This window comes from Ruegeria atlantica, assembly GCF_013032005.1.
Taxonomy (GTDB): Bacteria; Pseudomonadota; Alphaproteobacteria; order Rhodobacterales; family Rhodobacteraceae; genus Ruegeria; species Ruegeria atlantica_A.
Genome location: NZ_WQBE01000014.1, coordinates 1 through 108,956 on the forward strand (window position 1 = coordinate 1; position 108,956 = coordinate 108,956).

General features: G+C 55.4%; 95 protein-coding genes, 2 pseudogenes and 2 riboswitches. Of the genes and pseudogenes, 33 read left to right on the forward strand and 64 right to left on the reverse strand.

Features of this window, described 5'->3' with window-relative positions:
- Positions 1–154: 154 nt before the first annotated feature.
- Positions 155–277, reverse strand: a pseudogene (locus GOX21_RS19230) (IS6 family transposase); the annotation flags it as partial.
- A gap of 855 nt (positions 278–1,132) precedes the next feature.
- On the opposite strand from GOX21_RS19230, the gene GOX21_RS19235 reads away from it, so the two are divergent.
- The gene (locus tag GOX21_RS19235; RefSeq protein WP_170351218.1) at positions 1,133–1,828 is read left to right on the forward strand and encodes a hypothetical protein; all 696 of its coding nucleotides are present in this window, start codon (positions 1,133–1,135) and stop codon (positions 1,826–1,828) included.
- 411 nt (positions 1,829–2,239) lie between these two features.
- On the opposite strand, the gene GOX21_RS19240 is transcribed toward GOX21_RS19235, so the two are convergent.
- On the reverse strand, positions 2,240–3,154 hold the full coding sequence (locus tag GOX21_RS19240) for a LysR substrate-binding domain-containing protein (protein WP_170379528.1): 915 nt from the start codon (positions 3,152–3,154) through the stop codon (positions 2,240–2,242).
- A 180-nt stretch (positions 3,155–3,334) separates the two neighbouring features.
- On the opposite strand from GOX21_RS19240, the gene ugpB reads away from it, so the two are divergent.
- The 6 genes from ugpB to GOX21_RS19270 all read left to right on the forward strand — a co-directional run bounded on the left by ugpB (position 3,335) and on the right by GOX21_RS19270 (position 9,009).
- On the forward strand, positions 3,335–4,645 hold the full coding sequence (gene ugpB, locus GOX21_RS19245) for a sn-glycerol-3-phosphate ABC transporter substrate-binding protein UgpB (RefSeq protein WP_170351216.1): 1,311 nt from the start codon (positions 3,335–3,337) through the stop codon (positions 4,643–4,645).
- A gap of 61 nt (positions 4,646–4,706) precedes the next feature.
- Positions 4,707–5,588, forward strand: a complete 882-nt coding sequence (gene ugpA, locus GOX21_RS19250; RefSeq protein WP_170351215.1) for a sn-glycerol-3-phosphate ABC transporter permease UgpA — start codon at positions 4,707–4,709, stop codon at positions 5,586–5,588.
- Between the two features lie 20 nt (positions 5,589–5,608).
- Positions 5,609–6,445, forward strand: coding sequence for a sn-glycerol-3-phosphate ABC transporter permease UgpE (gene ugpE, locus GOX21_RS19255; RefSeq protein ID WP_170351276.1), 837 nt, complete (start codon positions 5,609–5,611; stop codon positions 6,443–6,445).
- A 3-nt stretch (positions 6,446–6,448) separates the two neighbouring features.
- Positions 6,449–7,504 carry a sn-glycerol-3-phosphate ABC transporter ATP-binding protein UgpC gene (gene ugpC, locus GOX21_RS19260; protein ID WP_170379526.1) on the forward strand — a complete coding sequence of 352 codons (1,056 nt, stop codon included), beginning with the start codon at positions 6,449–6,451 and terminating at the stop codon, positions 7,502–7,504.
- Complete coding sequence (locus tag GOX21_RS19265; RefSeq protein ID WP_170379524.1) at positions 7,504–8,451, forward strand: glycerophosphodiester phosphodiesterase family protein; 948 nt, start codon at positions 7,504–7,506, stop codon at positions 8,449–8,451. Before ugpC ends, GOX21_RS19265 begins: the two co-directional genes overlap by 1 nt.
- A gap of 207 nt (positions 8,452–8,658) precedes the next feature.
- Positions 8,659–9,009, forward strand: coding sequence for an NUDIX hydrolase (locus GOX21_RS19270; RefSeq protein ID WP_170379522.1), 351 nt, complete (start codon positions 8,659–8,661; stop codon positions 9,007–9,009).
- Positions 9,010–9,014: 5 nt separating this feature from the next.
- Here the strand turns inward: GOX21_RS19270 and acdA are convergent, their stop codons facing one another.
- Positions 9,015–10,220, reverse strand: coding sequence for a 3-sulfinopropanoyl-CoA desulfinase (acdA, locus tag GOX21_RS19275; RefSeq protein WP_170379520.1), 1,206 nt, complete (start codon positions 10,218–10,220; stop codon positions 9,015–9,017).
- On the opposite strand from acdA, the gene GOX21_RS19280 reads away from it, so the two are divergent.
- Entirely contained in the window at positions 10,220–11,203 is a 984-nt protein-coding gene (locus GOX21_RS19280; RefSeq protein ID WP_170379518.1) for a LysR family transcriptional regulator, read from the forward strand. The two genes, acdA and GOX21_RS19280, sit on opposite strands and share 1 nt — an antisense overlap.
- Positions 11,204–11,424: 221 nt before the next feature.
- On the opposite strand, the gene GOX21_RS19285 is transcribed toward GOX21_RS19280, so the two are convergent.
- The 4 genes from GOX21_RS19285 to GOX21_RS19300 all read right to left on the reverse strand — a co-directional run bounded on the left by GOX21_RS19285 (position 11,425) and on the right by GOX21_RS19300 (position 13,683).
- Positions 11,425–12,107 (reverse strand): IS6 family transposase gene (locus GOX21_RS19285; protein WP_254428624.1). Its coding sequence is split into 2 segments (ribosomal slippage): positions 11,425–11,729 and positions 11,729–12,107, totalling 684 coding nucleotides; the frame shifts between segments, so codons are not numbered across the junction.
- Between the two features lie 230 nt (positions 12,108–12,337).
- The gene (locus GOX21_RS19290; protein ID WP_170379534.1) at positions 12,338–12,763 is read right to left on the reverse strand and encodes a DUF4178 domain-containing protein; all 426 of its coding nucleotides are present in this window, start codon (positions 12,761–12,763) and stop codon (positions 12,338–12,340) included.
- Complete coding sequence (locus tag GOX21_RS19295; protein ID WP_170379516.1) at positions 12,764–12,949, reverse strand: hypothetical protein; 186 nt, start codon at positions 12,947–12,949, stop codon at positions 12,764–12,766.
- Positions 12,950–12,999: 50 nt separating this feature from the next.
- The gene (locus tag GOX21_RS19300) at positions 13,000–13,683 is read right to left on the reverse strand and encodes a DnaA N-terminal domain-containing protein (RefSeq protein WP_170379514.1); all 684 of its coding nucleotides are present in this window, start codon (positions 13,681–13,683) and stop codon (positions 13,000–13,002) included.
- A gap of 466 nt (positions 13,684–14,149) precedes the next feature.
- Between GOX21_RS19300 and GOX21_RS19305 the strand changes: the two genes are divergently transcribed.
- Together GOX21_RS19305 and GOX21_RS19310 are read left to right on the forward strand one after the other, a co-directional pair.
- Positions 14,150–15,457: an AAA family ATPase gene (locus tag GOX21_RS19305; RefSeq protein WP_170379512.1), complete on the forward strand. Its 1,308-nt coding sequence runs from the start codon at positions 14,150–14,152 to the stop codon at positions 15,455–15,457.
- On the forward strand, positions 15,454–16,560 hold the full coding sequence (locus GOX21_RS19310; RefSeq protein WP_170379511.1) for a ParB/RepB/Spo0J family partition protein: 1,107 nt from the start codon (positions 15,454–15,456) through the stop codon (positions 16,558–16,560). Before GOX21_RS19305 ends, GOX21_RS19310 begins: the two co-directional genes overlap by 4 nt.
- A gap of 65 nt (positions 16,561–16,625) precedes the next feature.
- Here the strand turns inward: GOX21_RS19310 and GOX21_RS21555 are convergent, their stop codons facing one another.
- The 4 genes from GOX21_RS21555 to GOX21_RS19325 all read right to left on the reverse strand — a co-directional run bounded on the left by GOX21_RS21555 (position 16,626) and on the right by GOX21_RS19325 (position 20,491).
- Positions 16,626–16,832, reverse strand: a complete 207-nt coding sequence (locus tag GOX21_RS21555; protein ID WP_254428625.1) for a hypothetical protein — start codon at positions 16,830–16,832, stop codon at positions 16,626–16,628.
- 239 nt (positions 16,833–17,071) lie between these two features.
- Positions 17,072–17,281, reverse strand: a complete 210-nt coding sequence (locus GOX21_RS21560) for a hypothetical protein (protein WP_254428626.1) — start codon at positions 17,279–17,281, stop codon at positions 17,072–17,074.
- A 614-nt stretch (positions 17,282–17,895) separates the two neighbouring features.
- Entirely contained in the window at positions 17,896–19,431 is a 1,536-nt protein-coding gene (betC, locus tag GOX21_RS19320) for a choline-sulfatase (RefSeq protein WP_170379509.1), read from the reverse strand.
- Between the two features lie 76 nt (positions 19,432–19,507).
- Positions 19,508–20,491, reverse strand: a complete 984-nt coding sequence (locus tag GOX21_RS19325) for a Bug family tripartite tricarboxylate transporter substrate binding protein (RefSeq protein ID WP_170379507.1) — start codon at positions 20,489–20,491, stop codon at positions 19,508–19,510.
- Positions 20,492–20,583: 92 nt separating this feature from the next.
- On the opposite strand from GOX21_RS19325, the gene GOX21_RS19330 reads away from it, so the two are divergent.
- Genes GOX21_RS19330 through GOX21_RS19345 form a run of 4 tightly spaced genes read left to right on the forward strand, consistent with a single transcriptional unit; the run spans position 20,584 to position 25,649 of the window.
- The gene (locus tag GOX21_RS19330) at positions 20,584–21,783 is read left to right on the forward strand and encodes an ROK family transcriptional regulator (protein ID WP_170379505.1); all 1,200 of its coding nucleotides are present in this window, start codon (positions 20,584–20,586) and stop codon (positions 21,781–21,783) included.
- A gap of 2 nt (positions 21,784–21,785) precedes the next feature.
- Complete coding sequence (locus tag GOX21_RS19335) at positions 21,786–22,301, forward strand: tripartite tricarboxylate transporter TctB family protein (protein WP_170362600.1); 516 nt, start codon at positions 21,786–21,788, stop codon at positions 22,299–22,301.
- 13 nt (positions 22,302–22,314) lie between these two features.
- Positions 22,315–23,823: a tripartite tricarboxylate transporter permease gene (locus tag GOX21_RS19340; RefSeq protein WP_170379504.1), complete on the forward strand. Its 1,509-nt coding sequence runs from the start codon at positions 22,315–22,317 to the stop codon at positions 23,821–23,823.
- A 23-nt stretch (positions 23,824–23,846) separates the two neighbouring features.
- Positions 23,847–25,649, forward strand: a complete 1,803-nt coding sequence (locus GOX21_RS19345; protein ID WP_170379502.1) for a metallophosphoesterase family protein — start codon at positions 23,847–23,849, stop codon at positions 25,647–25,649.
- A 191-nt stretch (positions 25,650–25,840) separates the two neighbouring features.
- Here GOX21_RS19345 and GOX21_RS19350 read toward each other — a convergent pair whose 3' ends face one another.
- The 10 genes from GOX21_RS19350 to GOX21_RS19395 all read right to left on the reverse strand — a co-directional run bounded on the left by GOX21_RS19350 (position 25,841) and on the right by GOX21_RS19395 (position 36,444).
- A complete protein-coding gene (locus GOX21_RS19350; RefSeq protein WP_170379500.1) occupies positions 25,841–27,238 on the reverse strand; it encodes an aldehyde dehydrogenase family protein in 1,398 nt (465 codons plus the stop codon).
- Positions 27,235–28,896 carry an acetolactate synthase large subunit gene (locus GOX21_RS19355; RefSeq protein WP_170379498.1) on the reverse strand — a complete coding sequence of 554 codons (1,662 nt, stop codon included), beginning with the start codon at positions 28,894–28,896 and terminating at the stop codon, positions 27,235–27,237. The genes GOX21_RS19350 and GOX21_RS19355 overlap by 4 nt, the downstream gene beginning before the upstream one ends.
- Positions 28,897–28,949: 53 nt before the next feature.
- Complete coding sequence (locus GOX21_RS19360) at positions 28,950–30,464, reverse strand: FMN-binding glutamate synthase family protein (RefSeq protein ID WP_438826475.1); 1,515 nt, start codon at positions 30,462–30,464, stop codon at positions 28,950–28,952.
- A gap of 273 nt (positions 30,465–30,737) precedes the next feature.
- Entirely contained in the window at positions 30,738–31,751 is a 1,014-nt protein-coding gene (locus GOX21_RS19365; protein WP_170379496.1) for a FecCD family ABC transporter permease, read from the reverse strand.
- 1 nt (position 31,752) lies between these two features.
- Positions 31,753–32,700, reverse strand: a complete 948-nt coding sequence (locus tag GOX21_RS19370; protein WP_170379494.1) for an ABC transporter substrate-binding protein — start codon at positions 32,698–32,700, stop codon at positions 31,753–31,755.
- 18 nt (positions 32,701–32,718) lie between these two features.
- Positions 32,719–33,504 carry an ABC transporter ATP-binding protein gene (locus tag GOX21_RS19375; protein ID WP_170379492.1) on the reverse strand — a complete coding sequence of 262 codons (786 nt, stop codon included), beginning with the start codon at positions 33,502–33,504 and terminating at the stop codon, positions 32,719–32,721.
- Entirely contained in the window at positions 33,501–33,857 is a 357-nt protein-coding gene (locus tag GOX21_RS19380; protein WP_254428627.1) for a DUF1636 family protein, read from the reverse strand. Before GOX21_RS19380 ends, GOX21_RS19375 begins: the two co-directional genes overlap by 4 nt.
- A gap of 102 nt (positions 33,858–33,959) precedes the next feature.
- A riboswitch (cobalamin riboswitch) is annotated at positions 33,960–34,166 on the reverse strand.
- A gap of 165 nt (positions 34,167–34,331) precedes the next feature.
- Positions 34,332–34,604, reverse strand: coding sequence for a DUF6525 family protein (locus tag GOX21_RS19385; protein WP_170362608.1), 273 nt, complete (start codon positions 34,602–34,604; stop codon positions 34,332–34,334).
- Positions 34,601–35,236: a DUF1826 domain-containing protein gene (locus GOX21_RS19390; RefSeq protein WP_170379491.1), complete on the reverse strand. Its 636-nt coding sequence runs from the start codon at positions 35,234–35,236 to the stop codon at positions 34,601–34,603. Before GOX21_RS19390 ends, GOX21_RS19385 begins: the two co-directional genes overlap by 4 nt.
- Entirely contained in the window at positions 35,233–36,444 is a 1,212-nt protein-coding gene (locus GOX21_RS19395) for a GTP-binding protein (RefSeq protein ID WP_170379489.1), read from the reverse strand. Before GOX21_RS19395 ends, GOX21_RS19390 begins: the two co-directional genes overlap by 4 nt.
- Before the next feature lie 104 nt (positions 36,445–36,548).
- On the opposite strand from GOX21_RS19395, the gene GOX21_RS19400 reads away from it, so the two are divergent.
- The 4 genes from GOX21_RS19400 to GOX21_RS21785 all read left to right on the forward strand — a co-directional run bounded on the left by GOX21_RS19400 (position 36,549) and on the right by GOX21_RS21785 (position 42,491).
- Positions 36,549–36,953 carry an RrF2 family transcriptional regulator gene (locus GOX21_RS19400; protein WP_170351190.1) on the forward strand — a complete coding sequence of 135 codons (405 nt, stop codon included), beginning with the start codon at positions 36,549–36,551 and terminating at the stop codon, positions 36,951–36,953.
- Positions 36,954–37,185: 232 nt separating this feature from the next.
- Entirely contained in the window at positions 37,186–38,271 is a 1,086-nt protein-coding gene (locus GOX21_RS19405) for a polyamine ABC transporter substrate-binding protein (RefSeq protein WP_170362611.1), read from the forward strand.
- 876 nt (positions 38,272–39,147) lie between these two features.
- On the forward strand, positions 39,148–42,210 hold the full coding sequence (locus GOX21_RS21780) for a class I adenylate-forming enzyme family protein (protein WP_170379487.1): 3,063 nt from the start codon (positions 39,148–39,150) through the stop codon (positions 42,208–42,210).
- Positions 42,211–42,308: 98 nt separating this feature from the next.
- Positions 42,309–42,491 (forward strand): AraC family transcriptional regulator, encoded by a 183-nt coding sequence (locus tag GOX21_RS21785; RefSeq protein WP_170379485.1) that lies wholly within the window; start codon positions 42,309–42,311, stop codon positions 42,489–42,491.
- A 157-nt stretch (positions 42,492–42,648) separates the two neighbouring features.
- On the opposite strand, the gene GOX21_RS19420 is transcribed toward GOX21_RS21785, so the two are convergent.
- From GOX21_RS19420 to GOX21_RS19430, 3 genes are all read right to left on the reverse strand, one after another.
- Entirely contained in the window at positions 42,649–43,503 is an 855-nt protein-coding gene (locus tag GOX21_RS19420) for a Rossmann-like and DUF2520 domain-containing protein (protein WP_170379483.1), read from the reverse strand.
- A gap of 359 nt (positions 43,504–43,862) precedes the next feature.
- The gene (locus GOX21_RS19425) at positions 43,863–44,864 is read right to left on the reverse strand and encodes a cyclic nucleotide-binding domain-containing protein (protein WP_170379481.1); all 1,002 of its coding nucleotides are present in this window, start codon (positions 44,862–44,864) and stop codon (positions 43,863–43,865) included.
- Between the two features lie 215 nt (positions 44,865–45,079).
- Entirely contained in the window at positions 45,080–45,769 is a 690-nt protein-coding gene (locus GOX21_RS19430) for a hypothetical protein (RefSeq protein ID WP_170379479.1), read from the reverse strand.
- A gap of 89 nt (positions 45,770–45,858) precedes the next feature.
- Between GOX21_RS19430 and GOX21_RS21790 the strand changes: the two are divergent.
- Both GOX21_RS21790 and GOX21_RS21575 read left to right on the forward strand, forming a co-directional pair.
- Positions 45,859–46,092, forward strand: a pseudogene (locus tag GOX21_RS21790) (RrF2 family transcriptional regulator); the annotation flags it as partial.
- Between the two features lie 20 nt (positions 46,093–46,112).
- Positions 46,113–46,250, forward strand: coding sequence for a hypothetical protein (locus GOX21_RS21575; RefSeq protein WP_254428628.1), 138 nt, complete (start codon positions 46,113–46,115; stop codon positions 46,248–46,250).
- A 194-nt stretch (positions 46,251–46,444) separates the two neighbouring features.
- Here the strand turns inward: GOX21_RS21575 and GOX21_RS19440 are convergent, their stop codons facing one another.
- Positions 46,445–46,852 (reverse strand): hypothetical protein, encoded by a 408-nt coding sequence (locus GOX21_RS19440; RefSeq protein WP_170379475.1) that lies wholly within the window; start codon positions 46,850–46,852, stop codon positions 46,445–46,447.
- 55 nt (positions 46,853–46,907) lie between these two features.
- Positions 46,908–47,693, reverse strand: a complete 786-nt coding sequence (locus GOX21_RS19445; protein WP_170351185.1) for a FadR/GntR family transcriptional regulator — start codon at positions 47,691–47,693, stop codon at positions 46,908–46,910.
- 326 nt (positions 47,694–48,019) lie between these two features.
- Here GOX21_RS19445 and GOX21_RS19450 point away from each other — a divergent pair, with 326 nt between their 5' ends.
- The 4 genes from GOX21_RS19450 (at position 48,020) to dld (ending at position 54,139) form a co-directional block, all read left to right on the forward strand.
- Complete coding sequence (locus tag GOX21_RS19450) at positions 48,020–49,069, forward strand: TRAP transporter substrate-binding protein (RefSeq protein ID WP_170379473.1); 1,050 nt, start codon at positions 48,020–48,022, stop codon at positions 49,067–49,069.
- Between the two features lie 118 nt (positions 49,070–49,187).
- Positions 49,188–51,251 carry a TRAP transporter large permease subunit gene (locus tag GOX21_RS19455; protein ID WP_170379471.1) on the forward strand — a complete coding sequence of 688 codons (2,064 nt, stop codon included), beginning with the start codon at positions 49,188–49,190 and terminating at the stop codon, positions 51,249–51,251.
- 12 nt (positions 51,252–51,263) lie between these two features.
- Complete coding sequence (locus tag GOX21_RS19460; protein ID WP_170379469.1) at positions 51,264–52,448, forward strand: alpha-hydroxy acid oxidase; 1,185 nt, start codon at positions 51,264–51,266, stop codon at positions 52,446–52,448.
- On the forward strand, positions 52,445–54,139 hold the full coding sequence (gene dld, locus GOX21_RS19465; protein WP_170379467.1) for a D-lactate dehydrogenase: 1,695 nt from the start codon (positions 52,445–52,447) through the stop codon (positions 54,137–54,139). The genes GOX21_RS19460 and dld overlap by 4 nt, the downstream gene beginning before the upstream one ends.
- Here dld and GOX21_RS19470 read toward each other — a convergent pair.
- The 8 genes from GOX21_RS19470 to GOX21_RS19505 form a co-directional block, all read right to left on the reverse strand.
- Complete coding sequence (locus GOX21_RS19470) at positions 54,115–55,653, reverse strand: M81 family metallopeptidase (protein WP_170379465.1); 1,539 nt, start codon at positions 55,651–55,653, stop codon at positions 54,115–54,117. The genes dld and GOX21_RS19470 overlap by 25 nt on opposite strands.
- Positions 55,653–57,299 carry an amidohydrolase gene (locus GOX21_RS19475; RefSeq protein ID WP_170379463.1) on the reverse strand — a complete coding sequence of 549 codons (1,647 nt, stop codon included), beginning with the start codon at positions 57,297–57,299 and terminating at the stop codon, positions 55,653–55,655. The genes GOX21_RS19470 and GOX21_RS19475 overlap by 1 nt, the downstream gene beginning before the upstream one ends.
- Positions 57,300–57,310: 11 nt before the next feature.
- Positions 57,311–58,234, reverse strand: coding sequence for an oligopeptide/dipeptide ABC transporter ATP-binding protein (locus GOX21_RS19480; RefSeq protein WP_170379461.1), 924 nt, complete (start codon positions 58,232–58,234; stop codon positions 57,311–57,313).
- The gene (locus GOX21_RS19485) at positions 58,231–59,211 is read right to left on the reverse strand and encodes an ABC transporter ATP-binding protein (protein WP_170379459.1); all 981 of its coding nucleotides are present in this window, start codon (positions 59,209–59,211) and stop codon (positions 58,231–58,233) included. The genes GOX21_RS19480 and GOX21_RS19485 overlap by 4 nt, the downstream gene beginning before the upstream one ends.
- Positions 59,208–60,065, reverse strand: coding sequence for an ABC transporter permease (locus tag GOX21_RS19490; RefSeq protein WP_170362625.1), 858 nt, complete (start codon positions 60,063–60,065; stop codon positions 59,208–59,210). Before GOX21_RS19490 ends, GOX21_RS19485 begins: the two co-directional genes overlap by 4 nt.
- A gap of 12 nt (positions 60,066–60,077) precedes the next feature.
- Positions 60,078–61,016 (reverse strand): ABC transporter permease, encoded by a 939-nt coding sequence (locus GOX21_RS19495; RefSeq protein ID WP_170351176.1) that lies wholly within the window; start codon positions 61,014–61,016, stop codon positions 60,078–60,080.
- 87 nt (positions 61,017–61,103) lie between these two features.
- Positions 61,104–62,669, reverse strand: a complete 1,566-nt coding sequence (locus tag GOX21_RS19500) for an ABC transporter substrate-binding protein (protein WP_170379457.1) — start codon at positions 62,667–62,669, stop codon at positions 61,104–61,106.
- A 21-nt stretch (positions 62,670–62,690) separates the two neighbouring features.
- A complete protein-coding gene (locus GOX21_RS19505) occupies positions 62,691–64,667 on the reverse strand; it encodes a CocE/NonD family hydrolase (protein WP_170379454.1) in 1,977 nt (658 codons plus the stop codon).
- A 128-nt stretch (positions 64,668–64,795) separates the two neighbouring features.
- On the opposite strand from GOX21_RS19505, the gene GOX21_RS19510 reads away from it, so the two are divergent.
- Positions 64,796–65,557 carry a helix-turn-helix transcriptional regulator gene (locus GOX21_RS19510; RefSeq protein ID WP_170379452.1) on the forward strand — a complete coding sequence of 254 codons (762 nt, stop codon included), beginning with the start codon at positions 64,796–64,798 and terminating at the stop codon, positions 65,555–65,557.
- A 271-nt stretch (positions 65,558–65,828) separates the two neighbouring features.
- On the opposite strand, the gene GOX21_RS19515 is transcribed toward GOX21_RS19510, so the two are convergent.
- The 19 genes from GOX21_RS19515 to GOX21_RS19605 form a co-directional block, all read right to left on the reverse strand.
- The gene (locus GOX21_RS19515; protein WP_170379450.1) at positions 65,829–66,992 is read right to left on the reverse strand and encodes a glycosyltransferase; all 1,164 of its coding nucleotides are present in this window, start codon (positions 66,990–66,992) and stop codon (positions 65,829–65,831) included.
- Complete coding sequence (locus tag GOX21_RS19520; protein WP_170379448.1) at positions 66,989–67,852, reverse strand: sulfotransferase family protein; 864 nt, start codon at positions 67,850–67,852, stop codon at positions 66,989–66,991. Before GOX21_RS19520 ends, GOX21_RS19515 begins: the two co-directional genes overlap by 4 nt.
- Positions 67,853–67,878: 26 nt before the next feature.
- Positions 67,879–68,847, reverse strand: coding sequence for a sulfotransferase family protein (locus GOX21_RS19525; RefSeq protein ID WP_170379446.1), 969 nt, complete (start codon positions 68,845–68,847; stop codon positions 67,879–67,881).
- Positions 68,848–69,032: 185 nt separating this feature from the next.
- Entirely contained in the window at positions 69,033–69,560 is a 528-nt protein-coding gene (locus GOX21_RS19530) for an acyltransferase (protein WP_170379444.1), read from the reverse strand.
- Position 69,561: 1 nt separating this feature from the next.
- Positions 69,562–70,530, reverse strand: a complete 969-nt coding sequence (locus tag GOX21_RS19535) for a hypothetical protein (RefSeq protein ID WP_170379442.1) — start codon at positions 70,528–70,530, stop codon at positions 69,562–69,564.
- An 86-nt stretch (positions 70,531–70,616) separates the two neighbouring features.
- A complete protein-coding gene (locus GOX21_RS19540) occupies positions 70,617–71,888 on the reverse strand; it encodes a lipopolysaccharide biosynthesis protein (RefSeq protein ID WP_170379440.1) in 1,272 nt (423 codons plus the stop codon).
- Complete coding sequence (locus GOX21_RS19545) at positions 71,885–73,099, reverse strand: hypothetical protein (RefSeq protein ID WP_170379438.1); 1,215 nt, start codon at positions 73,097–73,099, stop codon at positions 71,885–71,887. Before GOX21_RS19545 ends, GOX21_RS19540 begins: the two co-directional genes overlap by 4 nt.
- Before the next feature lie 517 nt (positions 73,100–73,616).
- Positions 73,617–74,615 carry an ABC transporter ATP-binding protein gene (locus tag GOX21_RS19550; protein ID WP_170379435.1) on the reverse strand — a complete coding sequence of 333 codons (999 nt, stop codon included), beginning with the start codon at positions 74,613–74,615 and terminating at the stop codon, positions 73,617–73,619.
- Positions 74,612–75,607, reverse strand: coding sequence for an ABC transporter ATP-binding protein (locus tag GOX21_RS19555; protein ID WP_170379433.1), 996 nt, complete (start codon positions 75,605–75,607; stop codon positions 74,612–74,614). Before GOX21_RS19555 ends, GOX21_RS19550 begins: the two co-directional genes overlap by 4 nt.
- Positions 75,604–76,746, reverse strand: coding sequence for an ABC transporter permease (locus GOX21_RS19560; protein WP_170351163.1), 1,143 nt, complete (start codon positions 76,744–76,746; stop codon positions 75,604–75,606). The genes GOX21_RS19555 and GOX21_RS19560 overlap by 4 nt, the downstream gene beginning before the upstream one ends.
- A gap of 5 nt (positions 76,747–76,751) precedes the next feature.
- Positions 76,752–77,756 (reverse strand): ABC transporter permease, encoded by a 1,005-nt coding sequence (locus GOX21_RS19565; RefSeq protein ID WP_170379431.1) that lies wholly within the window; start codon positions 77,754–77,756, stop codon positions 76,752–76,754.
- A 72-nt stretch (positions 77,757–77,828) separates the two neighbouring features.
- Entirely contained in the window at positions 77,829–79,868 is a 2,040-nt protein-coding gene (locus tag GOX21_RS19570) for an ABC transporter substrate-binding protein (RefSeq protein WP_170379429.1), read from the reverse strand.
- Positions 79,869–79,921: 53 nt separating this feature from the next.
- On the reverse strand, positions 79,922–80,755 hold the full coding sequence (locus tag GOX21_RS19575; RefSeq protein WP_170351160.1) for a DeoR/GlpR family DNA-binding transcription regulator: 834 nt from the start codon (positions 80,753–80,755) through the stop codon (positions 79,922–79,924).
- Positions 80,756–81,004: 249 nt separating this feature from the next.
- Positions 81,005–82,150, reverse strand: coding sequence for an iron-containing alcohol dehydrogenase (locus GOX21_RS19580; RefSeq protein WP_170379427.1), 1,146 nt, complete (start codon positions 82,148–82,150; stop codon positions 81,005–81,007).
- A complete protein-coding gene (locus tag GOX21_RS19585) occupies positions 82,147–83,520 on the reverse strand; it encodes an aldehyde dehydrogenase family protein (RefSeq protein WP_170379425.1) in 1,374 nt (457 codons plus the stop codon). Before GOX21_RS19585 ends, GOX21_RS19580 begins: the two co-directional genes overlap by 4 nt.
- Before the next feature lie 102 nt (positions 83,521–83,622).
- Positions 83,623–84,900, reverse strand: coding sequence for a glutamine synthetase family protein (locus tag GOX21_RS19590; RefSeq protein ID WP_254428633.1), 1,278 nt, complete (start codon positions 84,898–84,900; stop codon positions 83,623–83,625).
- A gap of 80 nt (positions 84,901–84,980) precedes the next feature.
- The gene (locus GOX21_RS19595; protein ID WP_170379421.1) at positions 84,981–85,730 is read right to left on the reverse strand and encodes an N-formylglutamate amidohydrolase; all 750 of its coding nucleotides are present in this window, start codon (positions 85,728–85,730) and stop codon (positions 84,981–84,983) included.
- Positions 85,727–87,427 (reverse strand): Na/Pi cotransporter family protein, encoded by a 1,701-nt coding sequence (locus GOX21_RS19600; RefSeq protein ID WP_170379419.1) that lies wholly within the window; start codon positions 87,425–87,427, stop codon positions 85,727–85,729. The genes GOX21_RS19595 and GOX21_RS19600 overlap by 4 nt, the downstream gene beginning before the upstream one ends.
- Before the next feature lie 4 nt (positions 87,428–87,431).
- On the reverse strand, positions 87,432–88,229 hold the full coding sequence (locus GOX21_RS19605; protein ID WP_170379418.1) for an inositol monophosphatase family protein: 798 nt from the start codon (positions 88,227–88,229) through the stop codon (positions 87,432–87,434).
- A 654-nt stretch (positions 88,230–88,883) separates the two neighbouring features.
- On the opposite strand from GOX21_RS19605, the gene GOX21_RS19610 reads away from it, so the two are divergent.
- On the forward strand, positions 88,884–90,143 hold the full coding sequence (locus GOX21_RS19610) for an aminotransferase class V-fold PLP-dependent enzyme (protein ID WP_170379416.1): 1,260 nt from the start codon (positions 88,884–88,886) through the stop codon (positions 90,141–90,143).
- 51 nt (positions 90,144–90,194) lie between these two features.
- Here GOX21_RS19610 and GOX21_RS19615 read toward each other — a convergent pair whose 3' ends face one another.
- Both GOX21_RS19615 and GOX21_RS19620 read right to left on the reverse strand, forming a co-directional pair.
- Positions 90,195–90,494: a CcdB family protein gene (locus tag GOX21_RS19615; protein WP_170351152.1), complete on the reverse strand. Its 300-nt coding sequence runs from the start codon at positions 90,492–90,494 to the stop codon at positions 90,195–90,197.
- Positions 90,494–90,724: a type II toxin-antitoxin system CcdA family antitoxin gene (locus GOX21_RS19620; RefSeq protein ID WP_170379415.1), complete on the reverse strand. Its 231-nt coding sequence runs from the start codon at positions 90,722–90,724 to the stop codon at positions 90,494–90,496. The genes GOX21_RS19615 and GOX21_RS19620 overlap by 1 nt, the downstream gene beginning before the upstream one ends.
- Positions 90,725–90,975: 251 nt before the next feature.
- Between GOX21_RS19620 and GOX21_RS19625 the strand changes: the two genes are divergently transcribed.
- The 4 genes from GOX21_RS19625 to GOX21_RS19640 all read left to right on the forward strand — a co-directional run bounded on the left by GOX21_RS19625 (position 90,976) and on the right by GOX21_RS19640 (position 95,586).
- Positions 90,976–92,016, forward strand: coding sequence for a GDP-mannose 4,6-dehydratase (locus GOX21_RS19625; protein WP_170379413.1), 1,041 nt, complete (start codon positions 90,976–90,978; stop codon positions 92,014–92,016).
- Between the two features lie 250 nt (positions 92,017–92,266).
- A riboswitch (TPP riboswitch) is annotated at positions 92,267–92,371 on the forward strand.
- 32 nt (positions 92,372–92,403) lie between these two features.
- Complete coding sequence (gene thiB, locus GOX21_RS19630; RefSeq protein WP_170379411.1) at positions 92,404–93,384, forward strand: thiamine ABC transporter substrate binding subunit; 981 nt, start codon at positions 92,404–92,406, stop codon at positions 93,382–93,384.
- Complete coding sequence (locus tag GOX21_RS19635; RefSeq protein ID WP_170379410.1) at positions 93,360–94,907, forward strand: thiamine/thiamine pyrophosphate ABC transporter permease ThiP; 1,548 nt, start codon at positions 93,360–93,362, stop codon at positions 94,905–94,907. The genes thiB and GOX21_RS19635 overlap by 25 nt, the downstream gene beginning before the upstream one ends.
- Positions 94,894–95,586, forward strand: a complete 693-nt coding sequence (locus tag GOX21_RS19640) for a thiamine ABC transporter ATP-binding protein (RefSeq protein ID WP_170379408.1) — start codon at positions 94,894–94,896, stop codon at positions 95,584–95,586. The genes GOX21_RS19635 and GOX21_RS19640 overlap by 14 nt, the downstream gene beginning before the upstream one ends.
- 88 nt (positions 95,587–95,674) lie before the next feature.
- Here the strand turns inward: GOX21_RS19640 and speB are convergent, their stop codons facing one another.
- From speB to GOX21_RS19660, 4 genes are all read right to left on the reverse strand, one after another.
- Positions 95,675–96,640 (reverse strand): agmatinase, encoded by a 966-nt coding sequence (gene speB, locus GOX21_RS19645; RefSeq protein WP_170379406.1) that lies wholly within the window; start codon positions 96,638–96,640, stop codon positions 95,675–95,677.
- A gap of 21 nt (positions 96,641–96,661) precedes the next feature.
- Positions 96,662–97,942 (reverse strand): TRAP transporter large permease, encoded by a 1,281-nt coding sequence (locus GOX21_RS19650; protein WP_170379404.1) that lies wholly within the window; start codon positions 97,940–97,942, stop codon positions 96,662–96,664.
- The gene (locus GOX21_RS19655) at positions 97,939–98,544 is read right to left on the reverse strand and encodes a TRAP transporter small permease (RefSeq protein ID WP_170379402.1); all 606 of its coding nucleotides are present in this window, start codon (positions 98,542–98,544) and stop codon (positions 97,939–97,941) included. The genes GOX21_RS19650 and GOX21_RS19655 overlap by 4 nt, the downstream gene beginning before the upstream one ends.
- Positions 98,545–98,619: 75 nt before the next feature.
- The gene (locus tag GOX21_RS19660; protein WP_170379400.1) at positions 98,620–99,636 is read right to left on the reverse strand and encodes a TRAP transporter substrate-binding protein; all 1,017 of its coding nucleotides are present in this window, start codon (positions 99,634–99,636) and stop codon (positions 98,620–98,622) included.
- A 148-nt stretch (positions 99,637–99,784) separates the two neighbouring features.
- On the opposite strand from GOX21_RS19660, the gene GOX21_RS19665 reads away from it, so the two are divergent.
- Positions 99,785–100,684, forward strand: a complete 900-nt coding sequence (locus GOX21_RS19665; protein ID WP_170379398.1) for a LysR family transcriptional regulator — start codon at positions 99,785–99,787, stop codon at positions 100,682–100,684.
- Positions 100,685–100,688: 4 nt separating this feature from the next.
- Here the strand turns inward: GOX21_RS19665 and GOX21_RS19670 are convergent, their stop codons facing one another.
- Positions 100,689–101,390: a GntR family transcriptional regulator gene (locus GOX21_RS19670; protein WP_170351141.1), complete on the reverse strand. Its 702-nt coding sequence runs from the start codon at positions 101,388–101,390 to the stop codon at positions 100,689–100,691.
- A gap of 138 nt (positions 101,391–101,528) precedes the next feature.
- Between GOX21_RS19670 and GOX21_RS19675 the strand changes: the two genes are divergently transcribed.
- Positions 101,529–103,265 (forward strand): thiamine pyrophosphate-binding protein, encoded by a 1,737-nt coding sequence (locus tag GOX21_RS19675; RefSeq protein WP_170379396.1) that lies wholly within the window; start codon positions 101,529–101,531, stop codon positions 103,263–103,265.
- A gap of 110 nt (positions 103,266–103,375) precedes the next feature.
- Complete coding sequence (locus tag GOX21_RS19680; RefSeq protein ID WP_226689899.1) at positions 103,376–103,645, forward strand: spike base protein, RCAP_Rcc01079 family; 270 nt, start codon at positions 103,376–103,378, stop codon at positions 103,643–103,645.
- Positions 103,646–103,730: 85 nt separating this feature from the next.
- Here GOX21_RS19680 and GOX21_RS19685 read toward each other — a convergent pair whose 3' ends face one another.
- From GOX21_RS19685 to GOX21_RS19700, 4 genes are all read right to left on the reverse strand, one after another.
- Positions 103,731–104,897 (reverse strand): nucleotide sugar dehydrogenase, encoded by a 1,167-nt coding sequence (locus tag GOX21_RS19685; protein WP_170379929.1) that lies wholly within the window; start codon positions 104,895–104,897, stop codon positions 103,731–103,733.
- 161 nt (positions 104,898–105,058) lie between these two features.
- The gene (locus tag GOX21_RS19690; protein WP_170485420.1) at positions 105,059–106,474 is read right to left on the reverse strand and encodes a polysaccharide biosynthesis/export family protein; all 1,416 of its coding nucleotides are present in this window, start codon (positions 106,472–106,474) and stop codon (positions 105,059–105,061) included.
- Positions 106,464–107,126, reverse strand: a complete 663-nt coding sequence (locus tag GOX21_RS19695; protein WP_170379923.1) for a YjbF family lipoprotein — start codon at positions 107,124–107,126, stop codon at positions 106,464–106,466. Before GOX21_RS19695 ends, GOX21_RS19690 begins: the two co-directional genes overlap by 11 nt.
- Positions 107,123–108,956 (reverse strand): YjbH domain-containing protein (locus GOX21_RS19700; RefSeq protein ID WP_170379921.1); only part of this gene is annotated, 1,834 nt, incomplete at its 5' end. The genes GOX21_RS19695 and GOX21_RS19700, both read right to left, overlap by 4 nt.

A 108,956-nucleotide genomic window follows, 5' to 3' on the forward strand; every position in this document is an offset into this window, starting at 1 on the left:
GCCAGACTTCGGGTGTCAGATAACTCAGCCCATCCGGCACATCCAAACCTCGCCCCGACAGTGGCGCGGGTGAGGCCAGCACAAACCGCCGTTCCCCGAAACGGTTCTGTCGCAAATTCCTTTGAAGGACGATAAGGCAACGCAGGCGGGTTGATTATCTTACCAGTTGAACAAACTGCTGAAACAGGGAGAGTCCGGGTGTGAATTGACCTTTGCGGATCATGTTGACCAGCTCGATGCCAGCCAGGGCAGATGCAGCTGAATCGAAAGACTCAAACGATTATCAAGGCCTTCCTGAAAAGTGGCGGTCAGACGGAACGCGAAGCGACGGACTTCGCTGGAATCTTCGCCGATACGGCAGCTGAGCACGCCAAATCTGCGAGTTAATCGACCTTAACTTTCATTAGGCAGGTCATGAGCGTTGGTATCGTTCATAGCTTTTGAGCGGACATTCGTTCGAGGCGCAGCATCCGGCAGATTGTGCTCTTTCCAGACCTCGGATGCACCGCACTATCTGACTCGTGGAAAACCATCCGCACCAACAAGGCGGTCCTTAGCTACCGTTTAGTGGTGTTGCTCAATGCTGCGCCAGCAACCCACATTGCCGACCTTCGCTCTATATGCTCGAAATTGGTGGTCGCGAAACTCTAGACTGCGGGCTCACAGCGGACTTTGCAGTCGTTTTCGCGAGGCTATCGCCAGTTTCAGATGATGACACAGTCGCACATTCCCGTCAAAATAACATCGCGAATACCACGCAGGTAAAGACCACACGAATTCGTTTTGAAAAAGAGCTTTAAGCAAGGAAATTTCATGATTCACTATCGAAATTGCATTGCTTTTGTCGCAGTAATTCTTGGTATGGGCGCGCTACTTACCGCGTTATTTGGGGGAAGCCCAACTGCGTTAGTGATTGTCGCCGTTTCAGTTTTTGTGGCTTCTCTCGCGATCTCGAAAACCAACCCTCTGAACGGAGAAGCCGTCGACCGAACTTACTACACATCGGCTATATTGGGAGCTTGTCTCTATTTCTACGCGCAGTTTCTACGCGCAGTCAGTGGAGCGCACAGAGTTTCTCGGGTATCGAGACCTGGCCGAACTAAGATCTCAGCTAGAGGACTCTCAGTCGACCGTGGATCGGCTTGAGATCGATGTCGAAAATGGAACGGGCGCGGCCCGATTCATCCGAGAGAACGAAGAGCAGTCAGTTCGCGAGATTAGTCGTGAAATTGCCGAGTTTCGTTCGCTTCAAATCGAGTTGAACGCAGCAGAACTGGACGCATGCTTAATTGGAAGCGGCTTTAACTTTGGGGCTACCGACTTCGGCCTAGATGAGCCCTCTGGTGTTGATGCAATCATTGATGACCATCAAAAAGAAATGGAGCGCGTATTTGCTCAACAAATGTGCTCTGCAGCAAGAACGAGAATCGAACAAGAGCGGGCCATTTTTGTCGAAAACTATCCGCTGGCGACAAGGTTCGGCGATATCGAGCAAACCGTGCTGAAAGAGAGAGGAATATCCCAACGTTTGGTACAGCTCGGCGGGTATAGCGTGACGATAGGAACAGCGTCTGCGGTCTTTAGCGGCGAATTTTCTATGGCAGAGCACATCACTGCCCTTGAAGAGGCACAAACCGTCCTCAAACAAAAAATCGACGATGTTCGGTCCAAAAGCGGAGAAATTACCGACGAAATTGAGAAGGAGAAAGAGCGATCAGCTTCCACAATTGGACAGATCGCTCTCTTCATCTGGCCATACGTCTTGATTGCAGTGCTAGGTTTAAAGCTCTCTCGCGCGCCTAGAAAGAACACGCCTCAATTGGGTTAGCATCTTACTATCCGACCTCTTCTTGGGGGGATCGATCTGATATCCGCTTCATTGCTGTGTCTTCCGCAATCGCCTAAGAGCGGACGGGTATAGTCGGCCCATTGCCGACCTTGAGCGCTATGTTCGAATGCTGCGTTTGCAGCCCACATTACTGCCGTTCGCTGCACGGGCAATATACAGAGTGTTATGAACTCACCAAATGCGGGACGAAGCGGGCGCTAGAGTGTCCTAGGATTAGGAGCTAAATTATCCAAGCTCAACGGCAAAACTACTCGGTCTTTCGCCACTTTGACTAATAAGGCGAGGTCGATCTTGGGGGCTATTCCAAATGCTCAAGAATTGGTTTCAAGCTATGAAGATAGAAAATGTTCGGCCTGCAGGCAGCGAACGTTAGCGTTTACCGCCCTACAATCAGTGATGGATTTTACCTGCCTTGAACGGGGCTAGGCTCTCTTGGAACTGCTCGATGAACTCTAGCGTCACCAGTGACGGTTGCTTCAAAATCGGACGCACAAGGGAAAGCGTATGTGACAAGAGCGGTTTGAACGGTCGGTAGCTCAATCCCTTGTCTGCATATTGGACGGCGTCCAATTCGCTGACCACGGAAATCCCAACACCTTTTACAGCCAATTCACATGCCGCCGTGAACTGCCTGACTTCGATGTGGGAATTCAGTTTGACGTTGGCGCTTTGAAAAGCTTTTGAAAGCTGTACAAAAAAATTGCTGTCGCGCCGTGTGTGAATAATCTTGGCGGTTGCAAGATCCGTAGGTGTCACCTCGGAGAGGTGCTCCAATTCATGTCCGGTAGGAAACACGCAAACTGTACGGACATCGATGTCTCTGCTTTCGACGGCCGGATGCCCGTTAAAGTTATCTGTGATTCCGAAATCATATTGCTCACCGATCATCCACTCGAGAATACGTTCCGGTCTGTCAGGTTCGATCGTCATGGTTACACCTGGCCTATCTTGTAAAAACGTGGCGATGACGTTGGGAAGGTGACTGGTGGCGAACCCGGGCAAACATGCGATGCGGATGTGTCCCGCTTTGCGTTGGGTTATGTCTTGACTAACGTCCGAGATCTGCTTCATCAATTCCAAAACGCGCTCTACGCTGGGTTGCAGATAACGCACCTCCTGCGAAGGCACCAAGCGACCTTCCCTGCGATCAAAAAGTTGAAAGCCAAGCGATTTTTCCAGATCGGAAAGCAGTCGGCTGACCGCAGGTTGGCTTATCCCAAGATCCGTAGCTGCAGCAGTGACCGATCCGTTTGTGGAAACTGCCATGAGCGCCTCCAATTGGCGGATCCTCAAAGTTTGACTCATACTTTGATCCTGGTTCGTTGTTTGCTTAGCTGCTTTATAATGTAATGTTATGTTTTTCTCAAAAAATAAATGCTTGAATTATAAATTTGTAACGTTAACGTCGTGAAATCGTCATGTGTGCTGATTACGCGTTGCGGTCGGTATTCAACGAAGCATCAACACTGATGCATGGGAGGAATCATGAATAAGCAATTTCTCGGCGCTCTCGCCGTAACTACTGCGTTGTCCCCCGTGGCGGCGATGGCCCAAACTGAAGTTCAGTTCTGGCACGCCTTCACCGGCCGACTGGGTGAGCTTGTTAAAGCGCAGGTTGAAGAGTTCAACGCCGGCCAGGATGAGTTCGTCGTGGTAGAAAGCCACAAAGGCAATTACTCGGAAACTCTGAACGCGGGTATTGCGGCCTTCCGCGCCGGTGAGCAGCCCCACATTCTAATGGTTTTCGAAGTGGGCACGGCAACGATGATGTCGGCCGAAGGTGCGATCAAACCCGTCTATGAAGTGATGGCTGAAAGCGGTGCGTCGTTTGATCCTGACGCGTACATTGGCGCTGTCAAAGGGTACTATACTACAACGGACGGAGAAATGCTCTCACTGCCTTTCAACTCGTCCACACCGGTTCTGTGGGTCAATCGCGATGCCTTCGAAGCGGCGGGTGTTGATCCGGACACAGATCTATCGACCTGGGAAAAGGTTGGCGACGTACTTGAGCAGCTTAAGGCTGGCGGCGAGGACTGCCCGCTGGTGACTGCATGGCAAAGCTGGATTCACCTCGAGAACCTGTCGGCCTATCACGACGTTCCGTTCGCATCGCAGGACAACGGTTTTGCCGGTCTGGATACCGAGCTGATGCTGAACGGTCCGGCGCAGGTCGCACACCTGACAGCAATGGGTGACTGGGCCAAGGATGGCAAGTTCATCTATACCGGACGCAGAAATGAAGGTGGTGCAAACTTCCGGGCTGGCGAATGCGCATTGTTTACCGAAAGTTCGGCCGGTTACGCTGGCATCAGCTCCGAAGCCGAGTTCGAATTCGATGTTCGCCCGCTGCCCTATTGGGAAGGCGTCACAAGCGAGCCGCAGAACACCATTATCGGCGGTGCGTCCCTTTGGGTGATGGAAGGTCATGACGCCGAGGAATACAAAGGCGTCGGCGAATTCCTTAGCTTCCTGTCGTCTTCGGACGTTCAGGCGGCGTGGCACCAGAACACCGGTTATCTTCCGATCACGGCCGAAGCTGGTGAAGCCACGCGTGCCGCAGGCTTTTACGACGAAAACCCGGGAACCGATATCGCTGTGATCCAGATGACGGCGAAAGAGCCCACCGCAAATTCGAAAGGTCTGCGTCTGGGATCGTTTGATCAGATTCGCGGCATCATCGACGAAGAGCTTGAGGCCGTTTGGTCCGGCGAGAAAACCGCTCAGGAAGCGATGGACAGCGCGAAAGAGCGAGGTGACGCTCTGCTGCGCCGGTTCGAATCCGCCAATCAATAATTCGTAACTCGATGCGGGCCTGTTTCGGGCCCGCATTTTCTATATTCGGTGGATTATCGGGATGGAAAAACGCGTCACCTTTCGCGGCTGGCTGTTGCCATTGGCGCTAATCGCCCCGCAGGTCGTCATTTCCGCTGTATTTTTTTTCTATCCGGCGGGGCAGGCTGTTTGGCAATCTCTATTCATACCTGACCCCTTTGGGCTGTCGTCTCAGTTCGTGGGTCTCGGTAACTTTGAATTCCTGCTGAGCGATAAATTCTACCGAGCCTCTTTCGTGACGACAGCGGTGTTTTCAACGCTTGTCACTCTCTGCTCGATGATCCCGGCGTTGTTTCTGGCGGTCATCGCGGACCGCCTGATCAAAGGATCGGGCGTTTACCGGACGCTACTGATCTGGCCCTACGCCGTTGCCCCCGCTGTTGCAGGCGTGCTGTGGCTATTCATGTTCAACACACGCGTCGGCGTCGTCTCGTGGTACCTCGGCCAACTCGGCTATGACTGGAACCATGTCCTGAACGGAACCGAGGCCATGGGGCTGGTTGTTGTCGCCTCGGCCTGGGGGCGCATCAGCTATAACTTCCTGTTTTTCTTCGCGGCATTGCAGTCAGTTCCAAGGTCCGTGATTGAGGCCGCCGCGATCGACGGCGCGCGTTTCTGGCGCCGGTTCTTCACCATAGTGCTGCCGCTCTTGTCACCCACCGCGTTCTTCCTGCTGGTGGTTAATGTTGTCTACGCCTTCTTTGAAACCTTCGGCGTGATCCACACGATTACCGGTGGTGGACCACAACAGGCAACAACCATTCTGGTCTACAAGGTCTTCTCGGATGGGTTCGTGGGACAGGATCTGGGTTCGTCTTCGGCGCAATCGGTCATCCTGCTGATCGTCGTCGGCCTGCTGACGGTCATCCAATTCAAATACGTGGAAAAAAGGGTGCACTACTGATGGCAGCCCAACAACACGGAATGGTCGAAAAACGCGGAATGGGGATCTGGCTGACCCATGCCATGATGATCCTCGGGGTGTTGATCATTTTTTTCCCGATCTGGCTGGCCTTTGTCGCGTCGACCGTAACCCAACCGGAAATCGTGACACCGCCCATGCCGTTGGTGCCGGGTGATCAGTTCTGGGAAAACTACAAGGCCGCGCTGTTTTCCGGCGTGAATGTCCCGGTTGCAACGATGCTGTTCAACAGTTTGGTGATGGCCATCGGGATTGCCGTTGGCAAAATAATCATCTCGCTGCTGTCAGCCTTTGCGATTGTCTATTTCCGTTTTCCCGGGCGGACAACATTCTTTTGGCTGATCTTCCTGACGCTTATGCTACCGGTCGAGGTGCGTATCGTTCCAACGTTCGAAGTTGTTGCCGGGTTCGGTATGCTCAACAGCTATTACGGATTGATCTTCCCTCTTATCGCTTCGGCCACGGCAACATTTCTTTTCCGGCAGTTCTTTCTGACGATCCCGGATGAACTGGCCGAAGCTGCCCGCGTGGACGGGGCCCGGCCGATGCGGTTCTTCATCGATATCGTGGTGCCGATGAGCCGGACCAATATCGCAGCGTTGTTCGTGATCCTGTTCATCTATGGGTGGAACCAATATCTCTGGCCGCTTTTGATAACCACCGACCCTGAAATGAACACCATTGTGATGGGTATCAAACAGATGTTCCCTTCTGGCGATGATGTGGCCGAATGGCCAGTCATCATGGCCACATCCATTCTGGCGATGATCCCGCCAGTCATCGTGGTGGTGTCGATGCAAAAGCTCTTTGTCCGCGGCCTTGTCGATAGCGAGAAGTAAGAAATGGCAACATTAACCCTTGAGAACGTCAAAAAGAGCTTTGGCCCGACGGACGTCATCCATGGCATCGATATCGACATTGCGGATGGTGAGTTCATCGTAATCGTTGGCCCTTCGGGCTGCGGGAAGTCCACACTTCTGCGCATGGTTGCGGGCCTTGAAACCGTGACGGACGGTGAAGTTCGAATTGGCGAAGAACGGGCCAACGAGAAAGAGCCGATGGATCGCGACATCGCCATGGTGTTCCAGAACTATGCGCTTTATCCGCATATGTCGGTGCGTCAGAACATGGGTTACGGGCTGAAGATCGCCGGGTTGCCCAAAGATCAAATCGATCAAAAAGTGACCGAGGCAGCAAAGCTGTTGCAGTTGGAACCTTTGCTGGACCGCAAGCCCAGACAGCTATCAGGCGGTCAGCGTCAAAGGGTGGCGATGGGTCGGGCCATTGTCCGCGAGCCAGCAGTTTTCCTATTTGATGAGCCGCTTTCGAACCTAGATGCCAAGCTGCGGGTTCAGATGCGTCTGGAAATTCGCGAACTCCAGGAAAAGCTGGGGATCACGGCGCTCTATGTGACCCACGATCAAGTCGAAGCCATGACGATGGCCGACAGGATGATCGTGATGAATGGTGGCATCGCCGAGCAGATTGGAACGCCGTTAGAGGTCTACGAAACACCAAGAACTCTGTTCGCGGCACAGTTCATTGGCAGCCCTGCGATGAATATGTTTGACGCCCAGCGTGAAAACGGGACGATCAAGATCGGTGAAATTGCGGTCGGCCGATCTGCTGGTCCTGATACCGCGTTGAAGCTGGGGATACGCCCAGAGCATCTGCTGTTGGATGATAATGGTCCGCTGGAATCGGCGATTCAGATGGCAGAACCGTTAGGGGCCAACACTTTGTTGCACGGACAACTAGCGAGAGTCGGCGGATCGATCACGATAAGCCTTCCGGGAGTCCATCCGATCGAGGGCCGGCATCCGAACATGCGGTTCTCGGTCGCCCCAGAGCACATGCATCTGTTTGACCAATCAACCGGTGAAAGGCTGGGCGGTTAATGACGTTTCCTCAAGTCGAAGCCTTCCGTGGTGGCGAAAACCTGATCCGGATCGTGGGCCATCGAGGGGCAAGAGGCGTTTTGCCCGAAAACAGCATGATTGGTTTTGATTTCTCGCTGTCTATCGGTGTCCCGCTTCTTGAGTTTGATGTTGTCCTGACGGCGGATGACGTGCCGGTCATAACCCATAATCATCGTCTGCACGCCCCGAGCTTTCGCGGCGCAGATGGCCTGTTTCTGACCGGGGAGGAACCGAAGGTTTCGTCACTGACTTTCGAAAAGATTCAGCAATTCGATATTGGACGGTTAGACGGGCATTCTGCCTATGGCCAACGCTTTCCAGACCAGGCCCAATTGGAAGGCGTTCGAGTCCCAAGGCTGATGGACTTGCTAGATTTGGTAAGTGAACCAAAATACGGCGATGCCTATCTGATGCTCGAACTGAAGTCGGATCCTGACGTGGCCCATGATCCGCTTCATAGGGAGAACTTTGTCGGGCGAGTTCTACAGGAAGTTCGCGGCAAAGGTCTTTCGTCGCGCGCGGTACTGCACAGTTTTGACTGGAACCTTCTGGAGGAATGTCAGCGAAAAGCTCCTGATATGCCGTCTTCTTACCTTACACAGCTTCCAGATAACGCGGATGATGTTGGGGAGGATTCCTCGAAAGCGGTTTGCCCTGACTTTCGTGGTCGTTGTGATGAAATTCCCGATTTGGTAAAGCAAGCTGGCGGTTCCCTTTGGTGCCCGTACTACGCGGATGTAACGGCTGAAAATGTGGCGCGCGCAAAAGATCTGGGCCTATGTGTTGCCGTTTGGACGGTCAATGAGCACGAGGAAATAGACAGGATGATCGACCTGCGCGTGGATGCAATCGTATCTGATTACCCTGGGCGGGTTCAAAGGCATCTGTCGGATTTAGGCATGGGTTGGCATATCGACAACCAGTGAATTCTGCATTGCTAATTCGTGACGTTTTTTATGTTTCTTCCAGTCGCAATCGGAAAGGGTTGGTCACATCTTCACTTCAACCTCCTGTGTAGGGCGAGAAGCATAACGGCTCAGCGTACTAAACAAGCTGCAGCATTGCCTCTGCAATTGTTCGGCGGTCGCCCCAAAGTACTCCTTATCACGTTGCGTTACACAGGACGCTGGATCATGCCCAAGGGCTGGCCGATGGACGGTGAGCAAGACTGGCGCACGGTAGAAATTGAAGCGCTGGCGGAGGCTGGTGTGGAAGATACAGTTTCTCGCAAGCCGATCGGTGAGTTTGAGAACGCTAAGACTTTTAACGACGGTACCAGTGTACAAGTGAAAGCCACCGTCTACCCGCTCTACATCTATAAGGTGAAGCGCCGGTGGAAGGAAAGGCACGAAAGAAAAAGGCACTGGCTTTCACCGAAAGGAACTGCGAAAGCACTCAAACAGCCAGAGTTGGAAGACTTGCTCTTAGACCTAAAAAACAATCCAAGAAAGAACAGATCAATACGCGCAATCGCAGCGGCTTGAGGCTATCAACCCCTAGCCAGCTTCGCGTACCCGTCTCTGGTCTGTGGCGTTTTAATGCCCAACAAACTACCTGCGAGCTGTGTTTTCAGAATCTGCGCAGTTCCACCACCGATGGTAAACATGCGCACGTCGCGATACATGCGCTCGATTGGCTCCTGCGCGCCGTATCCGCGCGCACCAAATATCTGCAAGGAGTCGTTGACGACTTTGATCGCCTGTTCAGACGCAAAGGCTTTTGCCCTGGCTGCCATTGCCATGTCGGGAAACCCAGTCGAACCAAGGGATCCAGCGGCTTCATGCAACATCAGACGGGACGCATGGACCGCCGTGTCCATGTCTGCAAACATCCATTGAAGACCCTGAAACTCCTGCAACGGGCGGCCGAATTGATGACGCTCACGAAGGTATCTTTTTGAGTGCTCCAGCGCACCGGCTGCAATTCCAATGGCTACCGTTCCCGCCCCGACACGCTGGCTGTTATAAGCGGTCATCAGATCGGCAAAGCCACGTTTTATTCCCGATGGGGTGACCAGCGCGAAACGCTCATCAACTTCCAGATCGGTAAAACGAAGCTCAGTTTCGGGCATGCCGCACAGCCCCATGGTCCGTTCGCGACCGACCACATCGAACCCTTTGGGGGCGATACCGTTTTCAGGATCGTAGTGAACCAGAAAACCGGTGATCCCGAGATCGGTTCCGTCCTCATCCAGAACACGCGCAAAAATTAGGTAAAGCTTCGAAACGCCGCCGCCCGTGATCCAGTGTTTGCTGCCGTTGATCAGATATTTCCCGCCAACACGCCGGGCCGTTGTCTGCATCTCGGTCGCCGCGCTGCCGGCGTTGGGTTCAGTTATACAGATCGCGGGCTTGTCCCCGGACAGGACAAGCGGGGCCACAAAATCCCGTTGCTCATCTGTGCCATAGGCCATGATCGCGCTGATGCCGCCCATATTAGCCTCGACGACAATCCTGGCACTCAACGCGCAGGCCTTGGCGATTTCTTCGACGGCCAAAACCACGTCAAGGTATGAGGCGCCGAGCCCTCCGAACCTGGGCGGGATTGTCATGCCCATAAGCCCTGCGTCAGTCAGTTCACGTACATTTTCCCAACAATAGGTGCGAGTTTCGTCCCAGTGACCGGCCCGGTCCGCAAATCCTGGAGCAAGTTCGCGGGCGATTTCCTGATACGTCTTTGTTCCCTGGTCAAGCATTGGGTCATCCTCTCTATTCACAATTATGTGAGAGCTCGCATGTTATTTTCAATCGAATTTACTTTGCCTTTAAATTAAGATTTATTGAATTTATGCAGATTTCAGCTTTTGAAACACTGGTTGCGATTGCGCAGCACAGCTCATTTTCTCGAACCGCAGAAGTGCGCAACATGACACTGTCTGCTGTCAGCATGCAGATGAAATCGCTGGAAGAAGAGCTTGGCACAGCGTTGTTCGACCGCCGGTATCGGCCGCCCAAACTGACGCCTCTCGGAGTGAGGGTTGCTCAGGACGCCAAGACAATAGTTGATGCCTACTCAGTTCTGAAATCAAGATGTGTGCCTACCGATCAACTGACCGGAACGTACCGGGTCGGGTTTGTCCCTTCTGCTGCTGCTCGCATTCTGCCCCTGTTTCTTGGAACGGCAGAACAGCTGGCTCCAAAAGCAATGTTGAGAACCAGCACCGGATTGTCAGAGACTTTGTGCGAACAGGTCCGGAACGGTCAACTGGATGCCGCAATCGTAACTGAAATCGCAGACGCGACATTTGATCTTTGCTGCGAAACCGTGATCCGTGAGGAAATGGTGATCGCGGCACCGTTGGACAGCAAGGTAAAAGGACTAAGCGGACTTTCCGGATCACACCCTTTTTTGCATTTCATTCCGTCGTCGGGCATTGGCAAGCTGATCGCCCAATACCGTGATCAGATGCAATTGAAGTCGAAGGAAGTGATTATCCTTGATAGTATCGAAGCCATCGTAAACTGCGTTAAAAACGGCATCGGATACGCGCTTTTACCAAAAACAGACGTATTGCGGTATGGCGCTGAACAGGTTCTTGTCCTGCCGTGTAAGCCGCAACCGTTGTTTCGCAACATCTCACTGGTGACACGCGAAGACGCCCTGACTGAAATATGGCGCTCAAAGCTGAAAACATTGCTTGAGGCCAGCATAACCGGTCTGGAAAACGCGGAAATCTAAGTTGCTTAAATCGTTTGGTGGATCGCCCGCAACGCGGTCCATATCGGCACCAAACACCTGTACGGCCGCCAGACTTCGGGTGTCAGATAACTCAGCCCATCCGGCACATCCAAACCTCGCCCCGACAGTGGCACGGGTGAGGCCAGCACAAACCGCCGTTCCCCGAAACGGTTCTGTCGCAATTTCCTTTGAAGGACGAGAAGGCAACGCAGGCGGGTTGATTATCCTACCAGTTGAACAAACTGCTGAAACGGGGAGAGTTCGGGTGTGAATTGACCTTTGCGGATCATGTTGACCAACTCGATGCCAGCCAGGGCAGATGCAGCTGAATCGAAAGACCTGAAACCCAACATGGGCCTGATCCTACGTTTGATGAATCGATGTTCTTGTTCAATGATGTTGTTGAGATACTTCTGCCTCACCATCTCGATTGGTATCGGATCACCAAAGCCTTTCAGCATCTTGTTTATAGCTTTGATGCCAGCAGTGTTGGCGCCGCTTTTGTCGATGACAATCTTCCGTGCAAACCGTTCATCTCAAGCGCACAAGCGAAGAACTTCGTTGCAGCAGCTTTATTCCGGCGTTCGGATAGCATGAAATCCAGGGTTTTGCCGTGTTTGCCGATGGCGCCATAGAGGTAAACCCACTCACCCTTCACTTTAACATAGGTCTCATCCATGCGCCGCGAACGGTCGGTAGGACGCTTCTTGTGCCGCCAAGCATCAGCTACAAGACCGGCATATCGGCTCACCCAACGGTTCAGTGTCGCGTGATCCAGTTCAACGCCTCTTTCCGCCATGATTTCCTCCAGATCCCGATTTGACACGCCGTATCGGAGATAGAAGAAAACAGCGTACAAGATCACGTCCTTCGGAAAGTGCGCACCTTTGAATGAGATGGTCATGGTCTGCTCCTGTCTTATCTGAGCATGCGCTACCAAAACGACACTCAGTCTGACAGGTGGAACAAAGTTTGCGACAAAACCAACTTGCGCAACACCTTATAACTGTCCTGCGCATCCAGCCCTGATCCGCAAAATTTGCAGATTTGGACCATTACCCGACCACCGCCAAAAAACGTCCAGCCCGGCACCGCATGAGGTGCAATTGATCGAGGTAAGCTCGGGCGACCTTGTCATGTCTGCTGTATCTTTATGCCAAACGGATCGAACCACCGCCCCTGAAACCACATCGACCCTGCCCCCCAAAATTCGCCCGACAGCAATCTGTTGTCTTCGCCCGTGGCATTGGCGAAGTCATAAGTCTCACCCACTTGCAGTTCCTCGTCGACCTGCCCTCGCAGTGCAATACACTCGGCTTGTTCCACTTCGCTGACCGTGTAGGTGTTGTTTTCATACTCCAGCGTCTCGCCCGGTTTGAAAGGCGGTCGGAACTTTGGCATCCGTCTGTCGGAAATGCTAATCTGTTCGACCACGTCACCCTCATCCACCGAAACCCAGGAGATCGCGCCTTTCTGAGACGTCCCGCAGAACTCGTCCCAGAACCCGCGACCATAGGAATAGCGCGCGTGTCCAAAAATCTGGATCGCTTTTCGCCCCAGCTAGACCGTGTCCCCGATCCCGAACAGCAGCGGCGCGTCATGCATGACACCCTGATAGCCCGCAAGCGCAATATGGTCCCCTTTTAAAAACAGTGTCGAGCCACAGGATGAGCAGGTCACGACCTTGGCCGCGTCCAATAAGATCGGGCACAAAGACCCGCAATTGGGACAATTGAAATCTTTCATACCGTCAGGTCTTTCAAAGCAGTCGAAAATTCAAGCGACAGTAATCCTGTCTATTCAGCGGTTTCAAAGCGCAGACGGCGCACCGAGGGGTCAACCCGGCCGTAGGCAGCCAACAACTGCGCGGACCATTTTTGGGCGATGTAATCCGCCATGAATCGCGACGGTGCCAGCAGGGTGACGACCCCCCCTGCCCTCTCAGCCTCTGTCAGATGTTGGAACCAACTCGCCCATAGTTCAGGATCGCGACGGTGCAATATGGCTTGCACCTGCGTCCAGACCTCCTCGTCCGACGGTTCAAATGGTGCAGGCTTGACTTTGAAAGGGACGATATTTGTGTCCGGTTCGGAATCATCCGACATTCGGGCCTGAAAATCGGACCCGATGGTGGGCCAGATGTCCGAAGTATCAAGCATCACCTGCTTCAGGTCCAGCTCATACACCGCAACTCGCCCGCGCGCAGCGGCTCGCTTGACTGCAATCCAGCCCATCGACCGCAGTTTTGCCATTTCACGTTTCACCGTGCGTTCGTTTACGGACCACAGACGCGCGATCTCTTCCCGCCCGATCGACAACTCATTGTTGCGCCAGTTGTACCGGGTGGTGATCAAGGCAATGATGCGTAAAATGCTGCGCTGGCGATGTTTGTCGCCAGACAGGGCGTAAACTGTCAACGCTGATAGAATGTCGTATTTTATGGCAGGCGCATTTCGCCCTACCGGTTTTGCAACCTGCATTCCTATTCTCACCGCTCTGTCTGCCTCAGACGGGTTATACCGCCAATGATACGCTGTTTGCCAACGCTTTTCATCTTGATGACCTGATTAGCGTCCAAACCGACGATTCTGTCAAGCGGAGTCTGATCTTGGATCGCTGCGGCCCCCAATCCAATTCAAATTAAAAATGAAAATAGGTGAAGTATTGGTGATGGGGGGCATCCAAGGTGTCCCCTTAATATCTACTTTTGACCCCCTATATGGGGCATTTCAGTGCTTAGCGCCCCCCTAAATCTTGGATCGCTGCCCTGGAAACCATAGGGGTCGAATCGGATGCCAGTCGAATCGGATCATGCGGTGTAGCGCCTTGTTTTCTTACCCGTGGGTAAGATTGCGCTCTTATCATATTTTCTTTTGCGTAAAGCGCAAATCAAGCGTAAATAGTAAAAACGTATAAAATAGCGTCCAAAAGAATGAGACTTGAGGCATGTACACGCACGAAGACCTGAACGCATTGCGCAATCAGTCCCTCAAATTGCAGGGCTGGATCCGCCAACAGACCTTCAGCCCTGAGATGGAAAAGACCCTCCGCCGCTTTTCAAGCTGGGAGGTGTCCGAACTGATCTTTCGCGTCAACCAGTCGACCTTTCGCGGCAAGCTGGCGGCGGACCCGTCCCTGCCCAGTGGTGAGGTTGAGCCGGATGGCCGCCAGCGTTGGTTCAGCCTGGAAGAGGTGAACGAGCTGCGCCGCCGCCTTAAGGTGAACCGCAAATCCCTGATGCCACCCCGCCCCGTGGGCAAGCGCGCCATCCGTGCGGCGGTGGCCAATTTCAAGGGCGGCGCGGGCAAGTCGACCGTTGCTTTGCATTTGGCCCATGCCGCGGCGCTGGATGGGTACCGGGTGCTGGTGGTGGATTTCGACCCGCAGGCAACGCTGAGCCACTCGATGGGTTTGACCGACGTGACCGAAGATTTCACCGTCTGGGGCATCATGGCCCGAGATTTGATCCGCGAGACTGAGCGGATGAACAACCGCCCTGCTGCCGCCGAATCCGGCACCACCCTGCCCCGCCGTGAATTGCCACCCTCGATTACCGATATGGGGCTGGGCGATTTGCGCATTGCGGATTTCATCAAGCAAAGCTCTTGGTCGACTATTGACGTCATCCCGTCCTGTGCCAACGCCGCCTTCGTTGAATTTGCTTCCGCGCAGTATCGGCACCTGAACCCCGAGTGGTCTTTCTTTGCCGCCGTATCGCGATATCTGGATCAGATCCCGGATGATGCATACGACCTGATTCTATTCGATTGCCCCCCGGCGATTGGGTACCAATCCATGAACGCCGTTTTTGCAGCTGACATGCTCTATGTCCCCTCTGGTCCCGGCTACTGGGAATATGACTCGACCACATCGTTCATCGGTCAACTGGCCGAGGCGTTGGAAGACCTCGCTTATGGTTTCGACAAGACCTTACCCACGGGTAAGATCGGCTTGCCCAAAACCTTTTGTGAGCTGCGCTTTCTGCTGACACGTTACGAGCCGGGCAATGCCCTGCACCTGGCGATGTTCGATGCGTTTAGGAAAGTGTTTGGTGACCACGTGGCCGAACACCCGGTTGAGATGACCCGCGCAGTCGAGCAATCCGGCCGCTTCTTAAGTTCTGTCTATGAGATGGATTACCGAGAGATGACGCGCGAAACCTGGCGTCGCGCGCGCTCGACCTTTGACAATGTATATGAAGAATTCCGGGACGTGATGATATCGGCCTGGGAAAAGCTGGAGGATGACGCATGAGCCGTAAACGCAGAATGTTTGACATCGACATGCCGGCCATGGATGACATTCCGGTCGGCAAGGTTCCGGACAAGGTGCTGGAAAAGCGGCGCGGACCGATGGCCACCGCAATATCGGAAAACGCGGACGCTTTGCGCGACCAGCAATCGACCGAAGAAACCATTCGTGCCGAAAATGATCGTCTGGCGCATGAGCTGGTCCGGTTGCGGTCGGATGGCTTGGTGACCGAACATGTAGTCTTGTCAGATGTGGTCACCGAAAAACTGACCCGTGACCGCAAGCCCGGCCCCGATCCGGAGTTGGAGGAATTGAAGGCCTCGATCCGGGATATCGGATTGTCAAATCCCATCCGGTTGGAACGCCGTGCGGATGGCCGGTTCGACCTTATACAGGGCATGCGCCGCCTGTCGGCCTATCGCGCGTTGCATGAGGAAACGGGGGATGAGCTTTATGCGCGTATTCCAGCGGGTATCTCTGAAGCGGCAGACCTGAACGACAGCTACCGTCGCATGGTAGATGAAAACTTGATCCGCAAAGATATCTCGTTTGCTGAGATGGGTGCATTGGCCAGAGCGTATGCCGAAGACCCGTCAAACGATTGTGCTGACGTAGACAAGGCCGTTGCGGTCCTGTTCAAATCCGCCAGCTATACCAAGCGCAGCTATATTCGCGCGTTCGCCAGTTTGCTGATGATGCTGGACAAGGTGCTGATGCACCCCAATGAAATTCCGCGTAATTTGGGGGTCGAATTAAAGCGAAAATTTGACGCCAATCCCGGATTGGTTCGACAGGTCAGCACCGCAATCATGAGCGAACCGGATCGCGACGGCCCGCGCGAAATTGCCATTTTGCGGACTTTTATAGAAGCAGATAGCACCGCGACGAAAAAGCCGGAACCGTCAGGTGCTGGTAAAACGCGCCGGGCCAAAACCACATTTCAGGTGTCGGGGCGGGCAGGGGTCGCGAAATGCTCGGCCTCGAGCGGGCGGATCGAACTGCGCTATGATCTGGACTTTACGCGGGTTGATCGGGCCAAGCTGGAACAAGCGATTGCAACCTTGATCGACGATTTGCAGGAAGAAGATGATCTTACCCACGGGTAAGGTTCACACCTGAATTCTTGGGCAAGTAAACGCCGGGTCGAAACCCGGCGTTTCTTTTTGACGTATCACGCCAACAGATCTGTTGCCAGGTTTTCCGCAGTGTCTACATCATCATAGTATTTCTGAGCCTGAGCCTGAGCCTGAGCCTGAGCCTGAGCCTGAGCCTGAGCCTGAGCCACGGACCGGCGTAAGGACTGCCGCATGGCGGCCTGGATCGGCGCGCCGTCCAGCGCGACCTGGGTCAGAAAGCCCGAGCGCAGCCGGTGGGGCAAGGCGCACCCCCCAGACAGCCCGGCCAACGCCAGTCGGTGTTTGACGTTCTACGCGATCGCATCCGGGGAGAGCCGGCGTTTCAAAACCCGGTCAGCCTAAGAGACGGGCCGTAACAAATGGCCGACGGCTGTTCGGGAATGTCGCGTGTGATCTGACGGTCGGATTGTGGGGCAGGGGGCCGGACAGCGGCGCGGCGCGCTTTGCCGCGCTCCTGATTCATCTGGGTATGATCGAGTATTTAGGCTAGCGCCGTGGCGTTGCTTTCTGACCAGTCCAGCACGGTGCCGAAGCGGGCCGCATTCCAGGCGGTGATGTAAAGTAAGTCCCGCTCATAAACCCGCAACGTGTTGGATAGAGTTTCGCGAACATAGAGAGCGTTCAGCGTCTCCTGATCTGCAGGTGACAGAGCAGGGGAGGAGGCAGGGAGATAGGACGCGGGGTCTGTCATGGGTGTATTCAGATCTCATTTCCGGACAAAAAAATATCAATCCCGAAAAGGGGTACTCATCGAGTTTGGCGGTCGGATTATGGTTAAGTAAAAGTAATGAGCAAAAACATTAAATTTTGCGTATAAAGCGACCGTGAGGTAATCCAGGCTATAAGAATAGTGATACTGCTGAACCTACTATGAAAGGAAACCCAAGGCTTTGGTGGGGGCTCTGTTGCAAATTTTTCGCGATCAACGCCCAGACGATCCGTGCCATTTTGTTAGCCAGTGCTTCCCTAACCAACAGGGATGACTTGCGCTCCAACATTCTTGCGGGCCAGGAATCCGGGACGACGCATTTATGTTCTGCCCATCTAACCACGACGCGGACGCCAATAATAAAGAGGCGTGGCAACGTCCGGTTTCGGCCACCGGAAAGCAAAGTGTAATTTGGGCTGATCTGTGACAGTTAGCCCTGATGTCCTTTTAAAGGATCAACGGATTGTCTTCGATATCTACGGTGGCCAGCGCGTTCCATTTCAATTGGCTCGGTCGGAATTTTGGTCCGAAGGCAGATGCGACGCAAAAGAACCCCGCAGTGCATGCGCCAACAAGGGTGTAGTCATGCGGTGCATTTACGCCTGATCTGGCTTTGCCGGAGCCACGTAAGGTAGACGCGCCCGCGCCTTGGTGTCTGCCGCCCCTGCATTGCGGATGTAGCGTTCACCATCATCGTGGCGAACTGTATGAACATATGTCGGATCCCCACCCGTCACGTTGTGAATTGCAAGCCTGCGAACCTGGCTGGCGCGAATGGTTGTTTTTAATTCCTCCGGATTCCAACCGTCGAACAAGATAGCCTCAAGCTCGGCCCGGATCTCGGTGCAGTCACGATCGTTCGCGCGGTTTCTCACCTCGGTGGGATCTTCGTCGATATTATAGAGCAATGTGTCTTCACCTTCGAGCCACATGAGCTTCCACGGCCCTTTTTTAACCATTCGGCTGGGCCCGGTTGAACCATCGGCCGCAAACTCCGAGATCGCGACATCCGACAGTGTAGATGTGTCTCCGTTCAGGGCAGGGACCAGGGATTGGCCATCTATGGGCGACGCAAAATCCTGGAACGCGCCGTCAGCGGCAAGGTCTGTGAGTGTTGGTAGAAGATCGATCAGTGAGATATTTTTTTTCACCCGCGCTGGTTTGAACCGATTTGGCGCGTAGACGATGAAAGGTACACTGGCGGCCCATTCAAAAAAGTGTTGTTTGAACCACATGCCACGCTCACCCATCATCTCACCATGATCGGCGGTCAGGATAATGATGGTGTTTTCCATCTGACCCGTCTTTTCTAGAACTCCCACAAGGTGGCCGACTTTATCATCGATATACGAGATCATGCCGTAATACCCATGGCGCGCCATTCGACGATCTTCGGGGGTGACGGTAAATTCGTGGCGCGACTGGCAATAATGTAAGTTGCGGCTGAGGTGATCCATCTCGTTTAGCTTAAGTGGTGGCACTGCTGGATACTCGATCTCATCATGGTCGTAGAGATCCCAGTATTCCTGTCCGATCACGAACGGGGAGTGGGGTGAGGTAAAGGAAACGGTCAACATAAAGGGCCGGTCATCGCCCGTGCGCGCCAGGTCATACAGCGCCTGAATGCCGTGATATTCGACCTCGTCATCGTAATCCATCTGCATGGTGCGCACTGCCGGGCCGCTTTCCAGAATGGGTGCCATGGTCAGGTTCGTGGGCTTGTATTCACGCCCTTTGGACCAATCCACGGTCCAGGCAAAGTTCGCCGGGTAGATTTCTGTCGTATGGCGTTTGTCATATCCATGCAGCTGATCGGGGCCGACAAAGTGCATCTTGCCCGACATTTCAACCCGGTAATCCATGCTGCGCAAGTAATGGGCAAATGTTGGAATATCGGCGTGGAATTCGCTGGCATTGTCATACATGCCAATGGAGAAGGGCAGCTTTCCGGCATGCATCGACGCGCGGGACGGACCGCACATGGGCAAGTTACAATAGCAGTTGTCAAACACGACACCTGCCTGCGCAAGGCGGTCGATGTTTGGCGCTTTCACCGTCTTGTTTCCGTATGTTTTCAACGCATTTGCTGCAAGCTGGTCGGCCTGAATAAAGAGGATGTTCGGACGTGCCATTGTGGGTTCCCAAATGTGAAAGAAAATTGTCCCGGGCGGCCAAGGGGAGGAGCGGCCGCCCGGGACGCCGAGCTGCTTATTGAATTACCATTCCCAGCTTTTCGGCGGTGTCACTGAAGGTTTTGACCTGACCCTCGACAAACGATTTTGTTTCGTCTGGCGACAGAACAATAGGGACCGAGCCCAGCTTTTCAGTCGTATCAATCCAGCTTGCATCGGCGGAAATCGCGCCCAGCACTTCGACCCATTTTGCGACAACGTCCTCCGGCAGATCTTTTGGGCCCCATACGCCTGTCCAACCGACGACATTTTCCAGATTTGGATGACCAAGCTCCTGCGCGGTCGGGGTGTCTGGTATGGCTGAGAACCGTTCAGGCGTGGTGGTCAGCAATGGGCGAATTTGATCGCTCTCAATTGCGCCGGACAGACCTGAAAGGTTGTGAAAGATCAAATCGGCGTGCCCGCCGACAACGGCAGCGGTCGCCTTTCCGCCCCCTTTGAAGGGCACATGGATCAGGGCTTCGGAATCCACCCCAAGATCATCCAGCATGATCAGCATGGCCATATGCAACAAAGTGCCAACTCCGGCAGACGCATAAGAAAGGCGCTCGCCCCCCTCGATTGCTGCTTTCAGTTCGTCAAAGTTCTGGTACGGCGAGTCTGCACTTACGCCCAAGACAAACGGGTTCTTTTCAATCAGGCCGAGAAAGGTAAAGTCGTCCCACTTGTACGGTATTGTGCGGTTGATCGCAGGAACCGTGGCCTGAGAGCCCACTCGCGCCATAAGCAAAGTGTAGCCGTCCGGGCGTGATTTTGCGACCTGAGTCGAGCCAACGACTCCGCCAGCGCCGGTTTTGTTGACGACCAGAATGTTCTCACCCAGATACTCGGGGGCTTCTGTACTCATAGTGCGGGCGGCCAGATCAGCGGCACCGCCGGGGCCGTACGGAACGACCAAAGTTACTGGCTTGCTTGGATATTCCTGCGCAGATGCCACAGTTGGGATTGCGAGCAGGGCAAGGCAGCTCAGCGTAGCGACTACTGTATTTTTCAGTTTCATTTTATAGCGTCTCCCTGAATCGAATGAATTCACCTTAATAAATTACTTGCAGTAAGTAAATAATTAAGTCAATATGAAATGGGAGGCTCAAAATGGCAGGTTCATCACTGGAAGAAATCGGGCGCGGAAACCGGCAAAGGGTTCTGAGTGAGATATTGGGGTCTGGTACAATTTCCCGGTCGCAAATTGCCGAAAAGTTGGAATTGAACGCGGCAAGCGTGTCCCGGATCACGCGCGAACTTATCGAGGCGCGTTTGGTGCAGGAAGTCGGCGACGCCAAATCAGAGGGGCGGCGGGGCCCGCGCACCAAGAGACTGTCTGTAGACCGCACTGGTGGATACGTTATCGGAATAGGTATCAACGCCTATCAGCAGGTCGTTACACTGGCAGATCTTTCAAACAACAGAATTGCGTCCTGGGATGCTGGTGGTGAAGGCCTGTCCGAAGGCGAAGGCTTTCTGAAGACATGCTGTGATCAGGCCCGAAAGCTCATTGAACATCATGTTCCTGACAGAGACAGGTTGTTTGGTGTTGGGCTTACGATTGCAGGAAATCTGGACAAGGCGCGTGGCACCGTCATTTCGGCCCCGACACTTGGGTGGGATGACGAAGTGGGTGTTCGGGATCTGGTCCAGAAAGAGCTTGGAGTTCCGGTTGCGCTGGAAACACCGAGCGCTGCAATCTGTCAATCCGAGGCTGCATTTGGGGCCGCACGCAACATTGAAAACGTGGTAGTGATCTACTGCGCGCTTGGCTTTGGTGTCGGACTTCAGATCAATGGGCAGCCCTATAGTGGGATCAGTCGGGTTGGTGGTGTTCTGACCGAAGCTAAGACCACCGACGGGTTGGGGTCCAATCTGCCCGTGACGTTGTCAGATTTGTGCGGCGGGAAAGCGCTGTTGCAGAAATTGCTTTCTTCGGACGTTTTCAATGCGCTTTCCGATCGGGACCGGGCGCGAAAAATCTGGGAGGTCGTCTCGGGCGCGGACGAAACGGACGGCGATTACAGATCGGTTTTGGAAGAATTTGGCGCACGGACAGCGAACTGCTTTTCGCTAAGTTTAACGGTTTTGCAGCCAGAACTGGTGTTGCTTGCAGGGCCGCTGGCCCAATCGCCCATCTACCTTGAAGCGTTTCGAAAGCAGATCGACACCCTCAAGTCGGATCTGCAGCAACCAATCAAGATCAAGTCCAGCGAGATGACGCATATGGGCGCGGCTCGGCTGTTATCGCTCAGCGAAAACATCGCAAACGCTGAGTTGGATTTGAATTTGCTGAAGGGAGGAAACTGACCGTGGAGCCATCAAAACGGAGAGATTTTTTCGCGGGAGCACTGTTCCTAGTCCTTGGGATTCTGACAATCGTAATACTCATACCGTCAGGAGTGGATTCTCCGGGCAATGTCGAGATCTCGGCGTTGTCACCCGAGTTCTGGCCTCGCGTCATTGCTTTCGCCGTTGTGTTTGTCGCGCTGAGTTTGGTGGCGGAATCATACTTCCTCAAAACACCCGAGGTGGATGCGGATGAGGACGCGGAAGCAGATGCAATCTACAAGTTGGAGACGCTGCCGGGAACGCTACGAACGGTAATTCTGATCTTTGCACTTTTCCTGTTTTACTTTGCGCTTACGACGCTGGGCGTGGTTGCCAGCTCGATTGTTTTGATGCTTGCCATGATGCTCTTTTTTGGTGAGCGAAAATGGTACTACATCGTTCCAATCAGCATCCTTCTTCCTATCCTTCTTTATCTGTTCTTTTTGCACGTCGCAGGTGTGCCAATGCCCCTTGGCATATTCGAAACGTTTAGCTGAGTAGGAGCTGAGCATGATTGAGAATATTTCCACTGCCTTTCAGCTTTTCCTGAGCTTCGAAAACATTCTGGTGATCGGCATCGGCGTTCTGATTGGAACCATCATCGGTGCGATACCGGGGATGACGACGCCAATGGGCGTAGCTCTGGCGCTGCCGTTTACGTTCACCATGCAGCCAGTGACCGGCATCCTGCTGCTGCTTGGAGTGTATAAGGGCGGACTTTATGGCGGGTCTTTGACGGCGATCCTCATCAAGACACCCGGAACCCCGGCGGCGTCCTGTACCATTTTGGATGGTTATCCGCTGGCACAGAAGGGGCAAGCACGAAAGGCGTTGGACATAGCGCTTTATGCATCTTGTGTGGCTGATCTGATCTCGAACATAGCGCTGATCATGTTCGCTGGTTTTCTGGCGACATTCGCATTGCGTTTTGGTCCACCGGAGTTTTTCACGCTGATCGTTTTTTCTTTGACAATCATCGCAGGTGTTGCAGGACCCAGCTTGACCAAAGGTATCTTGTCTGCGTGCCTGGGTTTGATGTTGGCCACTGTCGGGCTTGATCTGATCTATGGCACGAACCGGTTCATCTTTGGAAACTACGAGCTGATGTCCGGTCTGAACTTTATTCCTGTTCTGATCGGCCTGTTCGCCATCCCCGAAATCTTGGATCGCGCGACGCGGCGCGCAAGGCCTCCCGGGGCACAGCGTCAGGAATTGGGGAGTGGTGCAAGCTTTGCCGATTTCCGCAAGACGCTGAAATCGGTGGTCCGTGGGAGTTTCATCGGTGTGATATTGGGGGCAATTCCTGGCATCGGCGGTGCTCCGGCCGCCTTTCTGAGCTATAGCGAAGCACGCAGAAACTCGAAAAACCCCGAAAACTTCGGCAAGGGTGAGCCTGAAGGCGTCGCTGCGGCCGAGGCTGGGAACAATGGTGTAGCCGGGGCGACAATGATCCCGCTGCTGGCTTTGGGCGTACCCGGTGACGTGATCACGGCGGTAATTCTGGGCGCATTCATGATCCATGGATTGCGTCCGGGCCCCATTCTTTTCGCGGAAAACCTGCCAATGATCTATGCGCTGTTCATGGGTATCCTGCTTAGCTCGGCCTATTTGTTCATCGTGGGCAAGGTCGCGATCAAGACCTTCAGCCGCGTCGCGCTAATCCCGAACCGCATTCTGTACCCGATCGTGTTTACACTGTGTGTTTATGGTGCCTATGCGGTGAACAACAACCTGTTCGATATCTTGGTAATGCTGTGCATGGGTCTTGTTGGATTCGCCATGATGCGGCTTGATATCCCGGTCGCGCCGTTTTTGATCGCTTTCGTTCTAGGACCGCTTCTTGAGGACAACTTCCGTCAATCACTGTTGTTGTCTGATGGGAGTCTTTCAATTTTTGTCAGAAACGCGATTTGCTGGTTGTTCTGGCTGCTGACAGCGTTGTCGATCTTTGTACTGATCCGATCCCGCATTCGTGCCTCACGCACAGGGCAGGCATCGGTTCTGACCACTGGCGGATAATCCCGAGATACAAGGAAGACATCATGGTTAATACGGGAAAGGCCGGTCTGGGCCGCTTTGTCTACAGCTTTGCGGTGATCTCGGACACCCATGTCAATCCAGACGAAGATCGCTGCAACTCGCCCTTTCCCGTGAACGCCCGCGCCAATCGCCGGTTTCGCTTTGTAGTCGCAGATATCAACCGCAGAGAGGTGGACTTTGTTGTCCACCTCGGTGATCTGCTTCACCCCGTGCCTGAGACTGGAGAGCTGTTTGCGCAGGCCGCCGAAGCTTACCGCGCAATTGTGTCGGACCTGACGATGCCAATCCATGTGCTGCCGGGAAACCACGATATCGGCGACACGCCAATTAGTGGCGGGCCAGCAAGCCCCACCACGCCCAAAATGATCGAAGCGTGGGAAAAGGAGTTTGGCGCCCAATACCACAGCTTCGAAAAGGGTGGGGTGCGTTTTCTTCTGCTGAACGCGCAATTGATCAATTCCGGGCTGCAGGATGAAGCGGATCAAAGACGTTGGGTTGATAACGAGCTTGCCGCGGCGCAAGGGCAACGGGTCATGCTCATGCTGCACCATCCGGCCTATCTGTGTTATCCCGACGAACTTGATCACTATGACAATACTGATCAGCCGGGTAGGGGATGGCTGTTGGGGCTGCTCGAAAAGCATGGAATCGAGGCCATGTTTTCAGGTCACGCTCACAACTTCTGGTACGATCGTTATAGCGAGACGGATTATTACCTAGCGCCAGCGACCAGCTTTGTCCGGCAGGACTATTCAGAAATGCTGAGGGCAATTCCACCGGAAGGCAGTGAATTCGGTCGCAATGACGCTGCGAAACTGGGCTATTTTTTGGTGAGTGTTTATGAAAACGGCCACGTCACGAAGTTTGTGCGTACCAACGGAGCAGAGCTGGCACCCGGTGAAAAACCAACCGGCGATCTGCAGCCTTTGGCCCCTGACCCGAGGGAAAACACCCGGCCACTGATAGGCTTTGACCTTCGTAAGAATTGGGCGGAGATATCAGAGGTGCCTCCCAGCGGTGGCTTGGACGAATTCGATCGCAAACCGGTTCGCAATGACTATCATCTTCTGGCGCTGCAAGAGATGGGCATCCGGGACGTGCGTCTCCCTCTGCATGATCTTCTGGACCCTGTGCGCCGCGCCCGGATCGGCCTTCTGAAACATCTTGGATTTCGCATCACGCTGTTTGGTTACAGTATTCCTGAAAACCACCTGAATTTGATCGCGTCCGTCGCTGACAACTTGTTTGATTGGGAGATCACGTTGAATTGGCGCGACGTGGAGGGATCTGTTGATGCGCTGTCTAAGGCATACGAAAAAACCGGTTTGCCGATCTACATTTCCCGGATGCGCACGAAAGAGGATATCAAAGCTGATGGTACGTATTTTCATGTGATAAATCACGGGTTCGATACACAGGACAGGCACCAGATAGAAATTCTCGCGACCCTTCCGAATTCCTGCGGACTTGCGGGTGCTGTGTTCCGGCTGGGCAACACCGAGCCGGTTGCGGATAGATTAGAAGCCGCAGATCGGGTGGTTACACCCCACGGCTTGAAAGCATCGGTGCATCTGCGCGTCGCCGGAGACAACCCTGCCATTCCCCATAGGGATGATGACGCGACCAACGCCCGGGTCCTTGAGGCAATGGGAACCAGCGCAATGCTTAAAAACACGCGGGTGTTTTGCGATACCCTTGCCGATGTCGATCGTGGTTACTTTGTGCGCAACGGTGCGATTGATCGATACAATAACCCGCGCCCCCTTTTGGAAACTGTCCGCGCGCGTCATGTCGGCAATAAATGAACGCGTATACGGCTGGCAAAGCAGCTGCACTTATTCAAACCTAACTACCCTACGGGTCAAACAATAGGGCGCGTTAGTTGGACTGGCACTGAACCAATTCGAGCGTGCATTTTCAATTCAACCAACGCCCTCTGACCTGAAAGGGAGATACCTTGCGGTGAATGGAGCCAGAACCGGGATATACAGGGCCGTCACTTATCCTGAGGCAGCCGGATAATTGCCATTTTATCCTGTGTCATGTCGTGCATCGTGTATCTGATCCCGCCGGTGTTGTAACCGGATTGGCGGCGGCCTGCGAAGGGCATCCAGTCAACCCGAAAGGCCGTATGGTCATTGACCATGACCGCCGTGGCATCCAGCGTGCGTACCGCCGTCAGCGCGCGATCCAGTGACTGGGTGAAAACCGCAGACTGGAAGGCGAAAGGCAATGCGTTCGCGGCCTCAACTGCGCCATCGAAAGTGTCATAGCCATAAACACAGATAACGGGTCCGAAAATTTCCAGCGTCGAGACTTTGGCATCCGCCGGAGGGTTCAGCAATACGGTGGGCGCGTAGGTTGTCGGCCCCAACCGTTTACCGCCGGTCAGAATGCGCGCGCCGCCAGCGATTGCCTCGTCTACCCATGCTGCAACCCTGTCAACTTCGCCCGGACGGATCAGTGGACCGCAATCAACCGTTTCATCAGTGGCGTTTCCAACCTTTAGCTGAGATGCAGCCTCGGCCAGCCGCGTGGCGACCTCTTCGGCCATATCCATTGGCGCAAAGACCCGCTGTGTCGAAACGCAGACCTGCCCGGAATGGTAAAACCCGCCCTTCGACAAAACCGGGATCATTGCGTCCAGATCGGCATCGGTGTCCACAATCACCGGTGCGGCACCGCCATGTTCCAATGCGCAGCGTGTACCCGGTGCCAGTTTGGATCGCAGCATCCACCCCACACGGGCTGATCCGATGAAGGTAAAGAAAGCCGTGCGCGGGTCGGTGATCAACTGTTCCGCCACTGCATTGTCGCAGGCTACAAAATGACAGAAATCCTGCGGCAGGCCAGCCTCGTGCAGCATGTCGACAAAGACCTTGCAGGACAGAGGCGTGTCGAGGGCCGGCTTCACCAGCACCGGGCACCCGGTTGCCACAGCAGGGGCGACCTGATGCACAATCAGGTTCAGCGGGTGATTGAACGCGCTGGCGGCCACAACCACCCCGATGGGTTCGCGGGTCGTAAATGCCAAGCGCCCGGCTCCGGCGGCGGTCAGGTCCATCGGGATTTCCCGCCCGGACATCTGCCCGATCTCGTGGATGCACAAACCCACCCCATCTATGGCGCGCGTCACCTCGACCCGCGCATCAATCAAGGGTTTGCCACCTTCATCGGCGATCAGATGCGCCAATTCGTCGAACCGGGCCCGCATCAGAGCAGCGGTTTTTTCCAGAATTTCAATCCGATGATAAGCGGGCAACCACGCGGACCTGTCCCGAAACAGAGAGTGAGCACGATCCAGCATCGGCTCGACCTCGTCCCATGTTCGCAGGTCAATCGCGCCTATTTTCTCAAGGCTGAATGGGTTCACGACGTCCAGGCTGGTACTCATATCAGGCATACCTTGGCTTCCAGTTCTTCGATCAGGACGCGCTGGTTTTCGCTGTAATCGACAGGTACGTCGATCAGATGCACGCCACCCGATGCAAAGGCGGCCTCGAATGTCGGAACCAAGTCTTCGGTGCGTTCGACGCGGTGGCCGGTTGCGCCATAGCTGTTGGCGTATTGCACAAAATCGGGATTGTTGAATTCCAACCCCCAATCGTCAAACCCTGCATGAGCCTGTTTCCAGCGGATCATTCCGTAAGAGCTGTCATTCAGCACGGTCACCACCAGATTCAACCCCAGCCGCACGGCGGTTTCCAGCTCCTGACTGTTCATCATGAATCCACCATCGCCACAGATCGCCATGACCCGGCGGCCAGGATACTGCATCGCCGCCATCATCGCCGAGGGCAATCCCGCCCCCATCGTCGCCAGCGCGTTGTCCAGCAGCACGGTGTTGGGCTCATAAGCTTTATAGTTTCGGGCATACCAGATCTTGTAGATGCCGTTGTCCAGCGCGATTATGTCGCTGTCACCCATCACCTTGCGGGTGTCGGCAACGATACGCTGCGGGATGATCGGAAAGCGCGGATCATCGGCCCCTTCGGATGTGTGTTTTTCCGTCTCCTCGCGTACAAGCCGGAAATAGCTGTCATCAAACTCCAGCGGACCGTCGAGGATTTCGGCCAGGCGCGTGATTGATTTGGCCAGATCACCGACAACTTCGATCTGCGGGAAATAGACCTGATCAACCTGCGCCGCCTTGTAGTTCACATGAATGACCTTGGTGCCGCCCTCTTCCATAAAGAAAGGAGGCTTTTCCACGACATCATGGCCGACATTGATGATCAGGTCGGCCCGGTCGATGGCGCAGTGCAGATAGTCGCCGTCGCTTAACGCGGCCGTTCCCATGAACAGCTCAGACCGTTCATCAATGACACCTTTGCCCATTTGTGTGTCAAAGAACGGGATCTGAGTGTCAGCCACAAACCGGCTGAGCGCTTTGCGCGCGTCCTTGCGATTGGCCCCGGCCCCCAGCAAAAGCAGGGGCATCTTTGCTGATCGGATCAGTTCAGAGGCTTCCTGCAAAACCGTATGATCCGCCACAGCATAGTGGCGCGGATGAGGCTGCAGAACTGGTGCATCGGTGGCTTCAGCCGCAATATCTTCTGGCAGTTCCAGCAATACCGCGCCGGGGCGCTCTTCCTCGGCCACGCGGAACGCCTCGCGGATCAGGGCAGGGATCGTGTTGCCATGCACGATCTGCTTAGACATCTTGCAGATCGGGTCAAACAGACCGACCACATCGATGATCTGGAATTGCCCCTGTTTGGATTTCTTGATCGGCTTTTGCCCGGTGATCATAATCAGGGGCATCCCCCCCAAATGGGCATATGCAGCCGGAGTTGCGAAGTTTGTCGCCCCCGGTCCCAGCGTCGCCATGCAGACACCTGCCTTGCCGGTCAAACGGCCATAGGTGGCCGCCATAAAGGCCGCGCCCTGTTCGTGGCGCGTCAACACCAATTCGATGGATGACGTGCGCAAGGATTCAAGAACATCAAGGTTTTCTTCGCCAGGCACAGCAAAAACCCGGGTGACCCCTTCGGCTTCGAGGGCGGCAACAAGCAGGTCAGAGGCTTTGGTCGGAGTAGATTTGGCAGACATGGAAACACTCACCTAAATGGGGTTTGAAGGGAACTATAGACAGCAATTGCGGGTTATTCAGCCGCCGCCACATGTTGCGGTTCGGGATAAAGCTCGCTCATCGGTAAAGAGCGGCCGTTTTCCAATACCAACCGCGCGTGGTGTCGCCTGAGAAGTCGGGGTTCAGCCACACCGCAGCTATGGGCGATAATGCCGATCTCTTTCTTCATGTTCATTGCATAGCTGGCCACGCGTTCCGATTTATTGGCCGGGTCCAACCCAAATTGCAGCTTGCGATTGTGAGTGGTGATCCCGGTTGGGCAAGTGTTTTTGTTGCACTGCAATGCCTGAATGCAGCCCAGGGCAAACATGAACCCGCGGGCCGAGTTGACAAAATCGGCCCCTGCGCAATAGGCCCAGGCCACTTCGGACGGGTTGATCATCTTGCCGCTGGCGCAGACCTTGACCCGGTCGCGCAGACCATGCGCGTTCAGCACATCAATGACCAGAGGCAAGCTTTCGCGTATCGGCATCCCCATATTGTCGATCAGGCTCATGGGGGCTGCGCCTGTGCCACCATCGGCGCTGTCGATGGTCACGAAATCCGGGGCGCTTTCAACACCGCGCCGCAGAATTGCAGCACAGAGGTCTTCAAAGAATCCTTGCGCGCCGATCACCGCCTTGAAGCCCACCGGCTTGCCAGTAACTTCCCGCACAAAGGCGATCATGTCCAGCAGATCGTTAACGCTGTCGATATCAGGATGCCGGTTCGGGCTGATCGCGTCCTGCCCGGGTTCGATCCCCCGGATTTCGGCAATCTCTTTGGTGACTTTGACGCCGGGCAGAATACCGCCTTTGCCGGGTTTTGCCCCCTGGCTTAATTTGATCTCGAACATCTTGACGGCATCATGCGCCGCAACCTCGCGCAGCTTGTCCTCGTCAAACCCGCCTTCGGGTTTACGAACGCCGAATTTGCCGGTTCCGATCTGAAAGACGATGTCGGCGCCGCCTTCCAGATGATATGGCGACAGCCCGCCTTCGCCCGTGTTCATCCAGATTCCCGCTTTTTTTGCATCCAAAGACAGGGCACGCACCGCCGGGATTGAGATGGCTCCATAACTCATGCCCGAGATGTTGAAAATCGAACTGGTCTTATAGGGATGACGCGCAAAAGGTCCGATTTCGACCTCGGCGGGTTCCTCGGCGTCTTTCTCCAGCGTTGGAAATGGACAGTTGGCGAAGAACACAGTTCCCGACGGCTTCAAATCCCGGCTTGATCCGAAGGCGACAGTGGAATCCACATCCTTGGCCGCCCGGTAAACCCAGGATCGTTCCGCCCGGTTGAACGGCATCTCCTCTCGGTCCAGTGCAAAGAAATACTGCCGCAGAAACTCACCGACATGTTCGAACCCGTAACGGAACCGCGCAATGACCGGGTAGTTGCGGCGCAGCGTGCTTTCGGTTTGCGTCCGGTCGCGAACATATAAAACCACAACCCAAAGCGCCGCCAGGCCGACACAAAGGACAAAAGAGTACGTAAGTATTTCAAGCAATTGAAAGGCTGCTCCTGAAAACTCTGCCATATTCATGTCGAAGCGGGCTCCCGTAGTTGTTTCACTGACCTGCTTTGCCGCTAGGTAACCTCACGCGGCGTTCACAACACTTAAAGACGCCGATCCGAGTGAACTAGTAAGCCTGCGCGCGATTTGGATCACACCCGCTGACAAGCGCGAGACAGAATTTTCCGTATCTGTGAGGTCATTGAAACAAATTGGATTGTTGGTGGAAAAATGCGCATCCCTCAGCAGGCCGGGCAAAAGCTTTAATCTTGCCCGGGTCGGTTGGTCGGCGGCCTTAAAAAGCTACCTCTGGCTTCTCGATGTTCTGAACAGAAGCAGGAACACGAAAACGGAACCAATCGAGGTGGTAACGATCCCAACGGGCAGTTCTTGCGGAGCCAGCAAAAGGCGGCTGAGAATATCTGAACCTGTCAGCAAGGCTGCCCCGACAATCGCTGCGGTGGGTAATAGATGCCGGTGCAACGGCCCTGCGATCCCACGGGCGATATGAGGGACCATCAAGCCGACGAAACCGATCACGCCAGCCACCGAGACGAACACAGCTGTTGCGAGGGCCGCGACAAAGAACATGCTGAACCGTAGCCCCTGCACCGGCACGCCCAGCGTTGCAGCTGTCAGGTCTCCGGTCAGCAATGCGTCTAGCCAGCGGGCGCGATAGAGCGCGTAGGCCAGAATAAGCAGCAATCCGGCGCAGACCAGCGGGAACGTCTCCCACCGGGCTAGGCCCAGACCGCCCAGCATCCAGAAGATCACCGAATGCGCGGCGCGGCTGTCGCCTGCGAAAATCAGATAGTTGGTGATTGCAGAGAACAAGAAGGACACGGCGAGACCGGCCAGTATCAGTTTCTCGGGCGCGCTTGTACGCAACCCGTGAACCAGTGCCAGCACGATACCCGACGCCACAAGCCCTCCGCAAAACGCGGCCAGCGGTAAGGTCCAAAAACCCAGAATATCCCCGGTCACTGTGATGACGAACACGGCACCTGCCGCCGCGCCCGAGGACAGGCCAAACAAAAACGGGTCGGCCAAGTCGTTGCGTGTTGTGGTTTGCAAAACCACACCGACAATGCCCAAACCAGCCCCGATCACGGCCGCGAACAAGGCGCGCGGCAGGCGCAGGTCAAAGACGATCCGGTGCAGCGGTGACATCTCTCCTTCACTCAGCCCCGTTCCCAGCAGTATAGCCGTGACCGTGTCCGTGACAGGGATGGATGTTGTGCCATAGATGGTGGACATCAGTAAGAGGGCGGCCAATATGGCCGCCCCCAGCACAAGTGTCAGGCCCAGTCGGCCCATATCAGTTGAGGCCTGGATGCATGGCTTGAGCCATTTTCGAAATCGCTTCGATATTTGCCGGTCCGGGGGTCAATTCCTCGTACCGCAGACCGATCCAGCGCTCGTTTTTCACGGCTTCGGTCTGTGACATCACTGGATGTTCCTGTAGAAATTTGAACGTGTCCGCAGCGCCATTGCCTGTCTGATAATCAAGCAGCACAAGGAATTCCGGGTTTGCGGCGGCGACCGCCTCCCACGAGGTTCGACCCCAGCTTGTTTCCATGTCGTGGGTCACGTTTTCACCACCCGCGGCAGCAATCATAGCATCGGGGATGGCGAACTTACCTGCGGTGAAGGGTGCGTCCGCCGGGCCGTCGAGCAAGAAAACGCGGGGTTTCGCCAGGTCGGCAGTCTGCGCTTCGATCGCTGAGAGTTCGTCTTTCCAGCCCGTGACCAGCGCCTCGGCCTTGTCTTCGACGTGCATGACCTGACCCAGGCGCAGGACGTCATTGAACAGCAGGTCCATGCTGGCTTCGGGGCGATCCTTGTCCAGATGCACACAGCTTTCGGTCAAGATCATGGTTTTGATACCAAAGGGCTCCAGCGTATCCGGGGTCACATCTCCGCCCGGTTTCATGCCGTAATACCAGCCAGCAAAAAACAGGTCGGGTTCCACGGCAACAAGGTTTTCGACAGTTGGGTATTTCGGTGCCAGTTCGGGGATATCACCGCGCAGGGTGTCGAATTCCGGGCTGGTTTTGTACCAGCCGGTGATGCCGGTCAGCCCGACGATCTTGTCCTGCAGGCCCAACGCGAAGGCCATATCGGTCATGTTCATGTCATGCACAACCAGACGCTCGGGCTGGGTTTCGAACACCAGCGGCGCTCCGCAGTTGTCGACGATGACCTCGTGGGCGGACGCACCGCCTGCCATGGCTGTGACCAGCGCCACGGACCAGATGTGTTTCATTGGGGAATGTTCCTTGGTTTAGGTTGAGATTGTGGATTTTCGGATATCCAGCGCTGGAATCACGCGGCCTTCGTGGTGAAAGCACAGGTATTCAACGCCAAAAGTATCGCGGACCCGCTCGGGGGTCAGCACTTCGGCCACGGGGCCAAATCCCGTGAGCCGCGTAGATTTCATCAGCGCCACGTGGGTGGCAAATTCCGGGATCATGACCAGATCATGGACAATCATCACAACCGTGATGCCCAGTTCGGCGACCAGAGACAGCATCCGACCCTTGGCATCCGGATCGAGATGGTTGGTCGGCTCATCCAGGAACAACAACGATGGGTTCTGTGCCAGTGCCCGGGCGATATGCGCGCGCTGACGTTCGCCCCCGGACAGTACCGTCATGCGCTTGTCTGCCAGCGCGCCAAGGTCGGTCAGCTCAAGGATTCTGTTCAGTTCTCTGGCATGTTCATCCGCCGAACGGTCGGCCCAGATCGGAATCTGGCCCATGGCAACATAGTCCCGCAGTAGCAACCTGCCATCCGGTTGTTCTTGCTGGCCCACAACAGCGATCATGCGGGCGCGTTCCATTGCGGGCATATGTTTCAGGCTGCGTTCCTTGACCAATACATTGCCCAATAAAATCTCAGCCGCCCCGCACAGAAGGTTCAAAAGCGTGGTTTTTCCCGCCCCATTTGGACCGGCAATTGCCAGTATCGCACCCTCGGCCAATTCAAACGAGACGCCTTGCAGAAGAACGTCACCATTGAGCGCATAATATTCGAGATCACGCGCAACCAGAAAAGATGAGGTCGTCATGATGGCTCCTCCAATTGAATTCGAGGCAAACGAGAAAGGGTTTTTGTAAACAGTGGTTGCGGCCGGTCCGTCGCGTTGGTCCAACCGTCTGCGAAGTTGCGGTACTGATGTGCGAATTCCGCCAGCGCGTCGACATCTTCTGCAGTTTCAATATCGCCGAACAGGTAGTGTGCTTTGCCGACAGCCTGAAATCCGACGGCCGTTGGTCGCGCGCAGCCCGCCATGCAGGTAACGGTGCGCACTGCGAACCCGGTTGGCAACCTGCCGATCAACGCATTGCGCATGACATCAACAGACAATGCGCCGGTACAGGTCGAGCAGATCAGAAGGAAATGGTCAGGTGTTTCCGGCAAAGTCCGCTCCGCTTGAAGCCAAGCGCGGACAGAAGGTGCCGATCATGTACACACGTTTCAGACGTGCCATCAAAGCCTCCTTCCAGGACGCCCCGCCCCGGGTTGGTTGAACATGTGATGGCAGGTCTCCTGACTTGCGGGTCGATGCTTGGCCATCCTTCCCGGCCCAATGACCAGTGGATTTTGGCGTCGCTCACCGCTTACAGTTGCGGGGGCAGTCACGGATTTGGCGCCAAAGTGGCGAACCGCACCGTATTCCCTTTTCATCCCTTGGGCGCACCATCGGGAACCATCTGGCCCTTGCTTGTCTTAGACTGGGGGCCATGTCAATCACGATTTGAAACAACAACTTTTCGATCGGAACTCAAACGCTCAGGGTTTCGAAGTCTGCCGCATGCGTTTTCGCTGCAAGTGCGGCACCCAGTGTCGCATGGGTCGCGACAGCATACTGTGTTAGAGGTGGCATTTTTTCCTTCATGTTTGAGAATTTAATTTGAAAACAGTCGATTGCCGGTCACGCGCGAGCGTTCGGGCTTCGGCCTGGCTGAGTGACACGAGCGTTTCTTCTGATGAAAGCCCCTTGGCCCGCGATTTTGACCAGATGCGGCGCGCGGATACCGGGGACCATGGCAATGCCGCTTCTGACAACCACTGTCGCAACGGGGCTGGAAGGCCGTCAAACACATCCATCGGATCGGTTGATCGATGCTTGCGGCGCAAGCTGCATTGCCCGAGGTTACGTCTCATGCTTCGGTTTCCGGATTTTCCACTGGGTCCAAAACCAAGACGAGACGGGATTCACTGGTACCTTCGATCGGAGGCGAGCGATGCACCACCCCTGACGATGGGCGCTCGGGCCAGAGTGTTCCCCGTAGCAGGATCGGAGCGCCGGTCTGAACGGTAAACACAAGCGCGGGATCCTTTCCATCAGTCGAGGTGCCGTATTGTGTTCCAGTGCCACGATAGGTGCAGACCAACCGGGCGGTGACAGCATCGGTATGAAATTTACGGCAAGCATTGGTGGTGACAACATCCAGCCGCAGCCGCAAGAAGTTGGCGTTCATCAGTTCACAGAAAATGTCGGCCAGAGAAGCGATATCATCTTGAAGCCACGCTCTTTCAGTCCCGTCAGGCATGCCGGAGATATCGCAGAGTTGCTCCACGGTCGTCTTAACGGCGCTTGGTGGAAGAATGACTCGCCCACTTGGCAAAACCTTGGGATCAAGTTGGTTAAGCCAGCTTTGCATATCCGGCGGGGTTCGCCGGCGCCAAATCAAAGCGGCACAGTTTGGCTGTGCAAAAGTGCGGAGTGCCGCCGGATCATCTGCGAAGCTCACACCGGTGACCTTGTCTTTCACGGGCTTTCTAACGAAGTTCATGCGGCATCCTCTGCCCGGCGCCAAATCGGGAAGGGGTCCGGCAAGTCCGGCAAATTGTCGGGCCCTGCCGCCGTAACTGCTGGAATAAGGCAATTGTCCAATCGTGCCTTCAAACTTTGCCAGTCGATCCCAGCACCGATGAAAACGATCTCTTGACGGCGGTCGCCCCACGGCTCTTGCCAGTGGGCCTGCATATAGGCGCGGGCGCTGTCATGTGCGGGGCGTCGCTCTTCGGGAACTGATGCCCACCAGGTGCCGAGTGGCTTGACGCTGGACAATGCACCGGCGAGTGAAAATTCAGCCACCCAGTCGGGGCGTGTCGAAATCCAAAAGTGGCCTTTGGCCCGGATCACCCCTGGCAGATCACCGTTGAGAACGTCCAAAATGCGTTCGGGAACGAACGGAAGTCGCGCCCGGTAAACGTATGACGCAACCCCGTATTCTTCAGTCTCAGGCACATGGTCGGCAAAGCCATACAGCTCCTTTGCCCACATCGGGTGTTCATGGGCTTGCTCGAAGTCAAACAGGCCGGTGTCCAGGATCTTTTCTGCGGCAACTTCCGAATGGTTGGTCTCGATGATCTCGGCATCTGCATTCAGACTGCGGATGATCTTGCGGGCCGCATCAACTTTTTCTGACCCCGCATCATCAACCTTGTTCAGGATCACCACATCAGAGAATTCTATTTGATCCGTAAGCAAGTGGACCAGAGTTCGCTCGTCTTCCTCTCCCATCGTTTCGCCTCGGTCTCGTAGGAAATCGTGGGACGAGAAATCGTTCAGCAAGTTCACCGCATCGACAACCGTTACCATGGTGTCAAGCCGCGCCACGTCGGACAAGCTGTCGCCAGCTTCATCCCGGAAATCGAAAGTTGCTGCAACAGGCAATGGTTCGGAAATGCCTGTGGATTCAATCAGCAGGTAGTCAAAACACCCTTCCGCAGCGAGGCGCCGGACTTCCTCCAAAAGATCGTCCCGAAGGGTACAACAGATGCAGCCATTCGACATTTCTACCAGAGTTTCATCCGTCCGGCTGAGTTCGGTATCGGCCCGTACCAGATCGGCGTCGATATTCACCTCGGACATATCATTGACGATAACCGCGACCCGACGCCCTTCGCGGTTGTTCAGGATTCGGTTCAAAAGGGTGGTCTTGCCCGCCCCTAAGAAGCCGGAAAGGACGGTGACAGGAAGTCGGGTATCTGACATGGGTTGCTCCGAATGGTGCCTTGAGAGTCACGTAACTTACGCAGTTACTAGACGAATGCAACAGTTATTGTTACGTGTGGTATCTGCTTGGAGAAGAACGACAAATGAAGCGCAATAGCCGCCTATCCCTCGCCCTGCACACGCTCGGCCACATGGCCGGAGATCCGAATCGTAAGCGTACATCTGCGGATATCGCCGAGCATTCAGGGACGAACCCGGTGGTGGTACGCCGCGTCTTGGGACGGCTTCGTGACGCGGGTCTGTTAACTTCGGAAAAAGGTCACGCAGGAGGGTGGAGTCTGGCACGCGAACCAGACAGCATAACCTTGGCGGATGTGTATCTTGCGTTGGACGAAAGTCTGATCGCCTCTGGCAGAGAAGACCATGCCCCCAAATGTTCAGTGGAACATGCGTTGCACCGTCGCGTTTCGAGTATCATGAAGGAGATTGAGCAAAGCCTAGTCGACCGTCTCGGCGAGACAACCATCTCCGAAGTCAGAGGCAAGTAATACCTGATCAAGTATCGCGGCAAGTTTCTCTTCATTCTCACCACATTGTTTGACGCTATGGGTGCAACATTCCTGTTGTTTAAGGGGTGCACCAACTGGGGTGGTGATATGTCCTTTGGTAAGGCTCAGCTTTAACTTCAGGCTTGTTGGATCTGCCTCATGACCATAAGACGGTTGGACCGCGTTTCTCACAGCCCACCGGGAACATGTTGCAAAGCCCTAGGAGTACACAATGAAATCAATATTGACGGCTGCGTCGATGACCTTACTTATCACAACCGCGCTGTACGCCGAGGAAAAGGTCTATGTTTACAATTGGGCTGACTATATCGACGAGGCTCTGCTGCAAAAATTCACCACCGAAACGGGGGTCGAAGTCGTCTACGATAACTTCGATTCCAATGACTTGCTTGAAACCAAAATGCTTGCAGGCAAGTCTGGTTATGACGTTGTGTTTCCCTCGGGCACGTTTTTGCAACGTCAGATAGAAGCCGGTGTCTTCCAACCGCTGGACAAAGCCCAACTGCCCAACTCGGTTAACCTGTGGGATGCTATCGAACAACGAACCGCGACCTTCGATCCGGAAAATAGCTACTCAGTAAACTATATGTGGGGTTCAACGGGCATTGCTGTGAATGTCGAAAAAGTTCGCGAGGCGCTTGGTGACGATATCCCACTGGATTCGATGGAGCTGCTGTTTAACCCGGATTACGTGTCCAAGCTGTCCGATTGTGGCGTGAATTTTCTGGATGCTCCTTCCGAGCTTATCCCCGCTGCCCTGACCTATATCGGAGAGGATCCGAATACGCGCGATCTCGATGTTATCGCCAAAGCTGAACCGGTTCTTAACGCGGTTCGTCCTTATGTCAGGAAATTCAATTCGACAGGCTATATCTCGGACCTTGCGACCGGTGAAGTGTGTGTTTCAATGGCCTGGTCAGGTGATGGCCTGCAAGCCCGAAGCCGGGCCGCCGAATCCGGAAGCGGGATTATAATTGAGTATAGCGCTTTCCGAGAAGGTTCGGGCATGTGGTTCGACCAGATCGCGATCCCTGCGGATGCCCCTCATCCGGAACTGGCCCATAAGTTCATCAACTTCCTGATGGAGCCAGAAAACGCGGCCGCAATTTCAAACTATGTTTGGTATGCAAACGGAAACCTTGCGTCGCAAGAGTTTCTGAACGAAGCGATTTTGAATGACCCGGGCCTCTATCCGTCTGAAGAAGGGATGAAGAACCTCTATATGAAGATGCCTTGGGACGCTGAGATGCAGCGTTTCGTGACGCGCATGTGGACGCGGGTTAAATCTGGCGTGTAGGTCGCCTTTTGACACTAACCTATTCGTCTAAGAAGCACAAAACGACTGATACGTGCAAAATGTTGGGGCTGGGAAAAGCTTACCTTGCCCCAATGCACTTTGCAGAAGGCCCCAGCCGGTGTCGTAGGTCGCAGTCTGTGCTTTTTTCACATTTGACCCCGGCTGACGACGCAATAAGACTTTGCTTCAAAGCGGAAACCAAGGGTTTGAAAAGGGATCGCGACCAAACAGCTAATTTGGGGCAGGAAAAGTCAGATGACGCCGAATGATGGCAGCGCGAGTACGTTAGAAAAAATCCTGTGCGCAATTGCCGTGGGTTTGGATCGGCAAGCAGAGACTTCGCCTGAATACCCAAATTCAAACCTCTCCAGCCCAGATTTCGGTTACCAGGTACGACAAAACCAGATTTGCGCAGTCGGTTGGTTGCTTTTTTTGTTTGGCGCAACACCGCGTAGAAGGCTGGGCCGACTTGTTCTGAAATCAATGCGGGATGTGGGTCTTGCAAAAGTCCCCCGTTGGAAATTGTCACAGGCAATTGACGATGCAGCGGGCTCGTTGAACGACCAATACCCAAATGTGGTGAACAAGGCGATTGTCGGCACGCCGGATGATAACTCCGATCGTATTGTGCAAAGAGTTCAAAGCCTTATTGGCTTGCGCGCCTTCGATAGCGCGCGCAAATTGTTGACGCAAAATAAGACCGAACTGCGTGAGAAATATGAACCGCTTAGGACACGCTTAATCAGGCACGAGACTGGGGATCCAATTTCGGAATGCGGTCACAGGCTGGCGGGCCGTCCTGGCGAAGCTTCGGTTGGAAAACCCGGCTCTGAACAACCTTTTGAAACGGAGTGGCGAACAGCTAACCAGGAAGTTGTGAATGCCCTTTTGGCCAACGAAGCAGGGAACACTTCAGATAACGATGCGTTGCTTTGCGACATTTCTAAGGATCCCCAGCGCGCCCTGTCATTGGTTGTTTTTCTGAACGATGGTTTGGATGCCAGCTACAAATCCACGCTGATTATTTCTGCATCGCGCCTTCCACCAATGGCGCGTTTCGTGATTTTTTCACACTGGCATTGGGTCGATGAAAAGCATCTGGTTAACGCGCTAGATGAGGCAATCTCAGACGGTAAAACCTATAATGTCGAAGCATCGCTTACTCGTGCGATGTCGGGTCGAATATCTCCGCCAAGAAAGAACGCGGCAAGGAAGCGGTTGTTCGACAATCTGTTACGCCTTGCAAGGGGTTGGGCGTCGTTTGGAAAGGACCCACTGATTGAGGTGGCGAAAACCCAAGGTGTGCGCGTGGTCGGCCCGGAATCAAAGCCCACCGCATTTCCAGCAGATCAGGACTATGCAACCTCGTCGAAAGGGGTAGCATACGGTGTCGGCTCTGCGCTTACCGATCGGGCAAAATCCTGGCTGGAAAAAAATGCTGAAAACGCCAACGGGATCGTAGTGTACTCGCCTCACTCTCAGAACCTGACTTTCGCTTCAAGACGTTTGCAAGTCGCATTGGCGGGAATGGGGAAGCCGGTACAAACACTTGTCGAGGTTGCACCCGAAGTTGGCGACCCTGCTGAACCCTCGGACTTTCTGACCGCCGCGCGTCGCGAAGGTTACGACATCACTTTATCGGGTCGGCGGGTGACGAAACGCAATTCCTACTCAAACCGATACTTGGACCATTTGCGGGCGGGCGCAGTGCTTCAAATATACTTCGACGGAGAAAGAGCTCCCGGCAAACGGTTGTTGGTACCGTGGCTTTTACGCCCCGGCAAACTGCCCGGATTTCCGGCGCAACTTGCGATTTCCAGCGGTGCGGATGTCTGCTTTGCTGCGACATGGATTGACGAGGATGGCGTGCCGGTCATTGACCTCGTTCCGCTCAAACTGCCGCCTCGTTCGGGTTCAAATCTGGTTCAGCGGTTGTGGCTTACCCAGCAACTGGCCCGCACTTGCCGAAGCTTTGTTTTGACACAGAAAATGCCGGTTCAGCGGCATTTGATCGCCGCTTACGGAGGAGCAATGCCAAGGCGCGAACTGGTTGATTTGGAAACCTGGACGCGCAGCGACACGGTGCGCCGTAGTAAGTTGTGTTGGCTATCCAATCATGCCCCGGACCATGTCGCTATTCGAACCGCGTCTGGGTTTATCACCTATGGGGTTTTGGCAAGCCTGTGTTTGCGCATGTCCAGCATGTTGTTGCATTTTCAGGATACTGCCCCCAATCACTCAGACCCCGAGCGTAAATTTGGGTGCCAACACCGGGTTTTGTGCCTGCTACCGGCCAGCCCTGCGGCAATTGTGACGCAACTGGCCTCGACGGCAACCGGAAGTCTGCTTTGCGTTGGTCTGCCAGAGGATTCAAACGAACAGCTTGTCGATCGCCTGAAAGCGTTTGACCCTGATTTGGTTCTTGTCACGTTTTCACTTTGGAGTCGTTTGATAGCTTCAAACCCAGAGCTTGAGAATGTGAACGCTGTGATTATCGGCGACGATTGCGACGCAGCTGCTCTGGACTTTCTTTTAGACAGTTTTGCCGAAGCCTCGGCTTTGCCGCCCCTTGATCTTCGGTGTCCCGCCTATGTTGTTTACACGTCTGGCAGCTCGGGCGAGCCCAAAGGTGTTGTTCTGGCTGCGGGCATGGCCTCGCGGATGCGGGTGTTCGATTATGATCAGCCGCAAACTTTGCTGACAGTTGTGCGTTGGGACACGGCAACCGCGCTGGAAACACTGCCTGCTTTTGTGGGGGGGCACACGATTGTTCTGCCTCCAATCACCGGGTTTTCCGATCTAAAGCAGCTTTGTGATCTTATGATTGCAACGTCCACCACAGCTTTGTCCGCTCCGTGCAGCGTATTGCACGGTATGTTGCAAAACCCCGATTTCTCACCCGAGTTTTTGCCCGGATTGATCGTCTTTTACCCCTGGGGGGAACCGAGTCGCGCGCGTCTCATCGGGGATTTAGTGAAGCGTTTTCCCAAAGCTGAACTAAACGCGACCTACGGCGCTTCGGAGTTTATTGAAGTTTCACATGGAAAGCTTCCCGCCGAAGGTTTTGCCAAGTATCAGGGATCTCCGGGTGGAATGTTCTTGGCTGGTGCAAAAGCAGTCAATGCAGACGGTCACGATTTGCAACCCGGCGAAATTGGCCGGGTCAAGGCCGTTGGCTACGACCGGACCCTGGGCAATTTCAAGAATTTGCAGGCAGGTGAGCCGGTTTTTGATCCACTCAAGGATCCCATTCTTCTTGATGATTGGGTGACCATTCTGCCTGACGGGAGTTTAGATGTATTGGGAAGAGTGGACGATGTGGTTAACATCCGGGGGCGTAGACTGTCGCTGAATGCCGTTACCGAAATTGCAGAAAACGTAGCAGGGATCGAGCGGGCCTTTGTCACCGTCGCGCAAATTCGCGAGGCAGATGCGGTTGCCATTGCCATTGAAACCAAACGCAAGGATGTCGACATTCTGGAAAAGGAATTGCGGCAGGCCGTTACCGAAAATTTCTTTCCCGCCGCCGCGCCATTGAGATTTGTACACACAGAGGAACTGCCGCGTCTTCCCAGTGGGAAATTGGATCGTAAAAGGCTTCGATCAATATTGGAAAATGGGGGGGCAGACACATCTGGTTTGCCAACGCGGCAACCGAAGGCTGCTACTGTGTCTGAGTCACCTCTGTCCCCAATGCTTGAGGTGTTGCGAAACTTCGCAGATCACGAGGGGTTGGTCCCGCGCGCAGGTTTTGATCCCGACAACACACACCCGTTTCTCGATTCCATCCTTAGCCTGATACTCATGCTGAGCATTGAAGAGAAGTTTGGAAATATCCCACCCGCAAACGTCTTTGATCGTCAGGAATCAGCAACCTGGCGCGAGCTTGCAGAAGCTCTTGGACCGAAAGCCTGTGTTAACTCGCGGTCTGAGAACTGATGTTCCTGGGGTCGGACTTTATTGACGCAGCGCCTGAAACAGTTTGAGGGTCAATAGCCTGCCAGGAATGTTGGAAGGTTCCGGCCCAGAGGAGTGTTTTGGAGGCGCTTGCCAAAAACACGCCCGTCGGTGTTGTGGCACAGGATTGTGGGTACGGCAGTACCAGCGCCTTTTCCTTTACATTCCGCAAAGTTTTCAATGTCGGCCCGACAGAGGTACTGGACGTCAACAGCAAAGCTGCCCCGGGAGAACGGTTCCCCGATCAGAACACTCCGACATAGCTGAGTTAGAAAACACCACTGAACTTTGACCAGGTCGACGATGAACCACTGAAAACCTGTGCAGTTTGAAACAGGCCTTTAGATCACGCGCTGCTCCACCATCTTCTTTTGGTTCTTGCTGGGGCAATGCGATCTCTCGAAAGCTGACTATCGAAACTCAACGATCAGATTTGGTTACACCACTCGTTTTGAGTGACCGGGCCATGTCGCTCAAAATTCGGTAAACCTCCCCAGCATCAGGGTGCCAGTCCGCAACATCTTCACCCTGCGAGGTGACAACTTGATCGTCTCCTCTGGCTGCTGGACCGGTCAACGCGCGTCGGGGGCCCAGGGCAATGACGTTCTGAGCAGTGCTTTCCATCAGTTTGGCGTTCAGTGGCGCGATAACATCTTCCGAAACGCCGGCCACCGTCCATGCTTCTTGCGCAATTGCTTGTAATACAACGGTAAAATTGTTCGAAATCACAGCCCCGGCGTGATAAAGACTTTTGGCGTCGGAACGGATCGAAAAACATTCAGCGCCAAGATTGCCCAACAAGGGCCGAAGGAATTCAAGGGCGTCGGCGTCTCCTTCCAGCCCGCATAGCGCACCCTTGAACTGATCCTTTGCCTTGTCGGGATCCGCAAAGGACAGAACCGGATGGACACTTGCCAGACGCCAGTTCAATCCGCGCAACCGAGCCATTTCATCGGCCGCAAAATACCCGCTGCAGTGAAAGGCGATGGGTGGTTTTTGTGTGCCATCTGTCGCGGAAAGCTTTGTTGCCAGATCAGAGGCAACCGCTGCTATCTGAGTATCAGGGACAGCGATGACCCAAAGATCGGCGGGGCGTAAATCGGAAATGCTTTGCACGGCATGACCGGCGTTTGCCCTCTCAACGGCTTCCTGAGCGGAAGCGAAACGCGCGCTTAGGACGTCTTGAATTTGGCAATATGGTAATGAGTTCAACAGGCTCAGGAAGGTCTGGCCGACCCGGCCCGCGCCGATCAGGTTTGCTTTGATCTGGTCCATATCCACTCGGTCCAATGCGAAAATTCGATAGGTGCAATATGCCACGTGGCTTCCCGGTCCGCCTCAAAGATTTTGGGACCGCGCAGTTTTACATTCAGGGCTTGCAGTTTCAGATGGTGGTTGCCGCAATCGATCATCCGTCAGAAAGGATCAGACATGTCACAGATGATCTTTGCGATTGTTAAAATTTGCAAAACCCTGATCGACATCCATCAATTGCGAAATATGGGAACAGCTATGAAAATACTTGGCTTCTACTTGAACAGTGCGAATGTCGCCGGTGGCTAGATGCGACTAGCCCCAAGTTGAAAAGCGCGCAGGGCTATCTTTATACAACGGTCGACAAATTCGCTGATCCACTAGACTTTGTTATCGCGCAGTATTGCTCTGGCCCGAGCCAGATGTTCGGCAATTGTAATCATCAGATTTTTCGACACCTGATGATCGTTGGCAATTATCGAACGCAACTCTTTTGCACCCAATCGCAAGAATTCGGTTTCTTCCAGCGCTTCCAAGTTCAAAAGCCGCTTTTCGTTCAGAATTATCGACAGATCCCCAACCATTCGCCCTGGATGCACATCAACCACCACGTCCTTCTCGTCAGTCGTTTTTTGCCAAAACAGCGAAGCGTGACCTTTGACACACAGGTAAGCCGCGTCGGCTTCGTCCCCTTTGGAGAAAATCTCCTGACCCGCATTTGCGTGAAACCAGCGCGACCCGAAGGCCAAAAGGCGTAGGCTTTTTCGGTCGAGACGCGCAAAGACCTCTGCCTGCCTTAGGGCTCGCAGTTTGGTTTCAAGATCCGACTCACTTTCCGGGGTAATTTGCCCGCTGTCCCCGACAACGCCATTTTCGATTGATACAAACTGAGAATATGCATCCGGATTGCCAAAGGAGCGCTCGATATAAATCTGCGTTGTCCGCGGCATCAATTTGGCCAACTCATCGCGTGTATGCTGCCGAGTTTCAGGGCTTTGGCTGGCAAGTGCGTTTTCTAGGATCAGAACGTCCGGCCGCTTGATCCCCGCACGGCTGAGCGCGACGCGCTCTCGGAAGTCGGTCGGAATGTTGCTGCCACCGGATGCAATATCCAGGTCGAAAATCGCCTGGGCTGATTTGCTGCAAAGCCCATTTGATCGCAACGTAGCCAGCACGATTTCTTCGATCTCTTTTTCTTTTGCACCGGAAAAGACCGATATTGCGCCATAAATCGTATTTTTCAGCACCGTTCTGGTAAGCAGGAAGCGATCTATTCCAGCCGGAATGAAGTTTGTGTTCAACGCTTTCAGAATTTTGGGGCCCGAATTCTCGCGAATTTCAAGCGACCTCAGCTGGAACGATCTGACAAAGGCAAAACCCATCTGATCCGCTGAAAGTACAAAGGGAAGCTATATCAATGTCGCCTTATCTTCGCGCGAGAGCTGGACTTTCGCACTGCCCGAGAAATCATTATGCGACGCAGCCAACAGCAGTTGATACGTATCATCCGTGATCCCAAGTTTTTTGAACAGGGGGTGATCAGTGGATGTCGAGCCAAAGGTCGCGTGGAAATTGCCCAAGGCCTCTAGCGAAATATCTATCTGCGCATCGACCAGATAAAATTTTTTATCGTCCCAAGGAAAGCAGGATCTGCAGCCAGGGATTCTGATGTGGTCGACGCCGTCGCCAAACCGGAAAACAGGTTGATGCCTAGCGGAATGACCGGGTTGTAATCCGAGGCGTCAAAGCGATGAATAAAGGTGTCCGGCTTGGCCTGCTTCAGGGCCTGTTCGACCTCTGCCCGGAGGGACAAAACTGCGCCGATCAGCTCGGATTTCGTCCGTTCTGATATGGTGGATCGAAGAATTCGGCGGACCATGAAGTCCCCGATGCCCATCGTTTCCACCAGCTTGTACCACCAGTCGCGAATTTCCTCTTCGATTTCAGATCCGGCGATTTCGGGGCGTATCCAGTTTGCGTCCAGAGGTTTATCGGTTGGATTGGACGTCTCCCCTTGGCCGTCAGGGCCACTTGAGTCCTCGGGGTATCTTTTGAACGGCAGCATCAAGTTGTCGCCCAACGTTCCTTCGAACAAGAAAGAATCCGGTTCCGAATACCCGATTCGGCCCGAAATTGCAGCCTGATGCAGGCCTAGCAAGTTTTGATCGCCAATCCTGATGCTGCCGCATGTTGGCAGCAATTCTCGCGCAATGGGAGTCGCCAGGGCCGATCCTGCACTGGGATCGTCGGTCTGGATTGCGAAATTCAGGTGGTAAAGCCGCAGCATCGATACAGATTATAAGCGACCGCCATATGTTTGCATTGGGAACAGATTTCATTGATCGACGGTTTAGTGGTATTTGAGGGAATTCAGTCGTGCGCTTAACTTTACATTCAGGCTACGCACTGCATGTGCTGACCTATGTGGCTATCGCGCCTGAAAGAAAGGCGACCGTCAATGAAATTGCGGCGGCCTATCAGATATCCCATGACCATCTTGCTAAAGTCGTGTACCGATTGAAGAAAACGGGGTTTCTTGAGGCCGCGCGCGGCCGTGGTGGCGGTATTCGCCTAAGTCGTTCTGCCTCTCAGATCACCATTGCCGATATCATTCAGCCACAGAAGAGGACATGGCACTTGTTGAATGCTTGGGCCAGACCCGGACCTGCCGGATTGCAGGTGTCTGCCGCTTTCGCGAACTGTTCCGAAAAGCACTGGAAGCCTATTTTGAAGTGCTTGATGCAATGACGCTGCAGGATGCAGTGTAGTTTCCCGAAGCGTTAAAGGGTGCGTTGAATATCAACAGGCCCGCGATCCCGCATTTACCATAGATTTGCTCAAACAACCTGACTGGTTTGCACAAGGCAAACACTCTGCCCCCTGCTGGGCATTGGAAAAGCCGCACAGTGTTTAGACTATGCGGCCCCCCAATTTTTCATCTGTCCGAATAATCTCGAAATGATCAGCCCAGTTGCGGGATCACATATTCGCCAATTTCCTGCACAACCTCTTTCGCGGGGCGCGATCCGTATTTCAGGTTCAGCGCGACATGAGACACCCCGATTTTGTGCAATTCGTTCAGGTGATGAAACAGATGGTTACGGCCTGACCTGGATCCCACATGGATCGAACGCGCCGGTGTATTCGGATCGTCGACCAGATCAACATAAAGCGATTGGGCGAATGGCTTTTCCTCGACCTTGCCAGTCTCTTTCACGGCAGCCTGCCAGGCGGCGGTGATCTGCGCCTGAAATTGCAGCGGGCGCGGGTACGTGATCCAGGCTTGCCCGTGTTCGGCAATCCACGGGATCGATTGTTGTGACCTACCAACAACCAGCAGCGGAATATTTGGCTGCGCTGCCCTGGGCAACAGATCGCATTGTCCTTAGGCAAAGATGTGTGGCCATCCTCATGATCTGAAAGCGCTACGAAGGTTTTTGATCCGACAGCAGACGGCGTTTTTCAGCCATTGCTTCCCTGCGGCTGCGTTCGATCCCCAACCTAAAGGACTCCTCGACGAAATCGATGTGGTCGGTTGCGGCCTTTTCTGCACGTTCCTCGTCGCCGTCGATTACGGCCCGGCCAAGCTCCATATGTTGATCCAGCAGCTTCTTGCCGGTGCCATCGATCGTCTTAAGAAAGTCGCGATTGTAGAATACACCCTTGCGCGTAAGTTCGTAGATTGAAGCCATGATATGGATCAGCGTTGCGTTCTGGCTGGCGTCGACGATTGCAGAGTGCAGCGCAAAATCTGCCTCTTGAGAAGCTTTGGTGTCATTTTCACGCCAGGCGCGTTCATTTTCGACCAAAATCTCGGCAATCCTCTCTTGATCTGCTTTTGTCGCGCGACGCGCTGCAAGGCGGGCGGCAAAGCCTTCCTGTTCGCGCCGATATTCCAGATAATCGAAAAAGGCGGGCTCATGTCTCTCATAAAGTGCGAGTAGTGCCGGCATCATGGCCTGACCTGTCAGAGCCGCGACAAAGGTTCCTTCACCATGTTGCGTCGTGACCAAGCCGCGCTCTTCCAGAACGGACAGAGCCTCGCGCAGTTTCGGGCGCGAGACGCGCAGCATCTCCGCGAGGTCTCGTTCCGAAGGTAGCTTGCGACCCTGTTTCAGGATGCCCGAGGCGATCAAATCTTCGATCTGAGACACAACAGCCTCGGCCAGTGATTCGTGTCCAACCGGTTCAAATATCGCTGTGGGGCTCATGGTGCTGTGCCTCTGTTCGATGTCTTAAGTAAAGATCACTGGTAAATAAATATATCCATAATCTGTTTAGATTCAAGCAGTGAGATCCGGAAGATCACCGTATTACAGATGACTGTTTTTGAACGTAATTTGATCGATTTTCTTTTCTTCTTTGCGAGTGACGTATGTAGCTGAGGTGACTGCGTTGTTACGTCGACCTAATTCCAATGGTAAATAAAGTTGTTGACTGGTTTTTATTGGTAAAGTTAGTTTACCACCGGAATGGTGTGGGAGGGACCTGCGCCGCTGATCGGGACAATGTTCCGACCTACCCTGGAGGAGAATTCATGAAGAAGACCCTGACGAGCCTCGCCGTAGCTGCCAGCCTGCTGGCCGCACCTGCAGTTGCCGCAGACAAACTGTTGCTGAAAACCCCGATTGCCTTTTCGACCGAGCTGCCGGGCCTGGGTTCACCGATCCCGCGCGTTGCCGAACAGCTTGAGTTGATGTCGGGCGGTACGTTGAAGATGAAAGTCTACGAGCCAGGCAAACTGGTTCCGCCGTTTGAAATTCTTGACGCTGTATCTACCGGCAAGATTAATTCTGGCTACACTACGGCCGGATATTGGGCGGGTAAAATCCCTGCCGCGCCGCTGTTCTCGGCCGTTCCTTTTGGCCCCGAGGCGGGCGAATACATGGCTTGGCTGTATTACGGCAACGGCCTGACTCTTTACCAAGAGATGTATGATCAGGCGGGCTTCAACGTCAAAGTTCTGCCCTGCGCGATCATTGCGCCTGAAACTTCGGGCTGGTTCGCATCCGAGATCAATTCACCCGAAGACCTGAACGGCCTGAAGATGCGTTTCTTTGGTTTGGGTGGAAAAGTGATGCAGAAACTGGGCGTGGCGACCTCGCTGCTGCCAGGTGGTGAGATCTTCCCTGCGCTGGAAAAAGGCGCGATCGACGCGACCGAATTTTCGATGCCTGCCATCGACGCGCGTCTGGGGTTCCACAAGCTGGTGAAATACAACTACTTCCCCGGCTGGCATCAGCAGGCAACTGTGTTCGAACTGCTGATCAACAAGGACGTCTGGAACGAAACCAGCGACCAGCACAAAGCGATCATTGAAAGCGCCTGTAAAGCTTCGATGGCGGACAGCTTTGCCGAAGGCGAAGCCATTCAGCACGCTGCGCTGATCGACAATATTGAAAACAACGGTGTCACCATCAAACAGTGGTCGCCTGAGATGCTGGATACCTTCCGCACAACTTGGGATGACGTTGCAGCAGAAGAAGCCGCTAACGACGCCTTCTTCGCTCAGGTTTTGGCCGATATGAACGAGTTCCGCGAAGGTTACGACCTCTGGAAAACGAACGCGTTCCTCCCTCGTCAGTAATCTCCCTTGCTGACGCAACCGGGGCGGCGGGATCCGTCGCTCCGGTACCTATTTCCTGATCTTCGGAATTTCTAACCTTTCACTGCCCGTGCGCCGGGCTGTTGAGCGAGGTATGACCATGACCACACAAAACAATCTTACCGATCCGGTCGAAGCCTATGAAGGCATCCTGGAACATCCCGAAACCGATCGTCAGAAGGTCGCGGTCGCGATAGACGCAAGCGTCAAGGCTGTCGGCCATGTGGTCATGTGGGCAAATGTCCTGCTGATGGGGGCAATTTTTACACAGGTCGCTCTGCGCTATTTGCTCAGCCAGAACTACCCCAAGTTGGACGAGATCCAGTGGCATTTCTACGGCATCGTGACGATGATCGGCATCTCTTATGCTTTGATCACCGACAGTCACGTGCGCGTCGATGTTCTGCACATGCTGCTGTCACGCCGGGCTCAGCGGGTCATCGAGGTGATCGGTATTCTTACCCTGTTGACCCCGTTCATCTATCTGATGATCGATCAGGGGTACGACTATTTCTACGAAAGCTTCCGGGTCAATGAACGCTCGGACAGCCCAACCGGCCTGCCTGCCCGCTGGGCTTTCAAGGCAGTAATCCCGATCAGCTTTGTTCTTCTAGCACTGGCGGCGCTTGCGCGACTGATCCACGATGGGCACGCGCTTTTGTATGGACCGGCCTCAGAGCGCGAAGGTGCATCTTTGCGTCGTATCCTGCTGGTTCTGGCCGTGTTTGCCGCTGTTTGCGTCGGCTTGACCTTCCTCGTGGAAACTACCGAGGAAAAGCTTGTCATCGCCATGTTCCTGACCTTCATCGCGCTGTTGTTTACCGGGTACCCGGTGGCCTGGGTTCTGGCGGGTGTCGGCGTTGCCTATTGTGGTCTGGCCTATCTGTTCGACAACGATCTGATGCTGTGGACCGGGTTGGAGAGTACGTTCACCGGGCTCGACTATCTGACGCTTGGTGCGGTTGTGAACCGGGTCTATGCGACGATGTCCAATGCGGTTCTGGTGGCCCTGCCGATGTTTATTTTCATGGGTCTGATGCTGGATGAATCCGGTGTTGCGGAACGTCTGATGTCCTCGATGCAGCGCCTGTTTGGTACAGTACGTGGCGGGTTGGCCATCACCGTTACCCTGATCGGTATCATTCTGGCGGCCTCGACCGGTATCATCGGTGCATCTGTGGTGTTGCTGGGCGTGCTGTCCCTGCCGTCGATGATGCAACAGAAATACCAGCCGACGCTTGCGGCGGGCGTGGTCTCGGCATCCGGTACGCTGGGTATTCTGATCCCGCCCTCAATAATGCTGGTGATCATGGCCGACCAGATGGCGCTGTCGGTGGGTGACCTGTTCATGGCCGCGGTCTTCCCGGGTGTGATCATTGGTGGCCTTTATCTGACATACATCTTCATACTCGCACTGGTGAAACGTGACGCGGCTCCCGTGCCTGAAGGCGCGAAGGCCCCCGACTGGGCTGCGGTCAAAGACGTAATGATCGCCGTCATCCCGACGCTAATGCTGATCCTTGCGGTTCTGGGTTCGATCTTTGCTGGTTTGACCACTCCGACCGAAGCCTCTGGCATCGGCGCACTGGGCGCGACGCTGTTGGCCCTGGGCTATCGCAAGCTTACCTTCCACAAGTTGTGGAACGTGCTGGTGTCGACCTTCAATACCACCGCCTACATCTTTGCCATCTTCCTTGGTGCAACAGTGTTTTCGTATGTCCTGCGGGAACTGGGCGGCGACGAGTTGATTGAACATGTGGTGCAATCCACCGGATTCAATGCAAACGGTACCATCCTCTTTATCCTGTTCATCGTCTTCCTGCTGGGGTTTGTGTTGGACTGGATCGAAATCACGCTGATCGTGCTGCCCCTGATGCGCCCCATCGTGAACGGCCTTGGCATCGACATTCCGGGCTTTGGCGTTTTGGACGAACCCGCGCTGGTGTGGTTCGTGATCCTGGTCGCGGTAACGCTGCAAACCAGCTTCCTGACACCGCCCGTGGGTTTCGCGCTGTTCTATCTAAAAGGCGTCTGCCCGCCCGAGATCAAGCTGATGCATATCTACAAAGGGATCATTCCCTTTGTGCTGCTACAGCTTACCGGTCTGGCCCTAGTCTTCTTATGGCCGACCCTTGCCACCTGGTTGCCTTCGGTCGCCTATTAAGGAGTTCGCGTGATGCGTCTGAGCCAATGCCACAACTTTCATGACTTTCGGCGGCTGGCCAAAAAGCGGCTGCCGGGGCCCATCTTTAATTATATCGATGGCGGTGCGGATGACGAGGTGACGTATCGCGAGAATACAAACGCATTTGACCGCTGCGATCTGCTGCCCTCGGTTCTGCGCGGGGTATCGGATGTTGATATGTCCGTCACAGTGATGGGTCAAAAGCTGGACATGCCCGTCTATTGTTCGCCCACGGCACTGCAGCGCCTGTTCCACCATCAGGGCGAACGCGCGGTGGCCGCAGCGGCCGAGAAATACGGCACCATGTTTGGCGTATCGTCACTGGGCACCGTATCGCTTGAAGAGCTGCGGCAAAAGCACAAGAACCCGCAAGTCTATCAATTCTATTTCCACAAGGACCGCGACCTGAACGCCGCCATGATGCAGCGCGCCAAAGAGGCCGGTGTCGAAGTCATGATGCTGACCGTCGACAGCATCACCGGCGGCAATCGCGAGCGTGACCTGCGCACCGGCTTTTCGATCCCGTTCCGGCTGACGTTGGGGGGTATGATCCAGTTCGCAATCAAGCCGATGTGGGGGATCAACTATGTGACCCACGAGAAATTCCGCCTGCCGCAGTTAGAGGAACATGTAGACATGGGTGGAGGTGCGAGTTCGATCGGCGGGTATTTCACCGACATGCTGGATCCGTCGATGACCTGGGACGACGTCGCTCAGATGGTGCGGGATTGGGACGGTCAATTCTGCCTGAAAGGGATCATGACCGTTGAAGACGCGCGTCGCGCGGCCGAGATCGGATGCACCGGGATTATCCTGTCAAACCATGGCGGTCGTCAGTTGGACGGCTCGCGCACGCCGTTCGACCAACTGGCCGAGATCGTCGATGCGGTCGGAGACAAGCTGGACGTGATGATGGACAGCGGTATCCAGCGCGGAACCCATGTGTTGAAGGCGCTGTCACTGGGGGCAAAGGCCGTTGGGGTAGGGCGTCACTATTTGTATCCGCTTGCCGCTGCGGGGCAGGCAGGTGTCGAACGCGCGTTGGGATTGATGCAGGCCGAGATTGAACGCGATATGAAACTGATGGGTGTGACACGTATCGACCAGTTGAACCGCAATAATGTCCGGTTCAGGGACACTGCGCCCACTTTGAATGTGCAAAGGGACGCAGCATGACCAATGAGGACCTGATCGGGACGTTCCGCGCCATCGTCGGCTCTCGCCATGTCCTAACCGACAAACGCGCGACTGAACGGTTTTGCCGCGGCTTTCGCTCGGGTGAGGGCGAGGCATTGTGTGTCATCCGACCGGGTACGCTGTTGGAACAGTGGAGGGTGCTGCAAGCCTGCGTCGCGGCGGATAAAATCGTCATCATGCAAGCGGCCAACACCGGCCTGACCGAGGGCTCGACCCCGTCCGGCCACTATGACCGAGATGTGGTCCTGATAAACACCCGCCGGATGGACACCCTGGTTCCGTTGAATGACGGCGCGCAGATTGTCAGCTTTCCGGGTGCCACACTTTTCGCACTGGAAAAACTACTGGCTCCGCTGGGACGCGAGCCGCATTCGGTAATTGGGTCGTCCTGTATCGGGGCGTCGATTGTTGGTGGGGTCTGCAACAACTCGGGAGGTTCCCTAGTCGAACGCGGCCCAGTTTACACCGAACTTTCGGTCTATGCCCGGATCACCGAACAGGGTGATCTAGAGTTGGTCAATCATCTGGGTATTGATCTGGGCGAGACGCCCGAAGAAATTCTGACCAATCTGGACGCCGGAACCTTCAACCGGACACCAGAATCCTCTAATAAACGCGCCTCGGCCAGTGACTATGCGCTGATCGTGCGCGATGTGGATGCTCAAACGCCTGCGCGGTTCAACGCCGACAAGGGAAAACTGTTCGAATCCGCCGGGTCTGCTGGAAAGTTGGCCGTATTCGCCGTGCGCCTTGATACCTTTCCCCAGAACGATGCTGAGAAGGTGTTTTACATCGGTGCCAACGATACCGGTGATCTGGCCGCCCTACGCCGCCACATTCTGTCCGAGTTTAAAGTCTTGCCAGTGTCCGCAGAATACATGCACCGCGACGTGTTCGATATTACTGCGCGCTATGGCAAGGACACGGTCGTGATGATCGATAAGCTAGGCACTGACCGCCTGCCGATGTTTTTTGCCATGAAAGGGGCTGTGGATGCGCGGTTGCGACGGGTTCCGTTCCTGCGCAATTTTACCGACCGCTTCATGCAAATGGCAGTGGCGCTGTGGCCACGAGTTCTACCCAAAAGAATGCTGGGTTTCCGCGACCGATTTGAACATCACCTGATCCTTAAAATGAAGGATGCCGGGATAGATGAAGCGGCAAATTGGTTGCCCGACTTTCTGGAAGATCGTGACGCCGACTTCTTTGAATGCACAGCGCGTGAGGCCAAGATTGCGGGGCTTCACCGTTTCGCCGCTGCGGGGGCCGCCGTGCGCTATATGGCCATTCACGCAGATGAGGTCGAGGACATCATCGCCTTGGACGTTGCCCTGCGACGCAATGATCAGGATTGGCTGGAAATCCTACCACCCGAGATAAGTAATCAGCTTGTCCACAAGCTCTATTATGGACATTTCATGTGCCACGTGATGCATCAGGACTATGTGGTTCGAAAAGGGGCGGACCCTAAGGCATTGAAGGCGGCGATGCTCAAATTGTTTGATGCGCGCGGCGCGGAATATCCGGCCGAACACAATGTGGGCCACCTGTATGCCGCGAAACCCGATCTGGCGGCACATTACAAATGTTGTGATCCCACCAATTCGTTCAACCCCGGAATTGGAAAGATGTCCAAAGCACGGAACTATGTCGGGGTTGCACCCGAATAGCCAACAGTGTCGGAAACGTCGTCAGCAGCAGACCCAGCAGCGATGGGCAGCCTTCTGGTGATACGGGTGTAGGGGATTTTTTTCAGGTCGCAGAGAAAGGTACCTGGTGAAGAAACCGCAAAAACCTCTTCTGCAATAGGTTCGAAATCTGCTCGGAAATGGGCTGTACTCTTCACGCAAATCACCGAATAACTCGTTGGATTTAAACCAATATGCGTGAAATGCGCGCGATCCAGGCATTGGTTGCGTATACTTGTGACGACAAGATCAATCTCGGCCTTGTGCCCAACCAACCGAAGGGCCGCCGTCTTGCCGAGCGTTGCAATGCCACCACCATACATTTCACCCGTATAGCGACATGTGCCATCACCCAATGCCAGAACTTCAAACTCTGCTTTGACCGGAACGTGACCCGCCAAGTTGGATTTTGCACCAATAGCCAGATTGACCAATGCACCTTCACCCGCCGCATGGGCTTGCTCTGCGCTTTCGGGATCATTGAATAGGCCCATCAAAACGTTTGTGACTCCACCCTCTATCAGGGCTGCCAGCAATCCAGTGGTGTCAGACGTCCCACCCGCACCGGCGTTGTCCTGAACATCAGCCAATACAACCGGCTTTTCCCGTCTTTGGCGGCCTGTCAAAATAGCCTCTTCCAGAGACAGCATGGAACAATCAAGGCGGGTTTCCTGGGCCAAAAACAAGTTGACGATATCTTCAACGGCAGCGGCCGCTTTATTCGCTGTGGTTGCGTAGGCAACGCAGGACGGGCCAGTGTCGGGAAAATCCGCCGCCGTAAAGCCAAGCGCGATTTCTGTCAGTACATCCTGCTGCTCGAATCTTGCTGGCAATTGATAGATTTCGTCGAATGGCGCAGAGCCGGTATATTGTGCATGCAGCGGAATAAGATATGGCACCGCTTGAAACGCTTTGCTCAGTGTTTCACCTGCAAGCAAGCGCTGTAGCACAGGAACGCACCTTGCGCCTGTTTCCGCCATATCCAGATGAGGGTAGGTGCGAAAGATCGACAGGTAATCTGCGTGTTCAACCATCTGAGCCGAGATGTTGGCATGCAGGTCCAAACTTGCCACCACTGGAATTTCTGGGCCCACGAGATTGCGGACGCGACGCAAAACCTCTCCCTCACCATCAGCTAGGCTTTCGGTGACCATCGCGCCGTGCAGATCAAGATACACGCCGTCAATCTGACCCGCAGCGCGGATTCCATCCAATAACATCCCGCAAATCGTTTCGAATGCGTGATCGGTTACATGAGCAGACGGCTCTGCCGAACACCACAGTATCGGCACGACTTCAAACCCTACTGCGGTAGCCGCCGCAGCAAAACCTGCGGCGGGCAGGTTCATGCCAGCCGTTTCCGAAACAACCTGCGCGCCCAGCAGCATACTAGGCCAGGAATCCGCCATCTCAAACTCGGCCAGACCAGCCTTTGTCACACCATAGCAATTGGTTTCATGCTGAAACCCCGCGATCGCGATACGCTTGGCCGTCATTAGGTATGCTCGACTTCTTGTTCGGTGGGCAGTGCTGAAAATACTATTTGACCATTGCGAATTGTTTCCAGCACCCGTGTGTCTGTCAGGTGATCCGGGGCGTGCAAGGGGTTACGCGAAAGAATGGCGAAATCAGCGACCTTACCCGGCTCGATAGACCCGCGCTGATCCTCTTTGAAGACTTGCCAGGCTGCGTCGATAGTTTGTGCGCGTAAGGCCGACAGAACGCTGATCTTCTGACCCTCGCCAAGCATACGGCCCGAAGCGGTTTTGCGATTTACCGCGCAATGGGCCAAGTGGATCGGACGTGTCGGCGTGACCGAGGCGTCGTTGTGGATCGTGTATCGCACGCCGAACTTTTCCGCTGACGCCGCAGGGGAAATTCGCGCAGACCGCTCGGGCCCCAGGAAGGTGTCAAAGTGGCGATCCCCCCAAAAATACACATGAGCGGGAAAGAAGCTGACGGTCAGGCCAAGCTGGGCCATACGCCTTAGCTGATCATCCCGCAGGGCCTGACCGTGGATAATGGTATGGCGATGATCTGCGCGGGTGTGCGCCTGCAGGGCTTTTTCAACCGCATCAATGAACATCTCGGCGCCGGCATCGCCATTGCAGTGGCAATGAATTTGAAGACCTTTTTCATGAAGCCTGCGAACGTCAGCATCCAGCTGCTGTTGCGAGGTGTAGACCATTCCGCATGGATGATCCGAATCTATCGGTCGATAATAGGGGGCCGACAGATAGGCGGTCTGCAACTGAAACGCCCCATCCGTGAACAGCTTGCGCGGACCCAGTGTAAAATGTTGGTTGCCGGGCCAATTCGCGCCGATCCAATGCGAGCTTAGTTCGGGCTCCAGGCTTGCGATGGGTAAAAGCTCGATGTCTATTCCCGGGTCCTGATCTGCGGGCAAGCTGGCAAAGTGATCCAGCATGGCTTGCGACGTCCAAGCATTCTGCGCATAGGTCACGCCGTGGGCCAGGTATTCGTCACGACAGGCATCAAATCCCTGCCAGAATCTTTCCCGGTTGATAAGGAAATCCGTGTCGCCCATCTCACCCATGGCCGATAGCCCTTCGATCAACCCCGTTAAGGCGCCGGTATCGGGATCGCGACCAAAGCGGCCACCTTCCGGGTCAGGGGTATGACGGTTTATCCCGCGCCTCTCGAGTGCGACAGAATTTGCGGCCCCGTTGTGACCCGACGCATGGATAACCCAGATGGGATGGCGTAATGATACGTCGTCCAACTCGGCCCGTGTGGGCATTCGGTGTTCTAGAATGGACGTATTGTCAAACGACACCCCCATGACCCATTCACCCTCGGGCGTCGCGTCGGCTTTCTCTCGAAGTCTGTCCAGCGCCTGGGCCATTTGTGTGCAATCCCCCAATGGGGGCGGGGACAGGTCAACACGGAACAGTCGGATAAACCCCGGATCCGGGAAGTGCCCGTGTGGGTCGATAAACGCAGGAATCAGAGTACGCCCCTGCAGGTTATGCTCTTGAACATCAGAAGGCATGCGAGCGCGCAGGTCAGCTTCGGACCCTACCGCCTGGATTCTGTCATCTGCAGTCAAAACTGCCTCAGGCGAAGAGTTCTGTGCATCCATCGTCAGGATTGTGCCATTGAAATAGAGTGTGCTTGGCATTGGACTACCTATTAGGACAGCGGGGCCAGACAACGCAGGCCGTGGCCTTCGCCCACTTCCCATTCTGGTGTCTGGGTGCAGACATCCTTGGCAAAAGGACAGCGCTCGCGGAATTCGCACCCGGAAGGGCGCTTGAGCAGGCTGGGGGGTTCACCTTTAAGGGCGATCCGTTCCAATCGCGCATCCGGGTCGGGCTCTGGGTTGGCACTCAGAAGACAGCGCGTATAAGGATGGCGCGGGTCGTTGAAAATCGTCTCGGTCGTGCCTTCTTCGACCAATCGGCCCAGATACATGATGCCCATCCTGTCGGCCACGTGGCGCACGACGCTGAGGTTATGTGTGATGATAACCATCGCCAGACCCAGCCTTTCACGCAGATCGTTGAGCAGGTTCAGCAATTCGCCCTGCACCGACACATCAAGGCCAGCGGTTGGTTCATCCGCCAGGATCAGCTTGGGTTCCAGCGCCAACGCACGGGCCACGCCCACACGCCGTGCCTGACCGCCAGACAGCTGGTAAGGATAACGATCCGCAAAATGCGTGGGCAGGTTGACCATTTCCAGCAGGCGCTTGGCCTCGGCATCCAGATCGCGGTCTTTCATGCCCTGAATGCGATAGGGTTCTGTGATCAGGCTGCGGATCGTCAAGCGTGGCGACAGGCTGCCGACCGGGTCTTGAAACATCATTGCCATGTCCTTGCGAAGCGGACGCATGACCTTTTCCGGCGCGCCTCGAATTTCCTGGCCTTCGAAAGTGACCGAACCATCCTGCGCCGGGGCAAGTCCCGCAATGGCGCGAATAACCGTCGTTTTGCCAGAGCCACTTTCACCAACCAGCGCGTAGGTCTCGCCGGGTTCTACGGTAAAGCTGACGCCCGCCAGAACATTGACCGGTCCATAGCTGGTTTTAAGGTCCACGACGTTCAGCAAGCTCATGTTGTGGCCTCCTCATGGTTCAGCCAGCACGCAGCATGATGGCCTTCTTTTAGTTGATCCAAAGGGGGCACCTCACTCGCGCAGCGTGCCATCGCTTGATCGCAACGATCTCTGAAAATGCAGCCACCTGGCAGGTTGGCCAGATCGGGCACTTCGCCGGGGATGGTGGGCAAAACGCGGGCGCGTTCCTTGATGTGGCCGGGGTCGCATTCGATCAGACGGCGGGTGTAGGGGTGTTTGGGATTGTGGAAAATCTCACGCACATCCCCGCTTTCGACGACCGCACCAGCATACATCACAACTACCCGGTCGCAGAGCTCCGCAATCACGCCCAGATGGTGCGAGATAAACAGGATGGCACAGTGAAATTCGCGTTGTAGTTCTTGCAGGCGCTCAATGATCTGCACCTCAAGCGTTGCGTCCAATGCAGTTGTCGGCTCATCCGCGATCAACAGGTCAGGTTCGGACATCAACGCCATCGCAATCGCGATCCGCTGGCGCATCCCGCCCGAGAATTCGTGGGGATATTGTTTCAATCGCGCTTCGGGATCGGGAATGCCAACGGCACCCAGCATCTTGGCTGCGTGGGCCAGTTTGTCCGCTTTGGATTGCTTAGATCGGTGCTGAATGTCCAGCATCTGCTGCCCGATGGTCAGAACCGGATTATGCGTTTGCATCGGATCCTGAAAGACAATGGATATATCCGCCCCACGCAGGTCACGCATCTGACGCTCAGAGGCTTGCAGCAAATCCTGCCCCTTGAACCTAACCTCTCCTTCGCGGAAGCGCGTATTGGGCGCGGTCAAACGCAGGATGGATGAAATCAAGGTGGATTTGCCACAACCGGATTCCCCAACAATGCCGACAATTTCACCCTTGTTGACGTTGAAAGTGATATCGCGCAGGGCCTTCAGGTCGCCGCGTCCCGTTTCGTAGTCGACGCTGAGGTGGTCGATTTCCAGAAGTATATCGGTCATCTCTGTTTCCTCAGTTTCGGGTCAACCACGTCGCGCAGGCTTTCACCCAGGAAGGTGAACCCAAGCGTTGCCAGAATGATTGGCAGGCCGCCGCCCACTACCAGCCAAGGCGTCTGGCGGATCAGGGAATAACCGTCCTTCAGTAACGCTCCCCAGCTGGGGGTTGGGGGTTTGACACCCAGTCCCAAGAAGGAGAGGCCAGCCTCAAGCGCGATAACTGTGGGGATGTCCATCGCCGCCAGTACCGCCAGAACGCCAATGATGTTGGGCAGCATATGCACACCCAAGATGCGCGCCATGCTGGCCCCCATCGAGCGTTCGGCCAGAATGAACTCGGAGTTGCGCAGCGTCAGCGTCTGGGTTCGCGCCACTCGCCCATAGGTCGGGATCGAGGTCGCCATGACCACAAACACCACGGTCTGAAGGCTCGGCCCGACGAGGGCCACAACAGCAAGCGCGAACATCACGGTCGGAAAGGACCGAATGGTATCGAAAAACAGCATCAAAAGATTGTCGAGCCATTTCGGGCCGTACCCTGCAATCATACCCAGCGTCAGGCCAATCGCCATGGCACCAAACACAGCAGGCAAAGCCACCTTGAGCGCGACTTGGCCTCCGGCAATCACACGCGAAAACGTATCGCGACCCAGCTGGTCGGTCCCCAGCAAGTGCGCCGCGGACGGTCCTTGCATGCGGGATTTGATATCCATCGCAATCGGGTCATAGGGCACGATCCAGGCCGCGAATATCGCGCAGAACACGATGATGCCAACGATGATCAAGCCCATTAGGCCAAGCGGGTCGCGAGCGACACCGACTATGATCTGGCCCAATTCAGAACGAGATTTTTCCATAACTCCCCCTCCTCAATGAGCCGTACGCGCACGTGGATCGAGCAACGCATTGATCAGATCAGCCAATGCGGTCGACACCACGAACAGCGCGGTGGATACGAGGACCGAACCCATGACAATCGGGTAGTTGCGGGTCGTGATGCTATCGATCACCAACTTTCCCAGCCCGGGGCGGGCAAAGACGATTTCTGCAAAAACGGCCGAGCTGAGAAGAAAGCCCATCCCGACCCCAATCACAGTAACCACTGGCAGTATGGCAATACGCAACGCGTAAACCATGACCACGCGACGTTCGGCGATACCAAAGGCCCGGGCCGTTCGTACATGGCTTTCGCCCATAACTTCCAGCATCGAAGCCCGCACAAGCCTGGCAATATAGCCAACCCAGCTGAGCCCTATGGCAAAGGCCGGCAGGACCAGATGGTCCAGTCGATCCCAGAACCCTTCGCCCGCGCCAATGGCAGGGAACCATTGCAGATGCACGGCAAAAACAAGCAGCGCCAAAAGTGCAACAACAAAGGCCGGCGCGGCAACAAAGCTGACGGATACTGCAGCAGCGATCCGGTCGATCAAAGTGTTAGGATGCGCAGCCGCATAGGCACCAAGCGCAATGCCCAAGCTTGCAGACCACAGGATAGACGCAAAGATCAGCTCCAGAGTGAAAGGCAATTGCTGAAACACAATCTCGGTCACGGAACGGCCCGAGAAGACGTCAGTGCCAAGGTCACCCTGCAGGAGGTTTCCATAGAAGATCAAAAGTTGTTTCCAGATCGGTTGATCAAGCCCCAGCGCCGCAGTTAGCTGAGCCTGAAGCTCGGGCGTGGCGCGAGGGCCCAGCATGATCTGGACCGGATCACCTGGCACGGCGCGGATCATCAGGAACATGACGGTCACCGCCACGAAGAGGATAAGCAGCGACAGCCCGAAGCGACGGGTTGCGAAATTCAGCATGGCCAACTGGCTCCTTGCGGCTTGGTGGCTTTGTTTTTGGTACGGCGAGCGTTACGCGCCCGCCGCACCTCGGTCGACCTGGGGAGATCAGGTCGCCTTGCCGAAATAGCGAAGCAGGGACAGGCCATCCGGCCGCAACGCAGGAATGACACGTGCGCTGTGTATGACCGGTGTCGCCTCGTGGGTGATAAAGCGATAGGCACCGCTATCTTCCATCAAGTCCTGCGCGCGCTGATACATTTCAGCCCGTTTTGCGATATCCGTTTCCGCAGCCGCGGCTTCATGGATTTCGTTGAATTCAGGACTATTGAAACGCTCCCAGTTCCACTTGCCAATCTGTTCGGGCGTAAACCACGACGTCGCATAGTACGGATCTGGGGTCATGGAATAGCGATTCAGTACAAGCTGAAGGTTCTCATTGTCCCCAGACGCCCAGAACGCCCCGGATTCTAGAACATTCACCTCAACCGTGATCCCGATCTGCGCCAGTGTCGCCTGAATGATCTGGGCGGTTGTCGTAAAGGTCGTCTTGTTGAGTGTATCGAGAGTCAGCGTGACATTGGTTTCACCGGATTCCGTCAGCAACTGCGCCGCTTTTTCAAAATTCGCCTCGGGTGGCACAAGCGAAGAAGGTCGATGCCCGGCAAGACCCGGTGCAATGATGCCGGTCGATGGATCAGCGGCACCAAAATAGGCGGCCTCTAGAATGCTGGGTACATCCACCGCGTGCTGGATCGCCTGCCGCAGCTTTTGATTTTGCAGCTTCGGATGCTCGACGTTCATTCCCAACCAGACATAATAAAGCGAGGGTTTTTCAACCAGCGATCCGCCATTCGGAACACCGGCGCGGTACCGCTCGACCGAGCCTAGCGACACACGGGTTACATCCAGCTCACCTGCCTCAAACGCAATCTCGGCGGTGTTTTCATCGTCAATTGGATAAATCTCGACAGTATCCCAGGTCGGCGCATCCCCTTTCCAATCAGGGTTGCGCTTAAGAACCGTCTTTTCCTTGGGTGACCAACTGTCCCGCAGGTACGGCCCGGACTCTGCAACCGGATCAGCCCCGATCCGGCCACCGGCGGCTTCGACTGCCGCTTTTGAGACGATGTTTCCGGTGATATAGGGCAGGGCGATCGACCAGATCGGTGCGAACGGCTTGTTCAGAACAATTGTCCCTTCGCGTTCACCAGTTACTTCAACATGGCTGAATGGTCCCAAGTCGGGCTTGTTCGGACTGTCGGTCGCGTCGTCCACGACCCGTTCCATGCTGAATTTGACATCCTCGGCGGTCATGGCACCAAAACCCTTGGTGAACCCGATATCGTCACGTAGTGCGAATTTGATGTGGGTCGGATCAACCTGCTCAATCATCGTTGCGGCATCCAGCTGCCAGCCCCATTCCTCGCCCGGTTTGTACTGGATCAGCTTGTTGTAGATCGAAGCATGTACTTCCTCTTCAACAACACCAACGGAATGGGCCGGATCCATGTTCTGTGCATCACCATAAGCCCTCACACGCAAAACACCGTCATCTGCTGCAAACGCACGGTCCGCCCACCCCATCGGAAGCGCGGTTGCGGCCCCAAGCGCGGTTGCGCCTTTCAGAAACCCTCGGCGACCGACATTGGCCTTTGTCCATTCGATCTTCATAGTATCCTCCCTTGGATTAATTCACAGAAGCCCGCGCGGAACGGTTTCCGACCATTCCTTTGTCAGAACTTCGATTTCGTCGGCGCCTTCGGTGGCGCGTAGTTTGCGGTAGAGATAGAAATTTTGCGCATCGCAGGTCATGCGGCACTCGGTCGAGATGGCCACCTGCCAATCCGCCCGCTCAAAGGTAAAATTCCAGGCGGTCTCGAAGACGGCGGTGGCGGGATCATCGGGGTGGATACCGTAGTGCATTCGCACATCGCTGCCGACAATCAGATCATGATAAGGATCGCGCGTCTTGCCGTAGTCATCGAACGTTTCCAGAACCACTCGACTATCGTCGGTCATCATGCGTTCGGATTGGGCTGAAGGTGGACGCAAAGGTTCAGCTTCCAGAACCGGATATGTCTGTGCCGGTCCCGGTTCCGAGGCATGAATTTCACGTGTGACCTCGCGCACCGGCAGATGCAGGGCGCAATCTTGCAAGTGCAATGTCACCTCGGCAGAATTCGGCGCCGGCCAGACGATCGGCCAGTAAGATGTAGAAAGGGCCAGCCGCAACACATGGCCCCCGCGCAAGTGATGCGCGCATTCATTCAGGGCTATCTCGGCCTCGTAAATCTGACCTGGCTCCAGCGTTTGCGGCGTCTCATGACTGTGGTAGTGACACAGGTTCAAAGACCGATAGCTGATCCGCTGCGATACACCGTCAGGCGAGACGTCGCACAACCGCGCGACCAGTTGTGCCACTGGTTGATCCACTGAAAATTGAAACTTCAGCTTTGCACGCCCCAGTAACTCTAACGGAGCTTGCAGCTGCGCGCTGTCAAAACAAACCGACAGGGCGTCGTCCCTGGCCTGGTCGCCCGCAAGTTCGTTGTCGATCCGCATGCCTGCACAGAAATACCCCCCATCGGCACCAATATGACAGGGCGACGCGATAGCGACCGTGCCAGACGTCGACTCCTGCGAAAAACCGCCCTTTGTCAGATGCCAGACCTGTTCAGAGACATGAGGCGAAGGCCATGTCGCCTCAGCGATCCAACGACCTTGCCGAGGGCTGTTATGCGCTGTTGGGTTGAAGTGTTCCTGCATGTAGGTCCGATACGCAGGCAAATCCTCGGCGCCGTTTTCTTGCCCTTTCAGCCAGCGATCAAACCAGCCGATGACTTCTGAGTGAAAATCCGCCGGATCGAGTTTCGAGATATGCGCGTAGCGATGTTCCCAAGGTCCAATGACGGCTTTGGCGGGCACGGTCAGGTTTGCGACCAAAGCCGGGGGCGCATTGACATAAGCATCTGCCCAGCCGGTGATGGCCAATACAGGGGTTTGGATCACGGACCAATCCTCGCAAACTGAGCCGTGCTTCCAGAAAGAGTCCCGTGTCGAATGACGCAACCAATCCGCCGCAGAGAATGGGACGTTTTGCAGTCGGGCAAGCCAATCTTCTCGCCAATCCGCGCGAAGTTCAGGATCAGCAGGGCGGGTCAGGTACGCAAACATCTGACTGCCCCAGTTCATATTGTCACTTAGCAGGCATCCACCCATAAAATGGATGTCATCCGCATAGCGATCCACAGTCGAAGCGACACTGACCACGGCTTTCAACGCAGGTGGTTGTCGAAAGGCCAGTTGCAAACCGTTAAACCCACCCCATGATATTCCGACCATACCAACCTGGCCGTCACACCAATCCTGCGCGGCAATCCAAGCTATGACCTCCTCGCCATCACGCAGTTCCTGCTCGGAATACTCGTCGTCGAACTGCCCTTCGCTGTCCCCGGTGCCAGCAATGTCGACGCGGATGCAGGCATAGCCCGCCTCTGCAAATACGGTGTGTGTCGTTTCATCTCTTGGCGCAGTGCCATCGCGTTTGCGATATGGCAGGTATTCCAGAATGGTCGGGGCTGGCCCCGTGCCGGGCAGCCACAGTCGTGCTGCAAGCCGCCGCCCGTCGGCGAGGGCGATCCATGTGTTTTCGATGGTTTCGATTGGCATCTGAGACTTATCTGTTGTGGACCGATACCGAAGAAGAAACCGATTTGCAGACAAAACAAATTGTGCGATCTTACGCGGATTGACGCTATTTGCAGTGATACCGCGTCAGAACGCGAAAGGTTTTGCCTGTGTCCGAGAATTTTTCTGCCAACCTGCGGTCGTTATGCGCAGAACATGGGAACATTTCGCAGATTTGTCGCGATATCGGCGTCAACAGACAGCAATTCAATCGTTACTTGAATGGCGCCAGTCTGCCTTCCGCGTACAACATGCGTCGCATTGCGCGTCATTTCGACCTGACAGAAGCCGATTTATTCTCTGAAACCGGCGTCTTCGAACTGATGCTAAAAGGCGCCCTGTCACATACCGGAACAACGCCAACGGATGCTTTTTTGGAACCTTTTCGAAGCCAACAGAAAAACCTCAGGCGATACGTAGGGTTTTATCATTCCTATTTCTGCACACCTTCATGGGAAGGAAAGATCTTTTGTTCATTGATCCGAATTCAGGAAGTTGATGGGCTGTTCACGATCCGCTCCCGAGAAATTGCTACGTCTCCAGACAAAAGTACGCACCAGATATCACGCTATGCCGGTTTGGTGACAATGCGCGGAAACAGGATATTCGTGACCGAGCACGAGCTTACGCGCGAAGGTAGCGTTGCCAATACGATTTTGTATTCCGCACACCGTCAACAGCTGAAATATCTGCGAGGCATGACAATGGGCGTCGCATGGCGCCCATACCCGCATCCCTACGCTGCCAAGGCAATCTGGAAACGATTGCACGAGCGTGTAACCGCCCGTGAGGCAATCGCTGCTTGTGGAATCTATCCTGCCCAAAGCAATAGGATTGATCCAACCGTCAGAAAGCACCTTCACGAGGCTTGAGGCGGTCGTTGAACTAAAATAAACTCTAATTTTTAGGTAGTTGCTCGTGTGGACCGCAAACTCCAAGTTTGAATTTGACGTCTCACTCTACCAGCAATTCAACGTCACCTGTTGTATTGAGAGCAAACCGATGTTAGTTCCAGACCGCAAAAACGTTTGTTTCACGCAGAAGTTCGAAGCCCTTAAAGCTGGGTTTAGGTCCTATTTTGGCTGGGACGCTACCCACTCTCAAGGACGTTATGCTACAAGTTTGGCAGTGCCTAAACGGCAACTACGCCGGGCATTGAATCCTGTCGTTGGCGAGCGTCCGTTGAATCCATGACAGAACTTCAGACGGGCGACTTTTTTTACGATCTGCCTGTGACAACGGCAACAGGCTTTCGCGCATTTCCGCCACGCGGAGGGGGTTGGCAGCAAGCTCATCCAGTGCCGCGGCAAGAGCATCAATATCGTAGGGGTTCACCAATACCACACCTTTGTCCGGCACCTGCCACCTGACGTCGGGAATATCCGACGTCACTGCAGGAAGCGCGCAAGCCATGGCCTCAGCGATGGCGTTGCAGCAGCCCTCGGCCAGAGTTGGAAGGGCCAGCACATCGGCGGCATTCAGCCATAACGCAAGGTCCTCATGGCTGACGCTCCCTGTCTTGATGACTCCTGGAAAGTCTGGCACCAGCGGTCCAGAACCTAGAAACGCAGCTTGGACAGGCTTTGTCATTTTGTGCAGCGCTGCGTTAAGCCGGGATGCTCCTTTGCGGTCGTAATAGTGGCCTACGTAGACCGGGATGAATGCATCTTGGCTCAGCCCAAGCTTTTGTCGACATTCGACCTTATCCATCGGACGAAACCGTGCCCAATTCGGGAAATTCAATATCAGTTCCACGCGTGATGAATCGGCACCCAGCTCTATCGCCTCATCCTGCAATCGCGGTGATACACAGACAATCCCTGCCGCGTCACGTATAACTGTGCGGCGCATCTCAACCGTATCGGTTGTGCCTTTCAGTAGAGAATGGGACTCGCCCAAAGCCACGAAATAGGGCAGCCCCTTTTCCCGAGCAACGACACGGGCAAACTGCCCCGACTCGGCAAATTGTGCGTAGATCAGATCGGGTCGCTTACCACCACGCAACCCCGAGAGGATATTGTCGTTGTGGCGGTCTAGCAGCAAGCGGTAGAGCCCTTTAGGTAAATGCTTGGCAAATGGGGTGCCTAACGTAGGCACCAGATCTGTATTGACGCCGGGGATCGAGACATCTTCGCGGAGAGATCGTCCTTTGAGGCGCTCCGAAAGGGTAGTCGCGCTAATCACATCGACAGCAACACCTTGGGCACTCCAGCCCTCGGCAAGGTTGGCAACAAAACGACCGGATTCCGGTTTATAGGGGCGGGGATAGACCGGCGAGACAATGCGGATGCGTTTTGGATAGATCATGAGGCGGTTTTCACCAATGTTTCCGGGTTGAGTACCTCGGGCATCCAAATGTCCTTGGTTTCTGGATATATTTCTGCGCAAAAATTGTAAGTCGGATCGAAAATGACGCGCAGTTGTTCTTGGGTCGCGTCGCCGACGTATTCAGCTTTGGCATGCACATTCACCTGCCGTTCTGCATGCTCGGGGCAGTAGGCGACACCCGCAAACTCGGACAGGCGGGCGATTTCATCTCGCTGAAAGATCGTTTCGTAAAAGCCAAAGAACAACTGATCTTCGGCAAAAACTTGTCGCAACGCAGTTACGGTGCGTTCGTAGTCAGCTCGCAGTCTCGATTCGGGTGATTGTGCATAAGCCAGTACAGCGGTATCCAAATCGCCATCTAGCTGTACAGCTTCGGTGCGGGTGCTTTTGCGTCGGTTCATCTGTGCTGCAGAAACGCATCGCGTCACCGGATCGCGCATGAGAAACATAGCTTTCATAGGAATGCCGCGATGGGCAAAGCCGTCTCGAATGGTTTCTAGTACTGACGCTGGTAGACCTGCATAAGCTGGAGTGATATCGCCAGTTAAAGCAATCCCAGGACGATTGAGCAAATCCTTGAAGAAATCGAAGTAACCTTCAAGATCATCCTGTAACGCGCCGCGAACCGCAGAGACAGACGGAGACCGGCGGAGCGCGCGGCGCAGTAAGGATTCACCTGCGTTTCGCAGACCTGATCGCCCACGATGATCGTAGTGTGCCATTTCTGGCAAATGGACCGAATCCCAGACGTGGTATTCCTTTATCGGACCAAAATCTGCATTCGAATCCGCAGCGAGATAGGAATGCACCCAGGTCGAACCGGATTTTTGCGCACCCAACCCGAGAAGGAAACAACCCTGATCGCTCATGCACTTGTAACCTTGTCTGCAGACTTAACCTTGTTCCAACGCAGCGCTTGTTTGAATTTCTTGATGGGTTCGGCGGTAACACGAAACGGCCATTCGCCCATTCGGATCATCTCTGACCTGATTGCAGGTCGCGGAAAGGAAAAGAGCCGATCGTATCCCAGCATCTCAAGCAGCGCGCCGCCGTTGTTCGCTTCGAAGATTTCGATCTCACGCTGTGAGAGGGTTGTACGCCAGCTTTCGACGCGATCGGCAGAAGGAGCTTCGCCGACAAGTTGGTGTTGATGGCGAGTGTAGTCGGGCACTTCAAATCCGCTAGAAGCGCTCAGCTCTTCTGGGGTAACGCTGCGTTTCTCGCCTGCGGTCAGAAAAGTTAGCAACGAGCTCCAATCATCCAGATGTCCGCGTGCCAAATCCTCATACCGGACGGTTATGCAGCAATCCGGATGTCTCAGGCTTGCAGCAAGCCCCGGCGCTGTACGTGCGGCCCACCACCATGATGCGTGCATTGGGTTGCGCGGTCCCCATTCCAACCCCCGAACCGAGGAGAAGACTGCCCGCCCATCTCGAACCAAGTTAACGAACCGGGCGTTGGGAAATGCTCGCCGCAAAATGCTAAAATCTTCGAAGTTAATCGGGGTGTGATCTACCCAGATTGGCGCAGTGCCAACAGGGACGCCTGCGGGAAAAACCAAATGGCTCAAAAAGCTAGCGGCATCATTACATTTCAACAGTGTCTCACGCGCCGGGCGATCCCTCCAAAGTCGATAAGACCGCTCATTGTCGAGTACTTTGACTGCGACCTCGGGGCCATTAACCGCCAACGCCCGCAAGGCGGGGCGTTTGAACTGAGATTCGGGCATCACTCGACCGTTCAGCAGTGCCCCTACGCGATCCCCCAAAAAGGTCGTTCCACTTCTGGGGCAAGCGCCGATGAAAATGGGGCGTACTGAAGTTGGTTCGGTCATGAAATTCTCGTGCGAGCAATAGAAAGTTGCGTCAAGCCATGGCAGGCTGAGTTATGTTAGATGGCTAAACGGAAATTATTTCGTTTTGAATATTACTGTTATCGAAAAATTCAGGCTGGATTGATCCTTTTAGACACCAAATCGGAAAGAACTTGAATAGTGAACATATGAAAATAGGCGCAGAACTAGATTGTTGCATTTTCGTGATTGGCAATTTCCTCGTCCGAAAACCGTCGTGAAATCTTTTTCGCCGGGTTCCCGGCAACAACGTCGTAGCTTTCGACATTCGAGTTTACCAGTGAACCTGCACCAATGACAGCTCCTCTGCCGACAGTGATTCCGCTCAACAATATCGCGCCAAATCCTATCCAGACATCGTCCTCGATACAGATCGTGCTTTCGGGTGTGTCGCTGTCCTGATCGTCGCTGTAGATCCATGACGCTTGGGTGATCGGCACGCCGACTTGCTTCATGTCATGATCCCGCCGACCCACAATGCCAACATAGCTAGATATCAGAACGTTGCTTCCAATGGTTCCATTGCAAGCCATGTAGAAGTTTCGCCCGATATTGACGTTGTCACCAATTTTTAATTGATCGGGGGCCTGAATGTGCCCTTCCACACCGATAACAAAGCTTTTTCCGACACTCACATTCGCCCGAATTGCAGTGTATCTGTTCATCGCTCGATAAGCGTTTCGCACATATTTCATTTCACGAGCCCCGTCCGATGGATGCCACCTGTTTGGCACGTCGTTTTACCCGACCCAGCTGCGAGATGACCTTTTGCAATTTTACATCCCTTGAGCTTCTGATCGAATCCAACGCTTTGAAGTCCAACACGACATCAGACGGCAACTCAGGTGAAAACGAGGCCAATTCTTGGTTCTTGTGCAAAAAGCGGTAAGGGTTCAGAGGGCTTGCATGCGTACCCGCAAACATACCTGCGTTCCGTACTAGGCTAACGGGCGGGGCCAGTGAAACACCGCCTTGCAAAAACATCTCTAGGTACCAATTCACGTACCAGCTGCTTATTAAGCCAAGGTCGTCAAGCTCGAGAATGGATGAGAAATCCCGAAGACCAAGAACATCAAAATAGGTTCTGAAACTTTTGGACCCGACAACAGCGTGATCCCTCGTGCCAGAAGAGAAACGCTCCCAGGATGTTTTCCAGGTTGCCCAGCCCCAAGGGTGAGGAAATGGAACAAAAAATGCGTCCCGCCGCTCCTGAAAATCCGCGACGTCGTACATATAGCCAGAAATACTCCAGACCCGGTCATCCGAAGCAAACTTTGCCAGAGCCTGATTGAAAAAATGAAGCGCCTGTGGCGATAGGATAAGATCGTCCTCCAGAATGATGGCGCAATCACTTTCCCTCAACTCGTCAGAAACACCTTTACTGATCGAAGCTTTCAGGCCCAGATTTCTTTCCCTCACGTGAATTGTCTTATTGGGGTGTTCCAGATTTTGAATAACTTCGCGAACGCGTTTCACCAATTTGGTATCTTTGGCGGTTCTCGGCCCGTCAATGAACACATTCAGAGGTGACTCCAAAAATTCAGGACATCGCTTTAGTGACTGCAAGGTTTGAGATAATCTATCCGGTCTGTTGTAAGCAAAGATCAAAATAGGCGCGTAACTGTTATTCATCTTTTGATCTAGCGATTTGGAAGTTTCGAACATGTATCAACTCAGATGACCTTTTTTTCAACCAATGCTATTCAAGATTTTTTGCTGCCAACAAAACGTGCTTTATCCTGGATGGCCCTCTACCCACGCCTACGGGCCAGTTGCCACGGACCGGGACCGGCAATTGGATCGCGCATTACCTGCATCAGGCTTAAAGTGTTAGACAGATTGATCGTCGCGGTGGACAATGACACTCCCAATACTGCCGCAACAGGTTCATTTAAAGCCCAAGCCAAAAGCAGACAGAAGCTTGCGATGCCAAAGCCCAGAATATTTGCGGTGAGGTTGCGTTTTTCATTGCCGCTTTGAGCAAGAATAGCCCCGACTGGACCAACACAGAGGTTCACCGCCGCACCGGCCATGATGATAACGGTATAGAGCAGAAACGGTGGGTCTGTGGAAAATGGCAGCTGGACAAAGAAATAGAGGCCGGCAAGCGATAGGACACCAATCACGAACAGCCCAGCGTTCAATCCCAACATTGAGCGATAGAGGCGCCAGATATTGCCCCTGGAACTGCCGGCAACGCGCGGAAGTACATACATGCGAGCTGGCTCGTTGAGGTAGCTCAGTAGATTGCCAAAGCGCAATGCAAGAGCAAAGAACCCGGCCGTTTCAGCACCAAACAACGCCAAAACAGCCAACGTGGTTCCGTGAACCCGGGCAAGGCCAATACTTTGATAGGCTAGAAAGTGCCACTGCTCAGAACCCAGCAACAATCGCATGCGCCCAGGAGCCGCTCGGTGTTGCGCACAACATTCTGCCCAGAAATCACGCAGAAGAACCGCCAAAACCGCGGCAGCCAGAAAATATCCTAAAGCCAAGAACGCTACTGCCTGAATGTGTCTGGGCACTGAAAGGTAGTTGTCCAACGGTAAGGAGAAAAATCCCAGACTTACCAACAATGGTAGTACGCCTCCAACCAGTGTCACCAGCACCTGACGTTTTTGGGCTACGACGACCTGAATCAGGATTTGCATGATGTTAAAACTCAGCAACAACATTACAAATGCGACGGCGCCGTAACTGGTCAGCTTACCGAACACTGGCTTTGCCAATATCGTAAACCCGATTAGGGCGACGACCACCGAGGCTAAGATCGCCGCGCGGACAAAAGTATGGAAATGCTTCGGAAAGTTCGGATCAGTGCGAAAGTGACGCACCAAAACGTTGTCCGCACCAAAGCGCGCGCCCAATCCTAAAAGAACCTGCGCGCTGATGAAGGCCGAAACTAGGCCGAAACCTGCAACCCCCAACTCAGCCGCCCAAAGTGTAGTCTGCGCCAACGACAAAAGAATGACTGCCAAACGAAGCGTGATCATACGCAACGCAAATACCAAAATATTTTTCACGCGACCTTACCCTTTGAGGAACGTCCGTTGGGTGCTGGCAAACCTGCAACGATCAAATAAAGCATCATGGCTTGAGGGAAATGAAACTCCAACCGCATCAACATAAAAACGATGAATAGCGCGAAGCCCTTTCGTCCAAGTCGCCAGATTGCGATGCCACCAATGGTTGCGACTGCAATGGCACCAACCAGACCGCCTTGAAACAGAAAATAGAAACCAAAGCCCATGGATTTGGAGTAACTACAATGAAAGCACTCTGCGTATCGGTTCCCTAATATTGTAGATAAGAAGTCTCGCGTTTTAACATCTTCGATAAGCTGTGCTTTAATGTAGATACTGATATCGTTCCCGCCACGGTCAACTAGGCGTTCAGTCAGAAATTCCATCGATTGCAAGCCTAAAAGGGGTAGAACTTGCAAAATCAGCACAGGGATCAGGCCAAGTCCCAGTACAAGCAAAAGCAGAGATCTCGCCGTCAGTCTACTGGTCAGAATAATCGACACCACCACAACCACAGCCAATAGCGCCGCCGTGATCGACAGCGTTCCAGCCAATAGAAACACAGCAAACCAATGGAACAGAGTGGGCATTCGATCGCCCATCAACGACAACACCGTTAACGCCGCGAAATTGACTGCGAAGGACCCTGGCTCCGAATGGTGTCCACCATAGCGGGTCAATCCCCATGTGGTGATTATCCCCTCACGGTCGACGCCGATATAGTTAAACACTGATGGGTCGAATGGTATTCCCAGTTGCCCCCAAAATATTACTTCGCCCATGTACAGCATCGCATTCAGCCAGGCTGCGTAATAAGCATAAGTTGGAAGGTTTTGGAGGAACCCGCCCACCGGCAGCGTTAAGACAATAAGGGTAAAGCCAAGCAGGATGATGACGTATTGCACGGTGGCCGTGGAAAGGGTCGCCAGAAGTACCGGAACGAGTATCAGTAGAAGTCCGAGCCGTGCGGGGCTGCTGGGGGCAAGAGTACTTGCAGAACCCCTCCGGCCGCCGATGATCACAAGCGCCAAAGACAGGATCGGCAAGTATAAGATGACAAACTGGCTGGCGCTGGTGACGTTGCCCTGAGAGAAAGTAACAAACAACAGCAACGTGCCCGCCGCTGTCTTGGTAAATGACGCACTTTGGTTCTGCCTGGGACTCAGTTGCCAGTGGCGTTCGACACCCTGTGCGTTAGGACTGTTAACCATTTTTCAAATTCTCAAGGGTTGTCAGAGCTGGGAATACCAGAAGCAATATAATGTACGGTTTGTTGAACTAATTTTCACGGAACGTGCAAAAGTACGACTTTCAGATTGCAGAAACACCATTACCGATCAGGTAAGATGCCCTGCGTGCAAGAAACTCCGAACCTAGACTGTTTGACCTTTATCGTATGAGTCCACCCATTACCGTAATACCGGCTAGGCGAAAAGTCTTTTGACCGGGACTTTGGTGCTGGAAATACCCAATCCTTCTCATTGCGCCGAGAAGTGTGAAGTACAACGGCTTTCGTGGGACCAAGATACTTTTTGCCGCCTGAACATACGCCCCGCGGAAACAGGTGGATTGTGAGTTTTCTTGAAGTACCGATGCGTGTTCGCGAGAAGCCGTATTCGGTTAAACAAAAAGCTTTTAGAGTCTCCCCAAGTCACATTGCTCGTCAGTTGCCTCTATTGCCTCAAAGGCGTTGAACCAATTTGACGGCAACCAACACTTTGACCCGGATTAACTCGCCAACTGCAATTCACGCCATCGGTGGCAGCTTACTGCGTGTCCAGCCTCGCAGGTCTCCAAATGCGGCTCTTCCCGCTTGCACAGCTCAGTGGCAAAAGGGCAACGTGTGTGAAACTGACAACCTCTGGGGCGATTGGTTGGCGACGGGATCTCACCTTCAAGTTTCTGCGCTTTGCCGCGATCATCCGGGTCCAGAGACGGGATCGCTGAAAACAGTGCTTTGGTGTATGGGTGACGCGGCGATTGGAACAGCTGGCGCGTTGGCGCGCTTTCCATGATCTGCCCCAGATACATCACGGCGACATGATCGCAGGTATGGGCCACCACCGACAGGTCATGACTGATGAACAGATAAGTCAGCCCCATCTCATCCTGAAGCGACTTTAACAGGTTCAGGATGTCGGCCTGAATTGACACATCCAGTGCCGCGACGCTTTCGTCTGCCACCACAAACCGGGGTTTGGACACCAGAGCGCGGGCAATGGAAATCCGCTGACGTTGACCGCCAGAAAAAGCATGTGGAAACCGGCGCAAATGTTCCAGGTTCAGCCGACACAAGCTGGCGATTTCGCGCACACGTTCGTCCACCTCTTCGCGCGAGTTGCACAGACCCATAACTTCCAGAGGTTCGGCAATGATGTCGCGAACGGTCATACGCGGAGACAGCGCAGCATACGGGTCTTGAAAGATCAGCTGTGCACGGCGGCGGTATTCCTTCAGGTCGGCCCCGGCCAAATTGCCCAGATCATAGCTGACCTCTCCATCATCATAATGGGCGGTGCCACCGGTGATGGGTGCCGCATTCAGCAGGGCGCGGCCAAAGGTTGTCTTACCCGAACCGCTCTCACCTACCACACCGAAAAAAGACCCTCGGGGGATCGACAGCGAAACTTCGTTGACCGCCATCAGGGTACGTTTGTTGAAAATCTTCCCACCGACAGGGAATCCAACCGACAGGTCCTGGGTTTCGATCAGATTGTCGCTGCTCATGCGGATTGTCCCTCGTCACAAAGGTGGCAGGCTGTGCGATGGTTTTCACCAGTGTCCGACCAGCCCGGCACAATCGTTTTACAGACATCGCCAACGATTTTGCTGCAACGGGTATGGAAAACGCAGCCTTCAGGCCGTTCCAGCGGCGAAGGGATATCGCCTGGCACCGGCATCAATGGCTTGTCCAGATCGTCCAGCTGTGGCAGCGCGTCGATCAGCCCTTGGGTATATGGGTGATAGGGGTTGCGGATCACCTCGCGGACCGGGCCTTGTTCGATCATCTTGCCCAAATACATCACCGCCACCTTGTCGGCTGTCTGTGCGACCACCCCAAGGTCATGGGTGATAAAGATGATGCCCATCCCGAATTCATCCACCAGATCCTTCATCAGGTCGATGACCTGAGCCTGTATCGTTACGTCCAGCGCCGTGGTGGGCTCGTCCGCGATCAAAAGCTTTGGCTTGGTCGATAACGCCATGGCAATCATCGCCCGCTGACGCATGCCGCCCGACATTTCAAATGCGTATTGCCCAAACCGGGTGGACGCATCGGAAATACCGACGCGGTCCAGCATCTCGATCGACAGTTCACGGGCCTGTTTTTTTTTCATATCCGTGTGAATCAACAGCTGCTCGACCATCTGGCTGCCGATTGTCATTGCAGGTGCGAAACTGGCCATCGGTTCCTGAAAGATCATGCTGATCGCCCCGCCACGCACAACTTCCATATCTCGCGGGCGCTGCAAGGCAAGGACATCCACCGGTCCGCTGTCCAGATGAAGCGTGATACGGCTTTCCGGTGCGTAGACTGCATTGCCCGGATTAAGCTTCATCAGCGATTTCGCGGTCACGGATTTGCCCGAGCCACTTTCACCCACAAGGCCCATGACCTCGCCCGGGGCCAGCGAAAATGACACGTTGTCGACCGCGGTGATCAGCCCTTCGTCGGTCTTGAATTGCAGCGTCAGGTTTTCGACGTTGATCAGGCTCATTTACGGGTCTCCGAATAGGGATCGGCAGCATCGCGCAGCCCGTCGCCCACAAAGACGAAGGCCATGACAAGCGCGATGAAGAAGAGGACCGGGATGAAGTACCAATGATAATTCAACAACACATCTGCTTTGGTCACGTTCTGCAACATAACACCCAATGAGTTCACCGGATCCTTGAGGCCCAGCCCAATAAAGCTGAGCGCCGTTTCCGACAGGACCACGTAGGGGAACGATATGACCAAGTCGACGATGATATAGCTGGTAAAGCTTGGCAGAAGATGCCGCCTGATGACGTGACCGGCGGGTGCCCCGCACAATTGCGCGGCCAGAACGTATTCCTGATTACGCTCGGTCAGCAGATGGGTCCGTACCCGTCGGGCCAAGGTTGGCCATCCCACCAGCCCGAGGATCAGGGTTATGACGAAAAATCGGGTTTCAGCCGACCATTCGGGTGGAATAAAGGCGGCTATAGCCATGAAAAGGGGGATAGACGGTACTGTCCTGACCGCGTCGGTGATCATCTGGATCACACTGTCTATGGCCCCGCCATAATATCCAGCCACGCCACCAATTATCAAAGCCAACACGAACGAGATCACCACGCCTAACGTGCCCACCTGAAGTGACGTCCAGACCGCGTGCAGTGTGCGTGAAAAGATGTCTTTTCCTGCGCTGTCAGTGCCGAAAAGATGGACATAGCCCTGATCCATGCCAAACAGATGGATGTTGCCCGGAATGAACCCAAACAGTTTGTAGCTGTCGCCGTGGACGAAAAACTGCATGTAGCGGCGTTCATCCTCGTTTATCTTTTCGACCCAGCGAAAGTTAGTGGCAATCGACCGCTCGCGCGTCACCGTGTGCAGAAACGGGCGGATCGAACAGCCGTTCTTGTCGCAGAATTTCGGTATCTGAGGGGCCCCGTTCAGGTAATCCTTGTCCCGTCCTGCGACCGTTGGATCGTATGGCGACAAAAACGGCGCAAAGAGGCCCGACAGGATCAGAACAACCAAAACGGTGGCCGCGATCATCGCCGCGCGCTGCTTTTTGAACCTGGCCCAGATCAGCTGTCTTTGCGACGCCGTGAAATACGCTTCCTTGGCCTTCTGATCGTCGATTTTCGTGGAGGTTTTTGCAGACATGGATCTTACCTCAGAATGCTCTTGCGCACACGCGGATCAATCACAGCCAACAGGATATCCGTGGCGAAATTGAGTGTGACGATGGCGGCTGTTAGCAGGAAGATGATGGCGCCTGCCAGTTGTTGGTCGTTCGACCGTGCCAGAGCCTCCAGCAGCAGCGACCCGGCCTCGGTCAGTGTCAGGATCAGGGCGACAATGGGCAGTTCGTTGAAGATACGGTTCAGGTCAAATCCCAGCGAGTTGATAATTGGCCCAAGCGCATGACGGGCGGGGTAGCGCCACAACAAACGCGGGCCATAAATCCCACGCGCCGCAGCTGCGGTTACGTAAAGCTTGCCGATCTCATCCGACATCAATGCGCGCACGGTCTGCAACGCAAAGGCAGTCGCGGACCAGCCCAGAATGAATATGGGCAACCAGGCATGTTTCAGCAGGTCCACGAACTTGGCCCATGACCAGGGGGCCTCGCGATATTCGGGGCTGAACAAGCCGGTGAGTGTCTCGCCAAAATAGATTGTGGAAAACAGCATCACCATCAGCGCCAGCAGAAAGTTGGGCATGGCCAGACCCAGATAGCTGATCAGGCGCAGAGAATTGTTGAGGAATGCGTTCTTGGAAGCAGCCGAGATAATACCCACGGGTAGCGCGATCATATAGGCCAGCGTCAACGATCCAAGGCAGATCCACAGCGAGATCCAAAACTTGTCGCCCAATAGCTGTGCGATATTCACGCGTAATATGCAGCTTTCGCCGAAATCACCGCGGAAGGCACCGCTCAGCCAACTGGCCCAGCGTGTCAGGAACGGGCGATCAAGCCCTAGTCGGGCCCGTTCGGCCTCGATATCCGCCAGTGTGATGGCCGAGCCTTGGGTATTTTTATAGGCAAGATAGCGTTCGGCACAATCGCCCGGCACAAGCTCCATCAGCGTGAACACGATGAGTGATACCAATACAAGTGTGACCACAGCCATCACCGCACGCGTGGCGGCAAAGCGGGCGAATTGGAGCATGTCTTTGTTCCTGGCTAGCATTTGGAACGGGGCGCGAACGCCCCATTCCGTCATCTCAGATCAAGGATCGGATTACTCGGACAACCACCACTGAGCAGGGCGATACGGATAGGTCCGATAGAACTCGTACGACTGCGTCTTGAACTCGGTGAAGTTCTGCAGATTGTTCGAGTGGTAGATCGGTGCCGGCGAGTTGACCGTACCAATGAACAGCAGTTCGCTGGTCATTATCTCAACCATTTTCTGAGCGGCAGCAATGGATGCGTCCGATCCAGGTGCGCTGGATTGATAAGTATCCAGAGCGGCTTTCAGATCGGCAACCCAAGCGGGCGGCTCGACACCGTTTTCACCGTTCGAGCTGATGTATTCCGCCCAGAGCATCCCGGTTCGAACATCGAAGTACCCGTCAAACGGGGGAACCCAGATTTCGCCGTCGCCCAGAACCGAACCGGCAGGCTGGCTCTTGAGCCACATACCCATATCCAACGTATTGGCCGATTGCGCCGCGCGGAACTCATCAGAAGTAACCTCTTTGATCGCGGTGTTGACGCCCACGTCTTTCCAGTTCTGAGCGATGAGTTCCACCAGTTGAGCAGAGGCTGACTGCGTCGAGAACTGCCAGTCCAACACAAGCGGGTCACCGTTTGGCAGATCGCGGAAACCGTCACCGTTCTGATCGACTAGGCCGACCTCATCCAGCAGAGCATTGGCACGATCCTGATCAAAACCAGCCTCGTACTCTGACCATTTGGCATCAATGAAGTCCGGGCGCGGTGAGAACCCGATATACTGTGTCGGCTCACCCAGTCCAAAAGCGGTAACTTCGTTCAGCTGATTGCGGTCCATCGCAACCGACATGGCCGTTCTGAAACGGATGTCGTTGAAGAGCGCGCGTTTGGCCTCATCCTCGGCGGTCACGTTGAAAGTCAGCACCGGATAGCCGATCGCGGGCTTTACTTCCAACGTGTAGTTGCCGCTTTCTTGACCCTCCAAAAGAACCGGAGCAGATGTCAGGTTCACACCCTGAGATTTGTAATCCACCTCGCCGTTCAATAGTTTGAGGTTACGCACCTCTTCATCCGGGACATATGTTTCATCCATTTCCGAGATATAGGGCAGCTGGTTACCCTGTGTGTCGACCTGGAAGAAGTAGGGGTTGGCGACATAGTGGCGCCCTTCGGTGCTTTCCTTCACAAGAATATGGCTTTCAAGGGTCGGCATAGCATCCTTGGGCAGACCCGCCAGCTTGTCACCTGCCGTCAGCATTGGCGACGGCGTATCCATCCAGTCCGAGTTACCGTAGTAGGCCTTGATCAGTTCATAACCGTTTTCATACCCAAGAGCCTGTGCGTTGGCGTCAGCATTTTCATCCAACGCCGGGTGGAACTTTTCGAAGAAATGCTTGGGCTGGTAGGGTTGCACATAAGTGAACGAAAACGTCTCGGTCAGGCCCGGCTTGGGTGCGACCAGGGTGAACTGCACCGTGGTATCATCCAGCGCCTCGACCTTCATGGGTTCACCGCCTGCCAAAGCATAATCCTTGGCTTCGGCGATGACATTGGTGTCCATCATCAGGTTGTCATACCAGAACACGACATCCTCCGCGGTGAACGGCGCCCCATCCGACCACTTGTGACCTTCGCGCAGATGCACGGTCAGTTGGGTGAAATCATCGTTCCATTCCCAGGACTTGGCCACATTAGGCACCAAGGTTTGAAGATCGTCGGAATACCGGAACAGGTTCACGTGACGTACAGACAGGAAGTCTGACGTGCCGCTTTCGGTGGCGTTGGACAGCGCATCCAAAACCCCACCATACTGACCGATCGAGTCATATGGCACGATGACCAAAGGCTCGGCCGGCAGACGATCCGCCACCGCAGGCAGGTCGCCATTGCCGCGGATTTTACCATTTAGATCTGCAATGGCTGGGTTTTCTGCAAAGCTCAGCGTACAGCCCGCGGCCGACTGAAACTCTGCCAGATCAAATTGCTGCGGATAAGCACCATCAGATAGGCCCTGCATATCTGCAACTGTCGCTGCCGGACAGTTCGCCCAGGCAGTTCCCCCCAGAGTGACCAAGGCCACACCTGACATCAGAAGCTGTTTCATGTTTTCTCCCTACGGTAACGTCAGTTTCGTTTTTTATTTGCTTGTGAAACCGATTAGTTGACTGCAGCAACGTCGGTTCTCTTCTTCTTTTTCTTTTTTTTGCCACGCAGCGCAGCGACATGGACTGTAACCCCCGCATCCTTCAAAGCCGTGGCGAAAGTTTCAGACGGGGGTATGTCGGTCACCAAATCGGTCACCTGGTCAAATCGGCAGGATACATTGGTCGCTTTTTCCCCGAATTTCGTGTGATCGGTTGCGACAATCATGCGCCGCGTATTTTTAAGCAACGCGCGCGTCAACTCAGCCTCCAGCGGGTTCGAAGCCAACACGCCGCCGGAAAGCGATATGGCATCCGCACCGCAAATCACCGCATCATAACTGTATTGGCAGGCCAGTTCCTCGGCCGCACGACCAAAACTGCCGCGTTCGGACCGAATAACCTCACCACCGGCAAGGATTGCTCGCGTTCCGTTGTGATCAGCCAGTGAGGCGACAACCGATAGCGAGTTGCTGACCACGGTTAGGTTCTTCAGATCGCGCAGCTGCTCGGCAACATGGGTGGTCGTTGAGCCCACCGTAATGAACAGCACCATGCCGTCTTCGATCATTTGGCTGACCTTGTTGGCAATAAGCGTCTTTTCTTCGGCGTTTTGCTCCAACGCCCCGGAAAACATCGGCGTGTCCTGCGCCCGGGAAAGATAGGTTCCCCCATGCACCCTCTCAACCATGTTTTTTTGCGCCAGCGCTTTGACCAGTCGACGAACAGTTTCCTCAGAAACGTCCATAACCTGCGCGATCTGGGTATTGCGCGCCGAGCCCCCCAACCTTGCCAGGACATCCAGAAGTTCACGGCCCCGATGAGGGATATTATCGCTATCGTGATCCATTTTTTAAGCCCAACATAGTTTCACTTAAAAATCCACAAAAATTGTGAATGTTTTGTGACAATATTTGAATTACGGAGATTTATTTATATTTTCCAATAAATCCGGTCATCGACTGAAACGCGTCTGGTCTACTAATATATGAACACTTGACTGCTTTTGTCCGGTAAGACCAACCGGCTTCACCCTGTGGAACACCACTGGTGATTATAAATTCTGGCCCCGGCAGAGTGTCTACCGAGGCCCTTGCTTTCACAACGCTGCTTCGAACAGTGTTTTTAGATTTCTTTCAGTCAGCTCAACGGGATTCCCACCGCATGATGGGTCGATGATTGCGCCTTGGACCAGTTCAGGAATTGCGGCCTCGGTCACGCCCAAGTCAGACAGTTTGCGCGGAATACCCAACTCGTCGTTGAAGTCTTGCACAAAGGCGCGGAAGCCGTCAAAGCCGCCCTGGATGCCCAGATAATCGGCTGCCATCTGGAACCGGTCGGCAATGACAGGGGCGTTAAACTCCAGCACGCCGGGCATGCAGACCGCGTTGGTGGTGCCGTGATGGGTGTTGAACACCGCCCCGATGGGGTGGCTCATGGCGTGGATCGCGCCCAGACCTTTCTGGAAACCGGTGGCGCCCATCGAGGCTGCGCTCATCATATGTGCGCGGGCCTCGAGATCGGTGCCATCGGCATAGGCGCGCGGCAGATACTCTTTGACCAACCGCATGCCTTCCAGCGCGATCCCCTGGCTCATCGGATGGTAATGCGGGCTTGAGAATGCCTCGACACAGTGGGCAAAGGCATCCAGACCGGTGCCTGCGGTGATAAATTTGGGCATGCCCACGGTCAGTTCCGGGTCGCAGATCACCACGCTCGGCAGAACCTTGGGGTGGAAGATGATCTTCTTGGCATGCGTCTCAGAGTTGGTGATGACGCTGGCGCGCCCAACCTCAGACCCTGTTCCGGCGGTGGTTGGCACCGCGATGATCGGGGCGATAACATCCGCATCGGCGCGGGTCCACCAGTCGCCGATGTCTTCAAAATCCCAGACCGGACGCGTCTGACCGGCCATGAAGGCCACCATCTTGCCCAGATCCAGCCCTGAGCCACCGCCGAACGCAATCACCCCGTCATGACCACCAGCGTTATAGGCGGCAACCCCGGCTTCAAGGTTCTTTTCATTCGGGTTCGGGTCAACGTCGCTGAACAGACCCCGGCCCAGACCGGCGGCCTCCATGATGTCCAACGTTGCCGTGGTGATCGGCAGGTCGGCCAGCCCTTTGTCGGTGACCAGCAAGGGCTTTTTCATCCCCGCTGTGGCACAGGCCTCGGGCAATTCTTTGACGCGCCCAGCACCGAATTTGATCGCGGTCGGGTAAGACCAGTTTCCAACAAGGCTCATGATGTCACCTTCTTCAGATGGTAGGATTTGGGACGGGTCAGGTTGTGATAGCCGATGACCGATAGGCCGCCGCCCCGCCCGGTATTCTTGCAGCCGGTCCAGCACAGGCCGGGGTCCAGATAATCGGCCCGGTTCATGAATACGGTGCCGGTCTCGATCTGATCGCCAACACGGGCCGCGCGATCCACATCGCGGGTCCACAGGCTGGCGGTCAGGCCAAATTCGCTGTCGTTCATCAGCGCAATCGCTTCTTCGTCGGATGAGACCTTCATGATGCCCACCACCGGACCAAAGCTTTCATCCCGCATCACCCGCATTTCATGGGTCACATTGGTCAGAATCTGCGGGGTGAGATAAGCACCACCGTCATCCTCAGCGAAGGTGTCGATATGGGCCACCGCGCCATCGGCGACCGCCTCGGCGATCTGCGCGCGCACCTCATCAGCAAAGCGCACATTGGCCATGGGGCCAATCGTCGTCTCGCTGTCCAGCGGATTGCCCAGCTTGTAACCCTTCACGATTTCCACCGCCTTGGCGACAAAGTCGTCATAGAGGGCTTCATGCACGTAAATCCGCTCGATCCCGCAGCAACACTGACCGGCGTTGAACATCGCCCCGTCGATCAGCGTATCGACGGCAGCCTCCAGATCGGCATCCTCCATCACATAGCCGGGATCCTTGCCGCCCAGTTCGGTGCCCACACCGGTAAAGGTGCCCGCCGCCGCACGCTCCATCGCCTGACCACCGCCGACCGAGCCGGTGAAGTTCACAAAGTCGAACGCATTGCCCGCAATTAGATCGTTGGTCACGTCATGGCTGAGGAACACGTTCTGGAACACATCTGTCGGCACGCCAGCTGCATGGAAGGCCTGTGCCATCCGCTCACCCACCAACAGGGTCTGGGTGGCGTGTTTCAGGATCACCGTGTTGCCCGCGATCAGCGCCGGGGCCACCGTGTTGATTGCCGTCATGTAAGGGTAATTCCAGGGCGCCACCACAAACACCACTCCATGCGGGAGGCGCTTGATATAGCGTTTGAAGGTCTCATCCTCGCCCACCGCGATATCCGCCAGCGACGCCTCGGCGATCCCGGCCATATGGCTGGCGCGCTCGTTAAAACCACCAAACTCACCGCCATAACGCACCGGGCGGCCCATCATATGAGCCAGCTCGGGAACGATCTCATCATTCATCGTACCAACAGCCGCCACGCCCGCCATCACACGATCGATACGCTCCTCCAACGGCCGCGCCGCCCAGTTCGCCTGCGCGGCACGTGCGCGCTCAGCCGCCGCAAAGGCGGCGTCCCGCGACAGAACCTCGCGTTCCGCAAAAACCGATCCATCAATCGGTGAGACACATTTCAACATCTGCCCATAACCACTCCATTTCGAAAGACGGCAGGGTCCCCTGCTTCGTCTGGCCAAAAATACCTCGGGGGTCTGGGGGCAGGGCCCCAGCCTGGCCCAAGCTCACGCCCGCTCGAACCCGCGGGCAACTTCCCAATCGGTTACCACGCGCTCGAATTCCTCGATCTCGACCTCTGCCGCGCGGGTATAGTGATCGACCACCTCATCCCCCATGGCCGCGCGCAACATGGCCGACCCATGCAGGGCGTTTCGTGCGTCCCTCAACGTACCCGGGATCATGCCGGTGTCGCCCTGATAGACATCGCCTTGGGCGGGCGGCTGCAGCTCCAGCCCTTCCTCGATCCCTGCAATTCCGGCGGCCAGCATCCCGGCCATCGCCAGATACGGGTTCATGTCCGAGCCCGGAATGCGGCATTCGACCCGCACCGCCTTGGTGCCATCGCCACACAAACGGTATCCGGCCGTGCGATTGTCCACCGACCAAATGATCCGTGTGGGCGCAAAGGTGCCCTTCATGAAACGCTTGTAGCTGTTGATGTAGGGTGCCATGAAATAGGTGTAGTCCGGCGCGTATTTCAGCAGCCCCGCCATGTAGCTTTTCATCAGCGCCGACATGCCTAGCGCATCCGACTTATCGAAAAATGCCGGCTGACCGTCCGCCCACAGCGACTGATGTACGTGGGACGAACTGCCCACCTTGTCATGATGCCATTTCGGCAGGAAGGTCGCCGCATGGCCGTGCTGCCAGGCAATCTCTTTCACCGCATTCTTGGCGATCGAGTGATACTCGGCCGTCTCCATTGCCGCCGCATATTTGATGTTCAGCTCTTCCTGTCCGGTCTCGGCCTCACCTTTCGAATTCTCGACCGGAATCCCCGCATTCCACAGATGGTTGCGGATCGGACGCATCACATGCTCTTCCTTGGTGGTCTGCAGGATGTGGTAATCCTCATTGTAGCCCGAGATCGGAGCCAGATCGCGGAAGCCCTCCTTACGGATCTGGTCAAAGCTCTTCTCGAACAGAAAGAACTCAAGCTCGGTCGCGCACATCGCGTCATAGCCCATCGCCTTCAGGCGGTTGACCTGCTGTTTCAGGATCGAGCGCGGCGCGTGCGGCACTTCTTCGTGGGTATGGTGATCCAGCACATCGCACATCACCATCACAGTGCCTTCCAGCCACGGAACAGGGCGCAGCGTGCTGAGGTCCGGCTTCATGACGTAATCGCCATAGCCCCGCTCCCAACTGGTCGAGGCATAGCCATCCGGCGTACCCATCTCCAAATCTGTCGCCAGCAAATAGTTGCAGCAATGCGTTTCTTCCCATGCACCCGCAACAAAATGACCCGCATGAAAGCGTTTGCCCATCAAACGTCCCTGCATGTCAACAAAACATACCAAAACCGTGTCAACATCGCCCGCAGTCACACGTGCCTTCAGTTCGTCGAGGTTGAAAGTTCCGCTCACGATTTATCCTCCTTAATCGCGATGTCGTTCAGTGCCGGTAACAGCAGGGTCAATACCTCTTCTGCTGCGACGGCAATCTCTTCATCGGTACGCAGTAGGTCGTTGCGCACTTCCAGCATTACATTTGGCAAATTTCGGCTAAGCGCATGCAGGCGTAGCGAATGGGTGACCCCATCGGTTGGACCATAAGGCTCATTTCGCTCGGTTCGGCGGTTCGGAATACGATCCACATAATTCAGCATCGCGTCCACAAGCCGACTGTCTTCATCATGCAACAAACCCAGCTCAACCGCACGCGGTTGGCCGAAATAGACCGGGGTAAATGAATGCACAGTCACGATCACCGTATCAGCCCGGCGCTTGTTCAAAACCTCGGACACAGCGGCGCAGAACGGGTCGTAAACCGCAGCCGTACGCGCATCGCGCTGCGCTTGCGTCAGGCCTGTATTCCCCGGGACCATGATATGTTCAGATTTCTCAGGCATTGCGCTTGCGGCTTCCGGGGGGCGGTTGCAATCATAAACCAAGCGCGACACGGTCGAGGCCACGACCGGCGCATCCAAAGCCTGCGAAAGCTTTAACGCCAGGCTTCGCGCACCCGGGTCCCAGACTGCGTGGCTTAGCCGGTCAGCTTCGGACAGACCCAGATCACTGTAGTCTGATGGAATCCGATGGCTCGCGTGTTCGCACAATAAGACCACTTTGCCCTGGCCCTCTTCGTTCAGTACCTCTACGGGCGCAATCATCCTTTCACCTCTGTATCTGAATCTTTTTGCGTCCGGGGCATTTCTTCGATCAGGCGTGTTTCCAGCAACTGACCATTCCGATAGAGGATCGGATAAGCCACCGCTGCGATGTGACTGTTGAATTCACGCAGCGCGCGCAACGTCTCAAGATGGATATCGCTGGTCTCAAAACTTTCCGTACTGCCATGCTGAAGCCGTTTGAGATGACGCTTGCGGCTGTCACGCTCGGCCCGTTTGATTTCGGTCTTTTCGAGGCTCAGCAGGCGGGCACTTTCCAAATCATCCGAGATCAGCACGTTCGAGGCCAGTTTGAGATTGGCTAAAATACCCTCGTGCATTTCGACCAATTCTGCCCAACCTTCTTTCGAGAATGATGCACCTTTTTTGCGCATGCTGGTAGCCAACACAGTCAGACGTTTGGCGACAACGTCGCCTGCAGTTTCAAGGCGAATGGCGTATTCCATCAAGTCGCGCGCCACTTTCGCATTCTGCTTTCCAAAATCCTCTGCCGGAATGGCTGCCACGAATTTTCGGACGCCAGACAGGCACTCGTTCACCTCGACATCAATGTCCCTGACGGCACGGATCTGTTCCTTGTCTCCACTGCGGTACAGTTCCAGCGATGGGCGGAACATCGATTCAACCAGATCGCTCATCCTGAGCAGTTCCCGCTTGAGGCTCGATAGGGCCTGGCTGGGGCTGCCGATATTGCGCATGTCCAACGCGCTGGCGGGACGACCCGGCTGCAGCGCAGCCTCTGATGTTTTCGGGTCTGGCAACAGCCGCTCGAACGGGGCACTTAGGCGTCCACAGAATGGCAGCGCCAGAACCAGCAAAGAGGCATTAAAGGCCAGATGCGCGTTCACCAGCATTTGCCCGCCTTGCAGATCGCCCAGAACGCCCGCCCTCAGGGCTGTGGTGGCCGCGAAAAGGGTAATAACGGCCCAACTGCCACGTAGGGCCAGATTGGCAAAGGGGATGCGCCGGGCTGATAAATCCATCCCCCGCGTCAACCAAACCGGGATAAAAGCCGAGCCGAAGTTAGCCCCCAACACCAGCGACAGCCCGGCGGCAAAAGGAATTGCGCCGATTTGCACAAGCGTCACGCACATCAAGATCGCCGCGACCGAGGAATGCATGACAAAGGCCAGCGCACCACCCACCAAAAACGCGGTGATATAGTCGCGGGCCAGATAGTCGGCGATGGCGGGCAGAAAAGCACTGTCGCGGATCGGGTCCATTGCCTCACGCAAAAAGCGCAATGAGATCAGGATGAATGCGATGCCCATCAGAATGCGGCCCAATTGCCGCGGTTTCTTGGACTCGGTTTTGACGAACAGATACCCGCCAATCGCCAACAGAAGCGGCACCAGCCAATCCAGCTTGAACGACAGGATCTGAATAATCAGCGCAGACCCCAGATCGCCACCCAGTACCATTGCAAGGCCCGCAGGAAATGCCAGCATCCCACCAGCGGCAAAGCCCGAGGTCAACAATGCCACCGCCGCTGAGCTTTGCAGCACAATAGCCATCGAAAGCCCCACCATCGACGCCTGCAAATAACTGCGCTGGCCCGTCATAACGCGCTGGAACGAGGCTCCATAGCTGCGCTCAATCCCCGTGCGCACCATGCGCACGGCAAAAAGCAACAACATTGTCGCTCCGGCCAAGTTGATGAGAAAGCTTACAATCGCCATGAGCCTAACCGTTCACTTTATCCAGCATTTCCGCATGCAGTTCAGGCGTTGCGGCCGAGATCACCCGACCATCCGAGTTCAGGTCGAGGGGCTTGCCATTCCAGTCGGTCATCACTCCACCTGCGGTCTCAACAACGGCCAGAACAGGCAAGAAGTCATAAGGCTGCAAGTCATAATCAATCACTGCATCCACATGCCCTGCTGCCAGCAGGGCATGCGGGTAGCAGTCATAGGCGAACCGGCGGGTCTGCCCGGATTGCATCAGTTTCGCGAATAAAGCGGGATGATCGCGATAGATCTTGTCGCCTTCGTTCACAAACAGGATGGATTGATCCAACCGCGTCTTTTTTGACGTTGCGATGGCATTGCCATTCAGAGTCGCGCCCTGACCGGAAACGCCTACAAACACCTCATTCAACGCAGGCATACCGATCACTCCGATATCCGGCTTGCCATTAACCAGATGCCCCAGCAAGAAGCCGAACAGCGGATGCCCCGAAAGGAACGATCTTGTGCCATCAATCGGGTCAATGATCCAAACTTCACGACAATTCTGCCCCTCAAACCCGTGCTCTTCACCAAAGATACCATGATCCGGGAAATGCTGCTCTAGGTAAGTGCGCACCTGGGTTTCAACACCTTTATCGGCCTGTGTAACCGGGCTTTCATCCGACTTGAATTCAACACCCAACCTACCGCGAAAATACCCTCGTGCCGCAGTATTGGCTATGTCGGCAACCGCCATCGCATGCGTTACCAGATCAGCCATTTCGGTATTTTGTGAGCTTGTTGGATTCAACATCCAGGTCCGTCCTGTCTAGTGATGGATTGCGGGGCTAGGGCAGCAATAATTGGGAAAGGTCATGCGGGCTCTAGCAGAATTACAATTAAGTTCGATCGCATTTCTTGAATTTGCATCAACGTCCAACATCTGCGCATAGCCGTGCCCCGTGGTGGCGCCCAGCTTCCTTTCGGGCGGTCGAGCTTCACCTTTAGAATCTCGGACATCTCCCGCTATTCCGACGCACTGATAGCCCTCGGCACACTGCATCACGCTGTGCAAGTCAACAATCCAATCCTGAAGTTCCAGGCTGTCGTCTTCTTGTAACATCAGATTCCGGCTTTTTGACATCATTCTTCCCTATAGTTCCACAAAAACATACAATTTCAACCCAATTATCCTGAATTTATTTGTTTAATGTGGGTTTTTAAGGGATATTGCGCTCACTCTTTAGGCGATCCGGCAAGACTTCGCATGATTATCGGCGTCGCTCTCGTTGGCAATACCTCTAGATAGTTATGGCGGTGGCAGACTGTCTGATGTCGCCAACGCGCCAGACGGCCGCCAATCTGCTCGACAATCCTTGGGTTACAGAGACAAAGCTGGCAGACACTTGAATGACCGCTCACACTCTGATCGCACCCCGCGCGCTTTGAAAAACTACAGGACAGACCCATGATCCAGAACAACCCAGCCCTCATCGATGCGATCCGCGACCGGTTTAACCATGTCGAAAGCTGCCCGTTTCAAGGCGAGCGAATTTTTTTTGAAAACGCAGGCGGTGCGTTGACATTGAAAACAGTCACCGAAACCTCGGCTTTTTATGCTGCGATCCCAGACAACCCCGGGCGCATCAACCCGGCGGGGCAGGGGACACAGAATGTGATCAACAAGGCCAAGGGTGACTTGGCGGTATTCATGAACGCCTCGGGCGGGCAGTTCTTTGCCGGTGAAAGCGGGACAGAGTTGCTGTTCCGGATGATCCGCACCGCCTGTCTGGCCGCGCCCAAGGGGTCCAAGGTGATCGGGTCGTCCATAGAACACCCTGCCACCCGCAGCGCTGCGCACCGCTGGGCCGAGATTGCGGGACTGGACTACGTAATTGTGCCGCATAATGACGAAACCGGGCTGGTCACACCCGAGGATTACACTGCGCTGATGACACCCGATGTGGCGGTGGCAACAATCCTGCATGCCTCACCGGTGACAGGTATGGGAATGGATGTGGTGGCGATTTCCTCCGCGATCCGCTCGGTCGCACCGGATTGCATGATCATCGTCGATGGCATTCAGCACGCTGCCCACGGGCAACTGGATCTGGATGCCTACAATGTTGATGGCTATGCGATCTCGCCCTACAAGGTGTTTTCGCGCCATGGCTATGGCATTGCCTGGATTTCTGAAAAGCTAACCAACACCCCGCATGACATGCTGATCGACGCGCCTGCGACGGGCTGGGAATTCGGCACTCGTGACACTGGATCTTATGCGACCGTCTCGGACGTGGTGTCCTATTTCGACTGGCTGGGCGGAGAGGTGTCGGACGAGACCGAGCCGCGCAAACGGATCGAGGCCGCTGGCCGTGCCATCCATGCCTATGAGACCCACCTGACCAACGCCGCCATTAATGGGACCGGAAATCTGCCTGGCCTGCGCGATATGGATCACGTCACCATTCTGGCCGGGGCTGACAATCCCGCGCGCGAAGGGTTGGTTTCAATCGTGGTCAAAGGGCATGCCTCAGAAGATGTGGTGGAGATATTGAATCAGCAGGGCATCCGCACCCACACCCGTAAGGATGACCACTATTCCGGCAACGTCCTAAAGCCACTGGGCCTGTCGGATTGCATCCGCATCTCGTTCTGCCACTACAACACCGAACAGGAAATCGCTCGTCTACTGGGTGCCATAAAGGTGCTGGGTCAGGACAACTAGCGGAGGGTTCAGTCAACCCTGATCAACAAGACTTCGGTCGCTCGACAGATATCAGAAGCCCTGCATCAGCATGTCTATGGCAACCGTGATCCGGTCGGCTTCCTCATTCAGGTTGGCGGTCTGAGATTTGAGAATTCCCACCGGAACCGCGGCCATGAATTGGGTGACCATGACAACCTGTTCGCCATGGATATCGAACACTGGATTAAGCCGGGTCGCGGGCTTTGGGGCCTTGGCCAATGGTATCAACGGGGCGACCACCCGCGTATTCAGGTCCCCAAGCAGATCGGTTTGCACATCCAGAAGATAGCCATCACCCGATGGATTCGGAAAAACATCGTATTTGGGCATCAGAAATGCCGGAAGCTGTCCAGCGGCAGGCCGTGTTGCTCAACATACGCGTTTGAGCTTTTGAGGGCTTCCGCGTTTTCTGCTTTCCACTGCTCGGCTTTGGCCTCGGCAACCGCTATACGAACACCTTCTTCGGCTGCGCGGGAAAGGTTGACCTTCAAAGCTTTGGCTTCGGACAGCAATGCGCTGTCCAGCGAAAGGTTGGTTGGTCTGCGTGATTGGGCGTTCATCAGATATGCCTCCCTTCACCCTAAGATAGGTCCATTATATATGCGCGTCAATTATGCGCATGATTAATGCTGACAACCTTTGGCGTCCGCTGCTGCCAATCCTATACAAAGGTAGATTATTGCTACGCGTTGCCTAGGTGGCGAAAGGGCACAGCAGAATACACCGCTTTCTGCGATATCTGTGGTGGTATCTTCCCTTGATCTCGCACTAAAAAGGCCCGAAATACCAAGTTTTTTACAAGGGCAACATTATGCAGAGCGTTCTCATCACCGGGTCAGCCGGTTTTATTGGCTTTCATCTGAGCAAGCTTCTGCTGGCCCAAGGGTACCACGTAGTGGGGTTGGACTCTCTGAACGATTATTATGATGTGTCGTTGAAAAAGGCCCGCCACGACATGCTGGAGCGCGAACCCAATGGTAAGAATTTTTCGCCCGTCATTGGCAAGGTCGAAACCCCCGGCCTGATGATGGAGCTGTTCGGGGAACATGGTTTTGACTATGTCATTCACCTCGCTGCCCAAGCTGGGGTGCGCTATTCGATCGAGAATCCGCGCTCGTATCTGGAAAGCAATGTGATAGGGACTTTCGAAATTCTGGAAGCGGCGCGGGCGCATCCGCCCAAACACATGCTGTTGGCTTCGACTTCTTCGGCCTTTGGCGCCAATACCGAGATGCCCTATAAGGAAACCCAACGCGCCGATCATCAGATGTCGTTCTACGCGGCCACCAAGAAATCGACCGAAAGCATGGCCCATTCCTATGCGCATCTGTTCGATTTGCCGATCACCATGTTCCGGTTTTTCACCGTCTATGGCCCTTGGGGTCGCCCGGACATGGCGCTGTTCAAATTCACCAAAGCGATCCTCGAGGGCAATGCGATCGACGTCTATAATCACGGTGACATGAAACGCGACTTTACCTATGTCGAAGATTTGGTTGAGGCGATCCGCCTGCTGATGGACGCCGTCCCTGTGCGCCCCGCAGACGGCAATGTTCGAGAAGGGGACAGTTTGTCACCGGTCGCCCCCCATCGAGTGGTGAATATCGGCAACAATGATGCGGTACAGCTGACCGCGTTTATTGAAGCCATCGAAACGGCCACTGGCATCAAGGCGAATAAAAACATGATGCCGATGCAGCCCGGTGACGTACCCGCAACTTGGGCCGATGCATCGCTGCTCAGGGAATTGACCGGTTATCAACCAAGGACTTCGGTCGAAGATGGTGTGGCTGAGTTTGTTAAGTGGTACCGCGACTTTTATCGTCCCAACGCGGCTGGGACCGAAAGGTAAGATGGTTAGCCTTAAGGCCTAAAAGATTGGTGGCCGTCCTCTCAGTTTTGAGGTTCGGCCTCTGAAATTCTTAAGGGTAAAAACGCAAACCGTTCCAGTACCTAGAACGTAGTTCAAAACCTTTCCCTCGGTGATTGTTCCACAAGGCGATTATGTTGCGCATCTCTCAGTCCAGCTGAACGGATGCCAATTTGAGCATCCAAAAAACACTTTAACCCGGTTGTCTTTTCGTCCGTTCCAACCTACTGACAACCTCACCTCGGGGTGCGTGGCCTGCCGCGCTGAGATGCCTTTGGCGAACCCGTAGAACCTGAACCGGCTAGAACCGGCGGAGGGAAAGGTAACGGTTTCATCCACCCTTGCCCTCTCGCCGCAATGGAGGATGACATGAAACATCTGATGATTGCTGCGGGACTTCTGAGCGCAACAGCGGCTGTCGCGGCCGACAAACCTCAGCTGACCGTTTACACCTATGACAGCTTTGTCTCGGACTGGGGTCCGGGCCCGAAAGTAGAAGAATCTTTCGAAGCAGTATGCAACTGTGATCTGAACCTTGTGGGCGTCGAAGATGGCGCGGCGCTGTTGTCGCGTCTTCGGCTTGAGGGAGAAAACACGGACGCCGATGTGGTGCTTGGGCTGGACACCGGCCTGATCGCAGCGGCCAAGGAAACTGGCTTGTTTGCTCCCAACCCGGTCAGCGCCGATTATACCCTGCCGATTGAATGGTCAGATGACGTGTTCGCGCCTTATGACTGGGGCTATTTTGCTTTTGTCCATAACGCAGATGCGGCGGCACCTGCCAATTTCCGTGAACTGGCCGAGGGTGAAACCAAGATCATTATTCAAGACCCGCGCTCGTCCACTCCGGGTCTGGGGCTGCTGTTGTGGGTCAAAGCGTCTTATGGAGACGAAGCCCCCGAAATCTGGGCCGGGCTTGCCGACAATATCGTGACCGTGACCAAAGGTTGGTCCGAGGCGTATGGCCTGTTTCTTGAGGGTGAGGCGGACATGGTGCTCAGCTACACCACATCGCCTGCTTATCACTTGATCGCCGAGGATGACGCCAGCAAAGCAGCGGCCGCCTTTGACGAAGGGCACTACATGCAGGTTGAAGTTGCGGCAAAGCTGGCCGGTACCGATCAGCCCGAACTGGCGGATCAATTTCTGGAATTCATGGTCTCGGACACCTTCCAGCAGATCATCCCGACCACCAACTGGATGTATCCGGCAGTGACCCCTGCGGCTGGCCTGCCCGAAGGGTTTGACACGTTGATCACGCCTGAGAAATCCTTGCTGTATACCCCGGATGAAGCCGCCGCCGTGCGGGATCAGGCGCTTGCGGAATGGCTGGGCGCGCTCAGCCAGTAAGCCCTTGGCCGGGTGTTGGCGCAGCGGCACTGGTTGCTGCGCTGATATTGGGCACATTGGCCGCGGTAGCCCTGCGCGCTGATACAGCGGGTGGGTTGGGTCCGGCCGATTGGGCGGCGCTGCGCTTTACGTTGGTTCAGGCGGTGTTGTCTGCGCTGTTGAGTGTCGGGTTGGCTATTCCGGTCGCCCGGGCACTGGCGCGGCGTCGGTTTAGTGGACGGTCTGCCCTGATCGCCCTATTGGGCGCCCCCTTTATCCTGCCGGTCATCGTCGCGATCCTTGGGTTGTTGCAGGTTTTCGGACGTGCAGGCTGGATTTCAGATTTTTTAGGTCTGTTTGGCCTGCCACCGCTTCGTATTTACGGGTTGCACGGGGTGGTTCTGGCCCATGTATTTTTCAACCTGCCTCTGGCCACGCGGCTGATCCTGCAGGCGTGGCAGGAAATTCCGGCAGAAAGATTTCGGTTGGCCGCGCAATTGGGGTGCGATGGCTTTGCCATGTTCCGTCTGATCGAACTGCCAATGTTAAGGCGCATTCTGCCAAGTGTTCTGGCCGTAATCTTTGCGATTTGCCTGACTAGCTTTGCCGTCGCGTTGACTCTTGGCGGAGGGCCCCGCGCAACGACACTTGAACTCGCGATCTATCAATCCTTTACCTACGATTTCGACCTTGGCCGCGCGGCGTTGCTTTCTGCGGTGCAACTGGCTTTGACCGCTGCTGCCGCAATGGCTGCGCTGAAATTTTCGCGTGGTGACGGGTTCGGTGCAGGGTTGGACCGCGCGATACAACGATGGGATGGCGGCGCGCCCGCAATTGATGCGTGCTGGATCGGGCTCGCGGCAGCGTTTCTGCTTCTTCCTTTGGCGGCAGTGGCGATCTCTGGCCTATCTGGGTTGCTCGAAATGCCTGCCTTGGTGTTCCGTGCGGCGGTGATATCGGTTCTGGTTGCCACCGCCAGTACGATTGTTTTGTTGATGCTTGCACTGCCGATGGCCATGGCCGTTGCAACCGGTCGTCACGGGATTGTTGAGCTTAGCGGTATTCTGGGGCTGGCGGCTTCACCGTTGGTGATTGGCACCGGGCTGTTTATTCTGATCCGCCCCATCGCTAATCCAGTAACACTGGCATTGCCGGTAACCGCGCTGGTGAATGCCGTCATGGCCTTGCCCTTCGCGCTACGCATTCTGGTGCCGGCGGCCCGCGACGTGGTGGCGCGACACGGACGGCTTGCCCTGTCGCTGGACATGGACAAGAAAACATTCTTTTCCCGCGTCCTGTTGCCGCGCATGCGCCCACAGATCCGCTTTGCCACGGGTTTGTCAGCCGCGCTGTCGATGGGAGATCTGGGAGTTATTGCCCTGTTCGCCGATCCACAGATCGCGACCTTGCCCTTGCAGATCTATCGATTGATGGGGGCGTATCAGATGCAAGCGGCGGCCGGGGCAGCTCTGTTGCTGTTGTTACTGTCGATGGGGGCATTCTGGCTTTTGGATCGCGGAGGGCGGTTGCATGCTGAAACTTAAAGGCTGCGTAATCGAGAACGGAAAATTTTCGTTGCGTGCTGATTTTGCCGTCGAGACCGGTGCCAGTGTAGCCATTATTGGGCCGTCTGGCGCGGGAAAGTCGACACTGCTTGAGGCGATTGCCGGGTTTCGTGACCTCAAACAGGGAAAGATATTCTGGGACGGAGACCTTATATCCAACCGCGCCCCTGGCAAGCGCCCTTTGGCGATGCTGTTTCAGGATGGCAACCTATTCCCACATCTGACGGTCGAACAGAATATCGCTTTGGGCTTGCGCCCGAACGGGCGGTTGACGGTTGATGAGCGATCTCAGGTCCAAACCGCACTAGATCGGGTTGCCCTGCCGGGTCTGGGTGATCGCAAGCCAGCCGAACTGTCTGGAGGTCAGCAAAGCCGGGTCGCATTAGCCCGGGTTCTTGTGCAGCGCCGTCAGATGTTGCTGCTGGACGAACCGTTTGCGGCGCTGGGGCCGGCACTGAAGGCTGAAATGCTTGATCTTGTGGCTGGGTTGCTGGCGGAAACCGGAACGACCCTGCTTATGGTCAGCCACGACCCGCAGGACGCGCGCCGCATTACCGGCCAGACGGTTCTTGTGTCTAACGAGCAGGCACATCCTCCTGCGCCGACCCGGGACCTTTTGGACAATCCACCGCCCAGCCTGCGCGACTATTTGGGGTAGGGACATTGGATGGAAACCTGCGAAAGGAAACTCGCAGCCCGGCGCGTAGTTGAAAGGTTTCTGCACGCCGGACTGACAGGGAGGGACCTTATTTCCGGTTGTGGAAAATGAACCCGAGGAAGTTCAGCAGCAATTGAGCCGCAAGAATCTGTGTACTTTCGGTCTGGTCATAGGCAGGGGCGACCTCAACCAGATCAATGCCAACCACATTACCGCGTTTACTGAGCCCCTGAACGATTTCCAGGACATCATAGTACTGGAACCCGCCATGGCTGGGTGTCCCTGTTCCGGGCGCAATCGACGGGCAGAACGCGTCGATATCTATGGTGACGTAATAACGCGCACCTTCGGGGATACGATCCAAAACGCCCTCAGTTCCCAGTTTACGCACCTGTCGTACGGATAGGATATCTGAACCCCGCGCCCGCGCGTCGTCATAACCTTCTTTCGCGGTTGAGGACACGTTGCGGATGCCCAGTTGGGTCATGCCCGAGACATAGTTTTTTTCGATTGCCCGACGCATCGGGTTACCATGACCATCGGTGACGCCTTTGCGTTCGTCGACAAAGTCCAGATGCGCATCGATCTGGATCACGTGGATAGGTCCGTTCTTTGCGCAATCTTCTTCAAAGGCGCGGATGCACGGAATGTTGATCGAGTGATCTCCACCGATAGTCACCGGCAGAGCGCCCGCATCGAGGATTTTCTTCACACCGTATTCGATGTTGGCGTGGCTTTCCTCGGTCTTGGTATGGATGATGTCGGCATCGCCCAGATCGACGATGCGCACATCGCTGGCCAGATAGGTTGCGTCATCCTCGTGGTCATAGGCACCGGCGTGGCCAAAGCTGAACAGGGTTGACGCTTCGCGCACAGCGCGCGGCCCAAACCGGGCACCGGATCGAAACTGACACCCGAAATCGAAAGGTGCACCAAGGACGGCGACATCGGCGTCGATCTCATCCCAATTCTCGACATAAGGTTTTTTGCCAAAAGTCGCGATGCCGACAAAAGGCAGGTTCAGACGACCAGATTCATAGCCATGACCCGACATGATTTCTCCGTTTCTTATGAGTTATCGGTACGCCAATTCCGGCAGGAACAGCGCGATTTGAGGGAAAGCCATCAACAGCCCGGTCACGACCAAAAGGATGATCAGAAAGGGCGGCACGCCGCGGACCACCTCGACAAAGGGGCGGCGGAATACGGCGATGGCGGTGAACAGGTTGCAGCCAAAGGGGGGTGTGGCGGCTCCGATGGCGACTTGCAGTGTGATCAGAACGCCAACCAGTACCGGGTCTAACCCACTGGTCTTGATCATCGGCGCAAAGATCGGAACTAGGATCAGGATCACCACGATCGAGTCAACGAACATGCAGCCGAGGAAGAAGGCCACGTTGATCGCCAGCAACACCATAAGCGGGCTGGCTTGTTCCAGCCCCAGCGCTGCGATGATAGTCTGCGGCACTTGGGCAAAGCTAAGTGTCCAGCTAAAGGCGGCTCCGGCGGCAATCAGGATAAACACGACGGACGTGATGGCCCCTGTGGACAGGGCAATATCGAACAGGTCTCCGACCTTGATCGAGCGAAAGATCACAACCTCGAGGATCACAGCATAAAGCACGCAGATTGCCGCCGCTTCGGTGGGTGAGAACACGCCGCCATAGATGCCTCCGACGATGATCGCCGGAAATCCCATCGGCCACAGGGCTTTGCGCAACGCGGTAAAGCGCTGTCCCCACCCCTCGCGAGGCAGAACTGGGATTTCGTGACGGTAAGCGTACACCATGCAATAGGCCGAGAATAACACTACGATCAGCAACCCGGGCAAGATGCCCGCGATGAAAAGCTGCGAAATCGACGTCCCCGAGACCACGCCATAGATGATCATGCCGATGGATGGCGGGATCAGATAGGCCAGATCAGCGGCATTTACGATCAACCCGATCGAAAAGCTGTCGCTATAGCCAGATTTCAGCATCCGCGGCCGCATCGCACCGCCAATGGCCACCACCGTCGCCTGGGTTGACCCACACACAGCTCCGAACAAGGCGCAGGCCGAGGTGACGGAAATTGCCAGGCCGCCTTTGATATGGCCCATGAAACTCATCACAAGATCGATAAGCCGATTGGCGGAATGTCCTCGCGTGATGATATCAGCGGCCAAAATGAACATCGGCACCGCGATCAGCGCAGCCGGCTTCACGCCCCCGATCATCTGCTGGATCAGGATTTGCATGTTCATTTCAGGGAAGTAGACGAGAAACCCCAGCACAGCCGCCGAAATCAAGGGCATTTTCATTGGAAAGCCTGCCAGCAGCAGGACGATCATTACAACCAGCATCAACTCGGTCATTTGTCCGCCTCCGCAGTATCTTGGAATTTCTTGATGGCCGACGCAGTTTCCGGATCTTCATAGCTGTCAATTTCGAGGTACGAGACATAGACGTCCTCGTCAGCGAAGTTCAGGTTCCGGATCGCAGTCAGCAGGTATTGGAACGAGGCCAGTGCCAATCCGATCACCACCCAGACATAGGTCAGGTACAGCGGCAGCTGCAGCGCTGGGGTGATCCGCCCGCGCGAGGCGACTTTCTGCACATATTCAAACGCGTACCAGGCCAGCACACCCATCACGATGGCTGTGGTGGTGGCGATCACCACCATCAGGCCTTTGCGCAGTTTGACTGGCAGGGCGTCATAGATGGCTGACATTCGGATGTGGATGCCCTTACGTGTGGCGTAGCCCAGTCCCATGAAGGTGACGATCACAATTAGAAACTCGTTCAGCTCTTCCGAAAAATAGATGGATTGGTTGAACACATATCGCCCAAAGACATTGGCGATGGTGTTCACGGCCATCAGGGTGGTCCCCCAGCCCAGGATCCAGATTTCGATCCGTCCGATGACGGCGTCAATCTTTCCCAGCAAGCCGAAGGGAGTGGCAGTATTGCTTTGCATAGTTTCCCCCCTTTGAAAGCCCCCACGCGCAAGGCGCGTGAGGTAGTTTTGAGTGAGTGAGTGGGTGGGGAGGGATCAGTTGCCCGACAGTTCCGCCTGCAGCGCGTCCAGCAGTTCCTGACCACGGTCGCCAACCGTGTTGACATAGGCGGCAGAGGTGCCCGTGCTACGCTCACGGAAGGCGTCACGCTCGTCCTCGGTCAGAACGACCAGGCCAATGTCAGGTTTGGCTTCTTTGATGATATCCAGACGTTTTTGGTTAAAATCAGTGACGACGCCATCAATGAACCCTGTCATGTCGGCCATGGTGTCGCGCACAAGTTGCTGGCGGTCGGGGTTGAGGGTTTCAAACCAGTCCGAACCGGCAACGACGGTGGTGACAAGCTCTTGCTCACCGGCCCAGATCAGGTGGCTGGTGACCTCATAGAACTTCATCTCTTCGATGGTCGGGATCGGATTGACCTGACCGTCAACTGCGCCCAGTTGCAGCGCGCCGAAAACTTCGCCAAACGGCAGCGGTGTCGGGCTGGCGCCCATGTTTTTATAGGTCTCCAGCAGGATCGGCGACACCATTACCCGCATCTTGAAGTTGTCAAAGTCTTCGGGCGTGCGGATTTCGCGGTTGGTGGTCCAGACCTGCGGCCCTTCGGAATACATGGTCATAACTTCCAGACCACGCTGGCGGAAGTCATCGTTCAGCGGACCGTAGATGGTTTCCGAGCTGCTGAGGATGTTCGAAATCGCGGCCGGATCGGATGGCAGCAAGTAGGGGAGCAGGAAAACCTGGCTTTCTGGCACCACGGTGCCAAGATTGCCAATCGATACGTTGGTGAACTGGATGACACCGTCGGCGGCCTGTTCAACCGTTTCGGTCGGTGTGCCCAGCGTGCCCATCGGATAGACGGTCACGGTCACTTCACCATCGGTGGCGGCTTCGATGCGTGATTTGAACTCCTGCGCGTAGGCATCCATGATCGAGCCCGGAATCTCTTCGATTGCGAACTTCCAATCCTCGGCCAAGGCGGCGAGAGGGGTCAGACCCAGCAATGCTGCTGCGGCAGTTATCTTGAGGGGACGAGAGGTCAAGGTCATGTTGGTTTCTTCCCTGTTGCCTTATTGGGTTTAGTCTTCAGGGATCAGGACAGCATAGAAAATTACACAAAAAAATATCATCTTGTTTATGTTCACATGAGGTATTTTTATGTAAATAACACCACGACTCCCGAAAGGCGGATAAGCGTTGAAACTGCTTAGAAATACTCTGCTTGAAACCTTCGTGACCGTGGTCGAATGCGGTGGATTTACGGATGCGCAATACGCATTGGGCATTACGCAATCGGCGATCAGCATCCGAATCCGAGATCTGGAAACCGCGCTTGGTTATCGGATTTGCGAACGCGGCCGCGGCGGGTTTCGCCTGACGGAACGGGGCGAAATCGCCTATCGCAAAGCCGGAGACATTTTGCGCAGTGCCCGTGATTTCGACGCTGAATTGCTGGAATTGCGTGGGACCACTACTGGAGATCTGCGGATTGGTACCATTGATGCGGTCAATACATTGGCAGAGCTTAATCTGGCACAGGTCCTTAAGCGGTTTCTCGACCGCCCCAACGAAGTGCAGCTAGAGGTGGTCGTCGCATCACCAACTGAGTTAACACAGAAGCTGATTACCGGTGATTTGCATGTTGCAATCGCCCCTTTCCGCAATCAGGTCCCAGAGCTGACATACACCGAACTGTGCCAGGAAGAGCATCGTTTGTACTGTGGGCAGGATCATCCCTTGTTTGACTTACCCGACGATCAGATTGATCTGGATGTAATCTCACAGCACCAAATTTGTCAGCGCTCCTACAACATTCTGGTGTCACCGGTGCTTCAGACTGCGCAGCCAAAAGCCACCGTGGCAAATATGGAAGCAATGGCGATGATGATTGAAACCGGTCACTTTTTGGGTCCGCTACCGGTTCACTTTATCAAAAACTGGGCCCACCGCGATCGACTCAGAGAGCTTGCGCCGGACAAGCTGAACTGGAACTCAACCTTTTACCTCGCAACACGGCCATCACTGGCCCAAAGGAGGGCGGTTGAAATTCTGGTGCAAGACATCGTCAAATCCTGCAAGCGTGGTCAAGAGTCATAGCCGCTTAGGCATCGTCATCCACAAAGTAGATTTCGGCGAACGCTTTGGCGACGGCCTCGGTCGTCTCTTCGCGGCGGCGTTCGATGTGTTTTCGAATGGTATCGACTGCGATGCCTTCATCGCGGTCTGCAATATTTTGCATGATCATTAGGTGGCTGGGAATTTGGCTATTCGTCGTTTCAGCCCCACCATTCAAATACGCATTCTTTAGATCGATCAGGCGAACGAACCGGATGCGCGCATTGAGGTTCTCAAGAATACGCACAAGTTCCTGATTTTTGGACCCCTTGGCAATGTCCACATGGAATTGCTCATCCAACTCCAACAACCGCCGGGGGTCTTCGCACTGGTCATATTCCCTCAAAACCCCACGCAATGTTTCCACCAATGCGGCCAGCTGACTATCCGAGGATTTACGAATAGCCAGCCTCACAGCTTCCGTCTCAACCGCGATCCGGGCCTCATACAGGGAAAGAATCTGAGAGGGGCTAAGCGGACGGCAGAAAAATCCCCGCCTGGCCTGAAAGGTCAGGAACCCTTCGGCCACCAGCCGGTTCAGCGCTTCGCGTACAGGTGTCCGGCTGGTGCCAAAGCTTTTGGCCAGGGCAACCTCATTGATCTGGGATTCTGGTTTGAACTCAAAGTTCTCGGCCATCCTGCGCACAAGATCATAGACGCGACCAACACGATCTTCGGTTTTTGTCATCCGGTTTCCTCAAGTCAAAGATCAAGCTTGGGACTAACAGGTTTTTGCCGGGGTTTGAACTGAGTATTGACTGGTCGGCAGTACTGTATAATTAATTGTCGACAATTAGAATAAGCGACTCACGAAACGGAGGTTCATGTGTTGAAACCGGCAGAATCCATGCAGATGAACGGCGCGCAGGTCATCCTGAAGATGCTGGAGCTTCATGGTGTACGCCATGTGTTTGGCCTGCCCGGTGAAACGACAATCGGCTGGTACAAGGAATGGCGCGATCACAGCGATATCGAGTTTGTTCTGACGCGGGACGAACGCACGGCTTCTTACGCGGCCGAAGCTTATGCCAAGATCACCGGTCGACCTTGTGTTCTTGAAGCCCCAAGCCCCGGCATCACTCACTGCACACCTGGTATCACCGAGGCGTTTCTCAGCTCGGTTCCAGTGATCTTTTTCAGTTCGGACATCCCGATTAATCAGGACAAGAAACATGGGCTGACGGGTATTGATCAAACCAGGCTTTACGACAGTATCTGCAAGGAAAGCTTTGTTCTGACCAACGTCAAGGACATCCCTTTCCTGCTTCGCCGCGCCTTCCGTGTGGCAACGTCGGGGCGTCCTGCGCCCGTTCATATCCGGGTGCCGATCAACATTTACGGCGAAGAGGCTGAGATCAATGACCTCTACGCCGAGCCCGAGTACAGCCATTACCCGGCTCATCGCCCGGTCGCGAATCACAGCAAAATCCGCGCGGCCATTGATATTCTGATCAAAGCGAAAAATCCGGCCATTGTCTGCGGTCAGGGGGGGCTGATCTCCAAAGCGTCGAACGTAGTTCTAGAGCTGGCGGAACTGCTGCAAATCCCGGTCGGCACCACCACGCCGGGCAAGGGTGCCATTCCCGAAGATCACCCTCTGGCTCTACGTGTGATTGGTGGTCGGGGAGGTATGGAATATTCCAATCAGTACGTCCACGACGCCGACACGATCTTCTTCATCGGCTCAAACACCGACAGCGCCGCCACCGATCATTGGAAGCTGTATGGCGACCCAAACACAAAGACGTTCCTGCACTTGGACATCGCCGAAGCCCATATCGGTAACAATTTTCCGGTGCAGGTCGGCATGGTGGGTGATGCGCGCGCCAGTCTTGAATATATGGTTGAACTCATCCGGTCCGAACACCCCGACCTAGATCGGCCCAAGGTCGATCTGAACCCGGTCAAGAAGACCGCACTCGACAAGGTATTCAACTCCAACATCCCCATGCCCAAAGGCTCGCTATCGCCTGTACGTCTGTCGCAAGTGCTGGACAAGATCATGCCCGATGATGCCGTGGTCACCTCAGAGCCGGGCGTCAGCGCGATCTACCCTTCGGCGCTGCTGACCTTCCGCAAACCCGGGCGGCGGTACATTACCAATTATTCGATGGGGGCTTTGGGATATTCGGTTCCGGCCTGTATCGGGGCCGCCTTTGCCAATGACGGACCGGTGATTTCATTCACCGGAGATGGGTCCTTTGGGTTTGTGATCGGAGATATGGAAACGCTCAAACGATCAGGCAGGAACGTGACTGTGATCCTGACACGCAACGATACATTTGGCTGGATTCGAGGTGAAGCGATCCTTCTTGACGATGTCGACGAACCTTGGAGCACCGATTTCGGTGCAGTCGACTATGTCAAAGTGGCAGAAGGCTTCGGATTCAAAACGGCTCGCATCACCTCAGAGGCTGATATCGAGCCGATCCTGTCGGATGCCATAGCCAACCCAGGGGCAAATTTCATCGAGATCATGGTGCCATCGCAAGACAAGATCATTCCGTTTGTTCCTAACTGGGTTCGTGCTGCCCGTGAAAAGAACCTTCCGTATTTCTATTGAGGCTGGGCTATTGCATCTCTTTTGGCCGTTCCGTTCGGTGTGTTTTGGTTGTGTTAGTTGTGTTTTGTTTATGGTGTTTCTGATTGAGATGACTGAGTGAGGTTGGGTTGATGAGCATGAACCCTTTTATCAATCGCGTTTCCAGCCTTTCGGGGCCTGCGCGTGATGTTTTGCCTGTTGCGCCGTCGGATGTGGCGGATTTGTCGGATGTGGCGATTGGTCTTTATGTTGAGGCGGGCGGGGCCGTGGTGATGACCACGGTGCGAGGGGAGACGCGCACCGTTCAGGTGACGGATTTTTCGATCCTGCCGGTGGGGGTTACGCGTGTGCATGCGACCGGCACGACGGCGTCGGGCATTCATGCGCTTGTGCTGACGTAAGGTATCCGCCGTTCACGGCGCACAGCCCTGCCACCGACTTCCGGCGGCGGGGTTTTTTTGTATTCTCAAAACCTCTCTGTCGGGATCAGTCCGCGCCAAACAGATCGCGTGTGAAGACCTTGTCGCTGACATCGCGGATCTCGTCCGAGATGCGGTTGGCGAGGATCAGGTCGGCCTGCTGCTTGAAGGCGTCAAGATCGCGGATCACCGGTGAGTGGAAGAAATGATCCTCGCTCAAAACCGGTTCATAGACGATGACCTGGATGCCCTTGGCCTTGATCCGCTTCATGATGCCCTGAACCGAGCTTTGGCGGAAATTGTCGCTGCCTTCTTTCATCACCAGCCGGTAGATGCCGACGGTTTTGGGCCCTTTCATCAGAATCTGATCGCTGAGGAAATCCTTGCGGGTGCGGTTGGCATCGACGATGGCGCGGATCAGGTTCTGCGGCACATGGTTGTAATTGGCCAACAGCTGTTTGGTATCTTTGGGCAGGCAATAGCCGCCATATCCGAACGAGGGGTTATTGTAATGCGCGCCGATGCGCGGGTCGAGGCTGACGCCTTCGATGATCTGGCGCGGGTCCATGCCGCCGGCCAGGGAATAGCTGTCGAGCTCGTTGAAAAAGGCCACGCGCATGGCAAGGTAGGTATTGGCGAACAGCTTGATCGCCTCGGCCTCGTCGGGGTCGGTGAACAACACCGGCGCATCTTTTGAGACTGCTCCTTCCAGCAGCAGCTCGGCAAAGGCCTTGGCCCGGTCCGAGCGTTCGCCGACGATGATCCGGCTGGGATGCAGGTTGTCGTGCAGCGCCTGCCCCTCGCGCAGAAACTCTGGCGAGAAGATCACATTGTCGGTGCCAAACCGCGCGCGGGCATCGGTGACAAAGCCCACGGGGATGGTGGATTTGATCACGATGACAGCATCGGGGTTCACTCTGGTGACCTGGTCGATCACCGTATCGACCGAGCTGGTGTCGAAATAGTTGCTGCGCGGATCATAATTGGTCGGGGTGGCCACAACGACAAAATCTGCCCCGCCAAACGCGGCTTCGGGATCGGTGGTGGCGGTCAGGTTCAGCGTTCGGTTGGTCAGGAAGTCGGTGATATCGGCATCCTGGATCGGGCTTTCGCGCTGGTTGAGCATGTCCACGCGCGCGGCGGACACATCCAGGGCAACAACGTCGTGGTTTTGCGCCAGCAGCACGGCGTTGGACAAGCCAACATAGCCAATCCCGGCAATCGCGATCTTCATATCTTGGTTCCTTGTGTACCCAGGGTCGGCACGCCCGGTGCGACCATAATCGTGTTTTTGGTGTGTGATAAGCTTTTGAAAGACGTGAAGGCAATGAACCGGCCCGGGCGGCCAGCGCGCTTGTGCTGATTGGGCGCGATGGCGGTGCCCGGGTGGGTGTCTTAATTTACCGCGGCATTGATTGGCGTCGTGACAAGGGATGGGGTGATCTGGCTGATGGTGCGGCCCCATTTTGTGACAGGGTTTTCCGCGATGAAAATGATGTCGTTTGAGCGCAGCTGGAATTGCGCGGCCAGGGTCAGCTGTGCGGCGTTGCGGATATCAAGGTGCCAGGCGGTGACGGCGCCGAACTCGCGGGCGTCGGTTGCGGCGCGCAGCACATAAACCTCCGATGCGTCGCCGGTTTCCTTGGCGATGCCGCCGCCGGTGTCGAACAGCGCATCGGCCAGGGTGGCCGCGTGGTTGAACGGCAGGGCATAGCGGCCCTGGGTGCGGACCTCGCCGGACAGGTAGACGTAATCGCGATCGACCGCGTCCAGTTCGATGGACTGAACAAAGTTGTTGCGGCGTTCCTCCAGATCGGCGCGGCGCAGGTTGACGGCCACGTTCAGCTCTTGCAGGGCGGTCTGGCGGCCTTCCAGCACGGTCTCGCGCAGAGCGATCTGCTGGGCAAAGAAGCGCTCGGCCCGGTCCAGATCATAGTCGGTATCGACAAAGACCGAGTCATCGGCGATCAGGTTGAGGTTCTGCAAGGCGGTGCGCGCATACAGATCTTCCAGCGGGATCTGATACATCTGCCCGTCGCGGTAGATGCGCACCGAGGAATTGTCGATATCGCTGACCGAGACCGACCCGGCGGCCGACAGCGCCTCGCCCAGGGTCAGCTGGGTCAGGGTGATGGGCTGGATGCCGGGCTGGCCGACGGCGCCGCCGACCGAGACGCGGCGGGAATTGAACTCGGCAATTTCCAGGCTGAAGGTGGGGTCGATCTGGTTTTCCACCAGACGCTGGAACAGCAGCGCCTCGGCCTCATCCACGGTCAGGCCGACCAGCCGCACGCGGCCGACATCGGGGATGTTGATCGAGCCGTCATCCTGCACGGTATAGCCGTTGCGGCTGTTCTGCGCGGCCAGCAGGCCCGACAGCTCTCCGGCGGTGCCTTGGGTGGACGGGGTCGACAGCACCAGCACGTCGCCGATGCCAATGGTGTAGGGGCCGGGGTTCACTTGCGGTGGCGGGTCCAGCTGCAGCCCGGCGCGTGATCCGTCCTGGGTCGAGGGCGCCTCGGGCAGGGGGCCGGTGCCGCGCAAGCTGGTGGAGGAGCCCGATCCGGCCGACAGACCAAACACCGAAGGCAGGGTTTTGGGCGCATAAGGCGAGCGGTTGGCCACCAGCACGGTCTCGGGTGTGACCGGCACGACACGGACCTTGCCGGCATCCGACACGCCTGCGGTCACCGAGGGGCTGCGGTAGATGGTTGAACATCCGGCGATCAGGCCGCTCAGGGCCAGCGCACTGAGAAGAAGGGGGAAATGGCGCACGCGCTGTCCTTTGCTGTTCAAAATCTCAACTCTCATCGGGCACCACCTTTATGACCATGTTGCCCAGGAAATCGCCGGTCCATTGCGAGGACTGGACGATGCGGCCGGTGCTGTCCTGCACCCAGTAAATGTTGCTGAAGGTCTCGGCCACCCCATAGCAATCCTCTTGCCGCTTTTGCGCGGCAACGGGCGTGCCCTGCAACACCACCGGGTCAGACCCCAACGGGGTGATCCGGCAGCGATAGGCGTGTAGCTCGATCTCGTCATTGCCGTTGAGAAAGCTGTGGAACCGCTCGGCCCGGCCCGAACCGCCGCTCAGGATCAGCGCCGCGCTCTGGCTGACATCCGATCCGGCCAGACCGCCGCCGAACCCCTTGGCCGAGGTCAGCAGCCCCTGATCCAGCGTGATGGCGGCGCCATCCGCACTCAGCCAGGTCTGTACCCCGGCGCGCTCGGTCTCAAGCAACATGACCCCGGCCAGATCGCGGGCGGGAAAGCCGACTTCAAGCCGCGGCGGGATCGGGCGGCGCGCGGCCAGCGCCTGCGCGCGCGGATGGAACCGGGGCGCATTGGGAAACAGCGCCCCCTTCAGCAGATCGACATCTTCCTGCGCGTCGCCGCAGGAGATCAGCATCAGGGCCAGCAGGGCCAGCAGGGCCAGCAGGGCAGGGCGGCGCAGGGCTGTCATCGCCAGAACCTCCCCCAGCCGCGCGACAGGTCCTGCGCGCGGGCCTCGCGGGTGACGCCATAGAGCCGGTTGCGCACATGCAGTCGCGCGCCGCCATCGCGCAGAACGGGGCGGATGGTCTGAGCGATCTTGTTGCGCGACGGACGCCCGGTCAGCCATGAGACCGGGATTTCCAGCCGGATACCCTTGTCGAACGAGCCTTCGCCAAACTCCTCGGAACTGACATTGGTCAGGGTAAAGAAGGCACCAACCTTGAAGCCGTTGTTGAACTCGCGATCCAGCGTGAAGGTGGCGCCATAATCGCCCGCCAGGTAACGCCCGACATCGACCTGCGCGTGATACTCGCCCGGCAGATCGTAATAGGCCGAGACATGCCCGGTGGCGACGGAATAATCCTGAAAGCCGAACAGCACGTCGAAATCGCGTTGCACCGCATAATTGGCCTCGGCCCCCAACGCCAGGCGGCTGTTGGTGGGATACCACAGCAGTTCCGCCGACAGCCCGCCGAACATGGTCTCGAGATAGCCCAGCGTGGTGCGGGCATAAAGGTTCGTGCCCGGCCGCCACAGATACTCGCCGGTCATATGTTCGATCCGCAGGTTGGATTCGCGGGCATAGATCGCCCAGTCTGAGCGCACATGCGGCAGCGGCGAATCCGAGACCCGGGTGCTGTCATCCAGCGTGCTGAGGATCGGCAACCGCAGCCCGGTCGACAGGGTGAAGCCCGGCGAAAGCGTGTAATCCAGCCCCAGCGCGGCGCCCACCTCGTATCGCAGCGGGTCGTCGGGGTCGAAGAAGGAAAAGTTCAGATACGGCCCGAACCGGTAGGAGAAATGCGGGTAAGCATCCGTAAGAATGCCGCCCTGTACCAGCGGCAGCGTGTCCGACACCTCGGCCCGGGCAAAGCTGCGCCAGGCATTGTCGGGGTCGTGTTCCAGCTCATACAGGTCGTCGCGATTGACCCGCACCGCGCTCAGCGGCACGCCGTTCGACATCAGAGCGATGTCGAAATGCTCGGTCTGGGCGGGTTCTTCATTGGTCAGCACGCGGGCGGTGCGCCCCAACGCCTGGGCGGCCTGACCATAGGTGGTGTTCTCGACCCCGACCTGAACCGTATCGCCAGTCTCCGACAGATAGACCAGCCGCAACCCTTCCTGCGCCAGCGCGGCCTGCATCCGGGACCGGATGTCACCGGTCGCGCGGTCTGCTGTGGCGGCAGCGGTCTGGGATCTGGGCTGCAACGGCGGTGGCGCGGCACCTTGTCCGCCCGGCGCCACCGATTTGCGTGGGTCGACGAAATAGCTCAGCGTCAGCCCCAGCGTGGAGCCATAAAGAAAAGATGTGGTCAGCTGCGTGCCATTGTCGAACCGGTACTGGACCCCGACATTGATCGGGGATCTGACCCGGAAACTGTCGTTGACCGCTTCCTGGCTGTACAGATCGGGGGAATACTCGGCCAGAAAGGTCAGCCGGTCATTATATTGCCAGCTGGCGCCCCCAAACAGCGCCGCATCGCCACGGAACCAGTTGCCGAATTCCAGCTCACCGCCCTGACCGTTTGAATTTGGCGGCGGCCGGGTGTCGAACCGGCTGCCAAACACACCCAGCGGGTTCGAAAACGCGCCCCGCCCCGCTATGCGGCCCCAACCGATGCCACCGGTCAGCTTGAGCCGGTCCTGAATGGTCTTGGTGGCCACAAAATACTCGGCCGCATAGACGCCGGTACCGCCAAAATCGCGCAGCCCCATCACGATGGCCGGGCTGTGCCGGCTTTCCTCGCGCAACCGGAAATGGATGTCAAAGCTGCGGTCATACCGGGTGGTGTCGGGC

Bases quoted from the DNA above. Each gene is read 5' to 3' on its own strand.
- GOX21_RS19240 (WP_170379528.1), bottom strand. From the start codon at position 3,154: ATGAGTCAAACTTTGAGGATCCGCCAATTGGAGGCGCTCATGGCAGTT.
- ugpB (WP_170351216.1), top strand. From the start codon at position 3,335: ATGAATAAGCAATTTCTCGGCGCTCTCGCCGTAACTACTGCGTTGTCC.
- ugpA (WP_170351215.1), top strand. From the start codon at position 4,707: ATGGAAAAACGCGTCACCTTTCGCGGCTGGCTGTTGCCATTGGCGCTA.
- ugpE (WP_170351276.1), top strand. From the start codon at position 5,609: ATGGTCGAAAAACGCGGAATGGGGATCTGGCTGACCCATGCCATGATG.
- ugpC (WP_170379526.1), top strand. From the start codon at position 6,449: ATGGCAACATTAACCCTTGAGAACGTCAAAAAGAGCTTTGGCCCGACG.
- GOX21_RS19265 (WP_170379524.1), top strand. From the start codon at position 7,504: ATGACGTTTCCTCAAGTCGAAGCCTTCCGTGGTGGCGAAAACCTGATC.
- GOX21_RS19270 (WP_170379522.1), top strand. From the start codon at position 8,659: ATGCCCAAGGGCTGGCCGATGGACGGTGAGCAAGACTGGCGCACGGTA.
- acdA (WP_170379520.1), bottom strand. From the start codon at position 10,220: ATGCTTGACCAGGGAACAAAGACGTATCAGGAAATCGCCCGCGAACTT.
- GOX21_RS19295 (WP_170379516.1), bottom strand. From the start codon at position 12,949: ATGAAAGATTTCAATTGTCCCAATTGCGGGTCTTTGTGCCCGATCTTA.
- GOX21_RS19300 (WP_170379514.1), bottom strand. From the start codon at position 13,683: ATGCAGGTTGCAAAACCGGTAGGGCGAAATGCGCCTGCCATAAAATAC.
- GOX21_RS19305 (WP_170379512.1), top strand. From the start codon at position 14,150: ATGTACACGCACGAAGACCTGAACGCATTGCGCAATCAGTCCCTCAAA.
- GOX21_RS19310 (WP_170379511.1), top strand. From the start codon at position 15,454: ATGAGCCGTAAACGCAGAATGTTTGACATCGACATGCCGGCCATGGAT.
- GOX21_RS21560 (WP_254428626.1), bottom strand. From the start codon at position 17,281: ATGACAGACCCCGCGTCCTATCTCCCTGCCTCCTCCCCTGCTCTGTCA.
- betC (WP_170379509.1), bottom strand. From the start codon at position 19,431: ATGGCACGTCCGAACATCCTCTTTATTCAGGCCGACCAGCTTGCAGCA.
- GOX21_RS19325 (WP_170379507.1), bottom strand. From the start codon at position 20,491: ATGAAACTGAAAAATACAGTAGTCGCTACGCTGAGCTGCCTTGCCCTG.
- GOX21_RS19330 (WP_170379505.1), top strand. From the start codon at position 20,584: ATGGCAGGTTCATCACTGGAAGAAATCGGGCGCGGAAACCGGCAAAGG.
- GOX21_RS19340 (WP_170379504.1), top strand. From the start codon at position 22,315: ATGATTGAGAATATTTCCACTGCCTTTCAGCTTTTCCTGAGCTTCGAA.
- GOX21_RS19345 (WP_170379502.1), top strand. From the start codon at position 23,847: ATGGTTAATACGGGAAAGGCCGGTCTGGGCCGCTTTGTCTACAGCTTT.
- GOX21_RS19350 (WP_170379500.1), bottom strand. From the start codon at position 27,238: ATGAGTACCAGCCTGGACGTCGTGAACCCATTCAGCCTTGAGAAAATA.
- GOX21_RS19355 (WP_170379498.1), bottom strand. From the start codon at position 28,896: ATGTCTGCCAAATCTACTCCGACCAAAGCCTCTGACCTGCTTGTTGCC.
- GOX21_RS19360 (WP_438826475.1), bottom strand. From the start codon at position 30,464: ATGAATATGGCAGAGTTTTCAGGAGCAGCCTTTCAATTGCTTGAAATA.
- GOX21_RS19365 (WP_170379496.1), bottom strand. From the start codon at position 31,751: ATGGGCCGACTGGGCCTGACACTTGTGCTGGGGGCGGCCATATTGGCC.
- GOX21_RS19370 (WP_170379494.1), bottom strand. From the start codon at position 32,700: ATGAAACACATCTGGTCCGTGGCGCTGGTCACAGCCATGGCAGGCGGT.
- GOX21_RS19375 (WP_170379492.1), bottom strand. From the start codon at position 33,504: ATGACGACCTCATCTTTTCTGGTTGCGCGTGATCTCGAATATTATGCG.
- GOX21_RS19385 (WP_170362608.1), bottom strand. From the start codon at position 34,604: ATGAGACGTAACCTCGGGCAATGCAGCTTGCGCCGCAAGCATCGATCA.
- GOX21_RS19390 (WP_170379491.1), bottom strand. From the start codon at position 35,236: ATGAACTTCGTTAGAAAGCCCGTGAAAGACAAGGTCACCGGTGTGAGC.
- GOX21_RS19395 (WP_170379489.1), bottom strand. From the start codon at position 36,444: ATGTCAGATACCCGACTTCCTGTCACCGTCCTTTCCGGCTTCTTAGGG.
- GOX21_RS19400 (WP_170351190.1), top strand. From the start codon at position 36,549: ATGAAGCGCAATAGCCGCCTATCCCTCGCCCTGCACACGCTCGGCCAC.
- GOX21_RS19405 (WP_170362611.1), top strand. From the start codon at position 37,186: ATGAAATCAATATTGACGGCTGCGTCGATGACCTTACTTATCACAACC.
- GOX21_RS19420 (WP_170379483.1), bottom strand. From the start codon at position 43,503: ATGGACCAGATCAAAGCAAACCTGATCGGCGCGGGCCGGGTCGGCCAG.
- GOX21_RS19425 (WP_170379481.1), bottom strand. From the start codon at position 44,864: ATGGGTTTTGCCTTTGTCAGATCGTTCCAGCTGAGGTCGCTTGAAATT.
- GOX21_RS19430 (WP_170379479.1), bottom strand. From the start codon at position 45,769: ATGCTGCGGCTTTACCACCTGAATTTCGCAATCCAGACCGACGATCCC.
- GOX21_RS21575 (WP_254428628.1), top strand. From the start codon at position 46,113: ATGGCACTTGTTGAATGCTTGGGCCAGACCCGGACCTGCCGGATTGCA.
- GOX21_RS19445 (WP_170351185.1), bottom strand. From the start codon at position 47,693: ATGAGCCCCACAGCGATATTTGAACCGGTTGGACACGAATCACTGGCC.
- GOX21_RS19450 (WP_170379473.1), top strand. From the start codon at position 48,020: ATGAAGAAGACCCTGACGAGCCTCGCCGTAGCTGCCAGCCTGCTGGCC.
- GOX21_RS19455 (WP_170379471.1), top strand. From the start codon at position 49,188: ATGACCACACAAAACAATCTTACCGATCCGGTCGAAGCCTATGAAGGC.
- GOX21_RS19460 (WP_170379469.1), top strand. From the start codon at position 51,264: ATGCGTCTGAGCCAATGCCACAACTTTCATGACTTTCGGCGGCTGGCC.
- dld (WP_170379467.1), top strand. From the start codon at position 52,445: ATGACCAATGAGGACCTGATCGGGACGTTCCGCGCCATCGTCGGCTCT.
- GOX21_RS19470 (WP_170379465.1), bottom strand. From the start codon at position 55,653: ATGACGGCCAAGCGTATCGCGATCGCGGGGTTTCAGCATGAAACCAAT.
- GOX21_RS19475 (WP_170379463.1), bottom strand. From the start codon at position 57,299: ATGCCAAGCACACTCTATTTCAATGGCACAATCCTGACGATGGATGCA.
- GOX21_RS19480 (WP_170379461.1), bottom strand. From the start codon at position 58,234: ATGAGCTTGCTGAACGTCGTGGACCTTAAAACCAGCTATGGACCGGTC.
- GOX21_RS19485 (WP_170379459.1), bottom strand. From the start codon at position 59,211: ATGACCGATATACTTCTGGAAATCGACCACCTCAGCGTCGACTACGAA.
- GOX21_RS19490 (WP_170362625.1), bottom strand. From the start codon at position 60,065: ATGGAAAAATCTCGTTCTGAATTGGGCCAGATCATAGTCGGTGTCGCT.
- GOX21_RS19495 (WP_170351176.1), bottom strand. From the start codon at position 61,016: ATGCTGAATTTCGCAACCCGTCGCTTCGGGCTGTCGCTGCTTATCCTC.
- GOX21_RS19500 (WP_170379457.1), bottom strand. From the start codon at position 62,669: ATGAAGATCGAATGGACAAAGGCCAATGTCGGTCGCCGAGGGTTTCTG.
- GOX21_RS19505 (WP_170379454.1), bottom strand. From the start codon at position 64,667: ATGCCAATCGAAACCATCGAAAACACATGGATCGCCCTCGCCGACGGG.
- GOX21_RS19515 (WP_170379450.1), bottom strand. From the start codon at position 66,992: ATGATCTATCCAAAACGCATCCGCATTGTCTCGCCGGTCTATCCCCGC.
- GOX21_RS19525 (WP_170379446.1), bottom strand. From the start codon at position 68,847: ATGACCGAACCAACTTCAGTACGCCCCATTTTCATCGGCGCTTGCCCC.
- GOX21_RS19530 (WP_170379444.1), bottom strand. From the start codon at position 69,560: ATGAAATATGTGCGAAACGCTTATCGAGCGATGAACAGATACACTGCA.
- GOX21_RS19535 (WP_170379442.1), bottom strand. From the start codon at position 70,530: ATGTTCGAAACTTCCAAATCGCTAGATCAAAAGATGAATAACAGTTAC.
- GOX21_RS19545 (WP_170379438.1), bottom strand. From the start codon at position 73,099: ATGGTTAACAGTCCTAACGCACAGGGTGTCGAACGCCACTGGCAACTG.
- GOX21_RS19550 (WP_170379435.1), bottom strand. From the start codon at position 74,615: ATGAGCAGCGACAATCTGATCGAAACCCAGGACCTGTCGGTTGGATTC.
- GOX21_RS19555 (WP_170379433.1), bottom strand. From the start codon at position 75,607: ATGAGCCTGATCAACGTCGAAAACCTGACGCTGCAATTCAAGACCGAC.
- GOX21_RS19560 (WP_170351163.1), bottom strand. From the start codon at position 76,746: ATGTCTGCAAAAACCTCCACGAAAATCGACGATCAGAAGGCCAAGGAA.
- GOX21_RS19565 (WP_170379431.1), bottom strand. From the start codon at position 77,756: ATGCTCCAATTCGCCCGCTTTGCCGCCACGCGTGCGGTGATGGCTGTG.
- GOX21_RS19570 (WP_170379429.1), bottom strand. From the start codon at position 79,868: ATGAAACAGCTTCTGATGTCAGGTGTGGCCTTGGTCACTCTGGGGGGA.
- GOX21_RS19575 (WP_170351160.1), bottom strand. From the start codon at position 80,755: ATGGATCACGATAGCGATAATATCCCTCATCGGGGCCGTGAACTTCTG.
- GOX21_RS19580 (WP_170379427.1), bottom strand. From the start codon at position 82,150: ATGAGCCTTGTTGGAAACTGGTCTTACCCGACCGCGATCAAATTCGGT.
- GOX21_RS19585 (WP_170379425.1), bottom strand. From the start codon at position 83,520: ATGTTGAAATGTGTCTCACCGATTGATGGATCGGTTTTTGCGGAACGC.
- GOX21_RS19590 (WP_254428633.1), bottom strand. From the start codon at position 84,900: ATGCAGGGACGTTTGATGGGCAAACGCTTTCATGCGGGTCATTTTGTT.
- GOX21_RS19595 (WP_170379421.1), bottom strand. From the start codon at position 85,730: ATGATTGCGCCCGTAGAGGTACTGAACGAAGAGGGCCAGGGCAAAGTG.
- GOX21_RS19600 (WP_170379419.1), bottom strand. From the start codon at position 87,427: ATGGCGATTGTAAGCTTTCTCATCAACTTGGCCGGAGCGACAATGTTG.
- GOX21_RS19605 (WP_170379418.1), bottom strand. From the start codon at position 88,229: ATGTTGAATCCAACAAGCTCACAAAATACCGAAATGGCTGATCTGGTA.
- GOX21_RS19610 (WP_170379416.1), top strand. From the start codon at position 88,884: ATGATCCAGAACAACCCAGCCCTCATCGATGCGATCCGCGACCGGTTT.
- GOX21_RS19615 (WP_170351152.1), bottom strand. From the start codon at position 90,494: ATGCCCAAATACGATGTTTTTCCGAATCCATCGGGTGATGGCTATCTT.
- GOX21_RS19620 (WP_170379415.1), bottom strand. From the start codon at position 90,724: ATGAACGCCCAATCACGCAGACCAACCAACCTTTCGCTGGACAGCGCA.
- GOX21_RS19625 (WP_170379413.1), top strand. From the start codon at position 90,976: ATGCAGAGCGTTCTCATCACCGGGTCAGCCGGTTTTATTGGCTTTCAT.
- thiB (WP_170379411.1), top strand. From the start codon at position 92,404: ATGAAACATCTGATGATTGCTGCGGGACTTCTGAGCGCAACAGCGGCT.
- GOX21_RS19635 (WP_170379410.1), top strand. From the start codon at position 93,360: ATGGCTGGGCGCGCTCAGCCAGTAAGCCCTTGGCCGGGTGTTGGCGCA.
- GOX21_RS19640 (WP_170379408.1), top strand. From the start codon at position 94,894: ATGCTGAAACTTAAAGGCTGCGTAATCGAGAACGGAAAATTTTCGTTG.
- speB (WP_170379406.1), bottom strand. From the start codon at position 96,640: ATGTCGGGTCATGGCTATGAATCTGGTCGTCTGAACCTGCCTTTTGTC.
- GOX21_RS19650 (WP_170379404.1), bottom strand. From the start codon at position 97,942: ATGACCGAGTTGATGCTGGTTGTAATGATCGTCCTGCTGCTGGCAGGC.
- GOX21_RS19655 (WP_170379402.1), bottom strand. From the start codon at position 98,544: ATGCAAAGCAATACTGCCACTCCCTTCGGCTTGCTGGGAAAGATTGAC.
- GOX21_RS19660 (WP_170379400.1), bottom strand. From the start codon at position 99,636: ATGACCTTGACCTCTCGTCCCCTCAAGATAACTGCCGCAGCAGCATTG.
- GOX21_RS19670 (WP_170351141.1), bottom strand. From the start codon at position 101,390: ATGACAAAAACCGAAGATCGTGTTGGTCGCGTCTATGATCTTGTGCGC.
- GOX21_RS19680 (WP_226689899.1), top strand. From the start codon at position 103,376: ATGAGCATGAACCCTTTTATCAATCGCGTTTCCAGCCTTTCGGGGCCT.
- GOX21_RS19685 (WP_170379929.1), bottom strand. From the start codon at position 104,897: ATGAAGATCGCGATTGCCGGGATTGGCTATGTTGGCTTGTCCAACGCC.
- GOX21_RS19690 (WP_170485420.1), bottom strand. From the start codon at position 106,474: ATGAGAGTTGAGATTTTGAACAGCAAAGGACAGCGCGTGCGCCATTTC.
- GOX21_RS19695 (WP_170379923.1), bottom strand. From the start codon at position 107,126: ATGACAGCCCTGCGCCGCCCTGCCCTGCTGGCCCTGCTGGCCCTGCTG.